The 115,343-nt window shown below is 53.2% G+C and carries 65 protein-coding genes, 3 tRNA genes, 37 pseudogenes and 1 riboswitch (2 of these 106 running past the window's edge); of the genes and pseudogenes, 57 read left to right on the top strand and 48 right to left on the bottom strand.

From position 1 onward, the window contains the following. Nucleotides 1–1,254 carry the 3' portion of a nucleotide 5'-monophosphate nucleosidase PpnN gene (ppnN, locus tag JZM30_RS01120; RefSeq protein ID WP_252317268.1) on the top strand. The gene continues 111 nt to the left of window position 1, outside the view, so only the last 1,254 of its 1,365 coding nucleotides appear in the window; its start codon lies off the left edge, out of view; it ends in the stop codon at nt 1,252–1,254. Nucleotides 1,255–1,319: 65 nt separating this feature from the next. Further along, nucleotides 1,320–2,081 (top strand): flap endonuclease Xni, encoded by a 762-nt coding sequence (gene xni / locus JZM30_RS01115; protein ID WP_252317267.1) that lies wholly within the window; start codon nt 1,320–1,322, stop codon nt 2,079–2,081. Between the two features lie 177 nt (nt 2,082–2,258). On the opposite strand, the gene rlmM is transcribed toward xni, so the two are convergent. The 4 genes from rlmM to JZM30_RS01095 all read right to left on the bottom strand — a co-directional run bounded on the left by rlmM (nt 2,259) and on the right by JZM30_RS01095 (nt 5,335). Next, nucleotides 2,259–3,359: a 23S rRNA (cytidine(2498)-2'-O)-methyltransferase RlmM gene (rlmM, locus tag JZM30_RS01110; RefSeq protein ID WP_252317266.1), complete on the bottom strand. Its 1,101-nt coding sequence runs from the start codon at nt 3,357–3,359 to the stop codon at nt 2,259–2,261. After that, on the bottom strand, nt 3,352–3,693 hold the full coding sequence (locus tag JZM30_RS01105; protein WP_252317265.1) for a DUF423 domain-containing protein: 342 nt from the start codon (nt 3,691–3,693) through the stop codon (nt 3,352–3,354). The genes rlmM and JZM30_RS01105 overlap by 8 nt, the downstream gene beginning before the upstream one ends. 48 nt (nt 3,694–3,741) lie before the next feature. Further along, nucleotides 3,742–4,665: a transcriptional regulator GcvA gene (locus JZM30_RS01100; RefSeq protein WP_252317264.1), complete on the bottom strand. Its 924-nt coding sequence runs from the start codon at nt 4,663–4,665 to the stop codon at nt 3,742–3,744. 448 nt (nt 4,666–5,113) lie between these two features. Then, nucleotides 5,114–5,335, bottom strand: a complete 222-nt coding sequence (locus JZM30_RS01095) for a YgdI/YgdR family lipoprotein (protein WP_252317263.1) — start codon at nt 5,333–5,335, stop codon at nt 5,114–5,116. 173 nt (nt 5,336–5,508) lie between these two features. Here JZM30_RS01095 and csdA point away from each other — a divergent pair. Continuing rightward, a pseudogene (csdA, locus tag JZM30_RS01090) lies at nt 5,509–6,714 on the top strand (cysteine desulfurase CsdA). A gap of 10 nt (nt 6,715–6,724) precedes the next feature. Continuing rightward, nucleotides 6,725–7,189: a cysteine desulfurase sulfur acceptor subunit CsdE gene (gene csdE / locus JZM30_RS01085; RefSeq protein WP_438801453.1), complete on the top strand. Its 465-nt coding sequence runs from the start codon at nt 6,725–6,727 to the stop codon at nt 7,187–7,189. Nucleotides 7,190–7,317: 128 nt separating this feature from the next. Here the strand turns inward: csdE and tcdA are convergent, their stop codons facing one another. After that, on the bottom strand, nt 7,318–8,139 hold the full coding sequence (gene tcdA / locus JZM30_RS01080; RefSeq protein ID WP_252317262.1) for a tRNA cyclic N6-threonylcarbamoyladenosine(37) synthase TcdA: 822 nt from the start codon (nt 8,137–8,139) through the stop codon (nt 7,318–7,320). Between the two features lie 91 nt (nt 8,140–8,230). Then, nucleotides 8,231–10,483: pseudogene (locus tag JZM30_RS01075) on the bottom strand (molybdopterin-dependent oxidoreductase). A gap of 573 nt (nt 10,484–11,056) precedes the next feature. Between JZM30_RS01075 and JZM30_RS01070 the strand changes: the two are divergent. The 9 genes and pseudogenes from JZM30_RS01070 to JZM30_RS01025 all read left to right on the top strand — a co-directional run bounded on the left by JZM30_RS01070 (nt 11,057) and on the right by JZM30_RS01025 (nt 20,003). Further along, a pseudogene (locus tag JZM30_RS01070) lies at nt 11,057–12,660 on the top strand (ABC transporter substrate-binding protein). A gap of 55 nt (nt 12,661–12,715) precedes the next feature. Beyond that, nucleotides 12,716–13,682: pseudogene (locus tag JZM30_RS01065) on the top strand (ABC transporter permease). Nucleotides 13,683–13,731: 49 nt separating this feature from the next. Next, nucleotides 13,732–14,597, top strand: a pseudogene (locus JZM30_RS01060) (ABC transporter permease); the annotation flags it as partial. A 21-nt stretch (nt 14,598–14,618) separates the two neighbouring features. After that, nucleotides 14,619–16,346 (top strand): annotated as a pseudogene (locus tag JZM30_RS01055) (ABC transporter ATP-binding protein). Then, a pseudogene (locus JZM30_RS24195) lies at nt 16,343–17,111 on the top strand (SDR family oxidoreductase). The pseudogenes JZM30_RS01055 and JZM30_RS24195 overlap by 4 nt, the downstream one beginning before the upstream one ends. A gap of 9 nt (nt 17,112–17,120) precedes the next feature. Beyond that, nucleotides 17,121–18,316, top strand: a pseudogene (locus tag JZM30_RS01040) (M20 aminoacylase family protein). A 15-nt stretch (nt 18,317–18,331) separates the two neighbouring features. Beyond that, nucleotides 18,332–18,457, top strand: a pseudogene (locus tag JZM30_RS01035) (TetR/AcrR family transcriptional regulator); the annotation flags it as partial. A 218-nt stretch (nt 18,458–18,675) separates the two neighbouring features. Continuing rightward, a complete protein-coding gene (locus tag JZM30_RS01030) occupies nt 18,676–19,080 on the top strand; it encodes a hypothetical protein (protein WP_308167108.1) in 405 nt (134 codons plus the stop codon). A gap of 5 nt (nt 19,081–19,085) precedes the next feature. Next, nucleotides 19,086–20,003, top strand: a complete 918-nt coding sequence (locus JZM30_RS01025; protein WP_252317260.1) for a 4-hydroxy-tetrahydrodipicolinate synthase family protein — start codon at nt 19,086–19,088, stop codon at nt 20,001–20,003. Between the two features lie 206 nt (nt 20,004–20,209). On the opposite strand, the pseudogene JZM30_RS01020 reads toward JZM30_RS01025, so the two are convergent. Both JZM30_RS01020 and mltA read right to left on the bottom strand, forming a co-directional pair. Then, nucleotides 20,210–20,925: pseudogene (locus tag JZM30_RS01020) on the bottom strand (oligogalacturonate-specific porin KdgM family protein). 262 nt (nt 20,926–21,187) lie between these two features. After that, nucleotides 21,188–22,318 (bottom strand): murein transglycosylase A, encoded by a 1,131-nt coding sequence (mltA, locus tag JZM30_RS01015; RefSeq protein WP_252317259.1) that lies wholly within the window; start codon nt 22,316–22,318, stop codon nt 21,188–21,190. Nucleotides 22,319–22,534: 216 nt separating this feature from the next. On the opposite strand from mltA, the gene JZM30_RS01010 reads away from it, so the two are divergent. Continuing rightward, nucleotides 22,535–22,611, top strand: a tRNA-Met gene (locus JZM30_RS01010). A 77-nt stretch (nt 22,612–22,688) separates the two neighbouring features. On the opposite strand, the gene amiC is transcribed toward JZM30_RS01010, so the two are convergent. Further along, nucleotides 22,689–23,933: an N-acetylmuramoyl-L-alanine amidase AmiC gene (gene amiC, locus JZM30_RS01005; RefSeq protein WP_252317258.1), complete on the bottom strand. Its 1,245-nt coding sequence runs from the start codon at nt 23,931–23,933 to the stop codon at nt 22,689–22,691. Between the two features lie 412 nt (nt 23,934–24,345). On the opposite strand from amiC, the pseudogene argA reads away from it, so the two are divergent. The 3 genes and pseudogenes from argA (at nt 24,346) to JZM30_RS00990 (ending at nt 27,328) form a co-directional block, all read left to right on the top strand. Further along, a pseudogene (gene argA / locus JZM30_RS01000) lies at nt 24,346–25,687 on the top strand (amino-acid N-acetyltransferase). A 173-nt stretch (nt 25,688–25,860) separates the two neighbouring features. Further along, nucleotides 25,861–26,727, top strand: coding sequence for an SUMF1/EgtB/PvdO family nonheme iron enzyme (locus JZM30_RS00995; protein WP_252317257.1), 867 nt, complete (start codon nt 25,861–25,863; stop codon nt 26,725–26,727). Then, the gene (locus tag JZM30_RS00990; protein ID WP_252317256.1) at nt 26,717–27,328 is read left to right on the top strand and encodes an SEN1982 family lipoprotein; all 612 of its coding nucleotides are present in this window, start codon (nt 26,717–26,719) and stop codon (nt 27,326–27,328) included. Before JZM30_RS00995 ends, JZM30_RS00990 begins: the two co-directional genes overlap by 11 nt. Here JZM30_RS00990 and recD read toward each other — a convergent pair. The 12 genes and pseudogenes from recD to rppH form a co-directional block, all read right to left on the bottom strand. After that, nucleotides 27,291–29,159: an exodeoxyribonuclease V subunit alpha gene (gene recD, locus JZM30_RS00985; RefSeq protein ID WP_252317255.1), complete on the bottom strand. Its 1,869-nt coding sequence runs from the start codon at nt 29,157–29,159 to the stop codon at nt 27,291–27,293. The two genes, JZM30_RS00990 and recD, sit on opposite strands and share 38 nt — an antisense overlap. Beyond that, on the bottom strand, nt 29,156–32,761 hold the full coding sequence (gene recB, locus JZM30_RS00980; RefSeq protein WP_252317254.1) for an exodeoxyribonuclease V subunit beta: 3,606 nt from the start codon (nt 32,759–32,761) through the stop codon (nt 29,156–29,158). The genes recD and recB overlap by 4 nt, the downstream gene beginning before the upstream one ends. Further along, nucleotides 32,758–35,765 (bottom strand): annotated as a pseudogene (gene ptrA, locus JZM30_RS00975) (pitrilysin). The gene recB and the pseudogene ptrA overlap by 4 nt, the downstream one beginning before the upstream one ends. Before the next feature lie 62 nt (nt 35,766–35,827). Then, nucleotides 35,828–39,214, bottom strand: coding sequence for an exodeoxyribonuclease V subunit gamma (gene recC, locus JZM30_RS00970; RefSeq protein ID WP_252317253.1), 3,387 nt, complete (start codon nt 39,212–39,214; stop codon nt 35,828–35,830). Between the two features lie 39 nt (nt 39,215–39,253). Beyond that, nucleotides 39,254–39,673: a prepilin-type N-terminal cleavage/methylation domain-containing protein gene (locus tag JZM30_RS00965; RefSeq protein ID WP_252317252.1), complete on the bottom strand. Its 420-nt coding sequence runs from the start codon at nt 39,671–39,673 to the stop codon at nt 39,254–39,256. Beyond that, nucleotides 39,663–40,115: a YgdB family protein gene (locus JZM30_RS00960; protein ID WP_252317251.1), complete on the bottom strand. Its 453-nt coding sequence runs from the start codon at nt 40,113–40,115 to the stop codon at nt 39,663–39,665. The genes JZM30_RS00965 and JZM30_RS00960 overlap by 11 nt, the downstream gene beginning before the upstream one ends. Nucleotides 40,116–40,171: 56 nt before the next feature. Continuing rightward, nucleotides 40,172–40,717 carry a prepilin peptidase-dependent protein gene (locus tag JZM30_RS00955; protein WP_252317250.1) on the bottom strand — a complete coding sequence of 182 codons (546 nt, stop codon included), beginning with the start codon at nt 40,715–40,717 and terminating at the stop codon, nt 40,172–40,174. Then, entirely contained in the window at nt 40,675–41,169 is a 495-nt protein-coding gene (locus tag JZM30_RS00950; protein WP_252317249.1) for a prepilin peptidase-dependent protein, read from the bottom strand. The genes JZM30_RS00955 and JZM30_RS00950 overlap by 43 nt, the downstream gene beginning before the upstream one ends. Before the next feature lie 153 nt (nt 41,170–41,322). Next, nucleotides 41,323–42,117: pseudogene (thyA, locus tag JZM30_RS00945) on the bottom strand (thymidylate synthase); the annotation flags it as partial. Nucleotides 42,118–42,206: 89 nt separating this feature from the next. Next, nucleotides 42,207–43,064: a prolipoprotein diacylglyceryl transferase gene (gene lgt / locus JZM30_RS00940; RefSeq protein WP_252317248.1), complete on the bottom strand. Its 858-nt coding sequence runs from the start codon at nt 43,062–43,064 to the stop codon at nt 42,207–42,209. A gap of 217 nt (nt 43,065–43,281) precedes the next feature. Beyond that, nucleotides 43,282–45,089, bottom strand: a pseudogene (gene ptsP / locus JZM30_RS00935) (phosphoenolpyruvate--protein phosphotransferase). Nucleotides 45,090–45,101: 12 nt separating this feature from the next. After that, entirely contained in the window at nt 45,102–45,629 is a 528-nt protein-coding gene (gene rppH, locus JZM30_RS00930; RefSeq protein ID WP_252317247.1) for an RNA pyrophosphohydrolase, read from the bottom strand. A 665-nt stretch (nt 45,630–46,294) separates the two neighbouring features. Here rppH and mutH point away from each other — a divergent pair. The 4 genes and pseudogenes from mutH to JZM30_RS00910 all read left to right on the top strand — a co-directional run bounded on the left by mutH (nt 46,295) and on the right by JZM30_RS00910 (nt 49,388). Beyond that, nucleotides 46,295–46,975 (top strand): DNA mismatch repair endonuclease MutH, encoded by a 681-nt coding sequence (gene mutH, locus JZM30_RS00925; RefSeq protein WP_252317246.1) that lies wholly within the window; start codon nt 46,295–46,297, stop codon nt 46,973–46,975. A 128-nt stretch (nt 46,976–47,103) separates the two neighbouring features. Beyond that, on the top strand, nt 47,104–47,787 hold the full coding sequence (locus JZM30_RS00920) for a TerC family protein (protein ID WP_252317956.1): 684 nt from the start codon (nt 47,104–47,106) through the stop codon (nt 47,785–47,787). A gap of 284 nt (nt 47,788–48,071) precedes the next feature. Continuing rightward, nucleotides 48,072–48,194: a YgdI/YgdR family lipoprotein gene (locus JZM30_RS24530; protein WP_438801452.1), complete on the top strand. Its 123-nt coding sequence runs from the start codon at nt 48,072–48,074 to the stop codon at nt 48,192–48,194. Between the two features lie 163 nt (nt 48,195–48,357). Next, nucleotides 48,358–49,388, top strand: a pseudogene (locus JZM30_RS00910) (NADP(H)-dependent aldo-keto reductase). A 48-nt stretch (nt 49,389–49,436) separates the two neighbouring features. Here the strand turns inward: JZM30_RS00910 and JZM30_RS00905 are convergent. The 7 genes and pseudogenes from JZM30_RS00905 to trmB all read right to left on the bottom strand — a co-directional run bounded on the left by JZM30_RS00905 (nt 49,437) and on the right by trmB (nt 53,796). Next, on the bottom strand, nt 49,437–49,931 hold the full coding sequence (locus JZM30_RS00905) for a hypothetical protein (protein ID WP_252317245.1): 495 nt from the start codon (nt 49,929–49,931) through the stop codon (nt 49,437–49,439). Continuing rightward, nucleotides 49,910–51,004 (bottom strand): hypothetical protein, encoded by a 1,095-nt coding sequence (locus tag JZM30_RS00900; protein WP_252317244.1) that lies wholly within the window; start codon nt 51,002–51,004, stop codon nt 49,910–49,912. Before JZM30_RS00900 ends, JZM30_RS00905 begins: the two co-directional genes overlap by 22 nt. A 36-nt stretch (nt 51,005–51,040) precedes the next feature. Further along, nucleotides 51,041–51,238 (bottom strand): hypothetical protein, encoded by a 198-nt coding sequence (locus JZM30_RS00895; RefSeq protein WP_252317243.1) that lies wholly within the window; start codon nt 51,236–51,238, stop codon nt 51,041–51,043. Next, nucleotides 51,235–51,690 (bottom strand): type III secretion system chaperone, encoded by a 456-nt coding sequence (locus JZM30_RS00890; RefSeq protein WP_252317242.1) that lies wholly within the window; start codon nt 51,688–51,690, stop codon nt 51,235–51,237. Before JZM30_RS00890 ends, JZM30_RS00895 begins: the two co-directional genes overlap by 4 nt. Nucleotides 51,691–51,991: 301 nt before the next feature. After that, a complete protein-coding gene (locus tag JZM30_RS00885; RefSeq protein ID WP_252317241.1) occupies nt 51,992–52,705 on the bottom strand; it encodes a YggN family protein in 714 nt (237 codons plus the stop codon). Nucleotides 52,706–52,728: 23 nt separating this feature from the next. Next, nucleotides 52,729–53,077 (bottom strand): annotated as a pseudogene (locus tag JZM30_RS00880) (YggL family protein). Then, the gene (gene trmB / locus JZM30_RS00875; protein WP_252317955.1) at nt 53,077–53,796 is read right to left on the bottom strand and encodes a tRNA (guanosine(46)-N7)-methyltransferase TrmB; all 720 of its coding nucleotides are present in this window, start codon (nt 53,794–53,796) and stop codon (nt 53,077–53,079) included. The pseudogene JZM30_RS00880 and the gene trmB overlap by 1 nt, the downstream one beginning before the upstream one ends. 170 nt (nt 53,797–53,966) lie before the next feature. On the opposite strand from trmB, the gene JZM30_RS00870 reads away from it, so the two are divergent. The 4 genes and pseudogenes from JZM30_RS00870 to ansP all read left to right on the top strand — a co-directional run bounded on the left by JZM30_RS00870 (nt 53,967) and on the right by ansP (nt 58,101). Next, the gene (locus JZM30_RS00870) at nt 53,967–54,857 is read left to right on the top strand and encodes an NUDIX domain-containing protein (RefSeq protein WP_252317240.1); all 891 of its coding nucleotides are present in this window, start codon (nt 53,967–53,969) and stop codon (nt 54,855–54,857) included. A gap of 29 nt (nt 54,858–54,886) precedes the next feature. Next, on the top strand, nt 54,887–55,159 hold the full coding sequence (locus tag JZM30_RS00865; protein WP_252317239.1) for an oxidative damage protection protein: 273 nt from the start codon (nt 54,887–54,889) through the stop codon (nt 55,157–55,159). Nucleotides 55,160–55,249: 90 nt separating this feature from the next. Beyond that, a complete protein-coding gene (gene mltC, locus JZM30_RS00860) occupies nt 55,250–56,323 on the top strand; it encodes a membrane-bound lytic murein transglycosylase MltC (protein WP_252317238.1) in 1,074 nt (357 codons plus the stop codon). Between the two features lie 432 nt (nt 56,324–56,755). Then, nucleotides 56,756–58,101, top strand: a pseudogene (gene ansP / locus JZM30_RS00855) (L-asparagine permease). Nucleotides 58,102–58,152: 51 nt separating this feature from the next. Here ansP and JZM30_RS00850 read toward each other — a convergent pair. Continuing rightward, a pseudogene (locus tag JZM30_RS00850) lies at nt 58,153–59,076 on the bottom strand (Orn/Lys/Arg family decarboxylase); the annotation flags it as partial. A gap of 45 nt (nt 59,077–59,121) precedes the next feature. Next, nucleotides 59,122–59,304: pseudogene (locus tag JZM30_RS00845) on the bottom strand (Orn/Lys/Arg decarboxylase N-terminal domain-containing protein); the annotation flags it as partial. A gap of 280 nt (nt 59,305–59,584) precedes the next feature. On the opposite strand from JZM30_RS00845, the gene JZM30_RS00840 reads away from it, so the two are divergent. The 16 genes and pseudogenes from JZM30_RS00840 to darE all read left to right on the top strand — a co-directional run. Beyond that, nucleotides 59,585–59,905: a hypothetical protein gene (locus JZM30_RS00840; protein WP_252317237.1), complete on the top strand. Its 321-nt coding sequence runs from the start codon at nt 59,585–59,587 to the stop codon at nt 59,903–59,905. 49 nt (nt 59,906–59,954) lie between these two features. Beyond that, nucleotides 59,955–60,030 (top strand) — tRNA-Phe (locus tag JZM30_RS00835). Between the two features lie 171 nt (nt 60,031–60,201). Continuing rightward, nucleotides 60,202–60,940, top strand: a pseudogene (locus tag JZM30_RS00830) (tyrosine-type recombinase/integrase); the annotation flags it as partial. Nucleotides 60,941–61,827: 887 nt separating this feature from the next. After that, nucleotides 61,828–62,523, top strand: a complete 696-nt coding sequence (locus JZM30_RS00825) for a hypothetical protein (RefSeq protein WP_252317236.1) — start codon at nt 61,828–61,830, stop codon at nt 62,521–62,523. Continuing rightward, a complete protein-coding gene (locus JZM30_RS00820) occupies nt 62,516–62,755 on the top strand; it encodes a hypothetical protein (protein WP_252317235.1) in 240 nt (79 codons plus the stop codon). The genes JZM30_RS00825 and JZM30_RS00820 overlap by 8 nt, the downstream gene beginning before the upstream one ends. Before the next feature lie 243 nt (nt 62,756–62,998). Continuing rightward, nucleotides 62,999–63,313, top strand: a complete 315-nt coding sequence (locus JZM30_RS24525) for a hypothetical protein (protein ID WP_438801451.1) — start codon at nt 62,999–63,001, stop codon at nt 63,311–63,313. Nucleotides 63,314–63,928: 615 nt separating this feature from the next. Further along, nucleotides 63,929–65,383 (top strand): annotated as a pseudogene (proP, locus tag JZM30_RS00810) (glycine betaine/L-proline transporter ProP). Nucleotides 65,384–66,232: 849 nt separating this feature from the next. Continuing rightward, nucleotides 66,233–67,018 (top strand): efflux RND transporter periplasmic adaptor subunit, encoded by a 786-nt coding sequence (locus JZM30_RS00805; protein ID WP_438801469.1) that lies wholly within the window; start codon nt 66,233–66,235, stop codon nt 67,016–67,018. Continuing rightward, nucleotides 67,015–68,343: an efflux RND transporter periplasmic adaptor subunit gene (locus JZM30_RS00800; RefSeq protein WP_252317234.1), complete on the top strand. Its 1,329-nt coding sequence runs from the start codon at nt 67,015–67,017 to the stop codon at nt 68,341–68,343. Before JZM30_RS00805 ends, JZM30_RS00800 begins: the two co-directional genes overlap by 4 nt. Beyond that, nucleotides 68,340–70,341: pseudogene (locus JZM30_RS24520) on the top strand (site-2 protease family protein). Before JZM30_RS00800 ends, JZM30_RS24520 begins: the two are co-directional and overlap by 4 nt. A 238-nt stretch (nt 70,342–70,579) precedes the next feature. Next, entirely contained in the window at nt 70,580–71,092 is a 513-nt protein-coding gene (locus JZM30_RS00775) for a phage tail protein (RefSeq protein ID WP_252317229.1), read from the top strand. Beyond that, nucleotides 71,016–71,357, top strand: coding sequence for a hypothetical protein (locus JZM30_RS00770; RefSeq protein WP_252318015.1), 342 nt, complete (start codon nt 71,016–71,018; stop codon nt 71,355–71,357). The genes JZM30_RS00775 and JZM30_RS00770 overlap by 77 nt, the downstream gene beginning before the upstream one ends. A gap of 329 nt (nt 71,358–71,686) precedes the next feature. Beyond that, nucleotides 71,687–76,119, top strand: a pseudogene (locus JZM30_RS24515) (DUF4347 domain-containing protein); the annotation flags it as partial. Between the two features lie 509 nt (nt 76,120–76,628). Beyond that, a pseudogene (locus JZM30_RS23750) lies at nt 76,629–78,095 on the top strand (TolC family protein). A 644-nt stretch (nt 78,096–78,739) separates the two neighbouring features. After that, nucleotides 78,740–79,940 (top strand): annotated as a pseudogene (locus tag JZM30_RS00725) (IS3 family transposase). A 22-nt stretch (nt 79,941–79,962) separates the two neighbouring features. Further along, nucleotides 79,963–81,123 (top strand): annotated as a pseudogene (gene darE / locus JZM30_RS00720) (darobactin maturation radical SAM/SPASM protein DarE); the annotation flags it as partial. Between the two features lie 23 nt (nt 81,124–81,146). Here darE and JZM30_RS00715 read toward each other — a convergent pair. The 4 genes and pseudogenes from JZM30_RS00715 to blaCAR form a co-directional block, all read right to left on the bottom strand. Next, nucleotides 81,147–81,794 carry a helix-turn-helix transcriptional regulator gene (locus tag JZM30_RS00715; protein WP_252317221.1) on the bottom strand — a complete coding sequence of 216 codons (648 nt, stop codon included), beginning with the start codon at nt 81,792–81,794 and terminating at the stop codon, nt 81,147–81,149. Next, nucleotides 81,751–82,005, bottom strand: coding sequence for a hypothetical protein (locus JZM30_RS00710; RefSeq protein WP_252317220.1), 255 nt, complete (start codon nt 82,003–82,005; stop codon nt 81,751–81,753). The genes JZM30_RS00715 and JZM30_RS00710 overlap by 44 nt, the downstream gene beginning before the upstream one ends. Beyond that, entirely contained in the window at nt 82,002–82,658 is a 657-nt protein-coding gene (locus JZM30_RS00705; protein WP_252317219.1) for a YbhB/YbcL family Raf kinase inhibitor-like protein, read from the bottom strand. The genes JZM30_RS00710 and JZM30_RS00705 overlap by 4 nt, the downstream gene beginning before the upstream one ends. A 232-nt stretch (nt 82,659–82,890) precedes the next feature. Continuing rightward, a pseudogene (gene blaCAR, locus JZM30_RS00700) lies at nt 82,891–83,824 on the bottom strand (CAR family subclass B3 metallo-beta-lactamase); the annotation flags it as partial. A 164-nt stretch (nt 83,825–83,988) separates the two neighbouring features. Between blaCAR and JZM30_RS00695 the strand changes: the two are divergent. After that, on the top strand, nt 83,989–84,912 hold the full coding sequence (locus JZM30_RS00695) for a LysR family transcriptional regulator (RefSeq protein ID WP_252317218.1): 924 nt from the start codon (nt 83,989–83,991) through the stop codon (nt 84,910–84,912). A 222-nt stretch (nt 84,913–85,134) separates the two neighbouring features. Here the strand turns inward: JZM30_RS00695 and JZM30_RS00690 are convergent, their stop codons facing one another. From JZM30_RS00690 to orn, 3 genes are all read right to left on the bottom strand, one after another. After that, on the bottom strand, nt 85,135–85,503 hold the full coding sequence (locus JZM30_RS00690; RefSeq protein WP_252317217.1) for an AAA family ATPase: 369 nt from the start codon (nt 85,501–85,503) through the stop codon (nt 85,135–85,137). A gap of 81 nt (nt 85,504–85,584) precedes the next feature. Then, nucleotides 85,585–85,660 (bottom strand) — tRNA-Gly (locus JZM30_RS00685). A 163-nt stretch (nt 85,661–85,823) separates the two neighbouring features. Then, entirely contained in the window at nt 85,824–86,384 is a 561-nt protein-coding gene (gene orn, locus JZM30_RS00680) for an oligoribonuclease (RefSeq protein WP_252317216.1), read from the bottom strand. Nucleotides 86,385–86,514: 130 nt separating this feature from the next. Here orn and rsgA point away from each other — a divergent pair, with 130 nt between their 5' ends. From rsgA to mscM, 3 genes are all read left to right on the top strand, one after another. After that, nucleotides 86,515–87,570 carry a small ribosomal subunit biogenesis GTPase RsgA gene (gene rsgA / locus JZM30_RS00675; protein WP_252317215.1) on the top strand — a complete coding sequence of 352 codons (1,056 nt, stop codon included), beginning with the start codon at nt 86,515–86,517 and terminating at the stop codon, nt 87,568–87,570. A 69-nt stretch (nt 87,571–87,639) separates the two neighbouring features. After that, nucleotides 87,640–88,593, top strand: a complete 954-nt coding sequence (gene asd, locus JZM30_RS00670; RefSeq protein ID WP_252317214.1) for an archaetidylserine decarboxylase — start codon at nt 87,640–87,642, stop codon at nt 88,591–88,593. A 45-nt stretch (nt 88,594–88,638) separates the two neighbouring features. After that, complete coding sequence (gene mscM / locus JZM30_RS00665) at nt 88,639–91,956, top strand: miniconductance mechanosensitive channel MscM (RefSeq protein WP_252317213.1); 3,318 nt, start codon at nt 88,639–88,641, stop codon at nt 91,954–91,956. A gap of 54 nt (nt 91,957–92,010) precedes the next feature. Here the strand turns inward: mscM and epmA are convergent, their stop codons facing one another. Continuing rightward, nucleotides 92,011–92,988 (bottom strand): elongation factor P--(R)-beta-lysine ligase, encoded by a 978-nt coding sequence (gene epmA / locus JZM30_RS00660; protein ID WP_252317212.1) that lies wholly within the window; start codon nt 92,986–92,988, stop codon nt 92,011–92,013. Nucleotides 92,989–93,480: 492 nt separating this feature from the next. Here epmA and frdA point away from each other — a divergent pair. The 4 genes and pseudogenes from frdA (at nt 93,481) to frdD (ending at nt 96,771) form a co-directional block, all read left to right on the top strand. Beyond that, nucleotides 93,481–95,260, top strand: a pseudogene (gene frdA, locus JZM30_RS00655) (fumarate reductase (quinol) flavoprotein subunit). Further along, complete coding sequence (locus tag JZM30_RS00650) at nt 95,253–95,990, top strand: succinate dehydrogenase/fumarate reductase iron-sulfur subunit (RefSeq protein ID WP_252317211.1); 738 nt, start codon at nt 95,253–95,255, stop codon at nt 95,988–95,990. The pseudogene frdA and the gene JZM30_RS00650 overlap by 8 nt, the downstream one beginning before the upstream one ends. An 11-nt stretch (nt 95,991–96,001) precedes the next feature. Further along, a pseudogene (frdC, locus tag JZM30_RS00645) lies at nt 96,002–96,393 on the top strand (fumarate reductase subunit FrdC); the annotation flags it as partial. A 21-nt stretch (nt 96,394–96,414) separates the two neighbouring features. Further along, nucleotides 96,415–96,771: a fumarate reductase subunit FrdD gene (gene frdD, locus JZM30_RS00640; RefSeq protein ID WP_252317952.1), complete on the top strand. Its 357-nt coding sequence runs from the start codon at nt 96,415–96,417 to the stop codon at nt 96,769–96,771. A gap of 47 nt (nt 96,772–96,818) precedes the next feature. Here the strand turns inward: frdD and JZM30_RS00635 are convergent. Next, a pseudogene (locus JZM30_RS00635) lies at nt 96,819–97,968 on the bottom strand (MFS transporter). A gap of 170 nt (nt 97,969–98,138) precedes the next feature. Here JZM30_RS00635 and JZM30_RS00630 point away from each other — a divergent pair. Further along, entirely contained in the window at nt 98,139–98,585 is a 447-nt protein-coding gene (locus JZM30_RS00630) for a winged helix-turn-helix transcriptional regulator (RefSeq protein WP_252317210.1), read from the top strand. Between the two features lie 58 nt (nt 98,586–98,643). On the opposite strand, the gene JZM30_RS24190 is transcribed toward JZM30_RS00630, so the two are convergent. The 3 genes from JZM30_RS24190 to JZM30_RS00620 all read right to left on the bottom strand — a co-directional run bounded on the left by JZM30_RS24190 (nt 98,644) and on the right by JZM30_RS00620 (nt 99,423). Further along, nucleotides 98,644–98,862 (bottom strand): DMT family protein, encoded by a 219-nt coding sequence (locus JZM30_RS24190; protein ID WP_367115927.1) that lies wholly within the window; start codon nt 98,860–98,862, stop codon nt 98,644–98,646. Beyond that, complete coding sequence (locus JZM30_RS24185) at nt 98,855–98,998, bottom strand: DMT family protein (RefSeq protein ID WP_367115928.1); 144 nt, start codon at nt 98,996–98,998, stop codon at nt 98,855–98,857. Before JZM30_RS24185 ends, JZM30_RS24190 begins: the two co-directional genes overlap by 8 nt. 170 nt (nt 98,999–99,168) lie before the next feature. Beyond that, nucleotides 99,169–99,423, bottom strand: coding sequence for a hypothetical protein (locus JZM30_RS00620; protein ID WP_252317209.1), 255 nt, complete (start codon nt 99,421–99,423; stop codon nt 99,169–99,171). Between the two features lie 47 nt (nt 99,424–99,470). On the opposite strand from JZM30_RS00620, the gene JZM30_RS00615 reads away from it, so the two are divergent. Both JZM30_RS00615 and JZM30_RS00610 read left to right on the top strand, forming a co-directional pair. Continuing rightward, nucleotides 99,471–99,956: an SRPBCC domain-containing protein gene (locus tag JZM30_RS00615; protein WP_252317208.1), complete on the top strand. Its 486-nt coding sequence runs from the start codon at nt 99,471–99,473 to the stop codon at nt 99,954–99,956. 73 nt (nt 99,957–100,029) lie between these two features. Beyond that, nucleotides 100,030–100,968: pseudogene (locus tag JZM30_RS00610) on the top strand (DMT family transporter). A gap of 32 nt (nt 100,969–101,000) precedes the next feature. Here the strand turns inward: JZM30_RS00610 and JZM30_RS00605 are convergent. Further along, nucleotides 101,001–102,171, bottom strand: a pseudogene (locus JZM30_RS00605) (MFS transporter). Nucleotides 102,172–102,224: 53 nt separating this feature from the next. Further along, nucleotides 102,225–103,036 (bottom strand): annotated as a pseudogene (locus JZM30_RS00600) (serine hydrolase domain-containing protein); the annotation flags it as partial. A gap of 147 nt (nt 103,037–103,183) precedes the next feature. Here JZM30_RS00600 and JZM30_RS00595 point away from each other — a divergent pair. Continuing rightward, nucleotides 103,184–104,009: pseudogene (locus JZM30_RS00595) on the top strand (LysR family transcriptional regulator). A gap of 141 nt (nt 104,010–104,150) precedes the next feature. Here JZM30_RS00595 and efp read toward each other — a convergent pair. Then, nucleotides 104,151–104,717 (bottom strand): elongation factor P, encoded by a 567-nt coding sequence (gene efp / locus JZM30_RS00590; RefSeq protein ID WP_252317207.1) that lies wholly within the window; start codon nt 104,715–104,717, stop codon nt 104,151–104,153. Between the two features lie 40 nt (nt 104,718–104,757). On the opposite strand from efp, the gene epmB reads away from it, so the two are divergent. Then, nucleotides 104,758–105,789, top strand: coding sequence for an EF-P beta-lysylation protein EpmB (gene epmB / locus JZM30_RS00585; RefSeq protein ID WP_252317206.1), 1,032 nt, complete (start codon nt 104,758–104,760; stop codon nt 105,787–105,789). A gap of 56 nt (nt 105,790–105,845) precedes the next feature. Here the strand turns inward: epmB and JZM30_RS00580 are convergent, their stop codons facing one another. Both JZM30_RS00580 and pgi read right to left on the bottom strand, forming a co-directional pair. After that, complete coding sequence (locus JZM30_RS00580; RefSeq protein WP_252317205.1) at nt 105,846–106,187, bottom strand: DUF4156 domain-containing protein; 342 nt, start codon at nt 106,185–106,187, stop codon at nt 105,846–105,848. Between the two features lie 56 nt (nt 106,188–106,243). Further along, a complete protein-coding gene (gene pgi, locus JZM30_RS00575) occupies nt 106,244–107,893 on the bottom strand; it encodes a glucose-6-phosphate isomerase (RefSeq protein WP_252317204.1) in 1,650 nt (549 codons plus the stop codon). A 181-nt stretch (nt 107,894–108,074) separates the two neighbouring features. Beyond that, a riboswitch (Lysine riboswitch) is annotated at nt 108,075–108,282 on the top strand. A 133-nt stretch (nt 108,283–108,415) separates the two neighbouring features. Between pgi and lysC the strand changes: the two are divergent. The 3 genes and pseudogenes from lysC (at nt 108,416) to JZM30_RS00560 (ending at nt 112,567) form a co-directional block, all read left to right on the top strand. Continuing rightward, nucleotides 108,416–109,773 (top strand): annotated as a pseudogene (lysC, locus tag JZM30_RS00570) (lysine-sensitive aspartokinase 3). An 83-nt stretch (nt 109,774–109,856) separates the two neighbouring features. Continuing rightward, complete coding sequence (panS, locus tag JZM30_RS00565; protein WP_252317203.1) at nt 109,857–110,768, top strand: ketopantoate/pantoate/pantothenate transporter PanS; 912 nt, start codon at nt 109,857–109,859, stop codon at nt 110,766–110,768. Nucleotides 110,769–111,113: 345 nt separating this feature from the next. Then, a pseudogene (locus JZM30_RS00560) lies at nt 111,114–112,567 on the top strand (DASS family sodium-coupled anion symporter). Nucleotides 112,568–113,308: 741 nt separating this feature from the next. Here the strand turns inward: JZM30_RS00560 and JZM30_RS00555 are convergent. Beyond that, a pseudogene (locus JZM30_RS00555) lies at nt 113,309–115,343 on the bottom strand (TonB-dependent siderophore receptor) (it continues 104 nt past the right edge of the window).

Below are 115,343 nucleotides of genomic sequence, written 5' to 3'. Positions count from 1 at the left end.
TCGCTTGCCGTGCTGAATTCCGGCAGACAAACCGATAACAGCAAAGAGCTGCTATCCCGCTACGAAGATTTCGATATCAATGTGTTGCGCCGTGAACACGGCGTGAAGCTGGAACTGGTCAATCCTCCGGAAGACGCTTTCGTCGATGGCGACATTATCCGTTCGTTGCAGGCCAACCTGTTCGCCGTACTGCGCGACATTCTGTTTGTGAACGGGCAAATCACCTCGGCAGAGCGCTATCAGAACCTGAATCTGGAAAACAGCGCCCACATTACCAATCTGGTATTTTCTATTTTGCGCAATGCGCGTGCGCTGCACGTCGTGGAAGAGCCCAACATGGTGGTGTGCTGGGGCGGCCACTCCATTAATGAAACTGAATATCTCTACGGACGAAAAGTCGGTAGCCAATTAGGGCTGCGTGAACTGAACATCTGCACCGGCTGCAGCCCCGGCGCCATGGAAGCACCGATGAAAGGTGCCGCCGTCGGCCACGCGCAGCAGCGCTATAAAGAAGGTCGCTTTATTGGCATGACGGAACCGTCCATCATCGCCGCCGAGCCGCCTAACCCGCTGGTGAATGAACTTATCATCATGCCCGATATCGAAAAACGCCTCGAAGCCTTCGTACGCATCGGGCACGGTATCATTATTTTCTCCGGCGGGGTCGGTACGGCGGAAGAGTTCCTCTACCTGCTGAGCATCATGATGAATCCGGAAAACAGCGAACAGGTGCTGCCTATCATCCTGACCGGGCCGGAGGAAAGCGCCGATTATTTCCATGTTCTGGATGAATTTATCATCACCACCCTGGGCCGTCAGGCGCGCCGTTACTACTCCATCATCATTGATGATGCAGCGGAAGTGGCGCGGCAGATGAAGAAAGCGATGCCGCAGGTGAAGGAACATCGCCGTCATACCGGTGACGCCTACAGCTTTAACTGGTCATTGCGCATCGCACCCGATCTGCAATTGCCGTTTGAGCCCACTCACGAGAATATGGCAAACCTCAATCTGCACCCCAATCAAGCCCCAGAAGCGCTGGCCTCTGCGCTGCGCAAGGCGTTTTCTGGCATTGTGGCGGGCAACGTCAAAGAGGTTGGCATACAGGCGATTGAAGAGCACGGCCCGTACAAGATCCACGGCGATGCACAACTGATGCAAAGCATGGATAAACTGCTGCAAGGGTTCGTTGCGCAGCAAAGGATGAAGCTGCCGGGCAGCGCCTACATCCCTTGCTATGAAATCTGTACCTGATGCCATACTGGCGGGAAAACCGGATTTTCCCGCCACCTTCACACGCTTCTCGCCGGGACCGCCTGATGCCTGTACATTTGCTGATTATCGATGCATTAAACCTGATTCGTCGTATCCATGCCGTGCAAGGATCTCCCTGTGCGTCGGCCTGCCAGCACGCCGCTACCCAACTGCTACAGCATAGTCAGCCGACGCACGCCGTCGCGGTGTTTGATGATGAACAGCGCGCTGACAGTTGGCGACACCAGTTATTGCCCGACTATAAAGCGGGCCGCCCTCCTATGCCTGAGAATCTGACGCTTGAACTGCCGCAAATACGGCAAGCGCTGGTATCAATGGGCATCCCCTGTTGGCATACACCAGGCAATGAAGCCGATGATTTGGCGGCAACGCTCGCCACAAAAGTCGCCCACGCCGGTCATCAAGCAACGATTGTCTCAACCGACAAGGGCTACTGCCAACTGCTAGCCCCCACTATTCAGATTCGCGATTATTTTCAAAAGCGCTGGTTGGATGTGCCTTTTATCGCACAGGAGTTTGGCGTTTCACCGCAACAATTGCCTGATTTCTGGGGGCTGGCAGGCATCAGCAGCAGCAAAATACCCGGCGTGGTGGGAGTTGGTCCCAAAAGCGCAAGTCAGCTGCTTGCCCAAGCCGGAACCTTGGAACAGCTCTACAAGCAATTGGATGAGGTGCCAGAAAAATGGCGGCGCAAACTGGAATCGCAGCGCGAAATGGCCTTTGTCAGCCGTCAGGTAGCGACGTTACGCACGGATTTGGCACTGGAAGGGAATTTACAACAGTTACGGCTGACGGCGGGGAAATAAACGCGACGTTCTTCCCGAACGACGCGTAAGATTGCAGACAAACCCACTAGAAAAGTCATTCCCGTTCCCAACCCGTCATTACCGCGAAAGCGGGAATCTCTTGCAGATGTAGCGCGTTTCTTCTGGCAGAGATCCACAGCTTTTGCCGAGGATGACGAATAGAAAAGCGCATTGCGCTTAACGCTCGTCGCGCCGCCCCGGCACCGCGCCCCATATACGCCGCGCGTGTACCGTTACCTCTTCGCGATCGCGGTACAGTTGGCGAGCACGGAGTTCGTAGTTGATACCATTCTCACTAAAGCGCTCGCTCAGCAGCGCCAGATTTTGCGTCACTTCCTCATAGCGTTTTTTCATCGGCAACTTGAGGTTGAATATCACTTCCCGGCACCAGCCCTTCACCAGCCAATCGGCCATCAGGTTAGCCACCCGCGCTGGTTTCTCCACCATATCGCATACCAACCAAGTGATATTGTTACGCGGTGGCTCAAAACGAAAACCATCGGCGGCATGGTGTGTCACCTGACCAGTATCCATCAGGCTTTGCGCCATGGTACCGTTATCCACGGCATGCACCATCATGCTGCGCTTCACCAGTTGATAGGTCCAACCGCCGGGGCACGCCCCCAAATCCACCGCGTACATGCCGCTTACCAAACGCTCATCCCACTCATCAGCCGGGATGAATACATGGAACGCCTCTTCCAGTTTTAATGTCGAACGGCTTGGCGCATCAGAAGGGAATTTCAGACGCGGGATACCCATGTAAAACGGCGAGTGGTTATTACTGTAGGAATATCCCACATAGCAATGCCCCGGGGCAATAAACAACACATGGATAATAGGACGAGATGCTTTTTCATACGGCAGCAGAATGCCGTTTTCCTTCAGGGCAGCGCGCAAAGGCACGGTGAACTTGCGGCAAAACTTCAGCAGTTCTTTGCTTTCATTGGTGTCCGGTACTTCAACGCGCAGTTCTCCAGCCCGTTCAATCGCACCAGTTAGCATGCCGACGATCGGGGTAATGCGATCTCCCGGCGGCAAACCGCGCAACAGCTCACCGCACACGAACCATTGACGGGCAAAAACCAGCGTATCAAACGGCAATGTTTTGATTAAGCGATCGGCATCTTCATGCTGATAGCATTCATACATCACATAGCCACAATTTTCTTTAACCCTGGCGAAGCCAAAAACCTCATGTGCGGTGGTTTTTTCCGTTATCTCTGCCGCACACTCTTTTTCGAAACCGGGGCGGCAATATAAAATTACCTTATTCATTACTTTTCGCCTTTCTTGTCTGGCGCAGCACGCCAATCAACATCAAAACCCATCCGGTCAGGAAGAAAAGACCGCCAACCGGCGTGACAAACGCCCAAAACCGCAGGTGCGACAGCGCCAGACAATAAAGACTGCCGCTAAACAGCACGGTGCCAAGCGCCAACGCAATGCTGCTCCAATAAAACCACAGATTACGGCGCTGGCGCATCAATACCGACAGCGCCAGAATCGCTAGCGTATGAAACTTGCTGAGCACGTGCGCACCAAAGGCACCCAACGCTACAAACACAAACCCGCTGATCGCGGAAAACATCAGCATAAAACGACTGTTCATCGTATTTTCCACAGTAAATCGATTCAAATATTATCCGAACGCCACATATCAACGTGCGGCGTTGTCATAACGGAAACGAAACTTCTCTTGCTCGCTTGCCGCGCGCGCCAAAATCCAGTGGCGAAAGGCGGCTATTTTACCCAGTTCAGCCTGACTGTCATGACAAACCAGATAAAAAGCATTTTTACTGACCAATACGTCGTTAAATGGGCATACTAACCGACCCGCTTCAATCTCGGTCTGAGCCATCACGTTATTTGCCAAAGCGACCACCTGTCCGTGGATCGCCGCCTGCAACACCATCGCACTGTGGCTGAATATCGGCCCTTGCTGCACGTTGATCTGCACGCCAAGCTGCCGGGTGTAGGCCAACCAGTCGCGGCGAGACGCATCATGCAACAAGGTATGCCCTACCAGATCCTGCGGGGTTTTTAGCGGATGCTTGCCCGTTAGCAATACCGGAGAACAGACAGGCAACAGATACTCAGCATAGAGCTTTTCAACGCGCAACCCGTGCCAGTTGCCACGCCCGTAAAAAATCGCCACATCCACATCATCTGACAGACGATCTTCCTGGCGGTCTACCGCCTGAATTCGCACATCAATCCCCGGAAACTCCGCATTGAAACTCGATAATCGCGGTACTAGCCAATGGATGGCGAAACTGGGTAACAGGCTGACCGTCAATGCCCCTTTGGCACTGCGTGACTGTAACTTGCGCGTCGCTTCATTGAGTGAAGAGAAGATCTCTTTTATATCAAGATAGTAGCTTTGCCCCTCTTCCGTAAGCAGCAAAGAGCGATTGCGGCGACGAAACAGCTTGAGCCCCAAAAAATCTTCTAATGACTTGATTTGATGACTGACAGCAGCCTGTGTGACAAACAGTTCCTCCGCCGCTTTGGTGAAGCTGAGGTGGCGGGCGGCAGAATCAAATACACGCAACGCATTGAGCGGAGGGAGTCGCTTTGACATAGGGGTAATGTTCTTCTTTTTCCTAAGAGGTGCACGGAGGCAGCACCGTTCCAGCCATTAGTTTTTTTATCCGAGACATTATAATTTGTCCGTTGAGGATGCACCATATATTAGCGCCACTTCCTTGAGCCGGAACGAAAGGTGCGGCAGGCGTTTTCTGAAGTGCTTTTGGCTTGTGGTTGTTATGTTGTGTTTGCTATTTATTGTCTGCTTTTCAGACATGGTAGCCAAGGCTACTTTTCACTTCCTGTACATTTACCCTGTCTGTCCATAGTGATTTTTATGTGGCACCGCTTTTTAGCGGTGCTTTTTTTGCCTGACAGGCGGCAAATCTCCGTGTGCCAGAAATGACAATTCCCGCGCTGACATTTCATACTCGCCTTACCGAATGAGTAAGCAACGAAATGGCAGTGCGGGAATCGAGACACAGGTTACACCCGAGGGAAAACTATTTGGCTCCCACCATTTCCTTCAGGTTATCACGGTTGATCTGCTGCTCGTGGCCGTAGGCATCGACGTAGCTGATCATTCCGGTATCCTCATCCACTTTCGGTTTTCCTTCAGCGACAATGGTGCGCCCGTCGTTGGTATGCAGCACATAATTACTCGAACAGGCAGTCAAAGAGAGTGCAGCCATCGCAATGGTAATAATTGCTATTTTATTCTTCATAGTGTACTCCAAGTAAATTTTTAGGTTACTTATTTCGCTACTACCGAACGATAATTCTGTTTATCAACAATGTTAAGACTAGCGAAATCATTTCAATATGCGTTTAAGGATCGTCCTAAAACTTGTTTCCCCGTAAAAAATGAGACAGGATCGTCTGCCAGAAGAGGAACACCATGACAGCATTCAATCCCGCAACCTTTCGTAATGATTTCCCTGCACTCGCGCGATCCGGCGTTTATCTGGACAGCGCGGCAACGGCGCTCAAACCCCAGCCGGTCATTGATGCCATCTCGCAGTATTACACCTCCGAGACCGGCAACGTGCACCGCAGCCAACATGCTCACGCACAGCAGGTGACAGCGCGATTCGAGCAAGTTCGATGCGCGGTAGCCGCCCTGCTTAACGCCGACGATCCGCGTTGCATCGTGTGGACTCGCGGTACGACAGAAGCCATTAATCTGGTGGCGCAAAGCTATGCACGCCCTCGTTTGCAGCCGGGTGATGAAATCATCGTCAGCGAAGCGGAGCACCACGCCAACCTCATTCCCTGGCTGATGGTGGCACAGCAAACCGGTGCACGCGTCGCCAAGCTGCCGATTGGCGCGGATGCACGGCCTAACCTGTAAGCATTAGACGATCTGATCACCCCACGCACGCGCCTGCTGGCACTGGGCCAGATGTCTAATGTGACAGAGGGACAACCCGATCTGGCGAAAGCGATCGCGCTGGCGCATCAGGCAGGTGCTGTGGTGATGGTCGACGGCGCGCAAGGCATTGTGCACAGCGCACCTGATGTACAGGCGCTGGATATCGATTTTTACGCCTTCTCCAGCCACAAACTTTTTGGCCCGACCGGTATTGGCGTATTGTACGGCAAAGCCGACCTGCTGGAATCCATGCCACCCCGGCACGGTGGAGGGAAAATGATGAGCGCGGTCTCTTTTGATGGGTTTACACCGCAGGCCATTCCTCAGCGATTTGAGGCGGGCACCCCCGCTATTGCCGAAGTGCTCGGGTTAGTGGCTGCGCTGACGTGGATGCAAGGCTATGACTGGCGCACTGCGGAGCAATATAGCCAAGGGTTGGCCCAGTTGGCTGAACAGCAGTTGGCTCGTTTCCCCGGTTTTCGCTCACTGCGCAGTCCCAACGCGACCATCCTGTCGTTTACCCTGACCGATGCACATCCGAACGATCTGGCAACACTTCTTGCAGAGCAGCAGATTGCCGTTCGCGCCGGACACCATTGCGCTCAACCGTTATTCGCGGCACTTGGATTCGATGGCGCAGTACGCGCCTCTTTCGCGCCGTATAATAACGAGCATGATGTCACCACGCTGGTGACGGCGGTTGGCAATGCGTTGGATTTACTGCGAGATTGATTGACGAACAATGGAACTGGCCTACACCATGACAGAACATCCCATGACAGAGCACACCGCTCACCCTTTTGGCCGTGCCATAATGGCAGAGACCTTACAGCACACCTTCGATGCCTGCCGCTCGTGGGAAGAGCGTTATCGGCAATTGATCCTGCTGGCTAAACAGCTTCCGGCCCTGCCGGACGCGTTGAAAAATGACACTATCGCCCTGTCTGGCTGTGAAAATCGCGTCTGGTTGGGCTATGAGAAACAACAGGATGGTCGATTGCACTTTTACGGTGACAGCGACGGGCGTATCGTGCGCGGTTTGCTGGCTGTACTGCTCACGGCGGTAGAAGGCAAACAGGCTGCCGATTTGCTAGGACAAGATCCATTGTCCCTGTTTGACCAGCTCGGCCTGCGCGCGCAGCTCAGCGCCTCACGCGCCAGCGGATTATCCGCGCTGGCACAGAGTATTCAAACCATAGCCGCATAGGCCTAGCCTATTATTCTCGGCGTAAGCCGAGGCTCCTACACAGCAGGAACGCGTTTAGCCCGTGGGGGATTCCCGCCTACGCGGGAATGACGGATAAGCGCGGGTATGTTGACATGGAAAAACACCGCTCAGGAACCAACCTGCTGCGCTTCGCGCGCTGCCTTCGCCATCATTTTCTTTAACGCGTGGGATACCGCAACAAAACCAAAGGTCGCGGTCACCATGGTGGCAGCCCCAAAGCCAGAGGCGCAATCCATACGTTTTACCCCTTCCGCCGTGCTGCGCGATGCGCACACCGATCCATCGGCCTGCGGGTACACCAGCGGCTCATCGGAAAATACGCAGTCAATGCCTAAGCGGCCTTTGCTGTTCTTGACCACGTTGAAATCGTGTTTAAGCCACTCACGCAGCTTGGCCGCCAGCGGATCCTGAATGGTTTTGGCGAGATCCACCACGCTGATGCGTGTAGGATCGATTTGCCCACCAGCCCCGCTGGTCGTCACGACCGGAATTTTATAACGTCGACAGTATGCCAGCAGCGCCGCTTTCGGGCGCACGCTGTCAATCGCATAAATCACATAGCTGAAGCCACGGTTGAGATATTCCGCCACGTTATCCACCGTGACGAAATCATCCACGCAGGTAACCTGACATTCAGGGTTAATGGCACGGATACGCTCCGCCATCACTTCCGTTTTCGCCTGTCCGGTATGTTCGCGCAGCGCGTGAATCTGCCGGTTGGTGTTGCTGACACAGACGTCATCCATATCAATCAGCGTAATCGCACCAATGCCGGTACGCGCCAGCGCCTCTGCGGCCCAGGAGCCTACGCCGCCAATGCCGATAACGCACACGTGCGCCTGTGCAAACAGCGCCAACGCCTGCTGACCGTATAACCGCGCTGTGCCGCCGAAGCGTTGCAGATAGGCTTCGGATAACGTACCACTCATGACCACCAACCCTTAAATCTGATAACCGCTGTAAAAAAACAGGCCCGATCATAAAGCGATCGGGCCTGTTGCGCTACTGGTGTGATGAAAATCAGGCTGCCGCTACGTCCACCAGGCAGCTCATGGCATTAGGCCCCTGCGTGAGCGGTGGGGTGCCAATATCCAGCGTCAGCACGTTGGCATTGCCGGACTGCTCCACCGCGTTCCACTCTTTCTGACCGAAACCCGGCTCGAACCAGGCACCGGTAGACATGATCACTACGCCAGGAGCCACCCCTTCGGTCACGCGGACACCGGCATAGATACGACCACGCGCGTTAAAGACTTCCACTTGCTGCTCATCAACAATGCCGCGCGCGTTTGCATCCTGCGGGTGCATGTAGAGCGTCTCTTTGCCTGCGGTTTTATTCGCCGCCACCTGCGGTGTTGCGGCCAGTTGGCTATGCAACCGATCCGATGGCTGAATGGAAATAAAATGCAGCGGCCAGCGTTCTGCGGTTTCGGCGCCAAGCCACTCGACAGGCGGACGCCACTCTGGATGCGGGGCGAAATCCTCATAGCCGTAACGGGCGATAGTATCGCTGTACAGTTCGATCTTGCCGCTCGGCGTTTGCAGCTGGTGCTGTTCAGGGCTATTGCGGAACGCATCAAAGAACACAAACGGTTTTTCACCCTGCAGCACATCCAGATGCCCACGCTGCCAAAACTGCTCGAACTCAGGCCATTCCAAACCCTGCTGACGCCCACGGCACTCTTCATACAGCGCTTCTAGCTATGCCTGCTCATCACGCCCCTGGGTAAAGGCATCGCCATAGCCCAGTCGTTCCACCAGTTCACTGAAAATATCATAGTCATTACGCGCCTGATGTTGCGGCGCAATCGCCTGATGCATGGCAAATAGATGGCGATCGCGCGACGATCCGCCCAGATCGTTACGTTCAAGCGTGGTGGTCACCGGCAGCACGATATCGGCCATCTGCGCGGCGGGCGTCCAGACGATATCCTGTACGATAACCGTCTCGGGCCTGCGCCAGCCTTCAACCAGACGGTTAAGCTGCTGGTGATGGTGAAACGGGTTGCCACCAGCCCAGTGAATCAGATGGATCTCATGGTAGCGATGGGTTTCGCCCTTGAAGGTATAGGGTTGGCCGGGATTCAGCAGCATATCCGCAATACGCGCTACCGGAATGGCACGCCCAGGGTTTTTCACCGAGGGAGATTCTGGTGTGGGCGTAGCGATACGCTCATTACCGACACCGTTCATGGAGCCGTGACCAAAGGAGAAACCGCCACCCGGCAGGCCGATTTGGCCCAGCATGGCTGACAGCGCGATCATCATCCAATATGGCTGCTCTCCGCGATGGGCGCGCTGCACCGAATAGGCGCAGGTGATGAAACTGCGCACGACAATCAGTTGCTGCGCCAGACGACGAATGCGCTCGGCGGGAATGCCGGTGATGGCGCTGGCCCACTCCGGCGTCTTCGGCGTGCCATCGCGTTCACCGGTCAGATAGTGGCGTAGCGCATCATAGCCTACGCAATAACGCCGCAGAAAATCGGTGTCATCCGCGCCCAGCCGCTGAATTTCGTAACCGAGCGCCAGCATCAACGCCACATCGGTATTTGGACGAATCGGGATCCACTCGGCACCGAGAAAGGCTGGACAGTCGTCACGCATCGGACTGATGTTGATAACCGGGATCTTTTTCTCAGCCAGTTGACGCAATGCCGGTTCCAGACTGTGATATCCCGCCCCACCGGAAGCCATCTGCGCGTTTTTCAGCGCCAACCCGCCAAACGCGAGGAAAATATTGCAGTGTTCTAGCACGCTGCGCCACTCCGTCACCTTGCCGGTTAGCGACTGAAAAGTACCGATAACGTAGGGTAAAAAGAATTGCGCCGCGCCCCAACTGTAGTTGCCCTGTTGATCAACGGCACCTACGCCGGAGAAATAGAAACGTCGCACCTGCGAACGCGCATGGTGAAAGCGCCCCGCAAAAGACCAGCCGTAGGATCCGGCGAACAGGCCATCCGCACCGTAACGATCGCGTACTCGCTGGTTCTCCTGCACCACCAGATCGAGTGCGACATCCCAATCTACCTCAACAAAATCTTCTTTGCCGCGCAGCGTGCCATCACTGTTTTCACGCTTTTGTAACCAGGAACGGCGCACGGCCGGACGGCGGATACGCTTGTCGGAATAGACCAGCGGCACGATAGAATCAAGTATCGCGGAAGGGGCAGGATCGCTGGCAAACGGCTCGCAGCGGATCAGTTTTCCGTCCTCCACGACGGCGGTAAAAGCGCCCCAATGCGCCAGATGTGGATAACGCTGAATAGCCATTCGCAACCTCAATTCTTTCTCGTGCCACCCTGAATAGCGCGGCAACGCAGTCCTGGTAAGAAACAACGCCAAAAACGACGTTAAAAAATCGTAAAAACATTGCCACAAAAAACAATGCCACAGTTATAAAAGAAATACCCCAGACACTTCAAGTATGCGGGTTATGCGGAATATAGCTTTGCTTATGCAGATTTAAACGTTTGTTTAAAACGCACGTTAGGATAGGGTTTAACCTCAATAAGCACAGTCGAAAAGTTTACTTCAGCAACGGACTGTGATTAATTCGCCACCAAGCGAAAATAATAAATAATCAATTGTTTTAGTTAGTTTTTATTTAATAGCAGATACCAAAACCAGGAATTCATGATGACTCGCACACTGACAATCCCTTTATTTATGACCAGATGTTAGTTTCCTGATAGTGATTTCTCGATCGCCGTGATTACCGCACTTTTCCTCTGAATAGCGCGTCGAATTGTTACGCTGTCAGGCTGGTATATCAGCGAAAAAAACGCTCACAAAAAACCGCATAATCGACAGGGATAATATCCCTGAAAAATACGGATAAATACCATGAAACATAAAGCGATATTATCTGTGCTGATAATGGCAACCTCATTATTCAGTCTGCCGGGGTTAGCCGATACGGCAACGCCGCAACCGGGTGTTATCCCGCAACGCGGCGGCACGCTCAACTTTCTGGCCGAGCCCGAACCTCCAGTCCTGACCAGTCTGGTCAGCACCAGCAGCGCGGTGATGAAGGTTAACGCCAAAGTGATCGAAGGGTTGCTGGATTACGATTTCAACATGAACCCGGTGCCGCAACTGGCGACCAGTTGGTCTGTCAGTACGGATGGCAAAGAGTACACCTTCCATTTGCGTCAGGGCGTAAAATGGCATGATGGCAAAGACTTCACCTCTGCGGATGTCGCCTTCTCCATTCTCACCGTGAAGCAATATAACTCCCGGGGTAAAGGTACGTTTGCTAACGTCACCGAGGTAAAACGCCCGATCCTTATACCGCTATCATTGAGCTGTCGCAGCCTGCGCCCTATTTGCTGAGTGCGTTTTCAGCTAACGAAGCGCCTATGGTGCCCAAGCATCTCTACGAAGGCACCAATATTCTCTCCAACCCGCACAACACCGCACCAATCGGTACTGGCCCGTTTGTGTTTAAAGAGTGGGTACGCGGCAACCATATTCTGTATGAGAGCAACCCGAACTACTGGGATCAGCCCAAGCCTTATATCGATCGTTTAGTGGTAAAAATCATTCCTGATGCCGCCACGCGCACCATTGCCTTGGAAACTGGCGCGCTGGATCTGGGCAGTGATACGCCCATCCCGATGAGTGAAATTGAGTGCATCAAGAAGAACCCGAAACTGGGCATTGAAACTCGCGGTTACGGCTACAGCCCTACGCAAACCCGTATCGAGTTCAACCTGGATAACCCGTACCTGAAGAACCTCAAGGTTCGCCAGGCGATCGCGCACAGTATCAATCTCGATGTACTGAAAAAGGTGGTGTGGTACGGCTATGCCTCTAACTCTCCCACTGGGATTACGCCGGAACTTACGCAGTTCCACGACAGCACGCCGTCACCGTACAATTTCGATATTGCTAAAGCCAACAAACTGCTGGATGAAGCGGGCTTCACGCGTCAGGCCAACGGTATTCGCTTCCAACTGGTGCACTATTTTATGCCTTACGGCGACAGCTTTAAACGCGTCGCTGAATACCTGAAATCCGCGTTGGCTAAAGTGGGTATTGACGTCACCATCCGCTCACAGGACTTTGCCACCTTTGTTAAACGGGTCTATACCGACCGCGACTTCGACTTCAACAACGGTTCCATTTCCAACCTGTTCGATCCGGCGGTTGGCGTGCAGCGTCTCTACTGGTCGAAAACCTACTCACCGGGCGTTCCGTTTGGTAATGGCTCGCACTACAGCAAACCGGAAGTAGACCGTCTGCTGGAGCAGGCCGCCGTTGAGACCGATCCTGCGAAGCGTGTGGCGTTGTACAAACAGTTCCAACGCATCATCGCTACCGAGATCCTGGACCTGAACCTGTTGCAGATCAACCGACTGACTATCTACAACAAGCACGTCCACGGCTTTATCAACGGTATTCAGGGTGTGAATGGCAGCCTGGCTGACGTTTGGATTGAACAGTAAGTAATACGACAGTCCCGCGACAGCGGGACTGTGTTTTCTTGATAGAGGTAGGGCGATGAACAGATTGCAACGCACCCGACGTATTTTGCAACGCACGCTATTGCATGCGCTGCCCACGACGCTCGGCATCGTGATCGTGGTATTTTTTCTGCTGCAACTGGTACCGGGCGATGCCGCCGATGTGCTGGCTGCAGAAGCGGGCAGCGCCACCGCAGAAACCATGACGATGCTGCGCGCCCAGTTCGGGTTGGATCAGCCTATTCTTTCCCAACTTCTCAGCTACCTTGGCAACCTCAGCCTGGGGTTCTCACCGGCCCGTGATGGATCTGATCATGTCGCGTCTGCCCAGTACGCTACTGCTGATGCTGCTTTCACAGACCATCGCTATCGTGGTCGGGATCGCGCTGGGCGCAATAATGGCGGTATGGGCAGGGAAATGGTCTGACCGTGTACTGTCGCTGCTGGCACTGCTGCTCTACTCCACGCCAGGGTTCTGGATCGGATTGATGACGCTGATTCTGTTCTCCGTGCAGCTTGATTGGCTGCCGAGCGGCGGCAACATCACCATCGGTGCCGAGCTCACTGGCTGGGCCTACGTCGCGGATATCCTGCGTCACGCTATTTTGCCGGTGCTGACATTGAGCAGCTTTTTCATTGCGATTTACGCTCGCTTAACCCGCGCGGCGATGCTGGAAATCGCCCAACAGGATTTTGTACGCACCGCCCATGCCAAAGGCCTTACCCCGTGGTTTGTCACCGTACGCTACATTCTGCGCTGCGCGTTGCTGCCGATCACGACCGTTGCAGGTATGCACTTTGGCAACCTGCTTGGCGGCGCTACCGTGGTTGAAACCGTATTCAGTTGGCCTGGCCTCGGTCGACTGGCGCTGGAAGCAGTGATGGCACGTGATTTTAACGTGCTGCTGGGTGTACTGCTGCTTTCCGCCATGCTGGTGATTGTGGCGAATATTCTGGTGGACTTACTCCAGTCCTGGTTGGATCCGCGCATTAAAGCGCACTGAGTCTGGTCGGAAATAACACCAGAATACAATGAAATAGGTAATTCCTTACATGAGTAACCTTGTTGATGAAAAAGGCCCAGCGCGCTGCACGTTCCGCCTGTCGCCTGAAGTGAGCGCCTTTTTGCGTAATCCCTCCGGCATGGCGGGGTTATTGATGCTACTGGCCGTCTTGGTAATGGCGTTCCTCGCCCCGCTTATCTACCCCGGCGATCCTCTGGATATGGTGGCACAACCGTTTTTATGGCCCGGACAAGACCCCCAGTTCCCACTTGGGAACCGATTCTTTGGGCCGTGATGTGGCCGCCGGTATTGTGCACGGTTCACAGGTTTCGTTGCAGATAGGCTTCAGCGCCGTGTTGGTCAGCCTTGCTATCGGCACCGTCGTCGGTGCATTGGCAGGCTATTTCGGCGGCACAATCGACGATGTGTTGGTGCATATCACCGAGCTGTTTCAAACCTTTCCCACGTTCTTACTGGTGGTCGTGCTGGTAGCCATCGTCAATCCCCTCGATTGGCCTGATCTCCAGTGCGATCGGGATTGTCTCCTGGCCAACCATTGCCCGTCTGGTACGCGCGGAATTTCGTTCGCTACGCGCCAGCGATTTTGTGCTGGCTGCCCGCAGTCATGGCTTTTCTTCTCTGCGTATTATCTTTCAGGAAATGCTGCCGAACGCTCTGCCGTCGATCATCGTGACCACCTCGGTGATGGTGGCGTCGTCCATTCTGATTGAATCCGCGTTGGCATTTCTCGGTTTTGGCGATCATAACCGGGTTAGTTGGGGCAGCATGATCGGTGCCGGGCGCGAATCGCTGCGCACCGCCTGGTTCTTCACTGCCCTGCCCGGCGGCGCTCTAGTGCTGACGGTGTTATCACTCAATCTGGTCGGCGATGCGCTTAACGACGCGTTGAACCCCCCGTTTGCGCAGGAGAGCATCATGACCTCGTTACTCACCATCAACGATCTGCGCGTCACCTTTCCCGGCCATGACGCAGTACGCGGTTTGAACCTGACGCTGAATGCCGGTGAAACGCTGGCACTGGTGGGTGAGTCCGGTTGCGGCAAATCCGCCATCGCCCTGTCGCTGATGCGCCTGCTGCCTGACAGCGCGCGGTTGCAGGGGGAAATTCTGTTTGACGGGCAAAACCTGCTGACGTTGTCCGATGCACAAATGCGCCAACGACGCGGCAATCAGCTTTCGATGATCTTTCAGGAACCGATGACATCGCTAAACCCGGTGTTGAGCATCGGCCAGCAAATCGCGGAAACGCTGCATGTGCACCAGCAACTAACCCCAGTCGCTGCGCGCAAGCGAGCCATTGAATTGCTGGATCTGGTGCGGATCCCCGAGCCGGCACGTCGCGTTGATGATTACCCACATAATCTCTCCGGCGGACAGCGCCAGCGCGTGATGATCGCCATGGCGGTTGCCTGCCAGCCACGCTTGTTTATTGCCGATGAACCCACCACGGCGCTCGATGTCACCATTCAAGCCCAAATTCTGGCGCTGCTGGACAGGCTGAGACGAGAATTGTCGATGGGGCTGCTGCTGATCACGCACGATCTCGGTTTGGTGTCGCAGTGGGCCGATCGCGTGGCGGTAATGTATGCCGGTCAAAAGGTCGAAGAGGCTGCCACTGCGCAACTGTTTAGCACACCGCAGCACCCCTACACGCGCGGGCTGCTCGGCACCTCGCTGCATATGGATCAGGACATGCATTACCGGGATTCGCGCCTGCCGGAAATCCACCATCAGCCTGAAGCGCAAGGTTCTGCTTTCACGTTGATTACACCGCCGCCGTTGGTGCACAGCCCGCGCCAGACCGATCAACAGCCGCTGCTGTCACTGTGCGATGTCCACACCGAATACCAGACCGCACAAGGGAAAGTCAGCGCGGTAAATGGCGTATCACTGGATATCCATCCGGGAGAAACCCTGGGGCTGGTCGGCGAATCCGGCTGTGGAAAATCGACCCTGTCAAAAACCATCCTGCGCCTGCTACCCACCTTACAGGGCAACATTATTTTTGACGGTGAGGATATCACCCACCACAACGCGTCACGTCTGGCGTCACTGCGTCAGCGTGTGCAGATGATATTCCAGGATCCTTACACATAGCTTAACCCGCGCCACAGCATTCAGCACATTCTGGAAACCACACTGGTGGTGCACGGCATGGGTTCGCGGGCCGAGCGTCAACGTGCCGTGCGCGACATCCTTGATAAGGTCGGGCTACCACAACGCAGTCTGGAGCGTTACCCGCACGAATTTTCTGGTGGACAGCGCCAACGCATTGGGATTGCACGCGCGCTGGTGATCAAACCTTCGCTGGTGATCTGCGATGAGCCGGTCTCTGCGCTGGATGTGTCCATTCAGGCACAAATTCTCAACCTGCTGGTGGAACTGAAAAACGACATGGGGCTGGCGCTGCTGTTTATCTCACACGATTTGGCCGTGGTGCGCTATATCGCCGATAACGTGATGGTGATGCACAACGGCAACTGCGTAGAACAAGGCGACAGTTACCGTATCTGGCATCAGCCGCAACACCCTTATACCCGAAAACTCATCGATGCAGTACCGGGCGCGACGCCGCGTACTGCACAAAATATCCCTGCGGTCACTCACCCAACCGTTCACCTGACAGAGAGACAAACGGCATGAATTTGGGCATTCAAGGAAAAAAAGCATTGGTGTGGGAAGCCAGCCGTGGTCTGGGGAAAGCGGCAGCGCTGCAACTGACCCAGGAATGCGTTGAGGTCATCTTACTGTCACGCACCGCACAGGCATTGCACGAAGCTCAAGAGAGCATTTTGCTGCAAACCGGCGTGCGTCCGCATGCCGTTGTGGCGGATATCACCACAGAAGCAGGCCGACAAGCGGCCATTGACGCCTGCCCTACTCCAGACATTCTGATCAATAACGCCAGCGGCCCAACGCCGGGTGATTTTCGCGAATGGCAGAGACAGGATTGGCTCGATGCTCTCGACAGCATGATGCTCGGCCCGATTGCCATGATACGCCTCACGGTAGATGGTATGGCAGAGCGTGGTTTTGGCCGCATCATCAATATCACCTCGCGCAGCGTCAAGATCCCACAACTGGAACTCGGCTTGTCCAATAGGCCTGACGGGCTTTGTCGCCGGGTTGGCGCGTACGCAAGTGCACCGCAACGTGACGATCAACAACATTCTGCCTGGCATCTTTGATACCGAAGGCCAATGGCACCATATCCAGTCGCTGAGCGAACAAACCGGGCGTGATTTTTCAGCAATCCACAAGGAGCGGGCGGCGGCTAGCCCGGCTCAGCGCTATGGTCAGCCCGAAGAGTTTGGTGCCACCTGTGCGTTTCTCTGCTCGCAGCAGGCTGGGTTTATCACCGGACAAAACCTGTTGATTGATGGCGGCAGCTATCCCGGCACTTTTTAAGGAATCATCATGACGCCATCTGTACCCACAACAGAGACGCCGCGCGTCAATAAGGCGACCGTAGACACCTTATTGCCCGAACTGACGGCACTGCGCCGCCAGATTCACCAGCACCCGGAAATAGGTTTTGAAGAGTGGCAAACCGCGCGTTTGATTGCGAGCACCTTAACCGAATGGGGCATTGAGGTTACCACCGATATCGGTGGGACGGGCGTCGTCGCCACACTAAAAGGGCGTTATCCCGGCACTGGACACCTCGGCCTGCGTGCCGATATGGATGCACTCTATATCCATGAACAAACCGGGCTGCCTTATACCTCTGCGCACGCGGGCAAGATGCACGCCTGTGGCCACGATGGTCATGTGGCCATGCTGCTGGGTGCAGCGCGTTATCTGTCGCTGCACCCCGATTTTGCAGGCACCGTACACTTTATTTTTCAACCGGCAGAAGAAGGATTAGGTGGCGCACCGGCGATGCTTAACGGCGGCCTGTTGGAGCGCTTCCCCTGCGATGCCATTTACGGTTTGCACAACAAACCGGGTATCCCCCTCGGCACGTTTGCGCTGCGCGCCGGGCCAATGCTGTGTGCCAGCGATACCTGGCAGGTGGTATTTCGCGGCACGGGGGGACACGGTGGATCGGGCGCACACCTGTCTATCGACCCCACGCTGCCAGCGGCACAGTTTATCAGCGCTCTGCAAACCATCGTCAGCCGTAACGTGCCGGCAATGGAGTCCGCCGTGTTGAGTATCGGTCATATTCAGGCGGGTGATGCCAATGCACCGAACGTCATTCCCGACAGTGTGCGTATCAAAGGCACGGGGCGTAGTTATTCGCCCGCAATTCGTGAACTGCTGGCTTCCCGCCTTGAGACACTGGCGCAGCATTGTGCCCAGGGTTACGGCGCGCGTGCGGAAGTGACTTATGACTATCAATACCCGGTGCTGGTAAACGATGCCGACGCCACCGACCGTGCAATTCGCGCCGCGCACGCAGTCGCCAGCGTGAATCCGAACATGACACCGCTCTGGGCATAGAAGATTTCGCCTACATGCTGGAACAGCGCCCTGGCGCATTCATGATGGTCGGTAACGGCGATACTGCCGCTCTACACACGCCGCACTACGACTTTAACGATGACCTAATTCCTGTCGGCGTCCAGTATTGGGCCGCGCTGGTGTATCAGGAGCTGAAAAGCGCCTGAATCAAGGATACTGCCATGACCACAGCGACAAGAGAGAAACAACCGGAAATCCGTCAGCGCATCCTGCAAGAGGCGATTGCGCGTTTTGCCCATAAAGGCTCAGAACTGACCACTATCCGTGAAATTACTCAGGCCACGCAGGTAAACCTAGCCTCGGTAAACTATTACTTCGGCTCCAAGGATGGTCTGCTGCACGCTGTGCTGGATGCCGTGCTAGGCCCACTGAGCAAGGCGCGCGCACAACTGTTGGATGCTGCCGAAGCCCGCTATGGCGATCGCCCCATTCCAATTGAAGTGCTGCTGGATGCGATGTTGCGCCCATTGGTGAAAACGGCCAAAACCCCGATGGCGGACGTATTGTGGTGCGACTGTTGCAACACTTACGCGCCACACCGGAACACAGCGTCACGTCGTTGCTTTCCGCACAGTTCGACCATGTGGCGCATCGGTTTATTGATGCCCTTTCGCGCACCTTGCCGCATCTGGCGCGTGCCGAGGTGATTTGGCGTTATGAATTTGCTCGCGGTGCCGCCATGCATGTGCTGACCGATGCCGATCCACGTTCGGGCAGATTGGCTTTACTGCCACAAGGGCTATGCGATAACCGTGACAACGAACAGGTGCTGGCGCACTTGCTCACCTTCGTCAGCACCGGTTTCTGCGCGCCTTCCCATAACGATATCTCTCACATTCACCGCATGGAGACGCCGTCACACGCGCCGTCCGTGCCATTCTTCACACCGTCAGGAAATAACGCAGGCTGAAAACCATGAGTAAACCAAAAATTGAAGGCTCCTTTGTAGCACTGATTACCCAGTTCAACGAGGACGGCAGCGTTGATTTCGGCGCATTTGAGACGCTGTTGCAGTTTCAGGCTGAAAACGGCACCTCTGCCGTGCTGATCATGGGCTCAACCGGTGAAGTCTCCATGTTGTCACCAGAAGAGCGTAAGGCCATTATTCGCCGTACAGCGCAATTCCGTCAGGGTGACATGAAGATTTTCTTCGGTTGCACCGGCAACAACACTGACACCACCATCGATTATGTACGCTATGCGCAAGACAACGGCGCAGACGGCGCGATCATCGCAGCGCCAGCCTATATCTGCGCACCGGAAAGCGATATCGAAAGCTATTTCCTTGAAGTGGCAGATGCCACCGATCTGCCGCTCGGGATCTACAACAACCCGCCGCGCGTGAAATCCGATCTGCACTGGACATCGCTGCTGCGCATCTTCAAACACCCGAACTATGTGGTACATAAAGAATCCACCACTCGCGTGGGACAGGTGGCGCAAGTACTGGCTAGCAACCCGGACGTTTCGGTTATGTGCTGCGACTCCACCAACTTGGGACTGGTGGTTCCAACCATGTCACTCGGTGGACACGGCACCGCCAACATGACGGGCAACATTGCTCCGGTAGAGCTGGCAGAAATCTCACGTCCGTGGAAAAACGGCGATGATGCTGCACGTTTCCGTACCGCTTACCAACACTTGCTGCCGCTGTTGCACTACACCGATTCGGCCATCAACCCGGTCGCGGTAAAATCGCTAATGAAAGCCATCGGCTTACCGGCAGGTAGCCTGCGTCGACCACTGCGCGACCTGCAAGGCGATGCATTACAGAACGGTATTCGTATCGTCAACGAGCTGGGTCTGAGCAAAAAGTACGGTTTTAAAGGTTAATGATTTAACGCTGCATAAAAAACCGCTTTACCCCGCGTCATCCTCGGCGAAAGCCGGGGATCTCTGTGAGAAGAAACGCATGATACCTGCCAGAGATTACCGCCTACGCGGGAATGACGGGGAGTGCAGTGATATGACTGTTTTATGTAGCTTTGTCAGCAGCCTGAGCCGCTTGATATTCAAGCAGTTCAGACTGCTAGGCATTATCAGAAGCTGTATTGAACCCCGACACGGTAGCGGGTTTGACGATCATCCTTGATGCCTGATGATTCAGGAACATTCCCCACCGCTACAAAGAGACGCCAGTTTTTATCCCATTTATAACTCAACTTCACATCATGGCTGAAAGAGTAATTGTCATTATCGGATAACTTTATTCTTGCCGCATTGGCTTTTTGATAATCTAATTCATATTCAATCGTATAATCCTTGAGTAAATTATAAGCGATCACCGACGTCAGGTTATAACCATTTTCCGATGTTTTGTTCGCCGTTCCAATATTATTGCTGTTACGCTTGTAATAAGGGCGATAACGCAGCGACACCGACAGATCGTTGGTAATATTCGCTTTACCACGCAGGTATGGACGGTAATTATTGTAGTTAGAAGTGGAATCTAACGAAAAACCAGTCTCCAAAGAGAAGGTTTTATTGAAGTTGTACAGATAGCTGGCGATAACTTCCGTACCGTTGCTGACACTTTCGTTAAACGGTTTGTTTGGCGTTTTATCATTAGCGTGCTGCCCCAGCGAGCTTCCACTGACAGGCCAAAACCTTGCTCAAAACGATGAGAGAACAGCAAACGATCTTTATGGTCACCGTTTGAAGTATCTTTGAATTCGTGACGATAATCGATGGTCGCTGCCAACGTATTGAGCGCAACCAATGAAGTGATTGCCAACGTTACTAACTTTAATTTCATTGTATTTCCCCGAGAGTCAAACTGCATTACTGCTATTATGATGACGTCAACAACTTCGCAGACGAAGGTAATCCCTACCGCGATAAATGACGGCGTATCAAATTGATGCGCCAGAGGAATGTAACAATAAGTTCATTTTTGCAAACAACGTTATTTTTATTACCTTATCCAAAATATGGCATAAGCAGTAATAATAAAATAAACCGCTGCTCAATAAAAATGTCGGAAAAGTTATTCTTTTCCGACATCGATAAAGGATGCGTTAACGCGCGGCGCTTTGCATTAATAAAGGCGTAGTGCTGAAGGAAGATGCTGCATTATTTTTCAGCACCCAGACACGGCCATAATGGTTGTAATACCCAGCGGCATGACCGACTTCATGCCCAATCCCCTGATAGATATCAAAATGCTGGCCTTTGATGGCTCCCCCCACGTCAAGCGCCACCATCATGCGCATCTCGTAACGGCCGGTGAATTTCCCTTCGTTGTTAAGCAAGGGGACTTCTGCCAGCAAGGCCGTGCCCGGTGGGATCAGCGAGCGATCGGACGCTACAGAGGCTTTGGCAATCAACGGCACAGCGCTCGCGCCCTTCACTGGTGCGGATGACATCTGTTTAAAGAAAACAAAAGAAGGATTCTGCTCCAGCAGTTCACGCACAGCATACTCGGGGTGTGTCTCGCCCCAGTGGCGGATCGCCTGCATCGACATCTCTTCTTTAGGTACTTCGCCTCTGTCGATCAACACTTTGCCAATACTGCGATAGGCATGCCCATTCTTGCCGCCATAGGCAAAGAAGGTCAGCGGTCGGCCATCACCGAAATCCACATAGCCGCTCCCCTTCACTTCCATCAAAAAGTTGTCCATCAGCGAGTTGGTCCAGGCAAGGACATTGCGTTCGCCCAGCGCACCGGCATAAATACCAGCGCGATCGGGTAAGCGACGACTCTTTTTGTTGGGGGCTGGCATACCGTAAAGCGGGTGTTGGAATTCACCCTGACGGGTGTAACGCGCCTGCACGACCGGCGTGTAATACCAGGTGAATTGCACGTTACCAAAATTATCCACGCCCTCCATTTGCCAGGCATTAAGCCCAAACTGGCTCAGGTTACGCGTATCGGCACCGGCCTGCATCCAACGTTGAATGGCCTGAAAGATGTCCTGATTACGGGCATACAGCACGGGGGAGGCATTCTTAATCTCTGTCACCTGGTTAACGAAATCGACTGCATTAACCGGCTTTCCGGTGGCGTTAGGTTCATTAACGAGCGCAAGCGGCTGCTCAAGTCGCCCATATTTATACTGCTGCACACGGTCGGTCGGCCTGGACTGACACCAGGTCAGAATGGCGATCACCACCCCGGTCAGCACATATTTACCCCAACATCCTCTCATTTTCTCTTCCGCTCTCATTACAGCCTGCCAAATCAGTGCCCACACAATAACAAAGGCACATCTATAAGAAAACGCGCCAATCTTCATAAGTGGATGAAGGTGAATAAAAATCAATCAAAGTGCATATAAAACCGTCAGACGTGCGGGTAACTTCCACTTTTTTTTCAAATAGGGGTTGCATACCCGGCAATGGAGAGTATAGTGCGAATCTACGGACGCGGGGTGGAGCAGCCTGGTAGCTCGTCGGGCTCATAACCCGAAGGTCGTCGGTTCAAATCCGGCCCCCGCAACCAACTTCTTGATTCAAGAAGCTTACCAACAATAAACACCCTGACGGGTGTTTTTTTAGCCAATCAATACTGTAAACGCCTCACTTACGATTGCCCACGCTGGCAAAGTACGCCTTAATCCCCGCTAGAATAGATTCCGCAATTTGCTGCTGAAAGTGGCTGGTGCGCAATTTACGCTCTTCTTCCAGATTGCTGATAAACGCCGTTTCTACCAGAATCGAGGGAATATCGGGCGCTTTTAACACCGCAAACCCGGCCTGATCGACTTTGTTCTTGTGCAACTTATTCACTTTGCCAAGCCGCTTAAGGATTTCGCCGCCAAATTTCAGACTATCGCTGATGGTCGCGGTCTGTACCAAATCAAATAGCGTATGGTCGAGGTAACGATCGCCACTCATGCCCACGCCACCAATCAGATCGGATTCGTTTTGCGTTTCCGCCAAAAAACGCGCTGCAGTGCTGGTTGCACCTTTCTTTGACAGCGCAAACACCGAAGAACCGCGCGCCGCACGGTTGGTGAAAGCATCCGCGTGAATCGAAACAAACAGATCGGCACGCTGCTTACGTGCTTTCGCCACCCGCACGCGCAAAGGGATAAACACATCCTCATTGCGCGTCATATACGCCTTCATATTGGGTCCACGCTCAATCAGGCTGCGTAACCGCCGCGCAATCTGTAGCACAATATCTTTCTCGCGCGTGCGGTTTTTACCGATGGCTCCAGGATCTTCACCACCATGCCCGGGATCGAGCATGATAACCAACGGACGATCGCGCCCTGCTTTACCCGCCAACGGCGCTTCTGGCGGTAATTTACTCTCCAGATCGCCCTTGTTGTAATCTTCCAGCAGCGCCAGAAGCGGATCGTCGGCATTGTCATAGCGCCCTACCGCTGGGTAGAGATCCAACACCAGGCGGTGTTTAAACTCTGCAATAGGATCGAGGGTAAAGATTTTCGGATTGGTGGCTTGCTTCAGCTCTAAAACCAGACGCACCGTTTTGGGGTCAAACTGTCCAATGCGGGCTTCTTTGATCAGCGGGTCGTCAGACTGAAACTGCTGCGAAACCGTTTTCAACACACTGTTGAGTTGGATATCTTCGATATCCACAACCAGCCTGCTGGGGTCGGTTAACATAAACTGCTTGTATTTTAGCGTGCGGTTAGACTCTAACGTGACGCGGGTATAGGCTGAAGAAGGCCAGACGCGAACGGCGATCACCTGGGCGGCGGCAGCCCGTCCGGCGCCGCTGACGCTCAATAACCAGGTTGCCGCCGCGCCTTGCAAGAGGCGGCGGCGAGTCTGATTGTGATTCGAATAAGACATGCCACTCCAATTCGTTATGCTGTCGTTATTGTGGTGCTGTAGTCATTGTGATGCTGTCGCATGCAGGCACTGGCGCGAGTGCTCAAACGGTGATATCAGGCAGAAAAAACACAGACCAACAGGTAATTTGCCGCGATATTACGCGAAAAAAGATAAAGTCAGTATTAACAATGTGAAAACTTTAACGAATTTTCCCACCTCTGTCATGTAAAAATCATCGTATCGGCGTATAAACGGCCGGAAAGCAAGTCAGTCATTCAGAACGGAAATCAACACAGCACTGAGAAAGAGGGTAATAGCGCTGAACACGACCGAATTGTGAGACTTACTCCTTGCCTTTTCGTTCCATTTTCGTTCAATTAGAATAAAAATACACAAATTACGAATAAAAATTCACTCAGAGAGGCTCGCAATGAAGGAACGTAGTACAGAACTGGTCCAAGGCTTCCGCCATTCGGTTCCTTATATCAACGCGCATCGCGGCAAAACCTTTGTCATCATGCTGGGCGGTGAAGCTATTGAACATGAAAATTTCGCCAACATAGTCAACGATATTGGCCTGCTGCATAGCCTCGGCATCAAGCTGGTGGTGGTCTATGGTGCCCGCCCGCAGATTGATGCCAGCCTGACCACACACCATTTCGAGCCGCGTTATCATAAGCATACCCGTGTCACCGACAGCAACACGCTGGACCTGGTGAAACAGGCCGCAGGCATGCTGCAACTGGATATCACCGCGCGTCTTTCCATGAGTTTGAATAACACGCCGCTACAGGGCGCGCACATCAACGTGGTGAGCGATAACTTTATTATCGTCCAGCCGTATTATCGTCCAGCCGTTAGGGGTCGATGATGGCGTGGACTACTGCCACAGCGGTCGCATCCGGCGTATTGATGAAGCGGCGATACATCGCCAGTTAGACAGCGGCGCCATTGTGCTGCTAGGCCCGGTAGCTGTATCTGTCACAGGCGAGAGTTTCAATCTGACGTCTGAAGAAGTGGCGACCCAGTTGGCTATCAAACTGAAAGCCGAGAAAATGATTGGCTTCTGTTCGTCCCAAGGGGTTACCACGCAGGATGGCACCATCATTTCTGAACTGTTTCCCGACGACGCCCAGCGCTGCATTGAAGAGCGTGAAGCCGATGGAGATTATAACTCGGGAACCGTGCGCTTCCTGCGTGGTGCCGTGCGCGCATGCCGGAGCGGCGTGCGCCGTAGTCACCTGATCAGCTATCAGGAAGACGGGGTACTGGTGCAAGAACTGTTTTCTCGTGACGGTATCGGTACGCAGATCGTCATGGAGGGTGCGGAGCAAGTGCGCCGAGCCACCATCAACGATATTGGCGGCATTCTCGAGCTGATCAGTTCGCTGGAGCAACAGGGGATTCTGGTGCGCCGCTCACGTGAGCAGTTGGAAATGGAGATCGATAAGTTTACCGTGGTGGTCCGCGATAACCTGACCATCGCCTGCGCCGCGTTGTACCCGTTCCCTGAAGAGAGCATCGGAGAAATGGCCTGCGTCGCGGTACATACTGACTATCGCAGTTCCTCGCGCGGAGACATGTTGCTACAACGCGTTGCGGCACAGGCACGTCAGCAGGGGCTGAAGAAACTTTTCGTTCTCACCACGCACAGCATCCATTGGTTCCAGGAGCGCGGCTTTCAGCCCGCCGAGGTGGAGATGCTGCCTAAACGCAAGCAGGAACTGTATAACTACCAGCGCCGTTACAAGATCCTGGTGATCGACCTGTAATCCTCTCGTATCACGCCGGTATGCAACTGTATACCGGCGTTGCCATTATCTCCCCCCAGAGCAATCGTGCAGAGACTTATCGCGCCTCAGCGCGTAGAATGCTCGCGTAATGCACGTCACTGCCCGGCCACCACAATGGCCATACAGGACAGTAACACCGGTACAGGAATACCATGAGCAAAGCACTCTTTATGCTGCTCGGCATGGGGCTGATGTTTCAGGCCGCTTGCGCCAGGCTGCTGCACATTGACGAAATTACTGTCAAAACAGGCCACTATTACGTTGGTCCGGTTTTTGGTCAGCACGCCTACGCCGAGCACGCCAACATCTCGCTTGCCGCTTATAACATCATGACTACCGCAGTCACCTATCGCTTCTATCACGATCTGCTGGCATGGGCGACAGAGCAAGGCTACATGATTGATGGTGGATGCAACGGCGCACACGTCGAAGATTGTCTCGCGCCCGAACAAGACGGTGGCAAGCATCCTGTCACCAATGTCTCCTGGTGGGATGTTATTATTTTTGCCAATGCCTTGAGTATTCGCCAGGGATTAACGCCCTACTATTTAGCCAGCGATGGGCAACCACTTAAACAGCAGCGTGAGCCAGACGCAGAACAGACCATTAGCACCGATCCTCATGCCTCAGGCTACCGTTTGCCATCACGCAATGAATGGGTGGTGGCGGCCAGAGGCGGCGCTCCCGGTTTGGCGAACGGAACCTATGGCTTCTATTATGCTGGCAGTAATACGCCAGAGACCGTTGCCCATTTCGCCTCTCAGGAGGCTACCACGTTCGGTACTCGCCCCGTCGCATCAAAACGTCCTAATGCTCTCGGGCTGTATGACATGAGCGGTAATGTGTCTCAGTGGCTTAACGATACCGTTGTGGTTGAAGGCGGTAAAACGCTCTACCTGTTCTGTGGCGGGAGCTATATGACACAAGGAAACCTGCGCAGCGGGTGTGATGCACATACGCCGGGTTTTATGATGTCAGATATCGGTTTTCGCCTGGTAAGGACACTGCATGAACCATAAATACGCGCTGCTCCTTTTATTGTCCTGGGTAGCACTGTTCCCAAGCAGCCTCTGGGCCCAGCCGACAAACAGTGACTATCAGCGGGCATTACGTGACTATTTTTCCGCAGAGCCTGCGCATTGCCTCGGCGTAAAGCAATGGCCAGTAGTATATAGCCACGCCCAGGATGCGCCCTGGATCACCGGGCGCATGCAGGCACTCGTAGATGCGGGATTGGCACGGGAGACTCGCCAGGGAGAGAACATTGTCTATCAGTTAACGCCGGAGGCCGAACCAATGTGGCGCACCGCAGGCGATCTCTGCTTTGGCCGCATGGAACTTAACAGCATCATCACGGTTGAGCCCGTCGCACAGGGGATAAATGCGGTCTATTTCACCTACCGCTTAACCCAGCTAGCACCTTGGGCCAACAATGCTTCGCTGCGCTTTGCCTTTAGCGAAGCGGACAACCTGATCGCCGGCAGTACCAAAACGCGTTATTCCGCCACGTTTCGCATAACCAAGCAGGGCAAGCTGATGCTTCATAGCCCGCCAATTCCTGGTAGAGCTGGATTTTTAACGATCAGCCACCGGCGAGGATACGTATTTCCAGCCCGCTGAAGCGACGCGTTGGCGTTCTCACCGCGCGGCACAAGATGCTTATCTCCGCGTAGAGTGACAGTTGCGTACGCGCGCGCGTAACCGCGGTGTACACCAAATCGCGCGTCAACACCGGCAGAAAGGCGTTCGGCAACACCAGTGCGGTATGATCGAACTCCGATCCTTGAGATTTATGCACCGTCATGGCGTAGGCGGTTTCATGCGGCGGCAAGCGACTCGGGCTGACCGGTTTCATCTGCCCATCGGGCAGTTGGAAGTAAACGCGCAGTTCGCCCGCCTCATTTGGCATGGTGATCCCGATGTCGCCGTTAAACACGCCAAGCAACGCATCATTACGTGCAATCATTACCGGTCGGCCGGAGTACCAAGGATTCGTCGGATTACGGCTTCGATGAATCAACCCAGCTTGTTGCAGCACCTGCTCAATACGCCCATTCAAACCGGCGACGCCAAACGGGCCGTCACGCAGCGCGCCGTCACGCAGCGCGCACAATAAACGAAAACGGTTAAATGCCGCCAGCACCTGTGAAGCATCCTGCCCCTGTGCTACCGCCTGCAAATAGTCGCTATACCCCGCCACACACTGCGCCAACATCTGCTGGTAATCCTCTTCCAGCGCCAACGGCAGGCAGTGCAGATCGTCATGTTCATCCTGCAACACCTGTCGAACCTGACGTTCCTCACCACTGTTTACTGCTCGCGCCACGATGCCAATGCCAGAGTGCTGATCGAATCGGTAGCTCTTTTGCAGCAGGCACAAACTGTCTGCCACCGCAGGACTCACGTCGGATGACGCTACCAACCGGTAGCCCGTCAGTTGTTCGAGTTCCTCAACCCGCTGAGCGCTATAGCCTCGAGCGGCAAAGCGACAAATATCGCCCAATACCGCCCCGGCCTCAACGGAGGCCAGTTGATCGCGATCGCCCAGGAAAATCACCTGTGCCGTAGCTGGCAGTGCCAATACCAGATTTGCCATCATCGGCAGATCCACCATCGAGGCTTCATCCACCACCAGCACATCGAGATGGAGCGGATTGCCCTGGTGATAACGCAAGCGTTGACTGTCAGGCACTGCGCCCAACAGGCGGTGCAGCGTGGTTGCTTCCCGCGGCAAATGACGCTGTTGCGCCTCTTCCAGCGGCAGTTTGCTTAACGCACTGCGCAGCGATTCCGTCAAACGCGCGGCTGCTTTTCCCGTCGGGGCTGCCAGTTGAATGCGCAACGGTTTGTCCCCTTCATGCAGCAACAGCATGGCGGCTAGCAGTTTGGCTACCGTCGTGGTTTTTCCCGTACCCGGCCCGCCGGAAATCACCGAGACACGACGCGTCAGCGCTACGGCGGCAGCCACTTTTTGCCAATCTACCTCGGCATCAAGCGGTGAAAACAAGCGGTCTAACACGCGACGTACGGCAAGGGGATCGGTGTGAATATCGACGACATGATTTCCGGCAAAAAAGGCCGCTACCCGCACTTCACTCAGCCAATTGCGTTGCAAATAAAGCCGTTGGTACTGCAATACCAGCGGCGTTGTCTCACGGCCATCGCCCACGGCTGGTGAAGCCAGCAGGCCTTGCTGCCACGCCGCGCTGTCCGGTAGCCCTGCGAGATCCCACAACGCGTGCGCCAGTGCAGGATCGCGACCATCAAACAGGAAATCAGGGTGCAATTCCGTCAACGGTAAACAGACGTTGCCCGCACCCGACGCCGCGCTCACCAACGCCGTAGCCAGTTGCACCGGTGCGGGCTGTCCATCGGCCAGCATACGCGCGAACTGTACATCCAGCGGGCGCAGCAGTTGGCGCTCCATCGCCGTCGCCAGCAACCCCATCATAGACGTTCTCCTGACAGTGCCACTTCACCGCTGAACAAACGATCGAGGTGCTCTACAAAGGCTCTCGGCAGACGCTGGGTGAAAATACCATTCGAGGGGAAAACCGAATCGACACCGCGCAAAAACAGGTAGATAGCGCCACCAATGTGGCGATCGTAATCATAATCCGGCACCCGATGGCGCAGATAGCGATGCAGAGCCAGCGTATAAAGCTGATACTGCAAATCATAGCGATGCGCCATCATTGCCGCTTGCATGGCTGGCTGCGTGTAAGAACTGGCGCTTTCTCCCAGCCAGTTCGACTTATAATCCAGCAGGTAATAGCGTCCCTGCCAGCAAAAAACCAGATCGATAAAGCCTTTTAACATCCCCTGCACCTGCTGAAAGGAGAGTGGCGGGCAATTAGCTGACAGCGGATCGTAACGTTTTGCCAGAGCATCCAGCGCGGTTGCCTGTAGCGGGACATCTATTGGCAGATAAAAAGTCAGCTCGGCAATTCGCTGCTGTGTGGGTACGCTTGCCAACGTCAATGGGGCGTCAGAAGCGGTCATATCCGCATTCAGCGGCGCATGCAGTAGAGCCGAAAACCACACCTGCAAAGTAGGTGCCCACCCACTTGCCATGCCATGCGCTATCAACTGCTCTTCCAGCCATTCAACGCTGACGTGGTGGGTAAAATCCAATGTCTCAAACAGACTATGCAAAAAGGTTCCCGGCCCTGCACCTTTGTGGAAGGTATGCGGGGTGAGCGCTCGCTCACTCTCTTCAGGGACAAGGTTGCACGGGTCCAACGCAGCATCAACGTCCAGGCGGGGAAACAGCTCTTGCGCCATTGTCCCACTCAGTTGTAGAGGATGTTGTTGAGCGCCATGCTGTTGTAAACCAGAATAGCTGGTCACTCGCCAATTATTAGTAAGCGGGCGCTTACATTCACTGGCGCGCAGTATTGCTGGCTTGTCCACGTTATCTTGCCAGGGAATGCCATCCCATTCACGCACAGCGTTTATCGCCACGCCATCGCCCTCCAAGGCATGCAGTGCAACAACCAGGGTATCCGCATCCGCCTCCTTGCCGCGTTGCAGCAAATAGCCGAGCGCATTGAGGTGCATGTCAGTCGTTTCACTTTTGCGTCGGGTGCGCTGTAGCGGTGCCACCCCCACGCTACAGTGGTAAATCGACCGCGTAAGCGCCACGTACAACAGCCGTAAATCTTCCGCCAGTCGCTCTTCCTCAGCCAACTGCTGGCTTTCTTCCCCACTATTGACGTCGAGCAGTGCCTGAAAGGTACGCCTGTCATGATAAATGCCATCAGTCTGAGGGCGAAAGTGACAAATAAACGGCAACAAAACCAGCGGATATTCCAGCCCTTTGGATTTATGGATGGTGACAATTTGCACCAGATGGCGATCGCTCTCTAACCGCAGTTGCTGGTTGTCAGCCTGTGGATTGGGCTGCAAAATCTGCTGCGACAACCAGCGCACCAGCGCATGCTCGCTTTCGAGCGTGGCCCCGGCGTGTTGCAGCAGCTCGCCCAGGTGCAAGAAATCGGTTAACCGGCGTTCACCCTCACGGCTAGCTAGTAGATTTTCCGCCAAACTATAATGCGACATGAGCGAGCGCAGCATCGGGAGTACGCCCCGTCGTAACCAAAGATCACGAAACGCGGCAAAGGTATCGACCTGCGCATCCCACTCTGCCTCACTCTGGTTTAGCGCATCAATCTGCTGCGCGCTGAATCCCAGTAATGCGGTCGCCAGTGCGCTGCGCAACGTGCGTTCCTGTTCTGGGGCCAGCACGGCTTGTAACAACCACAGCACCTCACGTGCCTCTGGGGTGTTAAATACGCTGTCACGGTTGGAGAGATAGACGGAAGGAATGGCAAGACGGCGCAGCGCATCACGCACCAATGCGGCTTCATGGCGGCTGCGTACCAAAACACAAATATCCGATGCCTGCACAGGAGAACGCTCGCGACCATTATCCAGCCAGGCAGTACGGCGTTGACCTGCTTGCAACCAGTCGCGAATTTGCATGGCGCACTGCTGTGCCATCAGTTGCCGATACTCCCCCGTCCCCAATACCACAGAACCCGACAGAGAAAATTGCAGTGTGGGCTGCGACACACCGTCCAGCTCAAAACGCAGCCCCTGTTTATTCGGTGCAGGCTTAACCGGCAGAAAAGGGATCGCCGAAAAAATAAATGGATTATCGACGCATTGAAACAGGCGGTTCACACCGCTGACCATCTCATGGGAAGAACGCCAGTTGGTTTCCAACGTGTAGTGTGCCTTAACATCGGCACGCGCCCGCATATAAGTGAAAATATCCGCACCGCGAAACGCGTAGATAGCTTGCTTCGGATCGCCGATCAGCAACATGCCGCTGTTGGGCTGTTCACCATAGATGGCGCGGAAAATACGATACTGCTGCGGGTCGGTATCCTGGAACTCATCGATCATCGCCACCGGATGGCGCCGACGTATCGCGGCTGCCAGTTGCTCACCCAGCGGCTGGCGCAGCGCCTCATCCAGACGGCTTAGCAGGTCGTCAAATCCCAAGGCTGCGCGGCGCAATTTTTCGCTACGCACCGTTGCGCGAATATCATGCAACGCCCGATCGATAACAATATCGCGTAGCGACAACGGCGTGGAAAGCAGCGTTTCAATCGCCGAAAACACCGGAAGCACAGGGGGCGCACCCTTTTTGGTTTTCTCGTTCAACGTAGATTGTGTGAACCGCTCCAGCGCTTTTGGCAAGGCATAGTCGGTGGTTTGCGCTTCGGCCCAAAAGCTAACGCTTTCTACCCAGCCCGGTAGATAACGGTTACTGTAGCTGCGCTTGTCTACATCCGATTCGAGAATGCACTTCTCCACCTGCGCTGCCACCTGCCGCCACTGCTGCTTGATATCATCAATGCGCGCCAGAATCTGCTGATGACGCTGTAACAACGTCTCATCTGGTGCGGGTGGGTTATGCAGTTGTGGTGCTTCGCCCTGTAAATAGGGGGCAAGTTCGCGCTGTAACGCATCCGGCCCACTCCAGAGTTGACAAATAACGCTGACTACATCGAACGGCAAGGGATAACAGTAACGCCGCCAGAAATCGGCACAGGCCTGCCGGGTAAGAAGCTGTTCATCTTCGATCAGCTCTTGATCAAACAGCGAACCGGACTCAAAGGCATGGCTTCCGAGCATACGCTGACAAAAGCCATGGATAGTGTAGATGGCGGCTTCATCCATTTGTCGCTCAGCATCGAGCAACAGTTGTGCTGCCGACGGCTTATCAGGCAGTAGCGCCAGCAACGCCGAAAAAAGCGCATCGTCACTTTTGCCACACAGGCAAGCCAGACGCAATGCATGAATGTTGGCGCGAATACGATCGCGCAGTTCCTCTGTGGCCGCCTCCGTAAAGGTCACTACCAGGATCTCTTCCACCAACAGAGGTTTAGGATACGCCGCCGCGCCGCCCAGCCCCAATAACAGGCGCAGATAGAGCCCCGCCAGCGTATAGGTTTTACCCGTACCGGCAGACGCTTCTATCAACCGCTCCCCAAACAGGGGGAGCGTGAGCACATCAAGCGTATGCGGCGTATCCTGACTCATGGAGCAACCTTCTCAACCACGTTTTTTTTCTCAACCGCCGAGACTTTTTCGGCAGACAACACACCGCTACGCGGTTTATCAATCACCCGTTGTTTGACTGGCAATGTCTGTTGCAGCGTTGAAGCATTGGGATAAAGCGTCCAACCTTTCGGCGCAGCGTAATCAGCCTTACCGTGGTGGCTGCCCGAGATTTGCGACAACACAGCCAGCCCCTGTGGTGCCAGAGCCTGTTCGAAGAAGCGTGCAAGTTGGTCAACCGTCAGCGGTTTAAGCGCCTCAATCAGTTTTTCACGAGTGTTGAAGGCAAAGTTTTCACGATCGAGATCGTTACGCAACCGGCCAACCTCTTCGTTCATCGTTTGTGGACGCTGACTCAGTTCAGTAATCAACGCCTGCTTGTACTGTTCAAACTCATCGGCTTTGATGGCACGCAGGCGCGGCTTGGCTTTCTGGAAGAAATCCAGATAACGCTGATACAGGTAAGCAGGCTGCTGGCTGTTGCTTTGCAGCAAGAATCCTATACCGAACTGGCGGCCAACAATGGTCGGGAAGGAGAACACCGCATAGCCGAGCTGCTCTTCCGTTCTCAGTTGGTTATAGAACCAGGGCTGAATGATCTGATTGAGCAGCGAACTGTACGCCATGCCCTGCACTTCACCGTAACCGGTGGGGATATACACCGCAGCTAACGCAGAATCGGTGCTGCTCCCCGCACGTTGCAGGTTGGCAAGCTGGGTACGCGCGACTTCCACACTCGGGGAACGCCACCAGATTTGCCCTGAACAGGTCAGACGCGCTTTGATATCCTGCGCCAGTTTCGTCACCTGACCTTCGGTGAGGTTACCGACTGCCAGCATTTCCGGTGCGGCATCACGCAACAACGCATCACGGAAGGCCATGACATCGTCCAGCGAAATATCTTTAAGCAGAGCGCGCCGCTCTTCTCGCTCGGTATAAGGCAGAGAAGAGATCGCCTGAATAGGCTCCAGCGCCTGCTCATACGCTTTGGCATTTTCAGCGGCGTCCAACTGCTGGATATACCAGGATTTGGCCTGCTCCAACTGTGCAGGCGTCGCCGTATAGCTTGCGTACCCTTCGACCAGCGCCAACATGAGCTTAGGCAAATGCTGCGTATAGCCATTGGCGTTGATGGTTAGCCCATCATTCCCACGGGTAGAGAAGCTGATCCCCCCTATCGAAGCTTGATAGCTCAACTCATCCAGCGCTAAGCCCGCCAGATAGTCATTAAGCTGGAACATCACCTGATGGCGCGCCGTATCCTGCGCCAACGGGTTACGCAACAACACCGTGACGTTTGCTTTCGGTTCATCGGCAAAATAGCGACTCGGCATATAGAGCACACGAAGCCCCGGCTGCTGTAACACCATTTTCGGGTAGTTCTGCACTTCGCCGCGCTTGATCAGCGAGAAATCCGTGGGGATATACGGATTTGGCGTCGGCAACGAGAGCGCCATTTTTTCGCCCAACGTTTGCCAGAAGGTAAACTGCGCCGGGGCTATTTTGTCCACCTGATACGGCGCATTAACAAAATAAGCCTCCTTGTTGTGAGGCGCATCAGGGCTTATCAGCCAGATGCGCGCACGCTCCGGCGTCATGCTGGCCAAACGTTGCTTAATCGCATCGGGATTAAAGCGATCGGCCAGATAGGCGGCATCCAGCGTATGTTCCACTGGCACGCGCATCATAGTATCCACCAACCATTCGATATAGCCCATGTCGCGCTTAACGGACTGATAGCGGAAATCGAGCGCCATCACGCGGGAAATTTCATCAAAATAGCGCTGCTGGATGCCTTCCTGCTGCACTGCAACAATTGCAGATAATGGAAAATGGCAGTCACCACCACGTCATACTGCTCAAGGCCTTTATCGGTCAGAGTGACAGAGATAGTGAACAGGCCACCGTTACGATCGAGAATAGGGTCAGCGCCTGCGCCCAAAGACTCTATCAACCCTTGCTTTTGCAACCAGTCCGACAACGTATTTTGGCTGCGATTGCCAATCAAATAGCTGATATAGGTATTGGTTTGGCTGCGGAATGCCTGACTGGTAGGATCGGTCTGTTCCATGACATAGCCGCTAAACTCGATACGCAATTGCTTGCGCGACTGCGCCGGCACGTAATGAATAATGATACCGCGCTGATCGTCCGTCACTGACGGCGCAGTGATAACAGGTATCTTAGCCTGACGGTTGGCGATGCGCCCGAAGGTCTCTACCGCCATTTTCGCCAATTCAGGCAAGGGTTGATTGCTGTAAATCACGCCTTTCATCAAGTTCGCCGAGTAGTAACGCTGATAGAACGCCAACAGTTCGTCATGTAACTTGCTGCCAGGCTTGTCCTTAAGCGTTTCCAGATTCCCACCAGAAAAACGTGATGCCGGATGCGCCGGATTTAAGGTTTCTGCACCCACCTGTACCATGTGGTGCCCATCGCGCGATCGCGCGATGGTTAATTCAGCATTGACAGCATTGCGTTCGCGATCGGCATTTATCGGATCGAGCAACGGCTCAGCAATGGCATCCGCCAGGCGATCGAGCGCGGGCTGTAATGCCACATTTTCGACCTCCAGGTAATAGGCAGTACGGTACGGCGCAGTGCTCGCATTGTGGCTACCACCGTGTTTTTTAAGGAATTCAGCTAACGCATCCGCCTGCGGATAGCGTTTGGAACCCATCAGAACCATGTGTTCCAGATAGTGGGCCAATCCCAATTGGCTGTTGGGATCGTCGAGTGAACCGATAGGCAGCGCCAGCGATGCTAACGAACGAGTTGCCTGAGGATCGGACACCAGCAATACCGTCATGCCGTTATCCAACGTGATCGCCTGATAATTACGCGGATCGTTTTCTCCCTTGCGAATAACCTGTTCCAAAGGACGCCACCCTGCGGTTCTCGCCCACGCTGCGGACACACCACTCAGCAGCAACATCATCATCATGCCGATACAACAGGCAAACTGTTTACGCCATTCTCTCTTCATTACCGTCCTTTCTCTCACGTCAATCTCGTCGTTCTTGATTCACTGCCATTACATCCGTTCGCTTATGCCTGATTGGCGCGCAGGATCGGCAACAGCCAGGTTTTTGCCGCTGTAACAATCGCCTCAATGCGGGCTTCATCCAGTTCTGGCACGATACGCTGCAAATAGAAATCATCGCCTTCACCGGGCGACATCATGTTGCCAGCCCAGCTTTGTTGTAGCTTGTTCAACGCCTTCTGAACCACATCAGGTGCATCGTTCAGCGTGCCGCTTGATGCATCGTAGCACGCTTGTAGCCAGGCCTCGCCGCTCTGATGCAGTAATAATAGTGGAGCGTTCATGCCTTGTTGATATCCTTCAATCATATGCGCCATCTGGCGTTGTGCCTCCTCCACAGAAACCGCCGCAAAGCGCCAGACCGTCTCTTCACGGCCATACATGCGGCTCTCTCCCGTACCGCCTGCCAGGCAGTACGCCAGATGATCCAACCACAGGGCCACGCCATCTTTCATCCCTAATCGCGCCGGTCGCCAGCGCAACAGCCCATCGCGCTGTACCTGCATCACCCAGCCACTAAGGCGCACACCGTCTAGGGTCATGTCCAATTCCAGGCTGGTCATTCCCGCCGCATCACGCTCCGCGCTGACGCTGTCAGCCAGCGCTTGCATCTCCTGGCGCTGTTTTTGCCAATACAACTCACCGAAAGCACCATAGGGAAGCTCGCCCGCCGCGCGGGCGCGCTGAAGCAGTTCATCGGCATCCCCCTGCGTAATCAGAGTATTCAGTAATTGCGCATTCAACTGATAGCGACTGAGGTTATCTAAAGCGAACGGCTCCTCATCAAGCAGTTCATCGTTCTGCACGACAAAGTTCACGCCCAAACGCGCCTGGAAAAAGGTTTTGACAGGATGACGATAAAAACGTTTCAACGCATCCAGCGTAATCTCGGGATAAATGACAGGCTCCAGTGGCGTATCAAACAGCGGCTGCGGCAATCCGGTGCGCCCGGCGGCAGCCAGCCATTCGCTGGCGAAGCTGCACGGCTGAGCGTGTTCAAGGAAGTTATCCTTGTCAAACGGCATACGGGTATGTTCGCGACACAGATGCGCACAAACGCGTGCCGCGCTGGTATCCAGATCCTGCGCGTCATCCCCGGGCAAATGGTAGCTTTGCGCCAAATACTCCATCAGTTCGCTCACCAGCACAGAGGGATAACGCTGCGTATTGTCCTGAATGGCACGACCGACGTAACTGATATAGAGCCGCTGTTGCGCCGAGATCAGCGCTTCCAGAAACAAATAGCGGTCATCATCACGACGGTTGCGGTCACCGCGCTGTCCCTTCTGCGCCATCAGGTCAAACCCCAACCGAGGCAGCGTGCGCGGATAAACACCGTCGTTCATCCCCAGCAGGCAGACCACTTTGAAGGGAATCGAACGCATGGGCATCAGCGTACAGAAGTTAATGGCACCGGCGAGAAAGCGCTGGCTCAGTTTTTCCCGATCCAGACGCTGGGCCAAGTCGTCATGCAGCAGCGCCACCTGGATCGTTTCCTCAAACGCATTGGCGACTGCCGCTCCCAGCATCGCCTGCCACTGCTGCTCAATCAGAGACAGCGCAGCATCGCTGTCGCTATCCGCAATAAAGAGATCATCCAACAATTGCCGACATAACGGTAACCATTCTGCTGGCGTGCACGCTACCCGTAAACGCTGACGCCATTGAGTGAGTTGCGCCAACAACTCCGCCAGTTGCCCCACCAGTTGGGCAATCAACCCACTCGATTCATCGTAGGGTAACACGCCCTGCCAGGCCCCCGCGCAGCTGTTCATCGCATAGCCCAACAGCATGCGTGTCAGGCCAAAGCGCCAGGTGTGCTGGCCGGTAACCGGCAAATAAAGATCGCGCACGTTGTCATCATCAAGCCCCCAGCGCACGCCAGATTCCATCACCCACAGCCGCAAACGGCGAAGCCCTTCTTCATCGATACCAAAACGGGCAGAAAGCGCCGGGACTTCAAGCAGTGAAAGCACCTGCTCGGCGGTAAAACGACTGTGTGGCAATTCCAGCAGGCTGAGAAACACCGGCAGAACCGAATGAGCGTGGCGGGCTCGCTGGTCAGAGATAGCAAAAGGCAAATAGCGCGCTGTCGGCGCATTACCAAACACCGCCTGAATGAAAGGCGTATAACTATCAATGTCCGCCATCATAACAATAACATCATGCGGCGTGAGTGTTTCATCCTCCGCCATCATCGCCAGCAGTTGGTCGTGCAATACTTCAACCTCACGCTGCGGACTGTGGCAGGCGTGAAAGGTGAGAGAAGCATCCTGCGGCGTAAGCAGGCGCTTGCGCTCACTGCTGGCCTGCGCTTGTGCGCTATCGGCAGTCACTCTGCCGTCTTCAAGCTCCAGAATATCGCGCTGCACTTGTTGCAATAGCGTTGTACCATCAAGTTCGACAAAGGCTTCAGTATCATCGACCTCTTCGATCTGCGCCAACTGATAGAGATGGTCACGCCCCAGTTTTCCCCAGCTTGCCAGCAGCGGATTGACAATGCGCTGTTCCCCCTCATCGTTGAATAACCCATCGATATTGGCGGGATCGCGAAACAGCGGACGGTATTGCTCCTCCGCGCTGTTGCTGTGCAAGCGACGCTGACGACTTTTCAGCTTCGCCAAGAAATGGCGATCCTGAATATCACTCCAGTAATCCCGGCATGGGTTAGTAAACAGCAGATGCACATCAATATGCTTTGCCAATGCACGCAGCGCGTGCAAATATACCGGCGGTAGCGCTGAAATACCGCAGATAAAAACGCGCGGCGGTAACCCTTGTGGACAATTAGTGGCCTGCTCCAACGTCTCGATAAAGCTCTGATAAAGACGAGCGTGGTGCCACTCTTTCTGTTCAAGTTGCGCGCTGTATTGCAAAAGCGCACGCCACAGTTCGGCTTGCCACACCTGCGCATCCCCCAATCCGTCCACCAGCGCACCGGCTTGCCACTGTTTGATCCACTCAGGCCGATAAATCAGGTATTGATCGAACAGATCCGCAACCCGCCCTGCCAGTTGATGCCGCTTGCGTTTATCGGCGTCGTCTTGCAAGTAGTGACTCAACGGCAAGAATGATGGGTTATCCTGCTGCTGAGGCAGAATATGCATTAACTTCCAGGTCATCGCTTCCTTGCTGAAGGTGTTTTCCGCCGGGATATCCGGCAACACGCGCCGACACATGTCCCACAGAAAAACGCCGGGCAAAGGAAAATGCAGATTGGCAGCAATACCAAAGTGAGTAGCAAGTTCAATCTGTAACCATTGCGCCATACCAGGGCTTTGAACCAGGATCGTTTCAGGCTGAAAAGGGTCCTGTAACGGTTGGCGCGCTATCAGCGTCACCATCAGCGTTTTCAAAATATCTAACTGATTTGAGTGATAAACCCTGAACATGATGATTCCCGTTTCGGTGCCCGCAAATCCCGCTTACCGTCAATTGCCCTCAGGCACGGTTCGCCGATTCGTATCAGTAAAACAAAACCAACGGTACAAGCATGCCTGATAATGCTGTGGCGTTGCCACCGTCGAGGAGACGCACAAACACGCTGCCGTCTGGAACTGCTCCGTCAAATGTAACTGCCATCCTGGAGGAAGGTTGTGTTCAAGCAACGCCGATGCCTCCCCTCCCCGACCGGCAGCATAAATGGCAAGCTGCTGATATGCCAGATGCCATGCTTGCCGTTGCTGCCATTGATGTACAAAGGCTTGCTGCAACCGCTGATGATATTGCAGTAATCCTAACACCGATATGGCAAAAAACAGCGCGGCGATGGCGGTTTCCGCCAACCCACCTCCTTGTTGACGTTGTCGTTGTCGACATCCTCCAGAATGGATTCTCAGACTATCCGCCACAAATGGCCTCCTGCCTTTCGGGGCAAAAATCCAACCAGCCCCCCGCGATGGGCTTCAACGGGCTGGTATCACCATCAGGCTCAATGGGTACCACGCGCTGATAGAGCACCATCACCGATGAAGAGCGGGAAAGATGCCCCTCACCGCGCAGCAACATATAGTATTCACCAGGAACCTGTCGTAAACAGACTCGCAGCCCTTCTGTTACAGAGTTGAGGCATTGTTCACCGCTACGACTGCCCATAAGCCATACCTGCCCAATGCCCCATTGTAGCGATGATTCGGCCAACACCAACGTTTGCCAATAGCGGCGCTCATCATGGGTAACATAGAGAGCGCTGTCCAACTGCCGTTGCATCACCGTCATTAACAGCAGCCCCACGGCTGACAGCAACATCACCATCAAGAGTGCACTGTTGCCCTGCTGGCAACAACGTTTCATGCATTACGCCCTGCAATCCAGAGCACCGTATGACGTGCAATATCAGGGCGACGAAACTAGTGTCCCGCCAGGTGTACTTCATAGAGCGTCAGTCCGGTCACATTACGCCATACGATCACTTCAAATCGCGTTACCGTCACTTCCTGCGGATCAAGCCGCCGCTCCCATCCACTGCCCCTACAATCAGCGATGCCGACTTGCGTTTCCCACGCCCCCGCGCGCAACCGGTATCCAAACGTTTCCCGGTTCTGCGGCGCACCGCCGCGTCGGTTAAAATCATAGGCGACGATAGCGCAACTGTTCGCCGCTTCACCGGGGAATTGCCCCAAGGTTACAACATTGCCGTGACAGCGACTGGCGCCAAAACCCGCGCGGCGCAGATCTTTTTCCAAAGCAAACAGTGCCTGATGAATACGCTGCTCTAACCAGAAATGGCGTAGCGTATTCTGACTATGCCTACGCAGCGTAGGGTAAATCTTCATGGAGACGATAACCATCACACTGCCAACCAACATTGCCAGCAGCACCTTCATCAGGCTAAACCCACCGATTCTGCGGCTTAGCAACACGGAATGCCCAATACTGGCTGTGTATCGCTGCATAACCGTATCCTCCCCCAGATCGATATCACGATACGTAGACGACCGGCACCATTCTCTAACACCAGGTGTCCTGCCTGCACCGTATTGCGCAGACCACAAAAGGTAACCGTCGGACGTGCCATTGCGGCAATGCGTACATCGCGTGCAGAGGGCAATAAACGCCTGCCGATGCCCCCATAACAGCTCAACGACGCCCCTGTTCCTTCTCGTAAACACCACACCTCACCGGCATGTATTACACTCACGGTGCGCGTGTCGTTATACCAATAGGCATTGGCCTGCACGCGTTGCAGAAATAACATCACCAACTGCGTTTTATGCTCGAGGCGCACAGCCTGCTGATAGGTGGTCCAGCCCTGTATTCCTCCTGCGGATAACAAAGCGATAAGCGTCAGTGCAATCAGTAATTCCGGCAGGCTAAAACCCGCATCAACAAAGGTGCTTTTATCCATGACGGCAGTGTAGCCAGAATCGGGCAGTTACCTGGCAAAAAAAAGTGGGAATGCCTGCTTGCTCGCAACAAAACGGACCTGGCAGCGTGGCGTTACAACGCAGATACAATGCGGGTTGAAGAAAGATAGGAGAAAACAACCTGTAAAAAAGGCCGCCGAAGCAGCCTTGATAGCAGGATGCGGATCGTAGCCTTCTATTTCGAAATCGTCGAACTGATAGTCAAACAGCGAGGCAGGACGGCGTTTAATGATCAATTTCGGCAGCGCTTTTGGCTCACGGCTCAGTTGCAAATGCGTCTGCTCCATATGGTTGTTGTACAGATGGGTGTCACCACCGGTCCAGACAAAGTCGCCGACTTCAAGGTCGCACTGCTGCGCCATCATATGCACCAGCAGTGCATAACTGGCAATATTGAACGGCAGACCGAGGAACACATCACACGAGCGCTGGTAAAGCTGGCAGGAAAGTTTGCCATCCGCCACGTAGAACTGGAAAAACTCATGGCACGGCGCCAACGCCATTTGATCTAACTCACCCACGTTCCAGGCAGAAACAATGATACGGCGTGAATTTGGATCCTGCTTTAACTGCAACTGCTGCAGCACGGTTTGCAGTTGGTCAATCTGGCGACCATCCGCCGCGCCCCATGCGCGCCACTGCTTACCGTATACCGGCCCAAGATCGCCATTATCATCGGCCCATTCATCCCAAATGCTAACTTTATTGTCGTGCAGATAGCCAATGTTGGTGTCACCGTTGAGGAACCACAACAGCTCGTGAATGATTGAGCGCAGATGGCAGCGCTTGGTGGTCACCAGCGGAAAACCGTCTTGCAGATTGAAACGCATCTGGTGGCCGAAAATCGATAAGGTTCCGGTGCCGGTTCTGTCTCCCTTCGGCGTTCCCTCATCAAGCACTTTCTGCATCAATTCCAGATACTGTTTCATTTCACCCTCACTACGCGATTAAAAAATTCACCGTGCAGCCTCCCGCTGATGTCAGCAAGGACGCCGCTCACGGCAAGTTATTGCTGTTTTTACGCCTTACGACGATAGGCCCAGACCATCATCAGGATACCGGCAAACACCATCTGCAGCGACAGAATCTGCCCCATGCTGATGAAATTACCGAACAGTCCAAGCTGAGCGTCCGGCTGACGGAAAAATTCAGTGACAATGCGGAACACACCGTAGCCAATCAAAAACAAGCCGGAAACGCTGCCCATTGGGCGCGGTTTACGAATAAACAGATTTAACAGAATAAACAGCGCAATACCTTCCAGCGCCATCTGATAAAGCTGGGAGGGATGGCGCGGCAACATGCCGTATTGATTGAAAATCGCCTGCCATTGCGGATTGGTTACCGCCAGCATAAAATCTTCGCTGCGCGCTCCGGGGAACAGCATCGCCCACGGCGTATCGGTAGTGACGCGGCCCCATAGTTCGCCGTTGATAAAGTTACCCAAGCGCCCAGCACCCAGCCCGAAAGGAATCAGCGGAGCGATAAAATCGGCAACCTGAAAGAAGTGGCGCTTGGTACGACGGGCAAACCACAGCATGACGCAAATCACACCAACTAGACCACCGTGGAACGACATACCGCCATCCCACACTTTGAACAGGTAAAGCGGGTTACTGATGAACGAGGGGAAAGCATAGAACAGGACATACCCCAGACGACCGCCCACGAACACCCCGATGAACCCGAGGTAGAGCAGGTTTTCCACTTCTTCTTTCGTCCAGCCGCTGCCCGGTTTATTCGCCAGGCGCACAGCCAGCCACATGGTAAACACAAAGCCCACCAGGTACATCAGCCCATACCAATAGAGCGAAACTGGTCCAAGGGAGAAAATCACCGGATCAAATTGAGGAAACGCCAAGTAACTCGTTGTCATCGATCACCACATGCTTGTTTGTTTTATCTCACGACGTTGTTTATCCCACGGTACGGGAAGTCGTAAAAGGGGAAACCTTGTTTGCCAGCGCCCTCTCAGCATTAACGCCTTAGCGCACTGGCGTCGGTTGCGCATGATAGCACAGAGCAGCCGCTACGCAGCGTGCAAGCTCAGGAAAAGTTATGTAAACAGGATGTGTTACCATTGACACACTTTGTCAGCGCCCACCGCGGGCTAGCGCCCCCAAACCGCGTTCTTCGAGGAAAAGTGCAATCCATTGGCGCACTTCGCTGGCGCTACGCGCCGCCAAAAGACGTTGGGTCAGCGCTTGCACCTCAGTCATCACCAATTGACGCAGTAGGTATTTTACCCGCGCGACGCTACGACCGTTCATACTGAATGTGCGATAGCCCAACCCGGTCAATACCAGCGATCCCATGGCCTCACCGGCCATTTCGCCACAGACAGAGACTTCAAGATCAAGACCTTGGCATTCGCGAGCGATACCTGCCAGCGCCTGCAACATGGACGGATGCAGGCTGTCATAGAGTGATGCCACATGCGGGTTATTGCGATCTACGGCCAGCAAATATTGGGTCAGATCGTTAGTGCCTACCGAAACAAAATCGATACGAGAGGCCAGGTGCGGCAGCAAAAACAGCATAGATGGGACTTCGATCATCACGCCGATACGCGGTTCCGGCAAAGCATGCCCCACCAGTTCCCGTACCTCAGCGGCAGCCTGTGCGATAAGCCGGCACGCTTCGTCCACCTCGTCCAAGCTGCTGATCATTGGCAATAAAATGCGCAGGTTGCCGGTTTCAGCATTGGCGCGCAACATCGCCCGCACCTGGATCAAGAAGATCTCCGGTTGATCGAGTGTGACGCGAATACCACGCCACCCCAAACAGGGGTTCTCTTCACTGATCGGCAAATAGGGAAGCTGTTTGTCTGCACCGATATCCAACGTGCGCAACACCACCGGGCGTGAGGGGTAAAGCTGCAACATGCCCTGGTACTGCGCCATCTGTTCATCTTCAGACGGAAAGCCGTTCTGTAGCATAAAAGGCACTTCGGTGCGGTACAGCCCGACGCCGTCAACCAGATTGATAAAACGCTGCTCATGTTCAGCACTGAGCCCGGCGTTGAGCATCACCTGCATGCGCTCACCACTTTTCAGCACCGAAGGCCGCTGCATATCGTCTTCGGCCAGACGCGTCAGCGCATTATCTTCACTCAACAGGCGCTGATATTCTTGTAACAGCATCGGTTCGGGATCCACCAGCAGTTCGCCCCGATAGCCATCGAGTATCAGGGTACGCTGGTGCAATAACTCCGGCTGAATATCCGCACCCATCAGGGTGGGGATCCCCATCGCCCGCACCATAATTGCAGCATGAGAGTTGGCGGCCCCATCGTGCACGACCACACCGGCCAGTCGGGCTTGCGGCACATCCGCCAGAAGCGTTGCCGTCAACTCATCGGCCACTAGAATAAAATGTGGCGGCCAGCGATCGCTACTCGTCACACTGTCGTCAAGGTGGAACAATAGACGCTGACCAAACGCGCGGAAATCCCCAGCGCGTTCACGCAAATAGGCATCCTGAAGCACGGCAAACTGCGCGGTGTTCGCGCTGTTGTACCACCAGCACGCCGAGCAGTTGTCGACGATGAATGATGGGCACACCAAGGAAAGAACGAAAGTGCTGTTCTTTAACGGAAGGGATAAATTTAAAACTGGGGTGGGCTTGCGCATCGGCCAAGTTGATGGGTTCAGCACGCTGGCCTACCAAACCGACAATCCCTTGACCAAAGGCCAACGTGATAAGACGACCACGCGGCTTTTTCAAACCGCGTGTCGCCATCAGGTAGTAACATTGGCGATCATGATCGGCCAGATAGATAGATAGAACAGACTTCCGTATCCATCGCCTGGCAGGTCTCATTGACCAACAGATCCAGAGCATCATTTAAGCGCGATGCCGCCGCCACTTTCTCAACGATTTCTCGCAAACGCGTGAGCATGATGAGCGCGACTTATCCTCTTTTGCGCCGAGGCACCGAAGGCGCCCTCGCCGCGGCGTTCTCTTGCAGTTGTATAACCGGGCTGATAAATTCTTTCATCACCCGACGGTAAACGTCGCGTTTAAACGACACCACCTGACGCACAGGATACCAGTAACTCACCCAGCGCCAGCCATCGAACTCCGGCGTGCCACTGCTTTGCATATTAATATCAGATTCGTTGCATATTAACTGTAGCAGAAACCACTTCTGCTTTTGACCGATACAAACCGGTTTTGTATCCCAACGCACCAAACGTTTTGGTAATTTGTAACGTAACCAGCTACGGTTTGAAGCCAGAATACGGACATCCTTTTTCCTGAGTCCCACCTCTTCAAACAGTTCGCGATACATGGCCTGTTCAGGGCTTTCCCCCGGGTTGATGCCCCCTTGCGGGAACTGCCAGGAGTGCTGACCATAACGGCGCGCCCAGAGCACTTCACCAAGCCGATTGCAGATTACAATACCAACGTTAGGGCGGTAGCCATCATCATCGATCACCGGACTACCTCGAAAACTTTCAATGCAAAGATGACCTGATTGTTTCACACTCCCGTCACCCGGTAAACTCTTGCTTAACAGCATTGATTCTACGAATAACCTGCGGCTAACCCACAGAAAGGGGAAGAGTTATAAACAGCATGCGTCAGGCATAGCGCTTTTATTCACTATTTTTGTGGATATCACTGTGCAGAACCAAATGAAAGCATGCGGAAAACATTTTCTCTGTCGTTAAAACCGCAGCGCAAAACCTCAAAATTCTTCCTTTATTTTCAAAAAAATACCGATTTAACCCACGACATATTCACTGCAAATAAACCACTGTCCGGCAGAGTGGTGAAAGATTGCTCCACGACGGTTTTATCCACAGACGCAGCGCAAGAATCGCAAAAACTCGTGACGTCAAGGCTGTAAATCAAACCAGTAGTGATGACTTATCCCGGTTATCCCAAAAATCTGTGGATAACCTGGTGTAAGATCCTGTTTATTGTCGGTGTCTATCCCTGAACAACGATAAAACCGACGTGATACATTGGCGGGATAAACAAAATATGCTATGAATCATGCTATTATTGTTTTCCTTTCGGCACGGCAGCGCCCTGTTGAAAAACCTGATGGATGCTGTATTTTTTCAGTCAGCCTGACGTTCTGTTTCATAGGTGAATATGCCCAACCCGATTGCAACACCACCCGCCGATGAACATGCGCTACTTGAGCTCGCACAAGCGCTTGCCGGCTATACGCTGGCAGAACTTGCTGTACAAGCCAATCTGCCGCTGCCAGCCAACCTTAAACGCGACAAAGGGTGGATCGGTGTATTGCTTGAGCGCTTTCTCGGTGCCAGTGCTGGCAGCAAACCAGAACAGGATTTTCCGGAAATTGGCGTGGAGCTAAAAACTATTCCGATTGATGACCGGGGCAGGCCGCTTGAAACCACCTTCGTGTCGGTGGCTCCGCTGACCGGCAACAGCGGTGTGACATGGGAAAGCAGCCATGTGCGGCATAAGTTGGCTCGAGTGCTGTGGATCCCGGTAGAAGGGTCGCGTGACATTCCGCTTGGCGAACGGCACATCGGCACGCCGCTTATCTGGAGCCCCTCTCCCGAGGAGGAAGATCTGCTGCGTAGGGATTGGGAAGAGCTGATGGACCTGATTGTGCTCGGCAAAGTGGAGAGCATCACCGCGCGTCACGGCGAGGTATTACAATTACGCCCCAAAGGAGTCAACAACAAGGCGATGACACAAGCGATCGGCGAGTTTGGTCAGCCCATCATGACGCTACCTCGCGGTTTCTATTTAAAGAAAACCTTTACCGGCCCAATGCTAGCCCGTCACTTCCATCTTTAAACGGTACAGATAATGCGTATCGTTTTTTCTTGCCAGAAAGCCGAAAGCGAAGCGTATAATCTACGTTTAAATTTCGTTTATGTGTGATTGATATAGCATTTGATTGGATTGTTGATCCGAATGCATGACTGGCGCTCGGCACGCTGACCATTTTGGAGATCGTACTAGGTATCGACAACATCATCTTACTTTCTCTGGTTGTCGCCAAGTTACCCAAAGCTCAGCAAAACAAAGCGCGCCGTATTGGCCTTCTGGGGGCCATGTTGATGCGCCTTGGCCTGCTCGCCTCTATCGCCTGGGTGATTCGCCTGACCAACCCGCTGTTTACGCTGATGGATAATGAAATATCAGTGCGCGATCTGATCCTGTTTTTCGGCGGCTTGTTCCTGATCTGGAAATCCAGTCGCGAAGTTCATGAGACTATCGAAGGCGGTTCAGAGGCACATGCCAGCCAGGTGCATTCCTTTTTCGGAGCGATTGTGCATATCATGTTGTTGGACATCATCTTCAGCCTTGACTCCGTCATTACCGCCGTCGGCCTTTCCGACCATCTGTTTATCATGATGGCCGCCGTGGTGATTGCCGTAGGGGTGATGACGTTTTCAGCCCGCGCCATCGGTGAGTTTGTCGATCGCCACCCATCGGTGAAAATTCTGGCACTCTCTTTCCTGATTCTGGTCTGGTTTACGCTGATTCTGGAAAGCGTCGATGTCCACGTTCCCAAAGGTTATATCTATTTCGCTATGTTCTTCTCAATGTCGGTTGAAGCGCTGAATCTGATGCGCAGTAAAAAAGCGACAAACGCAGAGTAGCCCCGCAGCGGGTAGCATTGGCTGCCCGCTCTCCCCTTTACGGGTGAATCACTGATTATTTCCATTATTCCTACATTCTTCTTTTTCACGCTTTGCTAGACTCATCTTGTATATTCATGTTTTTTGATAGAGATTAGGTTCTAAAGAGAGCCATTGTCCGTTGTTTTACTATTCGAGTGGATTACCTGATGACGATTCGACACAAAGTCATCGCGTTATGCTTTTTTGCCATGTTTCTAAGTGGGTGTAGCAGCAACTATGTGATTGCCACCAAATAAGGTCAGATGTTGCTGACCAAAAACAAGCCGGCGTTGGATAAAGATACTGGCCTACTCAGTTATCTTGATGAAGATGAGCAGTGGCGACAGATCAATAATGAAGTTGTTTCCCAGATTGTTCAGCGTTAACGGCAGGCCTTGCCTGGCTTTTTTGTTTTTTTTCACACCATGACGCCATTAAAGGTGCTTCCCCCCATAGCATTACTTGGTTATAGTTAGAAACAGGCGCTGGTTTTTCACTTTACGTAAGGGATTAGGACGTCGGGATTTTCAGACATTAAGGAAGCTGGCAATGCTCTATCACCATATTCCCCCATAGTGCTTTAGAATTCAGCGTGCTCAGTCTGGGCACCATGACGTTTGGTGAACAAAACAGTGAAGCGGAGGCGCACGCGCAGCTCGATCGCGCAGTGGCAGCTGGCGTTAACCTGATTGACACCGCAGAAATGTATCCTGTGCCACCGCGACCGGAAACACAGGGGCTAACGGAACGCTATATTGGCTCATAGCTAGCCTCGCGTGGCGGCAGAGAAAAACTGATTTTGGCAAGTAAAGTCGCCGGGCCAAGCCGTGGCGGCGACGTCGGTATCCGTCCGCAACAGGTATTGGATCGTAAAAATATCCGTGCCGCGCTGGACGCTAGCCTCACTCGCCTGAATACCGACTACCTCGACCTTTATCAAGTGCACTGGCCGCAGAGACAAACCAACTGCTTTGGCAAATTGAACTATCAATACACCAATGACAAAGCAGCGGTGACGCTGCTAGAAACGCAGGAAGCCCTTGAAGAGCGGGTGCGCGCCGGAAAAATCCTCTATATCGGAGTATCAAATGAAACCCCCTGGGGCGTAATGCGCTATCTGCAACTGGCCGAAAAACATAATTTGCCGCGTATCGTTTCCATCCAGAACCCGTACAGCCTGCTCAATCGCAGCTTCGAAGTGGGTTTGGCTGAAATCAGCCATCACGAAGGGGTTGAGCTGTTGGCCTATTCGCCCCTCGCCTTTGGTACGTTAACCGGGAAATATCTGAATGGTGCGCAGCCTGCCGGGGCGCGCAATACGCTGTTCAGCCTACAGCGCTCCGCGCACCCAGCAAGCCATTGCCGAGTACGTAGCTCTGGCTCAACGTCACGGGCTGGACCCGGCACAAATGGCGTTGGCGTTTGTTCGTCAGCAACCGTTTGTCGCCAGTACCATACTGGGAGCAACCACGCTTGAACAACTCGATACCAACCTTGCCAGCCTGGAGGTGCAATTGAATGCCGAAGTGCTGGCTGAGTTGGAAGAGATTCATCGCCGTTTCGCCATCCCGGCACCTTAATATCGAGACTATTTCACTGTTAAGGCCCACTACTGGGCCTTTTTTTAACTAGCAGCTCGAAGCACCGCCAAGCAGAGGAAACAAGCAGCCACGCTGCGGATCACTATTCAGCCATTTCGACGCGCTAGCGGTATAGGTTTCCAGCGGTTGGCTAAAGGTTAATTTTTCAGTCAAATCGACATTGATGTCTGAAATGGTCACGCTCTTGTTTTTCAAGCCGTTCTCATTGAACACCAGATGACTGTTAACCGTGGTGGACACCGTGCTTGAACCGCCCGATAAGGGCTGCATGTCATCCCGCGACGAACCCAGTTGCTCCACCGGCCAGATTATCTGGGTTGCAACATCAACGCCGTTGCCCTTGCTCACGGTAACCTTTGTCTGTGGCGGCCCCAGTTTCATCCATCGATTATCGGTAAAAATCACATTGTCAGACTGGTGATTGAGCTCATTAAGCACCTTATTACCTATGTTATTCAGAACATTTTTGGGTGCAATATGGTGTGTCAACGCCAGCAGGCTCATAGGATGGTGATTGACCATGTCAGAAAGCTGTCCGACTTGGCGCTTTTGCCCTTCAGACAGACCCTCAGGTAACGCGAACATGTCTTTGATAATGGAAAACAGATTGCCCCCACATCAACAGCTCTTTGACCATAGCTTTTATGGCTATTATCGATATGGAGAGCCATTCCCTGCCGCAATTCATTGATAAACGACCCGCCAGTGAAATAAGCCCCGGCCTCCTCAGGGTGTTTCACTGGCAAAGAGAAGCCATTTTTCATAAAATCCGTCAGTTCAGGGGAAATAGCATAGTTACCATGATGTTCGAAAGAAACGGATTCAAGTTCATTAAGCCAGTTTTGACCAATGGCGATGGTAGACAACGGCATCTTTTCTAATAATGGTTTTAGTTGCTCATATTTATTTTGGAATTCGCTACGAACCTCTTTAGGCAGTTCGGCAATCATCTTGAACATCTCATCAACCTGTTCAGACTGTTGTGTTTTATGGGCAACGATGGCGAGTTCAACAAGATCGGAGACTGTTTTTTTGTCTCCATTGGCCCCACCCGTTGGTAACCATGTGCTGAATTCATTGAATACTTCTTTTATTTTGGCAGGCAATTGCAAAACATTCCGCATCACTTCTGATTGCAAGCACAGGGATGAAACATGGCTGTAGGTTTCTGCGGTTACGGATGAAATTACTGAACACAATGAAATTTCCGGGACGACTTCTTTACTTTGTGTATAATGCCGCTGTAACTCTTTTGCCGCAATACGGTGCAATGCCGTATTACTTTGATATTCTGCATTATCCAGAATTGTGCGTTTCAATACCGACATAAATGTCGCAGCAATCATCTTTCCACCATAAACACCGGTGAGGGCATTTTCTATTGCCAGTTTCATCACCTGTGAGCCTGATTCCTGCTTTGACCAAACGCATGAAATGCGCTCCAGCGCATGGTCTTGTAACATATCAGGTAGGAAACGCCAGGCAATTTTACTCGCCAGGAAGGTGGAACACGAATTATTACCATTGTATTCCATCAGCAAAGAGACCGAGGGACCAGCTCCCTCTTTTACCTGCGCCATCGTATTATCAAACAATACGCTTCTGCCAAGGCTGACAATTTCAGCGCTTAGCTAACCCAGCAATTTTTGTTCACACGCGTATTGCTGTGCAAGGTTAACCGTACCGGGTAGGATATTCTTCGCCAATGTATCGCGGGTGACCGAGCCAAAAGTGATGCGGTTAACCAGCGTATTAACGACTTTACTGCTGTCCATCGCTTTATAGGTTAGCGTACGGGCAGCCAGTTTCACGCCATCGGAAATCTTCATCGTGTACGTTGATACCTGTTTCTGCTGATATTGGTTTGCGCCATTGTAGGTCGTGAAGCTCGATTGACAATCTTGGGCAGATGCTCTTGCCAGTACTGAACTTGTGTAATGAGTGTGTCGATACGTTTTATCGCGATCTCGGCATCCATATTATCCAACGTGAGCAGATGAAACAGAATGACCTGATTACCGCTGGCATCAAAACCAAACCAGCAACGCTCGGTTGCGACCCCAAACAAATGGATTTGTAACAGCGATGCGAAAAAATCATCGGAGAGAATATCTGCCGTACGCATGACGGGTGAAAAAAGATAGGCCTCGTCATTATGATATTCAATATTCAGTTCAACATTATTCTCAAAGCGGATAGCACAACCTCCGCTATCAACGGCTTTATTAATATCTACATGCATATCGGCAGAAATTGTCTGCAACAGTTCGGTGAAGGTCATGTTAAGTCCTTTGTTAAATAATATACATCCATCACGCTTCGTATTGCATAGGCAAAAGTGAGAAGCTGTAAACGTAAATGCCCCTTAAAGGTCATCCACTTACTACTTCACATTTATTCTTCTTTATTTTTACAACGGCATGAGAGAAATAGAATCAAGTAAAAGAATGATATATGTATAACCATAACTAGCTTTCATAAATCGGCTATACGCCTTGCCAAGTTCCTAGGATAAAGCGGGGGCATAAAAAAGCCACTCTGACGAAATACTTGTTTTCATCAGAGTGGCGCTGTAGGTACGATTACGGCAGGGATTTAAGCAACTGCTTACGCTGGTTTTCCAGTGAAATGACTCGCTGGCATACATCCTTGCCAAAGCGCTGGAACGTGAGTTCCTGGCTGTTCCACTCAGTTTGAATCGCTTGTTGCAGGTTGCCAAGGTTACCCATCATCGCCTGCAACGGATTGCCGCCGCTGGAAAGCTGCTTTACACCCATCTCGTTCAGGCTGTCTTGCAACACGCCGCCAAGGGCCTGCTGCACCAACTGGCGGCCATCCTGCTCCACCTGTTTGACGGCCTGGTGATGAAACGCAATGCCATCGCTGCGCGGCTCGAGAATGCGCGCCATCTGCTGCTTGAGTTGGGTATCCAACGTGGTCAGACGGGCACGCACATTGCTGTCACTTCCCAGTTCCTTAGCAATGACACCATTCAGCGCCACGCTCGCTTTTTCCAGATGCGCCAGTGCACCCTGCTCAATCCACGGCAGTTGCTGACGCAAATCCGCTTGATACGCTTTCGCCTGCTGACGTTGTGCCGCAGTAAGCGTTACTGCCGTCTGGTTGCGGGTGACGTCGCCCTGCGGCGAAATCACCAGATTGCCACTTGCGCCAACCACCTGCACCTGTTGCGGTGTAATGAAGATGTCATTCTGCGGATTCACTTCACATTGATACGGCGCCTGTGCCTGCCAGGACAACAAAGCCAGCAGAGAGAGCATTACCGATCGCAACATGTCGTCTTCCTATAAAAACAGAATCAGGAGAGCAGATTTTCCGGCAGGTCCCACCAGATATCGAACAGTTCGCTAACTTTAAACTCCTGCAACTGTTGGGCTTTCAGCCAGGCAACGACCTGCTCACGGTGCGCATCGGTACAATGGCCGGTCTTCTGCAAGCAGATTAACCCTTCCCAATGCAGATAACCGCTGCCTTCAAATGCCAGGCCAGCCGGATCAATCACATCGTCAACAAACTTATCCAGAGTGGCATCGATGGTATCGACCGGCGTGCCCTCAGCGAAACGCCAGCTTACCGAAAAGCCCAGTTCCTGAAACTCATCAATGTGTAACTTTTTTGCGCAAACGACGACTGCGTTGTTGTGCCATTATTCTATCCTCTCAAACATAAGATCCCACACTCCGTGGCCTAACCGCTGGCCGCGCGCTTCGAACTTGGTTAACGGGCGAGACGATGGGCGAGGAACGTAGTCCTGTGTGGCAGAGAGATTACGGTATCCCGCCACATCGCGCATGACCTCAAGCATATGTTCCGCATAAGGCTCCCAGTCTGTCGCCATATGAAACACACCACCCTTAGCCAGCTTGCGCAGCACCCGCTCCGCAAAGGCTTTTTGTACAATACGACGTTTATTATGGCGCGCTTTATGCCAAGGATCAGGGAAAAAGAGCTGCACCATGGCCAGCGACCCGTCGGGAATCATCTGCTCCAGCACTTCTACCGCGTCATGACACATCACGCGCAGATTGCTCAGATTAGCGTCCTGCGCCGCTGCCAGGCAGGCACCGACGCCGGGAAGATGAACCTCAATCCCTAAAAAATTTTGCTCAGGGTGTTGCTCTGCCATGGTGACCAGCGACGCCCCCATGCCAAACCCGATTTCCAATACCGTCGGCGCTTCGCGACCGAAAAGCGCGGTAAAATCGAGCGCCTGTGCCTGATACTCTACCCCCATCACGGGCCAGTAGTTATCCAGCGCCTGCTGCTGTCCATTGGTTAAACGCCCCTGACGGCGCACAAAACTGCGAATACGGCGCAGCGGACGCCCATCCTCATCAAACTCCGGTGAAATGACGTTATTGATCATAAAAAAACGTGTGCCGATGGCCTGTTCAAATTCGCCCAAAGAAAGGCGCATTATGCAAGGATACCGCGGTTTAGCAAGGGGGATACCTCGGAAAGTTCCGGTTTACAGCACATTCAATCTGTGCTGGAATCGCTGTCAGACTTTTCACCCGGTAAGAGAGTGGCTTTTTTATGATGCAAGCGCAGCCGTTCGCGCAGCAGGTGTTGGCATGGTATGAGCGCTATGGCCGCAAGACGCTGCCGTGGCAACAAGAGAAAACTCCTTATACCGTATGGCTCTCCGAGATCATGTTACAACAGACGCAGGTCACCACGGTCATCCCCTATTTTCAACGTTTTATTGCACGCTTTCCCGATGTATGCACCCTTGCCGCCGCCCCCTTGGATGAGGTGCTGCACCTGTGGACCGGGCTGGGTTATTACGCGCGTGCACGCAACCTGCACAAAGCCGCGCAAAGCATCGTGGAGCAACATGGCGGAGAGTTTCCTACCACATTGGACGCCGTTTGCGCGCTACCGGGTGTCGGGCGTTTTACCGCGGGCGCAGTGCTGTCCCTTTCTCTCGGTCAGCATCACCCGATTCTTGATGGGAATGTAAAACGCGTGCTGGCACGCTGCTACGCGGTAGCCGGCTGGCCGGGTAAAAAACCGAAGCAGACGTTACCGGAAAAAAGCGCCTGGTTTCTATTACTGCAACGAGGTAATGACGTATGGCTGCAACAGCGGCCTGCGACCGGGTTATGGGGAGGATTGTTTTGCTTTCCACAACAATTCAACACCCATGATGATGTGGAACCTTGGCTGCAACAACGCGGTCTGAAAATCACAGATGTGCAGCAATTGGTGTCGTTTCGCCACACCCTTAGCCATTTCCATCTGGATATTGTTCCGCTCTGGCTCGCATTACCCACTGACATTCCTCACGCTTTGCACCATGCTTGCATGGAGGAAAAGACTGGTCTCTGGTATAACTTGGCGCAACCGCCCGCCGTTGGGCTGACTGCACCGGTGGAACGACTATTACGTATGTTAACGCTACACTCCGGCGGCAGTTTGATCTGACCAGCACGCGTTATCCAAGAGGAATCAGCATGAGCAGAACTATTTTTTGTACTTTTTTACAACGTGAAGCCGAAGGGCAGGATTTTCAGCTTTATCCGGGAGAATTGGGCAAACGCATCTATCAGGAAATTTCGAAAGAGGCGTGGGCGCAATGGCAGACCAAGCAAACCATGCTGATCAACGAGAAAAAGCTCAATATGATGAACGTGGAGCACTGCAAACTTCTGGAACAAGAGATGATTAAGTTCCTGTTCGAGGGTAAAGAGGTCCACATCGAAGGCTATACCCCTCCCAGCGCATGATATCAGGGCCTTGTGGCCCTTTCGTCTCTTTATGCTGACACCGCGTTGCTAATGAACCGTTAATAACAAGATACTTATAACGAATCATCTATGAAGAAATTGCTAGCGTTGTTGCTCGTTGCGCCCTTGCTGATCTCCTGTTCCGGCAAGCGCGGCGATCTCAATAATGAAGAATTCATCAAGGATACCAACGCCTTTGACATTCTGATGGGGCAGTTCGCCCACAACATCGAGAATATCTGGGGCCTGAACGAAGTGCTGATTGCCGGCCAGAAAGATTACGTCAAGTATACAGATCAATATCAAACCCGTAGTCACATCAACTTTGATGCCGGTACGATTACTATCGAGACCATTTCAGCGACCAATTACGTCCCGAGTTTACGCCAGGCCATCATCACCACACTGTTGATGGGCGATGACGCCAGCAATACGGACCTCTACTCTGACGCCAATGACATTCAAATCAGCCGTGAACCAATGCTGTACGGCCAGGTGTTAGACAACACCGGACACCCCATTCGCTGGGAAGGGCGCGCCGCCAGCTTTGCCGATTATCTGCTGCAAAACCGCTTGCAGAAACGGACCTCCGAACTGCATGTGATCCGGTCTGTCACTTTCCAACTGGTGCCAAACCATATGGACAAACGTGCGCATAAATATCTGCCGCTGATCCGTCAGGCTTCCGAACGCTATGGCATTGAAGAATCGCTGATTCTGGCAATCATGCAAACCGAATCCAGCCTCAACCCTTACGCGGTCAGCCGTTCTGACGCATTAGGACTGATGCAAGTAGTGCAGCACAGCGCCGGACGTGATGTGTTCAAGAGCAAAGGAAAATGGGGGCAGCCGAGCCGTAGCTACCTGTTCGATCCTGAGAATAACATCGATACCGGCGTGGCATATCTGGCGATTCTGAAAAACACCTATCTGGGTGGTATCGAGAACCCTACCTCACGTCGCTATGCTGTTATTACGGCGTATAACGGTGGTGCGGGCAGCGTGCTGCGCGTATTCTCCAGCGACAAGGACAGGGCCGTTAGCCTGATCAACCAAATGTCGCCGAGTGAAGTCTACGATACATTGACCACCAAGCACCCGTCAGCCGAATCGCGGCGCTATCTCTACAAGGTCAACTCGACGCAGAAAAACTATCGCCGTTAAAACTGTCACGGTTAAAACCGCAGCGGTTAATCAACGTCCCCTTTTGGCATAACCATGCGCCAGAAGGGGATTTTTTCAGATAACGCCTATCAGCCTTTCGTCCGGTTCCCACACGCCCTTTCCACATGCCATACTTTCACGCGTTTGTCCGCCGCTGACGTTTTTTTGCCAGCACAGACGAGAAAGGGTAGCATCGCTGCCCGAAACAAACATAACAAAGGGTTATGACTGCGGAGCGAGGAGACGCAAACCGCGCACCTGCATGACAGCAACGTCAAACCAAACGCCATCAGGCATGAAAGACCAGCAGGAACACAAACAGAGCATGACACACAACAACACAACAGATGTGACGCATCAGACCAGCAAAAAAACTGGCTCGACTCCCACGAAAAGGGTTATCAGAAAAGCATTAGCAAACGCCACGTGCAGATGATCGCCATTGGCGGCTCTATCGGTACCGGACTGTTTTTAGGCGCAGCTCGCCTGCAATTGGCAGGCCCTTCACTGGCGCTGGTGTACTTGACCTGCGGTATTTTCCCTTTCTTTATCTTGCGTGCACTCGGTGAGTTGATTGTTCATCGCCCTTCCAGCGGCAGTTTTGTCTCTTATGCAAGAGAATTCCTCGGCGAAAAAGGCTCGTACCTTGCAGGCTGGATGTATTTCCTTAACTGGGCGATGACCGGTATTGTGGATATCACGGCGGTTGCGCTCTATATGCACTACTGGGGAACCTGCCGCAGTGGGTGTTGGCTTTAGGCGCGCTATCCATCGTTACCACCATGAACCTGATTGGCGTGAAATGGTTCGCGGAGATGGAATTCTGGTTTGCCTTGATCAAGGTAGCCGCCATTTCGCTGTTCCTGATTGTTGGTACGGTGTTTTTGGCAAGCGGTCACCCTGTTGCGGGCAACCCAACCGGTTTTCATCTCATCAGTGATAACGGCGGCCTGTTCCCCCACGGATTATTGCCCGCATTAGTGCTGGTTCAGGGCGTGATCTTTGCCTTTGCCGGCATCGAAATCATCGGCACTGCCGCAGGCGAAGCCAAAGATGCCCGACGCATTCTGCCCAAAGCCGTTAACAGCGTTATCTGGCGTATCGCCTTGTTTTACGTCGGCTCCATCGTGCTGCTGGTGTGTCTGCTGCCGTGGAACGCCTATCAGGCCGGGCAAAGCCCGTTTGTCACCTTCTTTAGCAAGCTGGGCGTCCCCTACATGGGGGATGTGATGAACGTGGTGGTGCTTACGGCAGCGCTATCCAACCTGAACTCCGGCCTCTATTCGACCGGACGCATTCTGCGCTCGCTGTCTCAGGGTGGCTCAGCGCCGCACTTCTTGTCGAAAATGAGTGCGCAGTCTGTTCCCTATACCGGCATCATGGTAACGGTGGTGATCCATATCGTTTGGGTATTCCTTAGCTATATTGTGCCGTCGCAGGTGTTTGAGATTGTGCTGAACATGGTCTCTATCGGCATCATCTGTTCCTGGGCATTCATTATTTTGTGCCAGATGAAGCTGCTCCAGGCCATCAAACAGGGTAAAGCGGAACTCGTTTCATTCAAGATGCCCGGTGCACCGTTTACCTCCTGGCTGACACTGCTGTTCTTGCTGGGCGTGGTGGTGCTGATGGCGTTTGACTACCCGAACGGCACCTGGACTATTGCCTCCACTCCGGTGCTGGCTATCCTGCTGATTGTGGGCTGGTATGGGCTGAAAAAGCGTCGCGCTGCGGCTAATGGCGAAATCGCGGCAACCCCCGCGTCTGCCACCGAATAAAAAAACGGCGCGAGGGTTTACGCCTCGCGCCGCTAATACCGTTAATAGCGATTATTCCTGAATCACATGCACACACAGGCGCTTGCTGCCATCTTCCTGCTCAACGCTGTAAACGCCTTGCAACTCCGGTGAGAAACCCGGCATCCGGTTAATGCCTTCTTCTAACGCCAGGAAGTAACGCAGCACCGCACCGCCCCAAATTTCTCCCGGCACTACACACAGCACGCCCGGCGGATAAGGAAGCGCACCTTCTGCCGCGACACGACCTTCAGACTCGGCCAGTGGGATCAAATCTACTTCTCCGCGCACAAAGGCATTGTTTGCCTCTTGCGGCAGCATCACAGCACGCGGCAGCGTCGCTTTGCGGAACATGGCTTTCTGCAAATACTGCACGTTATGACTGACATAGAAATCATGCATTTCCTGACACAATTGGCGCAATGTATAGTCAGAGTAGCGCTGTTCATACTTGTGGTAGAGATTCGGTAATACTTCACTTAACGGCGCATCGCGCGCAATCAACGCTTCAAAGCGGACCAATGCCTCCACCAGATGCGCCAGCTTGGTGCTATCTTCCGCTGGCGTCAGCAGAAACAGGATCGAGTTAAGATCGCTTTTCTCTGGGATGATGCCATGTTCACGCAGATAGTTGGCCAAAATGGTGGCCGGAATACCGAAATCGGTATATTCACCGCTGCTGGCATCAATACCGGCCGTAGTCAGCAACAGTTTGCACGGATCGATAACATACTGACCTTGCGCATATCCTTCAAACGCATGCCACGCTGCTCCCGGCTCGAAATTGAAGAGGCGCACATCCTGCGCAATGTCGTCCGTGGCGTGATTCTGCCACAGCACGCCGTAGATCAGATCTGGAACAAAAGGTTTGATCAATGAACAACGGGCCAGTAGTTGCTTACGGGTATCGATACCTTGCTTGATGCACTCGAGCCATAAGCGACGACCACTGCTGCCTGATGGCAACGCTTCCTCTGCTGAATACCAAGGCTCGTTCACCACGAATGCAGGAATGCCAAAACCGGTATGCTGCAACAGCGACAACACCACACATCGCGCCTCTTCAAGAGAAACGACAACCGCGGCCACATCAGTAAAGTAGGTTTGACTCAGGGAGACAATTTCTCGCTGGGTATGAAGACGGCTCGCAACCGTCGCGTTCGCTGCAATTTTTAACTGTTTCATGTAACCAAACCCAAACGCTTAAGGATGAGTAGTGGCGCAAAGGCACCGTGTAAAGCGTCATCACTGTCAGGCCTAGATGGCATACCCGCAGACTAAAACAGATATACATTAATCTTATGACAAGACCAGACGGTGCGACTGACAAATACCGCTTTTTGCCTATACGGCTTAACACGCAAGGAGAAACTGGATCCAGCCCCGCCCGATAGACATCAGTAAAATCAGAGCGATGCGCTGTTCTTACTCATGCCTAACAGTGAGCATCTGAACGCCTCACCGCATGGTGAAGGAGGATAATAGAGAGAATGCAGACAAACGGAAACCGAACACACAAGCAGGCATCATCGACAGCCCGGCGCGTACAGCCTGCACCTTGCGCAATGAATCTGACATAGTGACGTCCTATTTAACCGCTCGTGAATGGGGAGTAAAAAACGGCGTTATAGTGGCACGGTTTTTTTTTGCAAAAACAATACGCCCAATAGCAATTACGCCGAATAAGAAAACGTTTGCCTGGCAGGTATTCAAACCCAGAAAAACCATTTTTGCTGTAAAAAATCACGTCACTGCTCGAATTCACAGCATTCGTACGGGAATGTGATATAAACTCATTGACGGCACTGACCCAATACGGTTTAATGCGCCCCGTTGCCCGGATAGCTCAGTCGGTAGAGCAGGGGATTGAAAATCCCCGTGTCCTTGGTTCGATTCCGAGTCCGGGCACCACTTCTCCTTTTTTATGCCTCCCTATACGTTCCTATAAATCCCTATGTGTTTGTAATGTAACCAAAGTGGCATAAAAATCTTTCCCGATGCATTCTTAGTTATCCCTAGGTATCCGGAAAAAAGTGGGTCAAATTACGGGTCATTCGGTTCGATGAACGGAGTGACCCGCCCATGTTAACGGATAGCAAGATCCGTTCAGCCAAAAACCTAGAGAAATCATACAAGCTCACCGATGCGTTAGGGCTTTATCTAACGATATCTACTCATGGCGCTAAGCGGCGGTATTTCCGTTATACCTTCGACCGTAAAGAGAATCGCCTCGCCCTCGGCGCTTACCCGTTGATTTCATTGGCAGCAGTCCGTGAAAAGCGCGATGCGGCGCGCAAGTTGCTGGCATCTGGACTCAGCCCTTTTCAGCTTCGTAAATCGAACAACCCCACCGTTGAGGAATCCCGCACCTTTCGGTATATCGCCACAGCGTGGCACACCAGCAGCCTTAAGCTCTGGTCGGAAGCCCACGCCGATAAAATTCTTACCTGCCTGAAACGCTACGTTTTCCCCGCGATTGGGAGCGATGGATATCGCCCATATTGAAACCCGCCATCTGGCACAACTGGTTAAAGCGATTGACGATAAAGGCGTGCATAACGTCGCTAGTCGGGTACGCCAGTATCTGACCAAGATCATGCGCCATGCGGTGCAGTAAGGCGTGATCAAATACAATCCAGCTTACGATCTGAAGGGCGTTGTGACCCCGGTTGTGACCAAACATCACCTTGCCCTGCCGTTGAAACGCCTACCAGAACTGCTGGTGAAGATTGATAGCTACCAAGGTCGGATGCTAACTCGACTAGCGCTGGAATGTAATCTCCATGATTTCCTGCGCGCCAGTGAGCTTCGTCTTGCCCGCTGATATCTGTAATATCGTCCCATGGAACCAGCACATTCATGCTGTCAAGAAAGCGGGATTTACGGGAGGAATAGCGGGAAATGACTGGCATCGTAAAAACTTCATGATAAAGAGAGTGTTATACTCTAATAAGTCACAATTAAATCGCACCTTCCTTAATCCTCTGAGAAAAAAGTTATAAGCGGTTATAAAATGTTTCCTCCTAGCCCGATCAGATAAATAGCTCTAAATCGAGCAAGGTTGAGTGCTAAATGGACTATTTAGCTGAGCTGACCATACGTTATTCAAGCAAGGGACTTTTAGTATTTAGTGACATAAATAGAGGGAAAGGGCTCAATGAAGGATACAATGTTTAGTTTTGGGATAATGTAAAGAGTCAATATATAGTCTATTTATCGCGACTAAAATCTTTTGAAAGCAAACAACCTGACATTGATTTCCAGCATGGAGTAAAGGTCATTTTTTGATGCTATTTACTATGTTCATTATGATTGCAATCATTTACCATAATTACTCTACAGCTTTATAATTTATCATGTTTTTAAATAACCATGAGTATTATTTATACATGCAAACATCTAAACACATTCATGGATTGTAAAAGGAGGTTGTCACTTTTTGTGTGAGTTTATTACCGTTCTTTTGGCGGAGACATATATTACATAGTTTACTATCAATGAAGAACCGTGCTTGAGAGAAATATATGATTTCTTGAGGGTAAATTATACAACTAAAAGAGATGATTAATGATGCTCCCATCAGTAAGCAACAATATAACCACTTCAGCACTTGAGCCCTACGGTAAGTGCCAAACGAGTCCGTTAACGACGGCTCATGCGATTAGAAACTCGCATCTTAAATCGGATGGGGGCCTCACGTTCCGACCTATGAGCCATCTTTCTTGGTTTGAAGATGAAAATATTGCATCGTGTAACAGTAGAATTGATTTTATAAACCAGGTTGCATCAAAAATCGAACAGGAAATGCCGTCACGTAATTCACCAATAACATTAATATCATTAGGTTCTGCTGGATTACTGACGGAGTTTTTTATACATGAGCAACTTAAAAAGTCAGGCTATGAAGATATAAACTGGAGAGTTATTGATACAGAATATAAAAATGATGGTTTCAAACAGAGTCTACATGAGTTTAATAAGCAAGTTAATAGTAATTGCAAATCATTTAGGACTGAGCAAGAATACTTAAGTGCGTCATCTGGAAATATCGAATTAGCTGAAAGTGATAAATGCAAGGGAAATGTTGTTGTTTTATCCATCAATCCTCCAACAGAGTTATCAAAGTTTTCTGATGGCTACAATGATCCTGAGTGCTTGCTTGTTAAGGGGACAACTGTTGAGAAAGCTGGGGATGCAAATGAAATTTGTTTGACAATTGCGGGAAATGATTACAAAAACGAATTAAATAAGATACCAGTTGTATTATCTGAACCGGGACAAATGGTTAGACTCGACTCTGTGCTAAAATATTCAATAAATAAGTCTGGGGGATGCGAAGTTAGCCATAGCAAATCTGCAAAAGGTATTTTTATGTATATTGGAGTTAAACCTTTTTTTGGATAAGCTTTTTAGAAGTGCTGCGGCGGTAAAGAAGGGTGTCAAGTTAGGCAATATAAAGAAAGTGTTTGACATGTATATTAAAAGTGTCTCAGATAAAATGTCAGGATTAAGTTTTTTTGTGTCTGATTACGATGTTGCTATAGCTAAGTTACACGACTATTTTATTGATGGTAACAAAAAAGTACTTTTTGCTTCTTTCGTGAAAAATGAAGTTTCTTTTGAAAGGAAAGAATAACAAAGCTGTTGGTTTATTCTCTGTTAATAATTTAGTGACTAGATGTGAGCATTTCTTCATCTGACCTTGAGGTCATTTTTTTAACCAAGAATGGCCAGAAAGTTGGCGAAGGGTTAGGGAGGTGATTTTCGTATATCCAACGAATAGTTAAGATAGGCAAGCAAACTCTTCTATTTTAATTTTCGCCAGCCTAGCGGCCTTGCGTCACTCTCCCGAGCACCAGATATACCGGGAGAGCAGCTTATGCGCCATACAATTACCCGCTGCGCCCTGTTTCTGGCAGTGCTACCGTACCAGGCGTTGGAGAAAGATGAACTGACGAGTTTCAATGATAGTACCCGCAAGGAAATGCAGTACCCATTCCCTGATACCCTGTGGGAAGAAATGGGCTTGCGCTGGCTGGTCAGTCCGCGTAACGCAGCGTTGTCCGGCAGTGGGCCCCCCGATGCAACAGGTAGTGCCGATACCACCTCAGGGCTTGGTACTCTCAAGAGCCTGATGTCTACCCTTGAGCTGAGCGTTAAACAGATAGAAGTGTCGCCGGGTTCGATACGCTGAAGCAGGCATTGCCAATGATTCAGGCGTTGCTGCAAATGATGATTATCACAGTCATCTCGGAGCTGATGATGTTTAGTCACCCTCTCATTTGCGTTGTTTGCGCTGACATTTATCACCTTCTGGTGGGAGCTGGCTGGCTTGACGACGTTAATCACCATCCTCCACGACAGCATGGCAAATCAAGGGGGCCACAAACCGTCATATTCCACTGGCTGGTTTCTTCAACTCAATGACCGACGGTTGGAGCATGGACCTGATGTTGGGAATGATGTATGTCGTCCTTCCGATGTTTTGGATGTGTATGCTGAGCTGGATTGATGTGAATTTGGGAAGTGCAATTCAGGCTGGGCTCAAAAAAGGGAACAGGTGTGCGATTGGTGAATTTATTAACCATAAACGTTACCCAGGGGCAACGTTATCCATAGGGAGATTGTTCATTTTCCGCCTGATGAATGCGCTAACAGATTCAGTTTCGCCTTCCTAACCGGACCTCAAAAGTAAACCTGCTACGCTTGTTAGCGGAATCGTGTCTGAATATTCCCGACGATCAATGATGACATTCACGCTGATTAATTCAGCTTGTAACAAAATAAGGCTTGGTCTATGAGGGCAGTTATGCTGAAAAGGAAAAAAGTAAAACCGATTACGCTTGGCGATGTAACAATTATCGATGACGAAAAACTGCGTAAGGCGATTACTGCCGCTTCGCTGGGCAACGCGATGGAGTGGTTTGATTTTGGTGTTTATGGTTTTATTGCCTATGCATTAGGTAAAGTGTTTTTCCCTGGTGCTAATCCCAGCGTACAGATGATTGCAGCGCTTGCAACGTTCTCCGTTCCTTTTCTGATTCGACCGCTTGGCGGATTATTCTTCGGGATGCTTGGAGATAAATACGGTCGCCAGAAAATCCTGGCTATCACGATTATTATCATGTCGATCAGTACCTTCTTAATTGGCCTGATACCATCGTATACGTCAATTGGTATATGGGCCCCCATCTTGCTGCTGTTATGTAAGATGGCGCAGGGCTTTTCGGTTGGTGGTGAGTATACTGGCGCATCAATTTTTGTCGCCGAGTATTCACCGGACCGTAAGCGTGGGTTTATGGGCAGTTGGTTGGATTTCGGTTCAATTGCCGGTTTCGTAATGGGTGCGGGTGTGGTGGTATTGATCTCTACTGTGGTTGGTGAGGAGAATTTTCTCGACTGGGGCTGGCGCATTCCGTTTTTCATTGCATTGCCATTAGGGGTCATTGGTCTTTATCTGCGTCATGCGTTGGAAGAGACCCCTACCTTTCAGCAGCATGTCGATAAACTGGAGCAAGGTGACCGCAAAGGCTTACAGGAAGGGCCAAAAGTCTCCTTCAAAGAGATTGCAGCTCACCATTGACGCAGTTTGTTGGCATGTACTGGTCTGGTGATTGCCACCAACGTGACTTACTATATGCTGCTTACTTACATGCCGAGCTACCTTTCACACAACCTGCACTACTCGGAAGATCACGGTGTACTGATTATTATCGCTATTATGATCGGGATGCTGTTTGTTCGGCCAGTTATGGGGCTACTAAGTGGCCGTTTTGGTCGTCGCCCGTTTGTAATCATTGGCGGGATCGCGTTATTTGCACTGGCAATTCCGGCGTTTATTCTTATTAACAGCAACGCTATTGGTTTGATTTTCGCCGGTCTGTTTATGCTGGCGGTTATCCTCAATTGTTTTACCGGGGTGATGGCTTCCTTATTACCAGCGATGTTCCCGACGCATATTCGTTATAGCGCGCTAGCGGTTGCATTTAATATCTCGGCAATGGTTGCTGGCCTCACTCCGACCCTTGTCGCCTGGCTTGTGGAAAGCTCCCCGAATCTGATGATGCCAGCTTACTACCTGATGGTAATTGCATTGATTGGTATTATCACCGGTATCACCATGAATGAGACAGCGAATCGTCCTTTAAAAGGGGCGATACCTGCCGCTTCCGATATTCAGGAGGCAAAGGAAATTCTGGGTGAGCACTACGATAACATCGAGCAGAAAATCGAAAATATCGATCAGGAGATTGCAGCGTTGTAGGTGAAACGGTCGCGCCTGGTGCAGCAGCATCCAAGGATTGATGATTGAACACAGGCTTTTCATAGACAGTAGAAATTGAAAAATATCATATCGCTCTGCAATATTGGAACTTTCCTTTAATAAGACTCTAGTTTTCGCGATGTATTATTTCAATAGTCTGTGTCATGCATATGTGGATAAAATACAACTCGAATAAAAAGAAAGGATTTAGGGAGGTGCGATTTAATCGTAACTTATTGAAGTATAACACTCTCTTTATCATCACATTTTTACGATGGTAGCCACTTCCCGCTATTCCTCCCGTAAATCCTGCCCTCTCGAGCGCATGAAAATGTTTGATATCCATAGCAACTGTTTTCCCAGTTACTGACAAGCGCATGAGTAATCGAATGATTTATCGATCCATTTATCAGATCCTTTAGCCTTAAATTTCGTAAGGTTGATAACCTGCCTGATTGATCTCTTCTCTGAGTTCAGTATTGGTGGGTAGGATCAATAACAGCAGATGCCAACATGGTTCGGGCATTCAGGTATCACCGTATAAATATCAATGTCGGTATTATCAACGGTTCGAAAGTGTGTAGATGGCTCGTAACGATTCGCACGGCTATTGGATGATATCCCAATAAACGCGGCGCATAAAAGCAACAATCGCGCACATGCTCTACAACGATGAAAGTTTCACTCTGAACATGCTCTCCCCCTTCCGCCGCAGTACAGCTTTGCTATACTGCGAAACATTAAATACAAATAATTAACAGACCGTAACGCCAATTGCGCATTACACCTGTTACGTATTTATCACGGTTTGCGCGGCATAGGTGGACACGGGTGAAAAAAGCGAGCACGTTGCGTTACCTCAGTACCTCAGGACTCTTACTGGCGTGGGGGTGGATGCATATCGCTCAGGCGAATACATCCGATCCCTTGCTAACCTCACCGGCAGCACTCGAGACACCGCAAGTTCACCCCGACACACAGGCTCGGGGTATTTTAGTGGCGGTCGATCAAGCCACCCTTTCCAGCGAACTGCCGGGACGCATCGTGGAGATGCCCTATAAAGAGGGGGAATCCTTCAAGAAGGGCGATGTTCTGGCGCGTTTTGATTGCGCCATCTATCAAGCACAACTGTCGGCATCACAAGCCGCTGCGCGTGCGGCAGAGGCTGAATTAAGCCAAAACCAGCAGTTGGCTCAGATGAAATCCGTCGGGAAACACGCGGTAGCGCTCTCTGCAGCCCACCTCGCTCAAGCACAGGCCGAAAGCCAGGTGTATCAGATTCAGGTCAATCGTTGTCGCATCGTGGCACCATTTGATGGACAGGTGGTAAAACGCCGCTCGCAGGCATTTAAGAGCGTAGCGCAAGGTGCCCCCTTAATGGACGTCGTCAATAACCGCGTTCTCGAGATCAACCTGCTGATTCCATCGCGTCTGCTCTCGGTGCTGAAACCCGGGTTACCTTTCATCTTTACGCCAGACGAGACAGGGAAACCCTTGCACGCCAAGGTCACACGACTCGGCGCACGTATTGACGAGAGCAGTCAGACACTCAGCCTGACGGGAGCGTTAGAAAAACCGGACTCGTCGTTGATAGCGGGCATGAGTGGAACGGCACAGTTTTCGGAGGCGCGGTGAGTACGGCACCGGAATCAGCCACAGCAGGAGCATTCGCACGTTTTCTTGACGTGGAGCGCCGAGCGCGGGCGGCCAACAGTACGGAAGAACTGGCTTATTGTATCGTCAACGACAGCCAGCCGTTATTCGGCTTTCGTCACGCAGCGCTGATCGTCAATGGCCGGGTACGCGCAGTCACCGGCGTTACGCAACCAGCACCGCACGCCCCTTTTGTGGCCTTTATTGAACGCGCCAGCGCCCAGTTATTATCCTCAGACGAAAAAATATTAACGCAATGTACGGTCATTGAAGCTACGCACCTTGATGAACAAAGCCGAAATGATTGGCTAGCGTTGTCCGCACCCGAAGCGCTGCGGGCACCGTTGCTCGATCACCAGGGTAAACCATTCGGTGCCATTTGGTATGCGCGAGAACATCCGTGGCAAAACAACGAGCGAGTACTGGATGAACAGTTGAGCGGCGCATTTAGTCACGCCTGGCTGGCGCTCGAACCACAAACGACCCATTGGCGTCGGCGACAGTCACGGTGGAAAATCGCCGTGCCCGCACTGCTGTTGTTTGCCTACCTGTTTATTCCGGTACGTCAATCTGTGCTGGCGCCCGCAGAGGTCACCCCGCATCAAGGTCGTGTTGTTGCCGCACCGCTGGATGGCGTGATTCAGTCGTTCGCGGTGCAGCCAAATCAAAGCGTACGGCAAGGCGACCTACTGGTCCGTTTTGACAGCACCACGCTGAAAGCACAGGCTGAAGTGGCAGAGCGTGCCATTAACGTTGCCGAAGCAGAGCACCGTGCCAGCGCCCAGCGTGCCTTTCAGGATACCGATTCTAAAACACGGCTCGATTTTCCTGCCGCTCAGGTTGCACAGAAACGCGCTGAGCGCGATTACGCCAACGCACTCCTGAACCGAGCGGAAATTCGCGCAGAACGTGATGGTATCGCTGTCTTTGCCGATGCCACGCGATGGGTAGGTAAACCGGTGCGCACCGGTGAGCGTTTGATGGAGTTGACCGATCCTACGCTGGCGGCGTTACGCATTGAATTGGATGTGGGCGATGCCATCCAGCTTCAGCCCGATGCACCCATTACGCTGTTTCTGGACAGTGATCCTTTGACACCGCACGACGCACTGCTGGAACGCATAGCCTATGAATCAGAGCTGACGCCAGCCGGGAATCTGGCCTACCGTTTGGATGCGCGTTTTACTGATGCACCACCCCGTATCGGCCTGCGCGGTACCGCTAAAATTTCCGGCGACTATGTGCCTCTGGCAGTTTACTTGTTCCGCCGACCATTGGCGGTGATCCGTCAGGCGATTGGGCTATGAATTCGCAACAGCCCCATCTGCGCGCTGACCTTCAATTGGTGGAATCGGCGCCTGGCATCAACGGTGCCCCGCAGTGGGTGCTGGCCGATCCCATCACCGGACGCTATTTCACGCTAACGCCTACTGCCCTTCGCCTGCTACGTCACTGGTCGCTGCGCCACCCGCAGCAGATTTTAGTGGCCGCCAACAATGAGCCAGGCTTGCCTTTACACATCAAAGAGTTGGAGCAGTTGATGCAATTCTTGCGTCAACACGATCTGGTGGCGGCGAGCGATCCCGAGCAACGCCAACGCTATCTGGGCAAGGCCAAAACAATGTGTACCAGCTTATGGAAAAGCTTACTTCATCAATACTTATTTTTTCGCATTCCGCTGTGTCGCCCGGACCCGGTACTCAACCTATGCTGGCCATGGTTACAACGCTACGGTGCCGTATTTCTGACTTGGGGTATTTCCGCTGGTATTGGCGCTGGGGCTATTTTTGGTCAGCCGCGACTGGGTGCGTTACACCCATTCCTTTCCCCACCTGTTCAGCCTGTCCGGCATGGCGGTGTTTGGCCTTTCTCTGGTTTTTGCCAAGTTCATTCACAAACTGGGGCACGCCTTTATGGCGAAACGTGCAGGCTGTCGGGTACAAAGCATGGGGGGTTGCCTTTATCGTGCTGTTTCCCCTGTTCTATACCGACGTCACTGACGCCTGGAAAACCAAAGATCGCCGGGCGCGATTGCTGATCGGTGCCGGAGGAATTCTGGCTGAGCTAATGCTGGCAGCCATCGCGCTATTGGCCTGGACATTGCTTCCCGACGGCCCGACGCGCACTGCCGCTTTTATGCTTTCCAGCGCCACCTGGCTGACGACGTTAGCAGTAAACCTTAATCTCCTGATGCGCTTTGATGGTTATTTCTTGCTCAGCGATTTTTGACGCATCGAGAACCTGCAAGAACGCGCTTATGCGCTTTGCCGCTGGCGGCTTCGGGAGAGCCTGTTCGGTTATGGACATCCGCCGCCAGAAAGCCCATCGCCTCCCTTACAACGCAAATTGCTGATCTGGGGCTATGCATCGTGGATATGGCGCTTTTTCCTGTTCTTTGGCATCGCGCTGGTAGTTTACCATTTCTTTATCAAGGTGATTGGCATTGGTCTGATGCTGGTTGAGATCGCCTGGTTTATCGCATTACCTATCCTGAAAGAAACCTATACCTGGTGGTCAATGCGTGCCGCGATACATCCAGCACGCGCATTGCGCAGCTTACTGCTCGGCCTGCTGCTGGTGTTTGTTCTGTTTTATCCGTGGCGAGGCAGTGTGCGTATTCCCGCCGTATTGGAGGCGGAAAATGTCTCTACGCTTTATGCTCCCGTGCCTGCACAGGTTAATCGGTTATACGTGGCCGATGGGCAGCGCGTTAACGCCGGGGATATCTTGCTGGAATTAACCTCGAGCGATCTCGATTATCGCCTTGATATTGAACGCCAACGCATTGCTCAGCTACAGCAGCAACTGCGCCGTGGTGCCGCGCGCCAGATGACGGCGAGGTGCGCGATCTGGCGCGCGATCTGACGGCGGGCCGCTGGCTAACCGCAGACACACCGCTATTGCGCGTAGTGGAACCCACCCAACGTCGAGTGGTTGGTTACCTCCCCGAGGAATCGCTCACACTTACCCAGGAAGGCATGCACGGCGTATTTATCGCCGACGATCCCGCCTTTCCTCGTTTGGATGTGACGCTGCGCAACATCGCGCCCACGGGCAGTGCCTATTTGCAACAAGAGATGCTCGCCTCCGATCGCCACGGCCCGATTGCGGTTCGTCGGGACAATGACCGTAATCCGCAGCCGGTACAAGCACAATACCGTGTACAGTTTTCCCTCGTCTATCAAGCCACTCGGGCGCAGCAACCCTTACGCGGCAGCGTGATCGTTACCGGAGAGAAAACCTCACTTGCAGGAATCCTCTGGCGTCGTATTGCCGCTTTGGGTATCCGCGAAAGTGGTTTTTAGCGCCCCCCTCTCCGGCATATTTGCGGCATATCGATACATTTCAAAATAATGCTATTTTTTCGGAGGATTACCGACAAAAATCCACACGTAGGCTATTGCTCATAAGCCACTAAAAAACAAGCCAATACCATAATAGCTAAAATAATAAGATGACTAATTAACACCATATCTACTCGCGTAAACCCGGAAAAAGGCAATCTGTCTATCAAGGGGGAGTCATGACGAAATTAACGAAACGATGCTATGCCAAATTCGTTCTCGCAGCGTCATTAGCCGTTGTCAGTTTCATGCTGAAAATGCGTCTGCTTGTGCGGGCGATACGCCCTATATCGGCTCGGTATGTTATATGGTGACCAGTTACTGTCCCAGTGGTTATCTGCCTGCTGCTGGACAATCCGTCTCGATCAGCACCTACCAGGCACTCTATGCATTGATCGGCAATATATGGGGTGGCTCGCCGCAAACCAATAACTTTACCTTGCCAGACCTGCGCGGCAGAAGCATCGTTGGCGCAGGGCAAGGCACAGGGCTCACCCTGATACAACGCGGTCAATCGCTGGGTGCCGAGACGGCCACGCTGGTAGCAAGCAATATCGCGCCTCACACCCACCCTACCACGCAATCGCTCACCACCACCTTTGATGTGTTGGTATCTGCCACCGCGGGCAATCTCAATGTCACAACCGCGCTACCGATCTCCACCGCCACACCCGCCACCGGCGGCAGGGGCAAACTACCTGACGGCGATTAGCGCCACCGTGCCGGTCGGCGCAACGAACCAGAACGCCACGTTTAAAGGACCGTATCAGGCAGCCAAACCGGGTAGCGGATCGACATTGCCTGCCGATGTCACCGTGACAGGCGCGGCCAACATACCGTCGTTCACCGTCAAAGTACCGGAAACGGTGGTAGGCAATAATGTCGGAGGCGGAGTGCCGTTCTCGGCGCGTAATTCTGCAATGGGGTTAACCGCCTGTATTGCAGTACAGGGGCTCTATCCCACCAATCCTAACTAGGCGAGTTTAGAGAGCTGAAAGTGCCGGACATCGCTTCTGGCACTTTCAGTTATTCGACAATTTATCAATATATATCATCAAATTACTGACGAAGACGATCTCAAAAAAAACAACAAAAAATTTAAAACAAAAAAGCAATAAAGGTTTTTCCTAATTTTATAAAAAATGAGTTTCCAAATATAACAACTTCCCTTGGATTTACATTTAAACAACAGAATCACCATGTGACCATTACATTTATTACATTATGAACTACATGGTTTTTCACGTATCCCAGCAACAATTCTCTGGTTGTTATGCAATAACAATCGCTACCGGGAGTACAGGTTATGAAATGGCGTCATTTCTTCTCTTCGCGTAGCAAGCGCGGCCATACCACGTCAGGTACCGCGGCAGCCTTATCGACCCCGCTGGGATAAGCACTGGAAGCACGCATGATGTTTGATGGTGCAGTGGCGGCCATCGCCTCTCAGGCTGATGCTACGCAAAACGCCAGTGAGGGTGCTCAGGCCACTAACACAGCCAACAATGACGCCGCGCATGCCAAGGATGATACTCAGACCCACAACGCTAACCAGACTGATAACGGGCAAAGCGATCACGCGATTACCCAAGATAACGGCACAAGCGATGTCGCCGTGGCGGGGGAAGGTTCACGCAAAGAGGTGGTGTTTATCGATACCTCGTTAACCGATTATCAATCGTTGGTAGATCACGTACCATCAGGCGTTGAAGTCGTTTTGCTCGACGGTAGCAAGGATGGTCTGAGCCAACTGACTGAATGGGCTAAAACCCACAGCGGCTACGACGCCATCCATGTTCTGAGCCATGGCGGCGAAGGCGAACTGCAATTGGGTACGTTGACGCTGGACAGCAACACCGCGGCAACGCGCGCAGCCGATTTAGCGACGCTGGGTGCCGCCCTGACGGAATCTGGCGATTTACTGCTGTATGGGTGCGAAGTGACTCAGAATTCCGGACAAAGCTTTGTAACCCTGCTGGCGCAAATCACCGGCGCTGATATTGCTGCGTCCAACGATGCTACGGGGTTCGGCGGAGATTGGAATCTCGAGATGCAGACCGGCGCGATTGAAGCCACAGCACTGCATATGGACAGCTACCAGCATACCCTGCACGTCAACAACACCGATGTATCATTATGGATGTACGGCATTGATTTCGGCGGAAAGGCGGTGGGAGCTGGCAGCGAAATCTATATGGATTTGGTGGCAACCGAAGAAGAATCCAACTTGTATATCGATATCGACCCGATCACCTCGACTATCACCATGACGATCCGTAACGACGTCAGCACGGTAGATGGGTTGTCCCCATTCGATCCGGTGTTTTCCAACCGCGTGAACGGCACGCTACTCGCTATCACCTCCATCACCCAGGATTATGGGGCAACCACCAGCGAAGCGGACCTCTCGGCCAGCGTGACCGGCACCGACACCACCATAACCTTTCATGTAAACACCAATCAAACCAAGGGCGATGGTGTACTGGTGTGGCATTTTACCTCAACCAATAGCGGCAGCAGCGATACCGCACCGAGTGTTACCGCCACGGGCAGCAACCCGACCTATACGGAAAACGGCTCTGACGTTACCTTGTTTAGCGGCGTGACCGCTGATACTAACGACAGCGGGCAAACCTTTACCGGTGCCACCTTTACCGTAACCAACGTAGCAGACAGTACCGAATACCTGAATATCAACGGTGTCAAAGTATCCTTGGTCAATGGCAATAGCGTCTCACTTGGTAGCGGCTACGGTTCGGCCAGTGTCTCCCTTAGCGCTGGCACGGCAGTCATCAGCCTAAGCGGGGCCACATTGAGCAATGCCAATATGGGCACCTTGCTGTCCAGCATGACCTACGGCAACAGCAGTGACCCCCCCATACCACGGCACGCGTCGTGACCTTAACCCAGGTCACTGACTCCGGCGCCAGCGATAATAGCTATAACCCCGGCAGTATCACCAGTACCGTTGCCGTGGTGGCAGTGAACGATGCTCCAACGGATCTGGCTATCTCTAACACCACATTTGGTCAATCTATGGGCAGCAACGGCATTGTGGGAACATTGTCAGCAACCGACGTGGACTCCACCACGTTTACCTACTACCTACAGTTTGGTGAGCGGCGTTGGCAGCACCGATAATGCCCTGTTTACCCTTAGTGGCAATACCCTACAGGCGGTCAACGCCACGACCATGGCAGCAGGAACCTATTCCATTCGTGTTCAGGTTTCCGATGGGCAAGCCACCTATGAGAAAGTGGTGACCTTGACCGTCGCCGACGATATCGCCCACACTTTTGACACGACACCCACGATCACCGCCCCCACTACGGGCAGATTTACGCTAAACACCGATCTCAACGAACGCGGCACTGTCTATTACGTTGTCGTCCCCGACAGTGCCAGCGCACCGAGCGTAACTCAAGTGATTAATGGGCAGACGGCCACTGGCAGCGTGGCATTGGTTTCCGGCAGTCAGGTATCCAGCAGTGCGCCCTACAGTCAGTCACTGACCCTGACAGGTTTAGCCGCCGCAACCGCCTATGATGTCTATGTGGTCGCCAGAGACAGTGCCGGTAATGCCACCGTCAGCGTGGTCAAACTTGATGTCACCACCGCTGTGAGTAGCACTGCACCGACACTATCCGCCACTGGCAGCAATCCGGTCTTTATCGGCGGTATGGCGGGTTCCATCGATCTGTTAAGCGGCGTCAGCGCAGACACGCGGGACAGCGGGCAGACTTTTACCTCTCTGACCCTGACCGTATCCAACGTCAGCGACAGCGGTGAATTTATCAGCGTAGCAGGCAACAGCATCAGCCTGGCAGCAAACGGTAGCGGCACACTGACCGGCATCGGCAGTTATACGGTGACGCGCGTCGGCAACACCGTGACACTGCAACTGAACGGGATGAACACCAGCAACACGCAATTTGCCGGTCTGGTGGATGGTTTACGCTACGGCAATAGCAACAGCAACGTCACTGCGGCCACGCGCGATGTGTCCTTAACCGCCGTCAGCGACAGCGGCGGCAGCAACAACACTAAGTCGCTGAGCCTCACTTCGTCAGTGGATGTGTTGGCTAGCAACAGTGCACTCTATGTCACCTCAGGAGACGATACCGGCGACGATGCGGCTTTCGGCAATAGCTTGCAAGAGGATATTGATGACGGCGGCGGGCTCAGTCTGCGCGAAGCCTTACATTGGGCCAACCTGACCCCCGGCGTTGATCGTATTGTGTTCCAGACCAACGTCAGGCTGGCTGAAGGCCTGCTGGTCCCCACCAGTTCCATGTTGATCGACGGGCAAAGCTTTACCCTGAACGGCGGCGGTTATTCCGGCTTTCAAATCAACACCTCGTCAATCACCCTCGCCATTCAGAACCTAACGCTGACGAATTTCACCACCAGCAATAACCAGGTTACCGGTGGCGTATTGGGGATCCATTACGGCGCAACGGACATCAATTTCAGGCTATATAACGTCGACATCTCCGGCAATACCGACAATACCTGGGGTACAGGTATGATTGACCTGTTCAATATCGCCCAGGCAGGTATATCGTCGATTTAGATCGGGTCAATATTCATAATAACGTGCTGTTTGGCGGTTTAAATGAAGAGGGGGGTTGTCCGACTGTTCGTCAACGGTACTCAGCACACCGTCTCGCTGTCACTCACTAATTCCGCCATCTACAACAACGGCAGTTTTAACCCAGCCAGTGGCAATATTGGCGTGGCGGGCATTTACGCGACGGCGAGCGGGCCCAACGCCACCAATACGCACATCAGTTTGATGAACACCACCATCACCGGGCAGGATGCGGGTATGGTGTTCGGGTTCACTGCGGGATCGACGGACTGGGCCGTCAGCGTACGCAACTCGATTATTTCCGGTAACACTGTCGATGTCACCACCTTCCAGGGTGGTAGCTATACGCTGAACGGCAACAACAATCTGATCGGCGGTACTGTAAACCTGATTTCTACGGCAGATCCGCGTCTGGCTGCGACTGCCACCAATGGGATTAATCAAGGCGATCGTTTCTCTGTCACCGGTGACGCTGATGCTCGCGGTCTGGATCGTGTGCGGCAAGGGACTGTCGATATCGGTGCTTACGAATCGCAATTTGCCTCGGGTGTAAGTCCACAGGTGGACCTGAACGGTGCTGGCTCAGGCAATGACTATAGCGCCACCGTCTCTAGCGGCTTGAGCACGGGCGTGCCTATAACCGACATGCTGGCAACACTGTCGCAAACCGACGGCGATACACGTCTGTGGACACTGACGCTCTCACTGGCGACGCCACGCTGGAAGCCTTCCAGACGGCGTTACGCGCTATTGTCTACGTCAATGTTGCCACCACGCCAACTGCGGGCAACCGCACCATTTCGGTCACCGCCAATGACGATGCCAGCAGCAGTGCGACCTCGACCCTGACGATCGTCACAGGTAATCCACCCGTGGTGGCCACTCCCATTCCCGCGCAAAGCATAGCGCAGAATGGCAGCCTGAACTTTACGGTCCCCGCAGGTACTTTTACCGATCCAGATGATGATACGTTGACGCTCAGCGCCACTTTGGCTAACGGTTCGCCGGTGCCCAGTTGGCTGACCTTTAATTCGGCAACCGGCACCTTCTCCGGCACACCAGGCAACGGTAATGTCGGTAATCTGGTGATCACTGTCATCGCAACAGATGGCAACAACGCCACCGTCAGTACCAACTTCAGCCTGACAGCACCGCCCGGTATTCAAGGTGGCGATCCGCAGTTCCGCGCTACAAACGGTATCAACCTGACACCGTCATCAAGCGATGCGCGTCAGTCATCAGGACAAGATAGCGGTATCGCGCCCCCCGCGTTGGGCGGATTGATCGTCGCTCCATCGCTCGGCAGTTTCACTGCCAGTAACGCGGGGACACCTGGTTCAGTAATGTCCGCCATTTTCTCCGCGAATCGACAACATACCGAAAGCGGAACATTCCCGACCAGCGAGGTTGCCAATACTTTCGTGCACGGGATTGCCAGCAGTGTTGGTGTGAACTTTGACAGTACGCTCGGCGCTTTCCCCGCCGTCGCTGCATCGACAATTACAACAAATGGGAGACGCTGAGTGGCAACGGCTAGCCGCACTTGAGCAAGCCTTGCAGGACAGCGGCCAACAACAAGGGTAAGACTGCGACGTGAACGTGGTCAGTGATAACAAAAATCATCACGACAATAACAACAATGACGAGGAGCGGAATCGTGTTAAAGGTTCGGAAATTATTTAGCCTTAGCGCTATTGTGTTGGCCGCCAGCGGCTGTGCCGTGACCACCCAGCCGATCACCAAAATGGAAAGCGGGCAACACAGCCAACAAGACAAAATCGCCATGTTCAGCCAACAGGAACCTGTCACGGCCCCCATTACGCTGTATGACGCCATGGCGCGTGCACTGAAATACAACCTCGAATCACGTTTAAAGGTCATGGAACATGCATTGGCTCAGCAACAGCTGGAGCTGGCGCGTTACGATATGCTGCCGAAGATCGCCGCATCTGCGGGCTACGCGGGGCGTAATAATATGAGCGCTTCCAGTAGCCTCAGCGTAGAAACAGGGAATACCTCTCTTGAGCCGTCCACCTCGCAGGATCGCGATCGCGACGTGGCTGACCTGACCATGGTATGGAATGTGCTCGATTTTGACGTCAGCTACGTAACGGCCCAACAAAAATCAGACCAGCGCTGGATTGCCGAAGAGCGTAAACGCAAAGTGGTGCACACCATCTTGCAAGATGTGCGATCTGCCTACTGGCGTGCCGTCGCTGCTGAACGCCTGCTAGGGCAGATTGATAGCTTGATCGTTCGCGTCAATTAAGCGCGCGAAGCAAGCGAATGCATGTCCACGCAGCAAGTGGGCGATCCGATCGAAGCACTGAGCTATCGCCGTGCGCTGTCGCTAGCCAAGACCGAACTGGCAACGCTGATGAACCTGCCGCTCGATACACCATACAAGCTCGCACTGCCACAGAGCAGTGACGAAATCGTGCCACAATTGAATATCGATGTGAAAACGCTGGAAGAAACCGCGCTGGTGAGCCGGCCGGAACTGCGCGAGCAAGATTATCAGGTCCGTATTCATGCTGCCGAAACGCGCAAAGCGCTGCTACATATGCTGCCCGGGATAGAAATCAGCGCCGGCGGTCACTATGACAGTAACTCCTTCCTGGTCAACAACAGTTGGGCTGATGTTGGAGTGAAAGCCACCTGGAATCTGTTCAACGTGTTATCCGGCCCGGCTGCACGTAAAACGGCACAGGCCAATGAACAAGTGGCAGAAGTACAGCGTCAGGCGATTTCGCTGGCAATCCTGGCACAGCTTTACGTCGCGCGCGCCAATTAAAGTGAAGCACTGCGGCAGTATAAAACCAGCGCAGAATTGCGCGATCTGGATGGGCAGATCGCCCAGTAGTTGCGTAACCGCTACAAAGCGAACAGCATTGGTGAATTGCAACTGATTCAGGGCGAGTTAAACGCGTTGAATGCCAATCTACGCCAGGACTTAGCCTACGCAGAGCTGCGTAACACCTACGGGCAGATCATCTCTACCGTCGGACTGGGTCTGCTACCGAAAGCACTGCCATCAGATAAGCTGGGCGATATCAGTCAAGCGTTGCGCCAGTCAGAAAGCGCGTGGCAACAAAGTAAACTGAGCGCACTGCAAGCTTTCTAGCAGTGGTACGCCATGATGTCTATCAACATCATGGCGATAATAAGCACTCGCCAACGTGGAGATCAGCGACCATAATAAATTAACAATAAAACAACATTCAATCCGTACAGTTTCTCATGATGGGGCCGATAACCTTTAACGAGGTGTTTATTCTGAGGCGCTGTTATGAAGAGTTTGCCATCCTTATTACTGATGTCTTGCGTTTTAACCCTGCTTTCCTTTTCCGTTAATGCGATAGAACATCCCAAGGCCAATCAAGCCAAGGTGACAACCGTAATTTCATTTCCTGCTACTGCCATAAAAGCCACTTAGAATGAAGTTATACGCGCTGAACACACCTTAAAAGTGAATAAACAGCTGCAACGGGAGCCAGGTCTGCGCTTTATTCCGGGGCAAGGTGCGACGCAGCAAAGCGTGACTAATGTTATCACCACGCAAAATTTTTATTGGCGACAGTAAGAGTAAGCGTCAACCATCCACCGTAATTCACACTACAGCCACTTGGGATCTTGTTCTTGTCGCGAATTTTATCGAACGCCTTTACACCGTTATTTAGATTGGCCCCTTAGATCTCCAGATAGATAGACACTCTTAAAATAAGAGGTAGTCTAAAAACTATGTTTAATACCGGTCACAAAGAAAAAATGATCTCAGTTCTGTCAGGGCCTGAACGCCGCCATCGGCGTACCGCTCAGGAAAAAATCGCTATTGTTCAGCAGACTATGGAGCCCAAGATGACAGTATCTCACGTGGCTCGCCTGCACGGCATCAATCCTAATCAGGTAGTTACTTGGCGCCGGCAGTATCAGAATGGCAGCTTCACTGCTGTCAGTGCCTCAGAAGAAGTGGTTCCGGCCTCTGCACTCACTGCTGCCATGAAGCAGATTAAAGAGCTGCAACGGCTGCTGGGGAAAAAACGATGGAGGTTGAGCTCCTCAAAGAAGCCGTGGAGTACGGCCGGGCAAAAAAATGGATAGCGCACGCGCCCTTGCTGCCCGGGGATTCGGACTGACACAGGTCAGCCGCGCTCTTAATGTGTCGCGTGCGCAGTTATCGGTTTATCTTCTAAGCTCTGCCGAGTGGCAGGATCGCCGACAGAAGCCTAACCACAACGATGCTGAGCTTATCAGCAGAATACGGCATCATACTGCTGAATTGCCGACCTATGGCTACAGACGAGTCTGGGCATTACTGCGTGATGAAAGCCAGCAGGATAGGCTTGCGATAGTTAATGCCAAAAGGGTCTACAGAGTAATGCGCGACAATCATCTGTTGCTGGATAGAAAGGGCGTTACTAAAGAGCAGCGAAGTCACAACGGCAGGGTTGCGGTTGCTGAAAGTAACCTCAGGTGGTGCTCGGATGGCTTCGAGTTCAACTGCGATAATGGCGATAAGCTGCGTGTCACGTTCGCGCTTGACTGTTGTGACCGTGAGGCGCTGGACTGTATAGCGACAAATGGCGGGTACACCAGTGAAATCGTGATGGATGTGATGGTAAACAGCGTCAGTAAGCGGTTCGGAAATGGGCTTCCAGAGGTCCCCATCGAGTTCCTGAGCGATAACGGCTCCTGTTACACAGCGAAGGAAACGAGGGCGTTCGGTCATCTATTGAATCTTGAAACGAGGACAACGGCAGTGAGGAGTCCACAAAGCAATGGAATGGCTGAGAGCTTCGTGAAGACGATGAAGCGCGACTATATCAGTATAATGCCCAAACCGAATCAGCAAGTGGCATTGAAAAACCTGGCTATCGCGTTCGAGCACTATAACGAGAAGCATCCACACAACGCGCTGGGGTATCGCTCACCACGAGAGTATCGTCGCCAGCGAGAATCGCTAACTTAAGAGTGATCTTGCGTCTGGAAATATAGGGGCAAATCCAGTGGCAGCCAAAAAGTTGTTAGTGGTATTGAAAGCCACTCGCCTGTGTAACTTACGTTGCACTTATTGCCACTCTTGGACTGAGGGGCCAAACCAAACGATGCGGTTTGATATATTGGTTCGAACTATCCGTAAAATATTAGCTATCCCCAACATTAAACGCTTTGAATTCGTGTGGCACAGTGGCGAGGTGACGCTACTTAAACCTCTTTTTTTTCAAAAGCTACTCTGGCTACAACAACAATTCAAACAACCAGAACAGCATATTACCAACTCAATGCAATCAAACGCGGTAAATATCTCGGATGAATGGTTAGCCTTTATTAAAGGGATCGGAATGCATGTTGGTATTAGTCTAGATGGCATTCCTGCCGTTCATGACTCACGTCGCGTCGATTACCGAGGTCGAGGAACAGCGCAACGCGTCGCTGAGGGACTCAAAAGGCTTAAACAACATCCTATCCCCTACGGGGCACTCATCATTGTTGACCGCCATGTCTATCAAACGGATCTCCGAGAAATGTTCGATTATTTCGATAAGATAGGTCTCAATGACATCGAATTTCTCAACATTATTCCTGATAATCGCATCCCTGCCGGAGGAAAGATCGACGGAAATTACATCACTTATGCCGAGTTTATCGCGTTTCTGAATCGGGCATTCACGCTTTGGTGGGACGAATATCAGGCTGTTTTACATATTCCACAATTCAGCGATTTTATTCGAGCCATCAACAATCCAGGTACTCGACTGGCCGCCTGCTATTGGTCAGAAAACTGTTCCCAGGAGGTCATTACTCTTGAACCCAATGGAGACGTTTCACCGTGCGATAAATATGTAGGCGATGCGGGTAGTCATTACGGCTCGTTGATGAAAACGGATTTGGCAGAGCTATTGGCCTATTCGGCACACAACCAGGCGGCAAAGCGTGAAGAGCAGGAAGCCTTCAATAAAATGCGCCAGTGTCGCTGGTTTTCCCTCTGTCATGGGGGATGCCCGCACGATCGTGTGATTAATCGCCGACACGTGGCGGGTTACCAGGATAATTGCTGCGGTACGGGTAAACTGTTGGCGACCATCGAAAGCTGCCTGAAAAAGGAACGTCGTGCTACCCAGACAACGGAGGATAACCCGCCCTCACATTAGGGTTTCGCATAATCATTGCGTCCTCAGCGAATGGCGGAAGGCAAGCAGCCAAAACGGGAGCGAAAGAGTTCAGAAAAGCGCGCCCGCGATTGATATCCGCAGGCCTCAGCGATACGCGGAATGCGCCAGGCGGTGGTTTGCAACAGCATCATGCCGTGGTGCATACGAATATCGCTTAGGATCGTTTCAAGGCGCTCTTGCTCTGCGGCAAGACGCCGCCGTAGCGCGGCTTCGCTCATTGCCAGTTCTCGACCCGCTTCGCGTGCGGTCCAGTGACGATGCGGTGTGCGCCCCATCAGCGCTTGCAGACGCGCTACCGTTTCATTGTGCCGTGGTTGACAGAATACATGACCACGCTCAGACAGGGCGCTCAGAAGTTCCAGTAACCGGTAGGTAAGTCGCTCATCGCTCACGGGCCTGATCTCGACGCTTTCAATCAGATGCCATAACGTCGATGCCAAATCGTCATCCAATGGCATCACCTGAACAGGCCCAGCAGCGATGCATTCAACGCCCCCCACAAGAGAAGAGGCCGCGGAGTGACTTTCCAACAGCGCGCTCGCGATTGTCATAAATACCGAACGGAAACAGCACTCAGTCCCTCCTGGGATTTTCACGATGTCCACATCATGAGCCTGCGTCGACCAGCACCAACGCAGGCCGCGTGGCATCGACCAAGACCTCATGCTCTGCGAACGCTAAACGCATCTGCCCTGATACCACCAGTAACACGGTTGCCTCATGAAACTGTAAACGTGCGGTTTGTTGCGGTTGCCGCAGGCAAGGTTGAGCCAGTGCGCACAAGCCATGTCGCACCACGGGCGAGGACGAGGGCAACCGCCAGCGCTCTCCTCCCTCGCCGTGCAACACCGGCGCTGTCAACGCTTGCCCGACGTGGTTAACGCCACAGGCACCGCTGGATTCAAACTGTAAAGCCCAGTCAGGCTGGCTTTCGCCAATACCGGCGCCGTCGCCAGCGCCGCGCGCACGTTCGCGCCATCCAGCGGTCCATTCACGGCCAATGCAGGAACCGCCAGTGCGTAAACGGTGAAAATATAGTGATGCACTAACGCATCATTCCACGGCGGGCACGGGCCGTCATAACCGTAATAATCGCCCTTCATTTGTTCATCCCCGGCAAACCAGGCCATGTAATCATTAATACCGTGTCGGCTTTCATCAGGTGCGGCAGGGCCCGATTTTCCACGCGGCGTAACGCCGTTTGAATGCGCCCCCGCAGCAATCTCCGTCAGGGTTGGCGGAACATCAAGCAGCAACCAGTGGAAAAAATCGACGCGCGGCAAGGTTGCCGGCACTTCTCGACCTTCCTGATTCACATCATCGCCTTTACTCGGCACATCAGGATCGTGACACACAATAACGAAGGATTGCGTGCCCGGTGGAAAATCGCGCCTGGCAAGATGCGGGTTGCGGTTAGATGACAGCGCAAAGTGTGCGGCACCGTCTGGCACGGCAAACGCAAATTCACCCGGTATCGCCTGACCATTCTGAAAGCTTTGACTGATGAGTTGCATGGAAAACCTAGTCCTGTGGAGTAATGAAATGCCGCCCCGGCCACTATACCGGTACGCAGTAAGATCATAATAGTGGATTTGGTTGCCCCCGAGGTGCCTTATCCAATCAAAAGACTGACGAAACCAATCAAAATGATTGGTTTCGGATTATTATTTAATAGATCTGTTTAATTCCTCCACTACTAACGGGGCGCAATTAGAAAAGGATCGCGGCAAAGATGATCGTCATCGGTTAATGAGAGCCCATCTGAACGCGTTCCCGTTCCAATCGCTTCACCGCCCCAGCACGCAGTGCATCCAGCTGTTCGAGAAGACTTTTAGCATCCACGAGCGGGTTTACCTGACCAGGCTGACGCGTTTTGAGCCGCTCGCTCGCTTCAATCAGCCCATTACTGAAGGGATGCGCGGTTAGGTGCACACTGATGGGGTGTTGAGCATCATTCACCATTCTCTTGATGCGATCGACGCTACTAATGTAAGCCTCAACCTGTTCCGGACCATCGATCGCATTTAATCCCAAACCGCCAATGGTAATCGCGCGATAGGTGTTTTTACCTTCTTTCACGTCCATCACATAAGACGTGGTTCCCCATGTATGGCCCGGAGTGATGTAGGCGTAAAAAGTCGTGTCGCCCATAGAAATCGCTTCGCCGTCTTTGACAATCAAGTCATTCGGCGCAGGAGCGGGCATTACCCATGCATTGGGTTTTCCATGCGTTTTTTTTTGCATCCTCCTGCGCTTCTTTCCACCCTTGCTCCGCCATCACAAAACGGGCATTGGTTAACACATTTTTCAGTTTGGCGACGCCCCCCACATGATCGAAATGTCCGTGCGTCAACAACACCATTTTGATATCCGCCGGGTCTACGCCAACGTGCTTGATATTCTCAATGAGTCGATCGGTAAATTCGCCATATAACGTATCAATAAGCACTGGCCCATCGCTGGTTTTGATAAGCCATTCCGAGACCCAGCAAAGCCCCACATAGTAGACGTTATCAAACGCCTGATAGGGCTCAACCGTTTGAGCGTTGACATCATTCAGCCAACGCCCGAGTTCGGCAGGCATCTTACCGCTATTCCCGAACTGGTCGAAATACGCGTTAATCGTTGATGAGGGACCGCATCCGGTTAATGGAACAGAAGGCGTGCTATTCAATGGAGCAGTGCCGGCAAGCAACATACAGAGGGCGGAAGCCGTCAGGCGTTTAATGTACATTTTTCGTCTCTTTATTTAACGTTGTTGGGCAAACTGTAATTGCTCAAACAGAACGAATAAATACGGTAGACTGCAAAGCATTGTTGCACATTCCGTACATTAGGAGCGCCATGATGGATCGCTTTATTGCCATGCGCGTCTTTGTTGATGTGGTTGATCTGGGAAGCCTAACGGCCGCAGCGAACAAACTGGATATCTCTCGGGCCATGGCGACACGCTATATTGCCTCAATGGAAAAAGCGTTTGGCACTCGACTCCTGCACCGTACCAGTCGCAGTTTGGGGCTAACGAGCACAGGCAGCGAAATTCTGTCCTATTGCCGCCAGATTCTGGCTTTGAATGAGGATATTGGGGCCGTGATTGGCAGTAAACGTACTGAACCGCACGGCCTGATCCGTATAGCAAGTAGCCTCTCATTTGGCCAATCCTATCTGGCTGAGGCAATGAGACGCTATGCGACATTGCATCCTAGTGTTTCCGTTGAAATGGTACTGAAAGACCAGTCGGTCAATCTGGTGGAACAACGGCTCGATCTTGCCATTCAGGTAGGCGATAAATTGGAGCCGGGAGTTATCTCACGGCAACTTTCTCGCTGTACGTCGGTGGTATGTGCCGCTCCCGATTACCTGGCACGCAGGGGTGTTCCCCAGCGGCCGGAAGCACTGAGTGAACATAATTGCTTAAACCATACCCGCTTTGGCAAAAACTGGCATTTTCGCCACACTTCGGCCAACGGCACAGAAACGACGTTTGATGAGGTCGAGGTGAGCGGGAATTTTGCCGCCAATGACAGTATGGTGCTGCTGCATGCCGCATTGGCGGGCGATGGCATTGTCCATTTACCGACGTTTACAACGCAAGCCTATCTTCGTTCCGGTGCATTGGTGTGTTTATTTGCCGACTACACGTTGCCCGCACTGGGTATTTATGCGTTATACAGTTCACGCAAATACCTACCGACAAACACACGGACCCTGTTGGACTTTTTAGTGGATGACATGTCGGAAACCCAGTGTGTGGATGATCCGTCATAGCGGCGGCACGTGATGCCCCCACACGACAATCCACCAGCGGGTTCATACTAAAGGCCGCTTATCCTCAGCGTGTTTAAGACTGCATCAACGCGCGCATTCACGCAGGCTTTAGGCAACAGTGACACTCTATACCCCAATGCCGGGTAGACCTTTTGTAATCGCTAAAATTCAGCTACCGCGGCATCCATACTGTGGCGTCGCTCGCTGTTCTGCCGATAGATCTCAGGCCAGGGGGGGAACAAGAAACACGCGTGAGTGATAACGATAGCGTGACGCGAGCGCGGTAAGCACTGGTTCACCGGTAACTGCCTGAAGTGCTGCCGCCGCATCGATTAACCCGCGATCAAAAAATACCCATGACTGACTTTGATCGCTCGCCAGAGCATAGTCATTCGCTGCAAGCGTTATCGCCCGACGTAAAAATGCTTCCATGTTCTTCCACGGCACAGCATCACCTCTCGAAGACATTGCTTCGCGCACGATGCGTTGGCCGGGCTCCTCAACAACGGTATAGCCACGCCGGTGCAACTCTGCCAGCAGCGTGGTTTTGCCACCGCCAGAACACCCGGAAAGGATAACGAAACGATCCACAGGGCGCCTCATAGGCAATATGAAACATGAAAAAAATAATGAGGAAAAACAGAATGTAATGAGACAAACAGAAGAGAAATTTGGAGCGGGGAACGAGACTAGAACTCGCGACCCCGACCTTGGCAAGGTCGTGCTCTACCAACTGAGCTATTCCCGCAGGAATAACCATCTTCACTCGCACCACAAATTCTGCTGCGGTACGGGGTGCGAATTATACGAGAAATCGTTGCCGCCGCAAGCCCCTTACCACGAAAAAATGACTGACTGCCGATAAAAACAGCAATTTCGCCATCGGTCGAGCAAAAAACCGCCCATAACGGCTACAGACGGATAAAATGCTCGCGGTAGTAGGCCAGTTCTGCCACAGAGTCACGAATATCGTCCATCGCCTGATGCGTACTCTGTTTTTTCAGCCCGCCCATAATCTCGGGTTTCCAACGGCGCGCCAGCTCTTTCAGCGTGCTGACATCCAGATAACGGTAATGAAAATAGGCTTCAAGCGCAGGCATATAACGAAACAGGAAACGGCGATCCTGACCAATGCTGTTACCGCAAATCGGAGATTTCCCAGCAGGCACCCACTGCTGCAAAAAAGCAATGGTTTCTGCTTCAGCCGCGCGTTCATCATAGGCACTGGCTTTAACTCGTTCTGTCAGGCCGCTGGCACCGTGGGTACGCACGTTCCAGTCATCCATCAGCGCTAACTGGGCATCGGATTGGTGTACCGCGATCGTCGGTCCCTCGGCCAACACATTAAGATTGGCATCGGTTACCAGCGTTGCGATTTCAATAATGCGATCCTGCTCCGGGTCCAGCCCCGTCATTTCCAAGTCTATCCAAATAAGATTGTTTTCGCTTACCTGACTATTTTCAACGGACATACATTTACTTCCTTTTCCAACCATCCCCAGAGAAGCGGGAATAACAGGCATCAGTTAATTAAAATCAAATAGCGTGTATTATAGTCTCTTCAGCTATTGTGGGCGATAACCACAGTTCAAGTGAGGCTCAGTGAGCAAAAATAAACTGTCCAAAGGACAGCAACGTCGAGTTACAGCGAACCACCAACGTCGTCTTAAGCACAGAGAAAGCAAAATCGAGTGGGATGACAACCAGTTGGAAGAGCCGCAAGAAGGTATCATTATCAGCCGTTTTGGTATGCATGCGGATGTGGAAGCGCAGGATGGTATTATCCACCGGTGTAATATTCGTCGTACCATCAAATCTCTGGTCACCGGCGATCGCGTGGTGTGGCGTGCCGGTAAAGAGACGCGGGCCGGGATCAGCGGTATCGTTGAGGCGGTGCACCCGCGCGAGTCGGTGCTGACACGCCCGGACTTTTATGACGGCGTTAAACCTATCGCCGCCAATATCGATCAGGTGGTGATCGTTTCCGCGATTTTGCCTGAGCTGTCACTGAACATCATTGACCGCTATCTGGTGGCCTGCGAAACCCTGGAGGTCGCCCCCCTGATTGTGCTGAACAAAATCGACCTGCTGGATGATGAAGGCCGCGCGTTTGTCGATGGGCTGATGGACATTTATCGTGCGCTGCACTATCCGGTCATCATGGTATCAAGCCACACGCAGCAAGGGATGGAGGCGCTGAAGCATGCCTTAACGGACAGGATCAGCATTTTTGCCGGCCAATCCGGGGTGGGAAAATCCAGCTTGCTGAACGCATTACTCTACCCTGACGCCGCCAAGATTCTGGTCAACGACGTGTCCGATGTGTCCGGTTTGGGCCAACACACCACCACGGCGGCCCGGTTGTATCACTTCCCGCACGGTGGCCATGTGATTGATTCCCCCGGCGTGCGTGAATTTGGCTTATGGCATCTGGAGCCGGAGCAAGTTACACAGGGCTTTATCGATTTCCGGCCCTACCTCGGCACCTGTAAATTCCGCGATTGCCGCCACGATAACGATCCAGGTTGTGCGCTGCGCGCTGCCGTGGAGCGCGGCGACATAGCCGAAGAACGTTTCAATAACTATCACCGTATTCTGGAGAGCATGGCGCAGGTAAAAACGCGTAAAACCTTCTCTGATTCTGATACGGACCGCTGACTTTTACCGCATCCATCGCTACAATGCGCCCCTTTTTAGATGGGCGCATAAAAACCTAAGGAGCTCACTGTGCTGGATAAACTGAAAATCGCCTTACAATACTGGCTACCGAAAATCGCACTGACGCGGTTAGCAGGCTGGGGTGCAGACAAGCAGGCCGGCAGGCTTACCAAAGGGGTTATCGATCTTTTCGTTCGCTACTACAAAGTGAACATGCAGGAAGCGCAGCACCCGGATACCGGTGCCTACCGGACGTTCAATGACTTTTTCGTGCGCCCGCTGCGTCCGGACGTGCGCCCGATTGATCCGTACGCACACAGCGTGGTGCAGCCGGCTGATGGCGTATTATCGCAAATGGGCCTCATTGTCGACGGTAAGTTGATTCAGGCCAAAGGCCACGACTACTCGCTGGAAGCGCTGCTGGCAGGCAATTACGTGATGGCCGATCGCTTTCGCGATGGCCTGTTCGCTACTACCTACCTCTCGCCGCGCGATTACCACCGTGTGCATATGCCTTGCGACGGCGTGCTGCGTGAAATGATCTACGTACCGGGCGACCTGTTTTCCGTCAATCTGTTTACCGCTGACAACGTACCCAATCTTTTTGCCCGCAACGAGCGCGTTATCTGCCTGTTCGATACCGATTTTGGCCCGATGGTACAAATTCTGGTGGGTGCGACTATTGTCGGTAGCATTGAGACCGTCTGGTCTGGCACCGTGACGCCGCCACGCGAAGGCATCATCAAGCGTTGGACCTATCCTGCGGCGGGTGAGCAAGGTGCCATCGCCCTGCAAAAAGGCGAGGAAATGGGCCGTTTCAAACTGGGCTCTACGGTAATCAATCTGTTTGTGCCCAATACGCTTCAGTTTGTCGCGCACCTTAATCCGCTGAGTGTTACCCGTGTGGGCGAACCCTTTGCAGAAGCAAAAATGGTGGATTCCACAGAAGAAGCACCCGTTGCCGCAGAATCTGTGCCGGATGCGACGGACCATGGCGATGACGCAATGCACCACACGCATTAAGTAACCTGTGTGCCAGCGAACCTGCGTGAGAGAGGGAGAACCATCGTGCGTCAACTCGTGATTTTCTTTGCTGCTGTTTTGCTCTCTGTCACCGCGCTGGCAGCCCCGGTGCCTAACGAGGCGCTGGTGCGCCAACAGTTGGAACAGACTGAAGCCAATAAAAACACCCCCGATCAGGCTGATATCGTCGAACAGTTTCGTCTTGCGTTAAACATCTTGCAGGAACGCAAAGAGTCACTGGCACGCACAGAGCAATATCAACACGTTATTGACGATTTCCCCAAACTGACGCAGGAATTGCGCCGCCTGCTGGCAGCTGAAGAAAATAAAACCACCGCCATTAGCGACAAACTCTCGGTTGTCGATTTGGAGCAAAAAGTGGTGCAAACCAGCAGCCAACTGCTGGATCAATCACGCCAACTGCAACAGGAACGAGAGCGACTGCGTGAAGTGATCGATTCTCTGGCCCAACTGCCGCAGCAGCAAACCGAAGCCAGCCGGGTATTAAACGAAATTGATCGTCAAATCCAATCGTTAGGCAATCCGGTCACACCGCTGGTCCAGGCGCAGTTAGTGTTATTGCAAGCCCAGCAGGCGTTGCGCCAAAGCCGAGTTGATGAATTGGAACTGGCCCAGCTTTCCGCCAGTAATCGCCAGGAGCTCTCCCGCTTACGCGTGGAACTCTACCAGTTGCGCCACGACAGGCTGGATCAACAACTACAAGCATTACGTTCCAGCATCAACAACTTACGCCAGCGTGAAGCGAAGAAAGTGCTCGAACGCACAGAGCAGTTGGTGGAACGCGGTGATGATTTGCCCGCGGTCATCAGCGAACGGCTACAGCTTAACCGCGAACTATCTCAGGAACTCAATCAGCAGGCACAGCGTCTTGATTTGATCGCCTCACAGCAGCGTCAGGCAACCACCCAAACGCAGCAAGTGCGGCAAGCACTCAGCACGTTGCGTGAGCAAGCGCAGTGGATTGGGGCATCTACCGTACTGGGTGAAGCACTGCGCGCACAGGTGGCACGCCTGCCGGACATGCCGCAACCGCAACGACTGGACACCGACATGGCCCAGTTGCGCGTACAACGGTTACGCTATGAAAACCTACTCAGTGCTGCCCGCACCTCAGAACGCCCGAGACAAGAGAACTGCACGCCCAACAGTAACAGTCAGCAATGCGTGCTTGGCGATCAGATTCGTACCCAGCGTGACTTACTCACATCGCTGATTTCCGGCACCGATGCGCAGATCCTTAAACTGACCAAGCTCAAAGTGGCGACCAGCCAACTGGAAGAAGCGCTGCTGGAAATCCGCGAGGCGGTTCACCGCTACCTGTTCTGGGTTGCCGATGTGAATCCTATTTCCTTCGCCTTCCCGGTACAGGTGGTGCAGGCGCTTTACCATCTGCTCTCGCTGGATACCTTTACTCAGCTCAGCAGCGCCGTCATCATGGTGGTGACCAGTCGGGAAACCGCGTTCCCGCTGATGGGCGCGCTGATTTTAGTCGGCTTCGGCATCAGTTCGCGCCGTCACTACAACGCCTTTTTAGAGCGCGCCAGCAGCCGTATCGGCAAAGTTACCCTCGATCATTTTTCGCTGACGCTGCGTACTCTGTTCTATTCGCTACTGATTGCGCTCCCGCTGCCCGTGCTGTGGGCCGCATTGGGGTACGGCTTGCAAAACGCCTGGCCCTACCCCATCGCCGTCGCGATCGGTGACAGCGTGACCGCCACCGTCCCGCTGATGTGGCTGGTGATGGTCAGCGCCTCCTTCGCCCATTCGAATGGGCTGTTTATTGCCCACTTACGCTGGTCACCCGAGCGCGTCGCGCGCGCCATGCGCTACTACCGATTATCGATCGCCTTTATTGTTCCGCTGATCATGGCGATCATCACGTTTGAAAACCTCAACGAACGCGAGTTTTCCAGCACGCTGGGGCGACTGTGCTTTATTTTGCTGTGTCTGGCGTTGAGTCTGGTGACCACCAGCCTGAAACGAGCCGGTATTCCGCTCTACCTGAACAAGGAAGGCTCAGGAGAAAACACCATCAACCGTGCGCTGTGGAACCTGATGATCAGTGCGCCCCTGATTGCGGCGCTGGCATCGGGTGTTGGCTATCTGGCCACGTCGAAAGCCTTGCTGGCGCGGTTGGAAACCTCGGTCGCCATCTGGTTCTTCCTGCTGGTGGTTTACCACGTGATACGGCGCTGGATGCTGATCCAACGCCGACGCATCGCGTTTGATAGGGCCAAACAGCGGCGCGCCGAAATATTGGCGCAGCGTGCCCGCGGTGAAGAAGAGTCGGGTATCTTAGTGGAAACCACCTCAGACACCATCGAAGAGCCAGTGGTCGATCTGGATACCATCAGCGCCAAATCGCTGCAACTGGTGCGATCCATTCTGACGCTGATCGCACTGGTGTCAGTGATTGTCCTGTGGTCAGAAATCTACTCCGCATTCAGCTTCTTAGAAAACATTAATCTGTGGGAAGTCACCAGTACGGTGAAAGGGGTCGATAAGGTACAGCCGATTACCCTTGGAGCGGTGCTAACTTCGATTCTGATTTTCAGCATCACGACGCAGGTGGTGCGCAACCTGCCCGCGCTGCTTGAGCTAGCATTGCTTCAGCACCTCGATCTCTCCCCCGGTTCTGGCTATGCCATTATCACCGTCAGCAAATACATGCTGATGCTGATTGGCTGCCTGGTAGGGTTCTCGTTTATCGGGATTGAATGGTCACAACTCCAGTGGCTGGTTGCGGCCCTGACCGTAGGCCTTGGCTTTGGTTTGCAGGAGATCTTCGCCAACTTTATCTCCGGCCTGATCATTCTGTTTGAAAAACCTATCCGCATTGGCGACACCGTGACCATTCGCGATCTCACCGGCAGCATTATGCGCATCAATACCCGAGCCACCACAATTACCGATTGGGACAGAAAAGAGATCATCGTGCCCAACAAGGCCTTCATCACCGAGCAGTTTATCAACTGGTCGCTGTCGGATTCGGTGACGCGCGTGGTGCTGACCATCCCAGCACCAGTCGATGCCGATAGCCAAAAAGTGACCGAACTGTTGCTCAATGCGGTGAAACGCTGCCCGTTGGTATTGGAAAACCCGCCGCCAGAAGCCTTTCTGGTGGATTTACGTCAGGGTATCCAGATTTTCGAATTGCGTATCTTTGCCGCAGAAATGGGGCATCGCATGCCGCTGCGTCATGAGATTCACCAGTTGATTCTGGAAGCCTACCGCGAGAACAACATGGAGATGCCGTTCCCGCCGTTCCAGGTGCAGATGAGTTCCGTGCGTATTGATGGACACAGTCCGAGTTCAGCCAACCGGCCGGAAGGTGGGTTGTAACAGGCAGATAGCCTCAGAGAAAACCAAACACGCGTAGGAACGGTGATTTGATGATTACGAACGCCCGACGGTGAAGGCCATCACCTCACCAATGGTTTCCGCTTTTAACGCCAGCATAATCAGACGATCCACCCCTAACGCGACGCCAGAACAGGCAGGCATTCCCTGTTTCAACGCCGCCAGCAGATATTCATCAATCGGTTGCTGAGAAAGCCCGTTAGCGGCACGTTTGCGGTTATCCTGCTCAAAACGTTGGCGCTGCTCATCGCTGTCCGTCAATTCGCGAAAACCGTTTGCCAGCTCAATACCTTTGAAATAGGCCTCGAAGCGCTCCGCCACCCGGTGATCTTCAGAGCTGATTTCAGCCAGCGAAGCCTGTGACGCCGGGAAGTGATACACAAAGGCTGGTTTGTCGTGCACAATGTGCGGTTCCACGCCGAAAGTAAATAGCATTTGCAACAGCGTGTCACGATCCTCTTCACGGCTGGCGAGATCGCCCATGCCAAGCTTATCCGCCGCTTCTCGCAATTGCGCCTTATCCGCAGAAAGCGGGTCCACGTCAAGATGACGCTGAAAAACCTGCTGATATGAGAGACGCTCTGCGCTTTCACACTCCAGTACTTGCTGTAATAAATCGTCCACTTCGTCCATCAAGCGATACATATCGTAGTGGGGGCGATACCACTCAAGCATAGTGAACTCTGGATTATGGTATCGTCCAGACTCTTCATTACGGAAACTACGGCACAGTTGAAAGACAGGTCCGCTGCCTGCGGCGAGCAAGCGCTTCATATGGTATTCAGGGCTGGTCATCAGGTAGAGCGTCATCCCTTCAGATACGCCTGGTCCGACAAAACGCGTCTGGAACGGGACAATATGTACATCCGTCACCGTTGCCTGACTCATGGCCGGTGTTTCCACTTCCAATACGCCGCGATCGGAGAAAAATCGTCGAATTTCTGAGACGATGGCTGCACGTTTCAATAAGTTTTCAATGGTGGCGGTGGGCTGCCAGAGTGCGCCTTCGCACATGTTTCTTTACTCCTAAACTCCTAACGCAAACAGGGGATGCAGTCTACCCGTATATTCGCCTGCAAACAATTCAACGCCGCTACAATCACGCCCTGTCTCTCCCGCTGTTTCTCGTGCTCAGGTTTCCCTCCTGCATAGGCCTTTTGATACCGATATCCAGAACATTATGTGCAATTACCGTGAGCCAGCTCCTTATTAAAGAAATAAAAGTGTTATTTATCCGACAATAGCGTTAACCATCATGCTGTTATTGCCAAAATCAAAACACAATAAAAAAACAAAATGCTGGATCACATCAAATTTCACCTACTCATAATTCGGTATAATCATTTCCACACAAAAAATATAGGTTTAGCTATTCTTAATATGTGTCCGCGAATTGCTTTAAATATCGATGAATTACAGAAAGCGTTCGGTGGAAAATAGAGATTAACGAATCGAATATATTATTTTTAATTTAACTTAATTAACTTTAGTAACTGGGGGAGTGCAGTGCAAACCTTTAATGCCGATTTGGCCATTATCGGGGCCGGGGGCGCTGGTTTACGTGCGGCAATCGCTGCCGCTGAAGCTAATCCCCAACTGAAAATTGCGCTGATATCAAAAGTCTACCCAATGCGTAGCCACACCGTAGCCGCCGAGGATTGTTCAGCCGCAGTCACTCAGGATCACGATAGTTTTGATTTTCACTTCCACGACACCGTTGCTGGTGGCGACTGGCTCTGCGAGCAAGATGTCGTTGAACATTTTGTTCATCAATGTCCACGGGAGATGATCCAGCTAGAACAATGGGGTTGCCCCTGGAGCCGTAAACCCGACGGTTCCGTCAACGTCCGTCGTTTTGGCGGTATGAAAATTAAGCGCACCTGGTTTGCCGCGGATAAAACCGGCTTCCACATGCTGCACACCATGTTCCAGACCTCACTGAAATACCCACAAATCCAACGCTTTGATGAGCACTTTGTGTTGGATATTCTGGTCGATGACGGTCAGGCGCGTGGTCTTGTCGCCATCAACATGATGGAAGGCTCGCTGGTGCAAATCCGCGCTAATGCGGTCGTGCTGGCGACCGGCGGTGCTGACCGTGTTTACCGTTACAACACCAACGGCGGCATCGTCACTGGTGACGGCATGGGCGTGGCGCTGCGCGATATGTAATTCGTGCAATATCACCCGACCGGCCTGCCGGGTTCCGGTATCATGATGACCGAAGGCTGCCGTGGTGAAGGCGATATCATGGTCAACAAAGATGGCTACCGCTATCTGCAAGATTACGGCATGGGACCAGAAACGCCACTCGGCGAGCCGAAAAACAAATATATGGAACTGGGCCCGCGCGACAAAGTATTGCAAGCCTTCTGGCACGAATGGCGTGCTGGCCGCACGGTCTCTACCCCGTTGGGCGACGTGGTTTACCTCGACCTGCGTCATCTGGGCGAGAAAAAGCTGAAAGAGCGTCTGCCGTTTATCTGCGAACTGGCAAAAGCCTACGTTGGCGTCGATCCGGTGAAAGAGCCGATTCCAATTCGTCCGACGGCGCACTACACCATGGGCGGCATTGAAACCAATCAGGATTGCGAAACCACCCTCAAAGGGCTGTTTGCGGCAGGCGAATGTTCTTAGGTGGGCCTGCACGGTGCTAACCGCCTTGGCTCCAACTCACTGGCAGAACTGGTGGTGTTTGGTCGTATGGCCGGGGAAAATGCGGTGCGCCGTGCGCAAGAAGCGGCACCCGCCAACGGCAGCGCACTGGATGCGCAAACGCGCGATATTGAGCAGCGTCTGCATGACCTGATGAATCAGGAAGGCACGGAAAGCTGGGCGAAAATCCGCGACGAAATGGGCATGTCGATGGAAGAAGGTTGCGGTATTTATCCGCACCACCGACCTGATGCAGAAAACCGTGGATAAACTCGCTGAGCTGAAAGAGAGCTTCAAGCGCGTGAAGATTCACGACCATTCCAGCGTGTTCAATACCGACCTGCTTTACAACATCGAACTGGGCCACAGCCTGGATGTCGCTGAATGTATGGCACACTCTGCTATCAACCGTAAAGAATCACGCGGCGCACACCAACGTCTGGACGAAGGTTGCACTGAACGCGATGACGTTAATTTCCTGAAGCATACGCTGGCGTATTACAACCCGAACGGCGCACCGCGTCTGGTCTATGGCGACGTGAAGATCACCACGCTGCCACCGGCAAAACGCGTGTACGGTGCCGAAGCGGAAGCCCAGGAAAAGAGCAAGGAGGAGCAAGCGAATGGCTGAGTTAGCTACCCTGAAAATGGAAGTCATGCGCTATAACCCGGAAACCGATAAGGCACCGCACGCCGAGACCTTCGACGTGCCTTACAGCCGGGAAACGTCCCTGCTGGATGCGCTGGGTTACATCAAAGATAACCTGGCACCGGACCTCTCTTACCGTTGGTCCTGCCGTATGGCTATCTGTGGCTCCTGCGGCATGATGGTGAATAACGTGCCGAAGCTGGCGTGCAAAACCTTTTTGCGCGACTACGCGACCAGCGGTATGAAGGTGGAAGCGCTGGGCAACTTCCCGATCGAGCGCGATCTGGTGGTCGATATGACCCACTTTATCGAGAGTCTGGAAGCCATCAAGCCTTACATCATCGGCAACAACAAAACACCGGCTGACGGCGCCAACAAGCAGACACTGGCGCAAATGGCGAAATACCATCAGTTCTCCGACTGCATCAACTGTGGCCTGTGCTACGCCGCGTGCCCGCAGCTTGGCCTTAATCCTGAGTTTATCGGCCCGGCTGCCATCACGCTGGCACACCGTTACAACCTGGATAACCGCGACCACGGCAAGAAAGAGCGCATGCCGCAATTGAACGGTAAAAACGGTGTCTGGAGTTGTACCTTTGTCGGTTACTGCTCAGAAGTGTGTCCGAAGCATGTCGATCCTGCCGCTGCCATTCAGCAAGGTAAGGTCGAAAGCGCCAAGGACTTCATGATCGCTATGCTGAAACCGCAATGAGGGAAGCAACAATGACAACCAAGCGTAAAGAATACGTTCGCAGCATGCCTGCAAGCTGGTGGCAACGGCTCGGGTTCTATCGCTTTTACATGCTGCGCGAAATGACCGCCGCTCCTGCGGTATGGTTCAGCATTGTGCTGATCTATGGCGTGTTTTCGTTAAAACACGGCGCAGAAGGCTGGGCCTGATTTGTCGGTTTCCTGCAAAACCCGCTGGTGCTGCTGATTAACATCATCGCACTGGTGGCGGCAGCTATTCACACCAAATCCCCTGGTTTGAACTGGCGCCCAAAGCCAGCATCATCATCGTAAAAGATGAAAAAATGGGGCCTGAGCCGGTTATAAAAGGGCTGTGGGTTGTAACCGTCATCGTCACGCTGGCTATTCTCGCCATCACGTTACTATTCTGCTTGGAGGGGAACAACGTGATTAATCCAACGCCAAAACGTTCCGATGAGCCTCCCTTCTGGGGACTGTTCGGTGCCGGTGGGATGTGGACCGCCATTTTCTCACCCGTGATTATCCTGCTGGTCGGGGTGCTGCTACCGCTGGGGATGTTCCCGGAAGTGCTGAGCTATGAGCGCATCGCCGCTTTCTCCCATAGCCTTATCGGGCGGCTGTTTCTGCTGCTGATGATCATTCTGCCTATCTGGTGTGGCTTGCACCGTCTGCATCACCTGATGCATGACCTGAAAATTCACGTTCCGGCAGGAAAATGGGTATTCTACGGTTTGGCAGCCATCCTGAGTGTGGTCACCGTGATCGGTGTCGTCACTCTGTAACACACCATCCGCTGTCATCTGCTACGGCCCGCATTGCGGGCCGTTTTTTATTCTGGCGTAGCAACCCGCCGCGTGAACCACCATAACAACAACGCCAGCAGGCTAACAGTCGCCCCCAGCATACACACCCCCTGCAACCCCACATGCGCATACGTCAGGGTAGTGCTAAACGCGCCCATCCCACTGCCCAGCGCGTAAAACAGCATATAGAGAGCAACCAAACGGCTATGAGCCTCAGGCCGGGCACGAAATATCAGGCTTTGGTTGGTTACGTGCAGCGCCTGCCCGCCCAGATCGAGCAGCACAATCCCCACTACCAGCGCCCACACGATGCATCCATCAGCGACAGAGGCCACCATGCCAGCAGTAATGCCAGCAGCGCAAACGCACTGGTATGTTGAGCATATCTCCGATCCGCCCATCGTCCGGCGCGCGAGGCAGCCAGCCACGCCCACCAGCCCAAAAGCACCAATCACTGTGTGCGAGAACCCATAAGGCGGCGCGCTCAAGGGCAACACTAGCGCACTCCAGAAAATGTTGAAGGCGGCAAACATCAGCAATGCCAACATACCACGGACTTTCAGCACCATCTTCTGTCGCAGTAACATCAACATCGACGCAATCAGTTGTGGATAGCTCATGCATTGCGGTAAGGGAGGCAAAAACGGTAACCGTAGCCATAACGGTAGCGCCGTCGCTACCATCAGCACCGCAGTAAACGCCTCGCCAACCCGCAACATCGCTTACACCTCCCGCAAACACCCGCGCCAGCAACAGGCCTATAAACACACCGCCTTGTGTTGCGCCAACAACGCGTCCCCGTTCATGGGAAGAAGCAGTGCTGGCAGCATAGGCGATTAACCCCTGTGTCATCGCGGTTCCCAGCAGTCCAATCGCCAGCATCCCCACCAATAGCACGGGTGTAGACGATGCCATGCTAACGATGAGTAAGGCTGTCACCAGCGCGGCGAGTTGCATGATCATCAAGCGACGACGTTCAACGCGATCGCCTAATGGCACCAGCAGTAACAGTGCCAGGGCACAGCCAACCTGAGTCGCCGTGACCACACCGCCGACCGTGGCCTGACTGATACCAAAATCCACCGCCAGCGCATCAAGCAGAGGCTGGGCGTAACAGACATTTGCCACGCTCAAGCCACTGGCAATAGCGAACAGCACTATCAGGCTGCGGGGCATATCAGATGGCTGGGCCAGCGAGCTGTTTTGACTCAACGGTAATGGGAGGGAACGCTTCATCACATAACGCCACACAATCCAGTTGCAAAATAAAACCAATTGAATGTTAGGTTATCTGGTTTTAAAATGCAACTTGATTACTGTTCCACACCAAACGGCCAGGAAATGCCATGCCAAACCGTGAAACCATAAACAACGAACCTTGTCCCGTTGCACGCTGTGTCGATGTGGTTGGCGATCGCTGGTCACTGCTCATTGTGCGTGATGCCTTTGATGGCGTGCGCCGTTTCGGTGATTTTCAACGCAGCCTGAGCGTGGCGCGCAACATCCTTTCCGATCGTCTGCGCAAGCTGGTTAATGCAGGCATTCTAGAGATGCAGGACGCTTCAGACGGTACGGCTTATCAGGAGTACGTACTGACATCTGAGGGAGAAAAGCTGTTTCCGGTGATAGTGGCGCTACGACAATGGGGAGAACGACACCGGTTCAAGCACGGTGAGCGACACTCAGATCTGATTGATACGCGCACGGGCAACCCGATTCCCTACATGGTGCCGCATGCCGAGGATGGTTCTGTATTAATGCCAGCAACGGCTGTCGTGCGGAAATTAGCCTAAGGTAAAATACGGCTGGTTACACAAGCCAGCCGTAGCGATAGGGGAAATGCAGCAACCATTAACCCAGAATCTTATCTTTGAACATGAAAAATACCGCGCCCAACAAGCAGAGACCGGCCCAGATGAAATCGGTACGGAACAGCTCTTTCAGAATGATCATTGAGAACGGAATAAATACCGTCAGACTGATCACTTCCTGCAAAATCTTTAGTTGCCCCGCAGAGGCCACCTGATAGCCGATGCGGTTGGCCGGCACCTGCAACAGGTATTCAAACAATGCAATTCCCCCAACTGACCAGTGCGGCAATCAGCCAGGTACGTCCACTGAAATAACGCAAATGACCATACCAGGCGAACGTCATAAACACATTGCTCAGGGTCAGCATGCCTACAGTAATAAACAACGGCGACATCGTACTTCTCCATCCATTCCGCTACGCAAAATACCCGTTTTTCTACCGGCCACGAGAGTGGCGTGAAGAAAGATCACGGATATATCACTGCGGCGGACAGGTGTCTATAGGACGCCGCCGCTCAGCGTCCTTTCATCGCCATGTAGTGCAATGTTCGGGCAGTTTATTGACTACTGCGCATTGCGTTGAATGGCTTTCCCACCCGCTTCGACATCATGCCCAAATACCTCTGGTGGTATTACAAAGCGGTCAACGCAAATAGCATCAACAATGAGGCAAGAATAAGCACGCTTTTTTTGAACATGGGTTATTTTCCTTCTCAAGGGAGAGGTAAAAGGGAAAGTAATACTACCGAGGAGATCTCCACCGCCTTCAGTAAGCGTAGTCAATCCTGCCGCGATAAACGTTTTTTGTTCCGGTGTCACTGAAAATAGGCGGCACACTGGTGTTCACGCTTATCAGGAGTCACGCCATGACACTGTCAATACCTCAACCTGCGGATACCCGCAATCTTGTGATTACCCGAGTTCTGGACACCCCGCGACATGCAATATGGCGTGCCTGGTCAGACCCAGAATGGCTCAAAGTCTGGTGGAGCCCAAAACCGGGCACCACTGAGGTTATCGCCCTCGATCTGCAACCCGGCGGGGCATTTCATACCCGGATTCAGGGGACGGGCGACGATCGCAGTGAACACATCTGGTGCTTTTTGGAGGTGATTCCCCACGCCCGTATCGTGTTCACGTCGATGCTGACCGCAGGCTGGCGGCCTGCCATCCCCGAATTGGCCTTTACTACGCTCATTTCGTTGTCTGATTACGCGCTGGGCAGCTGTTATACCGTTCAGGTTATCCATCAGGACGAAGCCTCACGTGAACAACATGAAAAATCAGGCTTTTTTGAAGGATGGAACACGGTCATCAGCCAATTGGAGGAGGTTGCCTGTACACTACGCTAGCCGACGAGGGGGATGGCTTATCGACAACATTCCCCCTATGATGGAAAGCTGATCTCTTTTGTCTGAACCTGCAATGCAACGTTACTTTTCTGCCATCCCCCACCCTATACTGGGCATCAAACCCCAGGAGTGGGCGTTAATCCTGATCACACTAGTGTGGTGAACCACCTTTTAGTGGTTCATCTGGCCATGCAGCACAGTGGTCCGCTGTTTTTTGTTGGGCTGCGCTTTACCACGGCCGGTATCATCAGCCTTCTGGTTTTTCGGCGCGCATTGGCGGGACTGACACTTCAGGAGTGCTATGCGGGTTTTGCCATCGGAGCAAGTATCCTGCTGGGCTACGGTTTACAAACCTATGGCCTGCAAACCATCACCAGCAGCCAATCGGCGTTTATTACCGCGCTGTATGTCCCTCTGGTGCCGCTGCTGCAATGGCTGGTGCTACGGCGACGCCCCGGCGTCATGAGTCTGGTGGGGATTGTTTTCGCGTTTGTCGGCCTGATGCTGTTGGCAGGACCCGATGCGGGCCATCTCAGTATGAGTCAGGGCGAATGGGTCACGCTGCTCAGTGCGCTGGCGATTGCGGCCGAAATCATTCTTATCGGCCATTTCGCCGGGAAAGTCGATGTGCGCTGGGTGACTACTGTAAAGTTGCTGACGGCGGGACTGCTATCCCTGCTGTTAATGCCGGTAACCGGTGAGTCGTTGCCCGCCTTCTCCTGGGCCTGGTTGCTGGGCGGCATCGGCCTTGGTGCCGCCCAGCATTGTGATTCAACTGACCATGAACTGGGCGCAAAAGGCAGTGTCCCCTACGCGTGCCACCGTCATCTACTCCAGCGAACCGGTGTGGGCGGGCATTGTCGGTCGTCTTGCCGGTGACCGTTTGCCCGGCTTAGCGATTGTGGGTGCCGCGCTGATTGTTATCGGGGTGCTGGTCAGCGAACTGAAACCTGCGCAGTGGTTACGCCACAAGAAAGTGCCTGTCTGTAGCACAGAGCGCGAAGGGGTTTGACAGTGGCTGAGGGGGCCGGCACGACTGACGTTTCAACACGGCATCGCGCGGAACCCCTGCTGCCGAGCAACCCAAACCACGATCAGCGTTGCCGTTAGCAGCACCAAAAGCGCCGGAGAGAACGCCGAAACGCCCAGGCTGTCCAGCAACAGCCCGCCAAGGATACCGCCACCAGCAATCGCCAGATTCCAGGCCGTCACCAGCATCGATTGCGCCACATCGGCCGCCTCTCCGGCGGTTTTGGCGACGGCGGTTTGAAACAGCGTTGCCGCACCGCCGAATGCCAACCCCCAAACCGCAACTGCCGTATACACCACGACAGGCATATCACCCGAACACCAAGCGCCAGCGCAGACAGACCGAACAATAGCGTACTGGTCAGCGTCAACGCACGCAAATGCCGGTCAATCAGTACGCCGATGATCCCGATCCCCAGCAACGAGGCGACGCCAAACACCAGCAGTATCACGTCCGTGCGTTCGACCATGCCCGCCGCCGCCAAGAACGGGGCAATGTAGGTGTAAAGGATGTTGTGCGCCAGCACAAACGCCAATACCACGAACAGCACCGGACGCACCCCGGCGATGATAAATACGGCGCCTAACGACAATCGCTTGCCCGCAGGCTGCCAGGCAAAGTCTGGAACCTGAACGCGCACCCACAGAATAAGCAGTAACGCCAATGCGCTCATGAGGCCAAAACACATCCGCCAGCCCACCAAATGGCCTAAAAACGTTCCTGCTGGCACGCCGAGCGACAGCGCCAAGGGCGTGCCGACCATGGCGATAGCAATAGCGCGTCCCTTCTGGTAGTCCGGTACCATGCGTGCAGCATAACCTGCCAGCAATGCCCACAATAGCCCGGCTGACACTCCCGCCAGAAAGCGAGCCACCATCGTCAGGATATAGCTGCCGGAAAATGTCGTAACGGTATTGGTAATCGCGAAACCCGCCAGGGCCGATAACAGTAGTGGACGCCGGCGCATGCCTTGCGTGGCCGCCATCAAAGGGATCGCCGCAACCAGTGAGCCAATGGCATAGAAGGTGACGTTTGGCCCACCCAGGCTTCGGACACCGCAAGACCTTGCGCCATTTGCAGTAACAGCCCCGCAGGCAGGGCTTCAGTCAGGATGGTAATGAAAGCTGCCGTGGCTAACGCCAACAGTGAGGCCAACGGCAAGCGCTCCTGTTTACGGCATGTCATTGTGCTTCCCCCGGCGCCTCGTACACCGCATCTCGCAGATCGGTAACGAAGCGGCCCGACATGCCTGCCCCCCCTGAAGGAAAGGCTTCAGCATCGAAGATTCGCGCCGGGCTATACGTAATACCGACCGCCCCTCAAAGGCAGAAACGGTTTCGCCTTCAGCCAACTGATGGGGTTGCGTTGTGTCATTAACATAGGCCGTCGCCACACGTAACGGATCGTCAACGACGAAGCCGGTATCCACCATACCCAGTGGGCCGGTCACAAGTTCACGTACCGCCTTGTCCAATGACGAGCCCTGAACACGCGCAATCAAGGCCCCCAGCACATCCGTCGCCAGCGAGTACCCCAAGGCAGTACCCGGCACATACAGCAGTGGCACGCTGGCGAGACGACGTAAATTCTCATCCAGCGTGATGCCGGATGCATCCATACCATCCGATATCCCAGCCTGCGCGTAGGGGCCATTTGCATCCGCCTCGAAGAAGCGGTAGCCCAGTCCAGCGGTATGGCTGAGCAACTGCCGCACCGTGATCGACGTGGCTGATCCATCGGGCAACCGAGGCTGAAATTCGGGCAGCCAGCGAGAGATGTCGTCATCCAGACCGAATTTTCCCTGAGCCACCAGCACCAACGCCGCCGTCGACACGATGGGTTTACTCACCGATGCCAGCCGAAAGATCGTGTCCAACGCCATCGGCTGTGCGTGTTCACGATCGGCCCATCCGGCCGCCTGCTGGTAAATCAACGCACCATGGTGCGCCACCAAGACAACGCTACCCACCAGACGATGCGTCTCCAACGCCTGCTGGATAACATTCTGAATACGGGTGGAGAGATGCGCAGAGGGAACACCTGAGCGCATGGGGAGAGAGGAGTCGTCACGTTAAAGTCCTTGATTTCATCGGTTGCTAGATCGGGCATGCCTTGACGATAGAGAACTTGTGACTCAAAAAAAGATGGATACAGTTCCTTGCTATGCGGAATAAACTGTCCGCAATGGGAGGGCGATATGGACAGCCTTAACGGCTTTGTGGTGTTCGTGCAGGTGGCAGAAACACGCAGCTTTGTGGCAGCGGGGCAGTTGCTGGGGGTGTCAGCCTCGGTCGTCGGCAAGAGCGTGGCACGTCTGGAAGAAAAACTGGGCGTACGCCTGTTCCATCGCAGCACGCGTAACATTACCCTGACGGCTGAGGGCACCCTGTTTCTGGAGCGCTGTCGGCGCATTCTGGCCGAGATCGAAGCCGCAGAGTTGGATCTACAGGCCAACGGCACGCCGCGGGGGCGCCTACGAGTGAGCCTGCCGCTGGTCAGTTCGCTAGTACTGCCGGTACTCAGTGAATTTATGCATACGTATCCAGAGATCGGGCTGGATCTCGATTTCACCGATCAGATCGTTAATGTGATCGAAGAAGGCTTTGATGCAGTGGTGCGCACCGGTGAGCCACACGACTCGCGTCTCACCGCTCGTCGGCTTGGTGCCTGCCGACCTGCTGCGACACCGCTGCCTGCACTATCGCTTTCCCCACAGCGGTAAGCTGGAGCCTTGGGCGTTGCGACTCGCTCCCGGAGAGCCACTGTTGCAACTGCCTACGGCGATGATCTGCAACAACATAGAGACGTGCGTGTGCTTCGCACTGCAAGGGTTGGGTATCGCCTATCTGCCGGACTTCTCTATTCGCGATCTGCTGGCCGATGGCCGATTACAGCCCATTCTGGTCGATTATGTGGAGCGCACAGGCGTTTTTCACTTGCTGTGGCCCGCGAGCAAACATCCGTCGCCGAAGGTACGTGTATTGGTAGATTTTCTGTGCGAGCGGGTGTTTCCCGGTTCGTGAGCTTACGCCTTGATATCTGAAGGTACAGGCTCTGTCATGAAGCAGCGTTCGTGGCTGAATGGGTAGCAAACGTTCGCGTTGACCAGACGTGGGACAAAAAAACCGCCAGCAAAGCCGACGGTGTTTTTGGCAGGGAAGTGCTTATTTCACGCGGGAAACGTATTCGCCAGAACGCGTATCCACTTTGATAACTTCGCCAATCTGAACAAACAACGGCACTTTTACCACGGCACCTGTGGTCAACGTTGCCGGCTTACCGCCAGTCCCTGCTGTATCGCCCTTCAGACCCGGATCGGTATCCACGATCTCCAGTTCCACGAAGTTTGGCGGCGTTACCGAAATCGGTTGGCCGTTCCACAACGTCACGATACATTCAGCCTGATCCAGCAGCCATTTGGCGTTATCGCCAACAGCTTTGGAATCAGCGGCCAGTTGTTCAAACGTTTCATTGTTCATGAAATGCCAGAACTCACCGTCGTTATACAGGTAGGTCAGGTTCATATCGACCACATCAGCACCTTCGGCGCTGTCGGTGGATTTGAAGGTTTTTTCAATCAGTTTGCCGGTCAGCAAACGGCGCATTTTCACGCGCGCGAAAGCCTGCCCTTTACCTGGCTTAACGAATTCACTGGATTCGACAGCGTAAGGCTCGCCTTCAAACACGATTTTAAGACCGGAACGAAAATCGTTGCTAAAATAAGTCGCCATAAAGGCCCTCTACTATTTGATACTGGTACTCAGCCAAAAAATGGCACACATTGTAACCCTAAAACCCCATCCCAGAGAAGATTGGTTGCATCAACTTGCGGATGTCATTACCGACCCTCTCCAACTTTTGCACTTTTTGGCGCTGGATGACCACCCTGAGCTACGTAAAGGGGCACAAGCGCGCACGCTATTTCCCTTGAGCGTACCTTGGTCCTTTGCCGCGCGGATGCGCAAAGGGGACCATATCGATCCGCTATTGCTGCAAGTACTGACTGCGCAGGACGAATTCGAGGTAACCCCCGGGTTCAGCGTCGATCCGCTTGATGAACAGCACAGCGTGGTGCCTGGATTACTCCATAAATACCACAACCGCGCCTTGTTGCTGGTCAAAGGCGGCTGCGCGGTCAACTGCCGCTATTGCTTCCGTCGCCACTTTCCCTATCAGGACAATCAGGGCAACAAGAGCAACTGGCGTCAGGCGCTGGACTATATTCGCCAGCATCCTGAACTGGATGAAATTATTTTCTCCGGGGGAGATCCGCTGATGGCGAAAGACCATGAGTTGGACTGGCTTATCACCGAACTGGAAACCATTCCCCACGTGCAACGCCTACGTATTCACAGCCGGTTGCCGGTGGTGATCCCGGCGCGAATTACCGAGGCGTTGTGTCAACGCTTATCGCAAACGCGCCTTCGCGTGCTGCTGGTGACACACATCAACCATGCCAACGAAATAGACAGCGAACTGAGTGAAAGTATGGCACGTTTGCGTCAGGCTGGCGTTACGCTGCTGAATCAAAGCATATTGCTGCGCGGCGTGAATGATAACGCCTCGACGCTTGCGGCGCTGAGCAACGCGCTGTTTAACGCAGGCGTACTGCCTTACTACCTGCACGTGCTGGACAAAGTACAAGGCGCAGCGCATTTTTTGGTGAGCGATGAAGAAGCACGCGACATCATGAAAAAACTGCTGTCGCAGGTCTCCGGCTATCTGGTACCGCGTTTGACGCGCGAGATTGGCGGGGAAGCGAGCAAAACGCTACTGGATTTGCAGTTGCTGAAGCCCAACTAACAGAAATTCTTCACAGACGGCGGCTCAGCGAGCATCCGCCTGTGAAGGCCTGTCGCTTAGGGGCAGTGATAAACCTGCCCGACCAGCTTGCTATCAAGCGGTGCAAAGCTCGACCAGAAGCTTTCGCTGGAACTGGTGGCGCCATAGATGACGTTACCGCCGAGCGCCGCCGCCTTGTTACGCAGATCGTTGGCCGCGCCGCGCTGAGCGTTACCCTCATCATGACCCGTTAACCAAGTGGACTGCGAGCCTGTCACCTGCCCCACCAGACGGCATTCGCTGCCGGGTTGCTTATCAGTAAACTTGACCGACTGCCCGACTGAACTCAATTCCTTGCTGGTGCTGCATCCTGCCAGTAAAACCGCCACGGCGATGCCCAATAAAGCACGTTTCTGCATACGTCCCTCCATGTTGATGACAAAAGGGGGGATATCCCCCTATCGGCGTCCACGAATCAGGCGCGCCAGTTTTTAAAGCGGTTAATCAAACCGTTGGTCGAACTGTCGTGGCTGCTCACCGGCTGGTCATTTTCCAATTCCGGCAAAATGCGGTTTGCCAGTTGTTTGCCCAACTCAACACCCCACTGATCGAAAGTATAGATGTTCAGAATCGCACCCTGGGTGAAGATCTTGTGTTCATACAGCGCGATAAGCGCGCCCAGGCTGTAAGGCGTTATTTCGCGCAACAGGATGGAGTTGGTTGGACGATTGCCTTCAAACACTTTGAACGGCGCAACATGCTCAACCTGCTGCGCCGTTTTTCCCTGCGCGGCAAACTCGGCTTCCACCACCTCACGGGATTTACCAAATGCCAGCGCTTCGGTCTGGGCAAAGAAGTTAGAGAGCAGCTTACCGTGGTGATCGCCCAACGGATTGTGGCTCACCGCCGGTGCTATGAAATCACACGGCACCAGTTTTGTCCCTTGGTGAATCAACTGATAAAACGCATGCTGCCCGTTAGTGCCCGGCTCGCCCCAGATAATCGGCCCGGTTTGGTAGGTCACTGGATTACCGTCGCGGTCGACATACTTACCGTTGGACTCCATGTTGCCCTGCTGGAAGTAGGCCGCAAAACGGTGCATGTACTGATCGTAAGGCAGGATCGCTTCAGTTTCCGCGCCAAAGAAATTGTTGTACCAGATCCCGATCAGCGCCAACATCACTGGCAGGTTTTTCTCGATAGGCGTGGTGGCAAAGTGCTGATCCATGGCGTGCGCGCCGCTCAGCAATTGCTCAAAGTTGTCAAAACCGATAGAGAGGATAATCGACAAGCCGATGGCAGACCACAGAGAGTAGCGACCGCCGACCCAATCCCAAAATTCAAACATATTGGCGGTATCAATACCGAATGCGCTGACCGCGCTGGCATTGGTGGAGAGCGCGGCGAAATGCTTGGCAACATGCTGCTCATCCTGCGCGGTTTTCAGGAACCAGTCGCGCGCCGAATGGGCGTTGGTCATGGTTTCCTGCGTGGTGAAGGTTTTTGAGGCAACCAGCACCAGCGTGGTTTCCGGGTTCAGCGTTTTCAGGGTTTCAGCGATGTGTGTGCCATCAACGTTGGACACGAAGTGCATGTTAAGGTGGTTCTTAAACGGCCGCAGCGCTTCCGTCACCATGAAGGGGCCAAGATCCGAACCACCGATGCCGATATTCACCACATCGGTAATCGCCTTGCCGGTATAGCCTTTCCAGCTACCGCTGATGATACGCTCGCTAAAGCCTTTCATCTTCTGCAATACCGCATTGACCTCTGGCATCACATCTTTGCCATCCACCACAATGGGCGTATTGCTACGGTTACGCAGCGCAACGTGCAGTACCGCGCGATCTTCGGTGCGGTTAATTTTCTCACCAGAGAACATCGAGGCAATGGCCTCTCTCAACTGCGTTTCGCGCGCAAGACTGAGCAACTTATCCAGCGTTTCCTGGGTAATACGGTTCTTGGAGTAGTCCACCAGCATCAGGTCATCAAACGTGGCGGAAAAGCGTGAGAAACGATCCGGGTCATGAGCAAACAGTTCGCTGATTTGCACCTGTTCCATCGTGGAAAAATGCTGTTGCAGAGCGCGCCATGCGGCAGTTTGACTGGGATTGATATTTTTCATAACAACACTCTTGTCTCCGATAATAAAATCGCTAAGGCTGAATCGATTGTATCCCTTATACCACCAGTTGCGATCCCTTTTCTTGCTATTACGCATTTCCCTGCGGTTACCGGTTGACAGCAGCAAGATAACCCGTTATTTGTAAGCGTGAACTTATGCATCCACACCGAAGGCGGTTGCATAAGCCAGAAGAGGAGCGCCGCCCAGGTAATTTATCCGAGGATCCGTAAATCCAGTGACGATAAACCAGGGGGAGCGGTGCCGAGATGATGGGCAATACGGGAATGCCATCATCGACTACAGGGGCTGAATCCTCTGGGTTGTCACCAGCAACGTGCAGGCTATCAATGCAAACTGCACGTTCAGCAAGGTGGAGCGCTTCTGGGTGTACCGTAGTGACGCTTACTTATCTACGCCTGCTCCCTGCTTACCGCTCTTTCCTTGTGTCAAGGCTGATTTTATGGACAGCTGATGTGCGACAACTATCGCCACAGCGCCCCTGACACGAGGTGTTTTTTATTTATGTCTACAACTACTTCTCTGAGAATCGCTAAATTTGGCGGCACCAGCGTGGCTGATTTCGACGCGATGAACCGCAGTGCGGATATTTGCTGGCCGATCCTGCGGTGCGAGTTGTCGTGCTTTCCGCCCCTGCCGGCATCACTAACCTGCTGGTTGCCTTAGCGGAAGGTGTGGCGCAATAACAGCGCGATGTCCATTTGGAAAAAATTCGTCATATCCAATATGCCATCGTCGATCGTCTGAGCCATCCGCAGGTGATCCGTGAAGAGATCGATCGCATGCTGGAAAACGTGGCGCGCCTGTCTGAAGCCGCTGCGCTCGCCACCTCTAACGCCTTGATCGATGAGTTGGTCAGCCACGGCGAATTGATGTCAACGCTGCTGTTCGTTGAGATCCTGCGCGAACGCCACATCAGCGCCGAGAGGTTCGATGTGCGCAAAATCATGCGTACCAACGATCGCTTTGGCCGCGCAGAGCCGGATTGCGACACACTGGGCGCATTGACGCGCAGCCAGTTGCAGCCACGTCTGGCAGAAAGCCTGATCATTACTCAAGGGTTTATCGGCAGTGAAGCCAAAGGCCGCACCACGGCGCCGGGCCGCGGCGGCAGCGATTATACCGCCGCTCTGCTGGGTGAAGCGTTGAACGTCGACCGCATCGATATCTGGACCGATGTCCCCGGGATCTACACCACCGATCCTCGCGTGGTGCCCACGGCGCACCGTATCGACCAGATCACCTTTTAAGAAGCGGCGGAAATGGCGACATTTGGTGCCAAGGTGTTGCACCCTGCTACCCTGTTGCCTGCCGTACGCAGCGATATTCCGGTGTTCCTTGGCTCCAGCAAGGATCCCTATGCTGGCGGCACGCTGGTGTGCAACAAGACAGAAAACCCGCCTCTATTCCGCGCGCTGGCATTGCGCCGTAAACAAACGCTGCTCACCTTGCATAGCCTGAATATGCTGCACGCACGCGGCTTTCTGGCAGAAGTGTTCAGCATCCTGGCGCGCCACAATATTTCGGTGGATCTGATAACCACTTCGGAAGTGAACGTTGCTCTGACGTTGGACACCACTGGCCCCACTTCTGCGGGTGACGGCCTGCTCTCCAGCGCCATGCTGACCGAGCTCTCTTCCCTGTGTCGCGTCGAGGTGGAAGAGAACCTGTCGCTGGTCGCGCTGATCGGCAATCAGCTTTCTCAGGCGTGCGGCTTCGGCAAAGAGGTGTTTGGTGTGCTGGAGCCGTTTAACATTCGCCTGATTTGCTACGGTGCCAGCAGCCATAACCTGTGTTTCCTGGTGCCAGGCAACGACGCAGAGCGTGTGGTGCAGACGCTACACCACAGCTTGTTTGAATAACGCCCTGCCATTGCACCCAAAAAAACCGGCCCCTGGGTCGGTTTTTTTATCTGGACCCTCATAGTGATAAGGATAGATATTTTATGCTCGCCATGTTGACTCGGCTGTTTCCGTTATGGGCCGTTTTGCTCTCTGTTGCCGCCTATGCTTCACCAGACACCTTTACCGGCATCAGCCCTCATATCAGCACGCTGTTGATGCTCATCATGTTCGCCATGGGCGTGACCTTGCATATCGGGGATTTTAAGCGGGTGCTCACGCGCCCGGCCCCGGTTGCCGCCGGGATATTCCTGCACTATCTGGTGATGCCACTCGCCGCCTGGGTGTTGGCGCGCGCGTTTAACATGCCGCCTGACCTCTCGGCAGGCATGGTGCTGGTGGGCAGCGTTGCCAGCGGCACGGCGTCAAACGTGATGATCTACCTGTCTAAAGGCGATGTCGCCCTGTCAGTCACCATTTCGTCCATCTCGACGCTGGTTGGCGTGTTTGCCACGCCGCTGCTGACCCGGCTGTATGTTGATGCCGCCATCAGCGTGGACGTGATGGGCATGTTGCTCAGCATCCTGAAGATCGTGGTGATACCGATCTGCGCAGGTTTGATTGTCCACCACCTGTTCAGCGGCGTGGTAAAACGCATTGAGCCCTATCTGCCAATGCTTTCGATGGTGTTTATTCTGGCAATTATCAGCGCCGTGGTCGCAGGCAGCCAGAGCCATATCGCATCCGTCGATTTTATGGTGATTATTGCCGTCATCCTGCACAACGGTATCGGCCTACTGGGTGGCTATTGGGGCGGCCGACTGTTCGGCTTTGACGAGTCCACCTGCCGCACATTGGCTATCGAAGTCGGCATGCAGAACTCCGGCCTTGCCGCCACGCTGGGCAAGATGTACTTCTCTCTGCCCGGCGCGCTGTTCTCCGTGTGGCACAACCTTTCCGGCTCCCTGCTGGCAGGCTACTGGTCAGGAAAATCGTTGGAAAAAGAGAAGCGGTAACCTGTCTACCCGCGCGCGAAAGCGCGTGGGTGGGTATGTTAAATAAATAGAAAAAATCATTTGCACGCTGGTTAACGATACCCTATTCAGGCATTTCGCGCTTTTTTTACTCGCCCCACACGGCATCTGCCTTTGTCATATTTTGTCACACTTAAAATGTGACGCACTTCACATAATTATTTAACTAACAATATTTATAAAAACCGATTCAAATCAATAAGCGTGTCATTTTCATCCCGCGTTTTATAGCAGTGCGACTATGATCGCTGATAACCCTGTAACCCTTAGGGATTACACTGATTGCAGCTCCTCCTTCAGACACCTATCAAGTTGTAAGGAAAACGGATGAAGACCAAAACGCCGTATGGCCTGAATTGGCTTGCTTTGGCGATTATTCTGCTTATCGCCGCCTTTTTCTGGCACCAGTCCCCACCAACCGGCCTCAGCGCTCCCGCCTGGCATTCAGCAGTGATTTTTGTCGCCACCATCATCTCTATCGTGGCTAACGTGCTTCCCATTGGTGCCATCGGCATCATCAGCATGACGCTGTTTGCGCTGACGGCCGCCGCAGGCGATACCAGCGCCAGCGGCGCTATTCAAACCGCGTTAAGCGATCTGAACAGCTCCCTGATTTGGCTGATCGTCGTGGCATTTATGATCGCACGCGGCTTTATCAAAACCGGACTAGGCCGACGCATCGCATTACATATGATCCGTCTGCTGGGAAAGAGGACGCTGGAGCTGGCCTACGGCTTGGCCTTCGCCGATCTGGTGTTGTCACCCGCCATGCCAAGCAATACGGCACGCTGCGGCGGTGTGATCTACCCAATTGCTGACTCACTGGCGCGCAGTTTCGACTCTAAGCCGGAAGATGCCTCGCGCAGTAAGATAGGGACGTTTCTGGTAGTCTGCATCGGCAACGTCAACGATATTACCGCCGCTCTGTTTATGACCGCCTACACTGGCAACCTGCTGGCAGTAAAACTGGCTGCCAATGCCGGCGTGCACATCACCTGGGGCAGTTGGTTTCTGGCCGCCGTGGTGCCGTGCCTGATCTCCCTGATGATTGTTCCACCGCTGGTGCTGTGGCTGACCAAACCGGAAATCCGCCACACGCCTGATGCACCTAAACTGGCGATCGGTGAACTGGAAAAAATGGGACCGATGGCACGTGGTGAATGGCTGATGGCCTTTACCGTACTGCTGCTGTTGGTACTGTGGATTTTTGGTGACTCGCTGGGCGTAGACGCGACGACAGCGTCCTTTGTGGGCCTCTCCTTTCTGCTATTGAGCGGCGTGCTGCGCTGGGAGGACATCAAAAGCGAAAAAGGGGCCTGGGATACGTTAATCTGGTTTGCCGCACTGCTGATGATGGCCAATCAGCTTAAAAATCTGGGCTTCACTACCCGGTTTGGCGATCTGATTGGCGGCAGCGTCGGTCATTTGATGGCCGGAACCAGTTGGGTTCTGGTATTACTGCTGCTGAACGCCGCCTACTTTTATACCCACTATTTCTTTGCCAGCGGCAATGCGCAGATTGCCGCACTCTATGCCGTATTTCTCAGCGTGGGAATTAATCTCGGTATTCCCCCCGTACCGATGGCGCTAATGCTGGCATTCACCAGCAGCCTGTACTGTTCACTGACGCAGTATACCCATGCTCGCGGCCCGATACTTTCGGCGCAGGTTATGTGCCCACCGCCGTGTGGTGGCGCTCCGGATTCATTATCAGTCTGGTGAATCAGGCGGTATTTATGACCGCGGGATTACTGTGGTGGAAAGTCGTCGGGCTTTATTAGTTGCATTGCCTCCCTGATACATCGTGTGGCAGGGGACATCCCCAGAACAGAGCTATATATCACCGTGTAATATTGAGCCACATTCCTGTTGGCTTAGTTCTCCCCGACTACCCGCTATATCGAATACCACCTCGCCACTGGAATGAATGGTTAAGCCCAGTGCCCCCGCCATCATAATTTCGGTTCCCGGCGGGGTGAGCAGTTCTTGTAGCGGTTTGTGCCCCTCGGCATCTGTTTGGTGAATGCTGATGTTAAGCGAAATGTCCGAGGCGCAATCTATGCCTCCGACAAAAATAACCTTCCCGCCATCAACCAGCTCTGACTTGAGTTTCGGTAACCATCGGCTGACGAGATCAGGTTGACGATCGCTCTCTGACGTTATCCCACAAAACAAATTTCCACCGGTGATGTGCAGCAGTGTGCGCTGTTGATACCACCTTCCATTCCATTTCTACAGCACGGCCAGCGCGCAACAATGGGTCAGTTTGTGAGTGTGTAACACGGACGTTCTATCCGTGGCACATCTCACATTGCCAATTTCAACATCGATGCAGTTTTCCGTCTGCCGATAATAATGGGGCGTATCGTTAATTGAGGTTACGTTCATGGAATTCCGTTTTATTTTCAGTCACTTTGAAAAAGCGGAGTAAAATACCACAACGGTTTGACGAATAAGCGTTATCGTCTTGAGAAAGCACGGAATTAGAAACTCCCCCGACAGACGTCGGGGGAGGAAAGCGATCAGAAAGCGTAAGACAGGCTGCCGACTACGCTGCACTCTGCGCCAAAGTAGCAGTAATCCAGTGAATTACAGGCACCGACATAGCGTTTGTCCGTCAGGTTATTGACGTTCAACTGCGCGCTCAGCCCATTTAAGCCAACCTTGGAGAGGTCATAGCCCACCGCCATATCCACCAGCGTATAAGACGGTAACGTATGAGTGTTAGCGCGATCGCTCACCACGCCGTTCACATAGTGCACACCGCTCCCCAGCGTTAAGCCATCCAATATGCCGCTCGTAACGTAGTAGCTCACCCAAGCACTGAGCTGGTTGTGCGGCGCATACACGGAGCGCTGACCTTGCTCGCTGGCGATACCGCTCTTCTTGTAGCGAATGTCGTTATAGCTGTAAGCCGCCTGAATACTGAGGTTATCAGTAATATGGGTTAACGCTTCCAGTTCTACCCCTTCCGATTCAATCTCACCAATGGCCCGGTAGGGATCGCTCGGCTGGGTTTTCGTCGCCACGTTGGTCTGGTTGATGCGATACAGAGAGACACTGTATTGATCCTGCGTGCCAACGGGTTGATATTTCAACCCGGTTTCCCACTGTTTGCCTTCCATCGGTTTGAGCAGGTCACCGCTGGCATCGGTAAAGTTGGTGGGCGTAAACGCCGTGGAGTAGCTGACGTAAGGTGCAACGCCGCTATCAAACAGGTAAAGCAGCGCCGCACGTTCGCTGAAATGGCCTTGATCCAGTTCGCTACGCGCCTCGGTAGTTTGGTTGGTGCTTGAGATTTTAACCGTGTCATAACGGCCACCCAGCGTCAGACGCCAGCGCTCGAGGGAAATCTGATCCTGCGCGTAGAAGCCGGTTTGTTGCAGCTTGTGCCTTTCACGGGTAGGAGTATACCAGTCGAGCGCACCCGCACCGTACACCGGGTTGAAAGCATTGAGGTTAGGGAAAAGCCCTGTAGGCCAGTTGACGTCATTTTGACGCTGCTGATAATCCATCCCCACCAACACACGGTGATTCAGTACGCCGGTGTCAATGCTGCCATCCAGTTGGTTATCCAGCGCCCACGCTTTGAGTTTTTCACGCGCCCCTTGATAGTAGCGGATCAGCTCATCACTATTCCCCGACCAACCGTAACCATAGACCTGATCCAGATGCACCCGGCTTTGCAAATAACGCACTTTCTGACGCACCTACCAACCGCTGTCAAAATTGTGCTCAATGTTGTAACCGACCATATTCTGGCGACGATCGTATTTCTCGACGTTCTTCTCGCCATCGTAGAAGCCGTTTGAGATATAGCGGCCATTGTGCGGTACCACCGAACCTTCATACGGAACACCAGAGTGGCTGCCCCCTTCCGGATCGCGATGCAGATACGCCATCAGATCCAGACGGGTTTTATCGCTGATGCGCCAGGTCAAACTGGGCATCAAGGCGTAGCGCTCTTCTTTGGTGGTGAACTGCGTATCAGCTTTGCGCACGATCCCGCCGAGGCGAAATGCCACACGGTCGTCATCATCCAGCGGGCCGGTCAGATCAAAGGCGGCTCCTCGCTGTGCATTATTCTCTGCGAACAGTTTGATTTGTCCGCTTTGCTCAAAGGCCGGGCGGCGAGAACTCAGTGCCACGATACCTCCCGGAGAAGCGCGCCCATACAGTACCGAGGCCGGGCCGCGCACCACTTCTATACTTTCAAGGAACCAAGGGTCCACCACCAGCGAGCTGTGCGAATTGGTATCCCCCATAATTTTCAACCCATCGAGGAACACGTTATCCAGACTGCCGTCGGAAAAACCACGCATCACGATGTAATAAAAGCGGTTGGTGCCACCCACCTGATTGTTGTACACACCCGGCGTATAGCCCAACGCCTGACGCACATTGGTTGCGCCCTGCTGTAGCATCTGTTCGCGCGTAACAATGGAAACAGACTGCGGCGTTTCAATATCGGGCGTTGCCAGCTTGGCGGCCCCGCTCTGCACCTGAGAGGTGACAATCAGCGTATCCGGTTTGTTCGTTGCCGCACTGTTCGTTGTC

Source organism: Candidatus Symbiopectobacterium endolongispinus (genome assembly GCF_018777385.1).
In the GTDB taxonomy this organism is placed as follows: Bacteria; Pseudomonadota; Gammaproteobacteria; order Enterobacterales; family Enterobacteriaceae; genus Symbiopectobacterium; species Symbiopectobacterium endolongispinus.
Note: the sequence above shows the minus strand (reverse complement) of the source record. Positions and strands in the feature narration are given on the sequence as shown.

Excerpts from the sequence above, each read along its gene's own strand:
- xni (WP_252317267.1), top strand. The coding sequence starts at position 1,320 with ATGCCTGTACATTTGCTGATTATCGATGCATTAAACCTGATTCGTCGT.
- rlmM (WP_252317266.1), bottom strand. The coding sequence starts at position 3,359 with ATGAATAAGGTAATTTTATATTGCCGCCCCGGTTTCGAAAAAGAGTGT.
- JZM30_RS01105 (WP_252317265.1), bottom strand. The coding sequence starts at position 3,693 with ATGAACAGTCGTTTTATGCTGATGTTTTCCGCGATCAGCGGGTTTGTG.
- JZM30_RS01100 (WP_252317264.1), bottom strand. The coding sequence starts at position 4,665 with ATGTCAAAGCGACTCCCTCCGCTCAATGCGTTGCGTGTATTTGATTCT.
- JZM30_RS01095 (WP_252317263.1), bottom strand. The coding sequence starts at position 5,335 with ATGAAGAATAAAATAGCAATTATTACCATTGCGATGGCTGCACTCTCT.
- csdE (WP_438801453.1), top strand. The coding sequence starts at position 6,725 with ATGGAACTGGCCTACACCATGACAGAACATCCCATGACAGAGCACACC.
- tcdA (WP_252317262.1), bottom strand. The coding sequence starts at position 8,139 with ATGAGTGGTACGTTATCCGAAGCCTATCTGCAACGCTTCGGCGGCACA.
- JZM30_RS01025 (WP_252317260.1), top strand. The coding sequence starts at position 19,086 with ATGAGTAAACCAAAAATTGAAGGCTCCTTTGTAGCACTGATTACCCAG.
- mltA (WP_252317259.1), bottom strand. The coding sequence starts at position 22,318 with ATGAGAGGATGTTGGGGTAAATATGTGCTGACCGGGGTGGTGATCGCC.
- amiC (WP_252317258.1), bottom strand. The coding sequence starts at position 23,933 with ATGTCTTATTCGAATCACAATCAGACTCGCCGCCGCCTCTTGCAAGGC.
- JZM30_RS00995 (WP_252317257.1), top strand. The coding sequence starts at position 25,861 with ATGAGCAAAGCACTCTTTATGCTGCTCGGCATGGGGCTGATGTTTCAG.
- JZM30_RS00990 (WP_252317256.1), top strand. The coding sequence starts at position 26,717 with ATGAACCATAAATACGCGCTGCTCCTTTTATTGTCCTGGGTAGCACTG.
- recD (WP_252317255.1), bottom strand. The coding sequence starts at position 29,159 with ATGATGGGGTTGCTGGCGACGGCGATGGAGCGCCAACTGCTGCGCCCG.
- recB (WP_252317254.1), bottom strand. The coding sequence starts at position 32,761 with ATGAGTCAGGATACGCCGCATACGCTTGATGTGCTCACGCTCCCCCTG.
- recC (WP_252317253.1), bottom strand. The coding sequence starts at position 39,214 with ATGTTCAGGGTTTATCACTCAAATCAGTTAGATATTTTGAAAACGCTG.
- JZM30_RS00960 (WP_252317251.1), bottom strand. The coding sequence starts at position 40,115 with ATGAAACGTTGTTGCCAGCAGGGCAACAGTGCACTCTTGATGGTGATG.
- JZM30_RS00955 (WP_252317250.1), bottom strand. The coding sequence starts at position 40,717 with ATGCAGCGATACACAGCCAGTATTGGGCATTCCGTGTTGCTAAGCCGC.
- JZM30_RS00950 (WP_252317249.1), bottom strand. The coding sequence starts at position 41,169 with ATGGATAAAAGCACCTTTGTTGATGCGGGTTTTAGCCTGCCGGAATTA.
- lgt (WP_252317248.1), bottom strand. The coding sequence starts at position 43,064 with ATGACAACGAGTTACTTGGCGTTTCCTCAATTTGATCCGGTGATTTTC.
- mutH (WP_252317246.1), top strand. The coding sequence starts at position 46,295 with ATGCCCAACCCGATTGCAACACCACCCGCCGATGAACATGCGCTACTT.
- JZM30_RS24530 (WP_438801452.1), top strand. The coding sequence starts at position 48,072 with ATGTTGCTGACCAAAAACAAGCCGGCGTTGGATAAAGATACTGGCCTA.
- JZM30_RS00905 (WP_252317245.1), bottom strand. The coding sequence starts at position 49,931 with ATGGTCAATCACCATCCTATGAGCCTGCTGGCGTTGACACACCATATT.
- JZM30_RS00895 (WP_252317243.1), bottom strand. The coding sequence starts at position 51,238 with ATGAAGATTTCCGATGGCGTGAAACTGGCTGCCCGTACGCTAACCTAT.
- JZM30_RS00890 (WP_252317242.1), bottom strand. The coding sequence starts at position 51,690 with ATGACCTTCACCGAACTGTTGCAGACAATTTCTGCCGATATGCATGTA.
- JZM30_RS00885 (WP_252317241.1), bottom strand. The coding sequence starts at position 52,705 with ATGTTGCGATCGGTAATGCTCTCTCTGCTGGCTTTGTTGTCCTGGCAG.
- trmB (WP_252317955.1), bottom strand. The coding sequence starts at position 53,796 with ATGATCAATAACGTCATTTCACCGGAGTTTGATGAGGATGGGCGTCCG.
- JZM30_RS00870 (WP_252317240.1), top strand. The coding sequence starts at position 53,967 with ATGATGCAAGCGCAGCCGTTCGCGCAGCAGGTGTTGGCATGGTATGAG.
- JZM30_RS00865 (WP_252317239.1), top strand. The coding sequence starts at position 54,887 with ATGAGCAGAACTATTTTTTGTACTTTTTTACAACGTGAAGCCGAAGGG.
- mltC (WP_252317238.1), top strand. The coding sequence starts at position 55,250 with ATGAAGAAATTGCTAGCGTTGTTGCTCGTTGCGCCCTTGCTGATCTCC.
- JZM30_RS00840 (WP_252317237.1), top strand. The coding sequence starts at position 59,585 with ATGGTGAAGGAGGATAATAGAGAGAATGCAGACAAACGGAAACCGAAC.
- JZM30_RS00825 (WP_252317236.1), top strand. The coding sequence starts at position 61,828 with ATGAGCCATCTTTCTTGGTTTGAAGATGAAAATATTGCATCGTGTAAC.
- JZM30_RS24525 (WP_438801451.1), top strand. The coding sequence starts at position 62,999 with ATGCGCCATACAATTACCCGCTGCGCCCTGTTTCTGGCAGTGCTACCG.
- JZM30_RS00775 (WP_252317229.1), top strand. The coding sequence starts at position 70,580 with ATGCTATGCCAAATTCGTTCTCGCAGCGTCATTAGCCGTTGTCAGTTT.
- JZM30_RS00770 (WP_252318015.1), top strand. The coding sequence starts at position 71,016 with ATGTCACAACCGCGCTACCGATCTCCACCGCCACACCCGCCACCGGCG.
- JZM30_RS00715 (WP_252317221.1), bottom strand. The coding sequence starts at position 81,794 with ATGCCACGCGGCCTGCGTTGGTGCTGGTCGACGCAGGCTCATGATGTG.
- JZM30_RS00705 (WP_252317219.1), bottom strand. The coding sequence starts at position 82,658 with ATGCAACTCATCAGTCAAAGCTTTCAGAATGGTCAGGCGATACCGGGT.
- JZM30_RS00695 (WP_252317218.1), top strand. The coding sequence starts at position 83,989 with ATGATGGATCGCTTTATTGCCATGCGCGTCTTTGTTGATGTGGTTGAT.
- orn (WP_252317216.1), bottom strand. The coding sequence starts at position 86,384 with ATGTCCGTTGAAAATAGTCAGGTAAGCGAAAACAATCTTATTTGGATA.
- epmA (WP_252317212.1), bottom strand. The coding sequence starts at position 92,988 with ATGTGCGAAGGCGCACTCTGGCAGCCCACCGCCACCATTGAAAACTTA.
- JZM30_RS00650 (WP_252317211.1), top strand. The coding sequence starts at position 95,253 with ATGGCTGAGTTAGCTACCCTGAAAATGGAAGTCATGCGCTATAACCCG.
- JZM30_RS00630 (WP_252317210.1), top strand. The coding sequence starts at position 98,139 with ATGCCAAACCGTGAAACCATAAACAACGAACCTTGTCCCGTTGCACGC.
- JZM30_RS24185 (WP_367115928.1), bottom strand. The coding sequence starts at position 98,998 with ATGTCGCCGTTGTTTATTACTGTAGGCATGCTGACCCTGAGCAATGTG.
- JZM30_RS00615 (WP_252317208.1), top strand. The coding sequence starts at position 99,471 with ATGACACTGTCAATACCTCAACCTGCGGATACCCGCAATCTTGTGATT.
- efp (WP_252317207.1), bottom strand. The coding sequence starts at position 104,717 with ATGGCGACTTATTTTAGCAACGATTTTCGTTCCGGTCTTAAAATCGTG.
- epmB (WP_252317206.1), top strand. The coding sequence starts at position 104,758 with ATGGCACACATTGTAACCCTAAAACCCCATCCCAGAGAAGATTGGTTG.
- JZM30_RS00580 (WP_252317205.1), bottom strand. The coding sequence starts at position 106,187 with ATGCAGAAACGTGCTTTATTGGGCATCGCCGTGGCGGTTTTACTGGCA.
- pgi (WP_252317204.1), bottom strand. The coding sequence starts at position 107,893 with ATGAAAAATATCAATCCCAGTCAAACTGCCGCATGGCGCGCTCTGCAA.
- panS (WP_252317203.1), top strand. The coding sequence starts at position 109,857 with ATGCTCGCCATGTTGACTCGGCTGTTTCCGTTATGGGCCGTTTTGCTC.